Origin of the sequence: Caulobacter sp. KR2-114 (assembly GCF_049446115.1) — a bacterium.
Classification (GTDB): Bacteria; Pseudomonadota; Alphaproteobacteria; order Caulobacterales; family Caulobacteraceae; genus Acaudatibacter.
Genome location: NZ_JBMSEC010000001.1, coordinates 454,123 through 542,500 on the forward strand (window position 1 = coordinate 454,123; position 88,378 = coordinate 542,500).

Annotated in this window: 90 protein-coding genes, 1 tRNA gene and 2 rRNA genes (2 of these 93 running past the window's edge); 37 read left to right on the forward strand and 56 right to left on the reverse strand. The window is 70.8% G+C overall.

What is annotated here, in order from left to right; translation table 11 throughout:
• Positions 1-1,257: the 5' portion of an ABC-F family ATP-binding cassette domain-containing protein gene (locus ACO2Q3_RS01925; protein WP_423304700.1), read on the reverse strand. Its footprint begins 279 nt before the window's first position; 1,257 of the gene's 1,536 nt are visible here — the first part of the coding sequence; the start codon lies at positions 1,255-1,257; its stop codon lies off the left edge, out of view.
• 160 nt (positions 1,258-1,417) lie between these two features.
• Between ACO2Q3_RS01925 and ACO2Q3_RS01930 the strand changes: the two genes are divergently transcribed.
• A complete protein-coding gene (locus ACO2Q3_RS01930; RefSeq protein WP_423304702.1) occupies positions 1,418-3,943 on the forward strand; it encodes an ATP-binding protein in 2,526 nt (841 codons plus the stop codon).
• Positions 3,944-4,096: 153 nt separating this feature from the next.
• Here the strand turns inward: ACO2Q3_RS01930 and ACO2Q3_RS01935 are convergent, their stop codons facing one another.
• From ACO2Q3_RS01935 to ACO2Q3_RS01950, 4 genes are read right to left on the reverse strand one after another with little or no spacing between them, the layout of a single operon-like run.
• Positions 4,097-5,071 (reverse strand): NADPH:quinone oxidoreductase family protein, encoded by a 975-nt coding sequence (locus tag ACO2Q3_RS01935; RefSeq protein WP_423304703.1) that lies wholly within the window; start codon positions 5,069-5,071, stop codon positions 4,097-4,099.
• A 10-nt stretch (positions 5,072-5,081) separates the two neighbouring features.
• Positions 5,082-5,909 carry an enoyl-CoA hydratase/isomerase family protein gene (locus ACO2Q3_RS01940; protein ID WP_423304704.1) on the reverse strand — a complete coding sequence of 276 codons (828 nt, stop codon included), beginning with the start codon at positions 5,907-5,909 and terminating at the stop codon, positions 5,082-5,084.
• Between the two features lie 13 nt (positions 5,910-5,922).
• Complete coding sequence (locus tag ACO2Q3_RS01945) at positions 5,923-7,191, reverse strand: acyl-CoA dehydrogenase family protein (RefSeq protein WP_423304705.1); 1,269 nt, start codon at positions 7,189-7,191, stop codon at positions 5,923-5,925.
• A gap of 14 nt (positions 7,192-7,205) precedes the next feature.
• Positions 7,206-8,342 carry an acyl-CoA dehydrogenase family protein gene (locus ACO2Q3_RS01950; RefSeq protein WP_423304706.1) on the reverse strand — a complete coding sequence of 379 codons (1,137 nt, stop codon included), beginning with the start codon at positions 8,340-8,342 and terminating at the stop codon, positions 7,206-7,208.
• Positions 8,343-8,530: 188 nt separating this feature from the next.
• On the opposite strand from ACO2Q3_RS01950, the gene ACO2Q3_RS01955 reads away from it, so the two are divergent.
• Positions 8,531-9,286 (forward strand): glycerophosphoryl diester phosphodiesterase membrane domain-containing protein, encoded by a 756-nt coding sequence (locus ACO2Q3_RS01955; RefSeq protein WP_423304707.1) that lies wholly within the window; start codon positions 8,531-8,533, stop codon positions 9,284-9,286.
• A gap of 7 nt (positions 9,287-9,293) precedes the next feature.
• Here the strand turns inward: ACO2Q3_RS01955 and ACO2Q3_RS01960 are convergent, their stop codons facing one another.
• Entirely contained in the window at positions 9,294-11,792 is a 2,499-nt protein-coding gene (locus ACO2Q3_RS01960) for a glycoside hydrolase family 3 C-terminal domain-containing protein (RefSeq protein WP_423304709.1), read from the reverse strand.
• A 111-nt stretch (positions 11,793-11,903) separates the two neighbouring features.
• Between ACO2Q3_RS01960 and ACO2Q3_RS01965 the strand changes: the two genes are divergently transcribed.
• Positions 11,904-12,725, forward strand: a complete 822-nt coding sequence (locus ACO2Q3_RS01965) for an enoyl-CoA hydratase (protein ID WP_423304710.1) — start codon at positions 11,904-11,906, stop codon at positions 12,723-12,725.
• A 257-nt stretch (positions 12,726-12,982) separates the two neighbouring features.
• Here ACO2Q3_RS01965 and ACO2Q3_RS01970 read toward each other — a convergent pair whose 3' ends face one another.
• The 4 genes from ACO2Q3_RS01970 to ACO2Q3_RS01985 all read right to left on the reverse strand — a co-directional run bounded on the left by ACO2Q3_RS01970 (position 12,983) and on the right by ACO2Q3_RS01985 (position 15,758).
• A complete protein-coding gene (locus ACO2Q3_RS01970; protein ID WP_423304711.1) occupies positions 12,983-13,513 on the reverse strand; it encodes a chromate transporter in 531 nt (176 codons plus the stop codon).
• Positions 13,510-14,136, reverse strand: coding sequence for a chromate transporter (locus ACO2Q3_RS01975; RefSeq protein ID WP_423304712.1), 627 nt, complete (start codon positions 14,134-14,136; stop codon positions 13,510-13,512). The genes ACO2Q3_RS01970 and ACO2Q3_RS01975 overlap by 4 nt, the downstream gene beginning before the upstream one ends.
• Positions 14,137-14,205: 69 nt before the next feature.
• On the reverse strand, positions 14,206-14,604 hold the full coding sequence (locus tag ACO2Q3_RS01980; protein ID WP_423304713.1) for a Rap1a/Tai family immunity protein: 399 nt from the start codon (positions 14,602-14,604) through the stop codon (positions 14,206-14,208).
• A 110-nt stretch (positions 14,605-14,714) separates the two neighbouring features.
• Positions 14,715-15,758 (reverse strand): hypothetical protein, encoded by a 1,044-nt coding sequence (locus ACO2Q3_RS01985; protein ID WP_423304714.1) that lies wholly within the window; start codon positions 15,756-15,758, stop codon positions 14,715-14,717.
• A 156-nt stretch (positions 15,759-15,914) separates the two neighbouring features.
• On the opposite strand from ACO2Q3_RS01985, the gene ACO2Q3_RS01990 reads away from it, so the two are divergent.
• Entirely contained in the window at positions 15,915-16,742 is an 828-nt protein-coding gene (locus ACO2Q3_RS01990) for a DUF302 domain-containing protein (RefSeq protein ID WP_423304715.1), read from the forward strand.
• Between the two features lie 36 nt (positions 16,743-16,778).
• Here ACO2Q3_RS01990 and ACO2Q3_RS01995 read toward each other — a convergent pair whose 3' ends face one another.
• Positions 16,779-17,237, reverse strand: coding sequence for a MarR family winged helix-turn-helix transcriptional regulator (locus tag ACO2Q3_RS01995; protein ID WP_423304716.1), 459 nt, complete (start codon positions 17,235-17,237; stop codon positions 16,779-16,781).
• Positions 17,238-17,245: 8 nt separating this feature from the next.
• Entirely contained in the window at positions 17,246-18,826 is a 1,581-nt protein-coding gene (locus ACO2Q3_RS02000; protein WP_423304717.1) for an MFS transporter, read from the reverse strand.
• Positions 18,827-18,988: 162 nt separating this feature from the next.
• On the opposite strand from ACO2Q3_RS02000, the gene ACO2Q3_RS02005 reads away from it, so the two are divergent.
• Complete coding sequence (locus ACO2Q3_RS02005) at positions 18,989-19,555, forward strand: GrpB family protein (RefSeq protein WP_423304718.1); 567 nt, start codon at positions 18,989-18,991, stop codon at positions 19,553-19,555.
• Between the two features lie 157 nt (positions 19,556-19,712).
• Here ACO2Q3_RS02005 and ACO2Q3_RS02010 read toward each other — a convergent pair whose 3' ends face one another.
• Positions 19,713-20,720: an NAD(P)H-dependent flavin oxidoreductase gene (locus tag ACO2Q3_RS02010; RefSeq protein WP_423304719.1), complete on the reverse strand. Its 1,008-nt coding sequence runs from the start codon at positions 20,718-20,720 to the stop codon at positions 19,713-19,715.
• Positions 20,721-20,819: 99 nt separating this feature from the next.
• Between ACO2Q3_RS02010 and ACO2Q3_RS02015 the strand changes: the two genes are divergently transcribed.
• Positions 20,820-21,446, forward strand: a complete 627-nt coding sequence (locus ACO2Q3_RS02015; RefSeq protein ID WP_423304720.1) for a TetR/AcrR family transcriptional regulator — start codon at positions 20,820-20,822, stop codon at positions 21,444-21,446.
• A gap of 7 nt (positions 21,447-21,453) precedes the next feature.
• Here ACO2Q3_RS02015 and ACO2Q3_RS02020 read toward each other — a convergent pair whose 3' ends face one another.
• Positions 21,454-22,044, reverse strand: a complete 591-nt coding sequence (locus tag ACO2Q3_RS02020; protein ID WP_423304721.1) for a TetR/AcrR family transcriptional regulator — start codon at positions 22,042-22,044, stop codon at positions 21,454-21,456.
• Between the two features lie 92 nt (positions 22,045-22,136).
• Here ACO2Q3_RS02020 and ACO2Q3_RS02025 point away from each other — a divergent pair, with 92 nt between their 5' ends.
• Both ACO2Q3_RS02025 and ACO2Q3_RS02030 read left to right on the forward strand, forming a co-directional pair.
• The gene (locus tag ACO2Q3_RS02025) at positions 22,137-22,991 is read left to right on the forward strand and encodes an isocitrate lyase/PEP mutase family protein (RefSeq protein WP_423304722.1); all 855 of its coding nucleotides are present in this window, start codon (positions 22,137-22,139) and stop codon (positions 22,989-22,991) included.
• A 14-nt stretch (positions 22,992-23,005) separates the two neighbouring features.
• Positions 23,006-23,368, forward strand: coding sequence for a nuclear transport factor 2 family protein (locus ACO2Q3_RS02030; protein ID WP_423304723.1), 363 nt, complete (start codon positions 23,006-23,008; stop codon positions 23,366-23,368).
• 4 nt (positions 23,369-23,372) lie between these two features.
• Here the strand turns inward: ACO2Q3_RS02030 and ACO2Q3_RS02035 are convergent, their stop codons facing one another.
• Complete coding sequence (locus tag ACO2Q3_RS02035) at positions 23,373-24,293, reverse strand: DMT family transporter (RefSeq protein ID WP_423304724.1); 921 nt, start codon at positions 24,291-24,293, stop codon at positions 23,373-23,375.
• 262 nt (positions 24,294-24,555) lie between these two features.
• On the reverse strand, positions 24,556-26,010 hold the full coding sequence (locus ACO2Q3_RS02040; protein WP_423304725.1) for a hypothetical protein: 1,455 nt from the start codon (positions 26,008-26,010) through the stop codon (positions 24,556-24,558).
• A 267-nt stretch (positions 26,011-26,277) separates the two neighbouring features.
• Here ACO2Q3_RS02040 and pstS point away from each other — a divergent pair, with 267 nt between their 5' ends.
• The 6 genes from pstS to phoB all read left to right on the forward strand — a co-directional run bounded on the left by pstS (position 26,278) and on the right by phoB (position 31,521).
• On the forward strand, positions 26,278-27,315 hold the full coding sequence (pstS, locus tag ACO2Q3_RS02045; RefSeq protein WP_423304726.1) for a phosphate ABC transporter substrate-binding protein PstS: 1,038 nt from the start codon (positions 26,278-26,280) through the stop codon (positions 27,313-27,315).
• A gap of 105 nt (positions 27,316-27,420) precedes the next feature.
• A complete protein-coding gene (gene pstC, locus ACO2Q3_RS02050) occupies positions 27,421-28,392 on the forward strand; it encodes a phosphate ABC transporter permease subunit PstC (protein WP_423304727.1) in 972 nt (323 codons plus the stop codon).
• A 2-nt stretch (positions 28,393-28,394) separates the two neighbouring features.
• The gene (gene pstA / locus ACO2Q3_RS02055; RefSeq protein WP_423304728.1) at positions 28,395-29,246 is read left to right on the forward strand and encodes a phosphate ABC transporter permease PstA; all 852 of its coding nucleotides are present in this window, start codon (positions 28,395-28,397) and stop codon (positions 29,244-29,246) included.
• Entirely contained in the window at positions 29,243-30,061 is an 819-nt protein-coding gene (gene pstB, locus ACO2Q3_RS02060) for a phosphate ABC transporter ATP-binding protein PstB (RefSeq protein WP_423304729.1), read from the forward strand. Before pstA ends, pstB begins: the two co-directional genes overlap by 4 nt.
• 67 nt (positions 30,062-30,128) lie before the next feature.
• Entirely contained in the window at positions 30,129-30,827 is a 699-nt protein-coding gene (gene phoU, locus ACO2Q3_RS02065) for a phosphate signaling complex protein PhoU (protein WP_423304730.1), read from the forward strand.
• Positions 30,828-30,837: 10 nt separating this feature from the next.
• A complete protein-coding gene (gene phoB / locus ACO2Q3_RS02070; protein ID WP_423304731.1) occupies positions 30,838-31,521 on the forward strand; it encodes a phosphate regulon transcriptional regulator PhoB in 684 nt (227 codons plus the stop codon).
• Between the two features lie 31 nt (positions 31,522-31,552).
• Here phoB and ACO2Q3_RS02075 read toward each other — a convergent pair whose 3' ends face one another.
• The 3 genes from ACO2Q3_RS02075 to ACO2Q3_RS02085 form a co-directional block, all read right to left on the reverse strand.
• Positions 31,553-31,915 (reverse strand): PilZ domain-containing protein, encoded by a 363-nt coding sequence (locus tag ACO2Q3_RS02075; protein WP_423304732.1) that lies wholly within the window; start codon positions 31,913-31,915, stop codon positions 31,553-31,555.
• Between the two features lie 114 nt (positions 31,916-32,029).
• The gene (locus tag ACO2Q3_RS02080) at positions 32,030-32,722 is read right to left on the reverse strand and encodes a DUF1345 domain-containing protein (protein ID WP_423304733.1); all 693 of its coding nucleotides are present in this window, start codon (positions 32,720-32,722) and stop codon (positions 32,030-32,032) included.
• A 200-nt stretch (positions 32,723-32,922) separates the two neighbouring features.
• Positions 32,923-33,252, reverse strand: a complete 330-nt coding sequence (locus ACO2Q3_RS02085) for a hypothetical protein (protein WP_423304734.1) — start codon at positions 33,250-33,252, stop codon at positions 32,923-32,925.
• Positions 33,253-33,488: 236 nt separating this feature from the next.
• On the opposite strand from ACO2Q3_RS02085, the gene ACO2Q3_RS02090 reads away from it, so the two are divergent.
• From ACO2Q3_RS02090 to ACO2Q3_RS02100, 3 genes are read left to right on the forward strand one after another with little or no spacing between them, the layout of a single operon-like run.
• Positions 33,489-34,916, forward strand: a complete 1,428-nt coding sequence (locus ACO2Q3_RS02090; RefSeq protein ID WP_423304735.1) for a methylmalonyl-CoA mutase family protein — start codon at positions 33,489-33,491, stop codon at positions 34,914-34,916.
• Positions 34,913-37,087, forward strand: a complete 2,175-nt coding sequence (gene scpA, locus ACO2Q3_RS02095) for a methylmalonyl-CoA mutase (protein ID WP_423304737.1) — start codon at positions 34,913-34,915, stop codon at positions 37,085-37,087. The genes ACO2Q3_RS02090 and scpA overlap by 4 nt, the downstream gene beginning before the upstream one ends.
• A 10-nt stretch (positions 37,088-37,097) precedes the next feature.
• Complete coding sequence (locus tag ACO2Q3_RS02100) at positions 37,098-37,688, forward strand: hypothetical protein (RefSeq protein ID WP_423304738.1); 591 nt, start codon at positions 37,098-37,100, stop codon at positions 37,686-37,688.
• A gap of 291 nt (positions 37,689-37,979) precedes the next feature.
• Here the strand turns inward: ACO2Q3_RS02100 and ACO2Q3_RS02105 are convergent, their stop codons facing one another.
• The 6 genes from ACO2Q3_RS02105 to ACO2Q3_RS02130 form a co-directional block, all read right to left on the reverse strand.
• Positions 37,980-38,603 (reverse strand): flavodoxin family protein, encoded by a 624-nt coding sequence (locus tag ACO2Q3_RS02105; RefSeq protein ID WP_423304739.1) that lies wholly within the window; start codon positions 38,601-38,603, stop codon positions 37,980-37,982.
• Between the two features lie 131 nt (positions 38,604-38,734).
• On the reverse strand, positions 38,735-38,992 hold the full coding sequence (locus tag ACO2Q3_RS02110) for a hypothetical protein (RefSeq protein ID WP_423304741.1): 258 nt from the start codon (positions 38,990-38,992) through the stop codon (positions 38,735-38,737).
• Between the two features lie 3 nt (positions 38,993-38,995).
• Positions 38,996-39,226: a hypothetical protein gene (locus ACO2Q3_RS02115; RefSeq protein WP_423304742.1), complete on the reverse strand. Its 231-nt coding sequence runs from the start codon at positions 39,224-39,226 to the stop codon at positions 38,996-38,998.
• Positions 39,223-39,768: an isochorismatase family protein gene (locus ACO2Q3_RS02120; RefSeq protein WP_423304743.1), complete on the reverse strand. Its 546-nt coding sequence runs from the start codon at positions 39,766-39,768 to the stop codon at positions 39,223-39,225. The genes ACO2Q3_RS02115 and ACO2Q3_RS02120 overlap by 4 nt, the downstream gene beginning before the upstream one ends.
• 41 nt (positions 39,769-39,809) lie before the next feature.
• Positions 39,810-40,424 (reverse strand): GNAT family N-acetyltransferase, encoded by a 615-nt coding sequence (locus tag ACO2Q3_RS02125; protein WP_423304744.1) that lies wholly within the window; start codon positions 40,422-40,424, stop codon positions 39,810-39,812.
• The gene (locus ACO2Q3_RS02130; protein ID WP_423304745.1) at positions 40,421-41,014 is read right to left on the reverse strand and encodes a hypothetical protein; all 594 of its coding nucleotides are present in this window, start codon (positions 41,012-41,014) and stop codon (positions 40,421-40,423) included. The genes ACO2Q3_RS02125 and ACO2Q3_RS02130 overlap by 4 nt, the downstream gene beginning before the upstream one ends.
• A gap of 216 nt (positions 41,015-41,230) precedes the next feature.
• Between ACO2Q3_RS02130 and ACO2Q3_RS02135 the strand changes: the two genes are divergently transcribed.
• Complete coding sequence (locus ACO2Q3_RS02135; RefSeq protein ID WP_423304746.1) at positions 41,231-42,256, forward strand: LysR family transcriptional regulator; 1,026 nt, start codon at positions 41,231-41,233, stop codon at positions 42,254-42,256.
• Here the strand turns inward: ACO2Q3_RS02135 and ACO2Q3_RS02140 are convergent.
• The 5 genes from ACO2Q3_RS02140 to ACO2Q3_RS02160 form a co-directional block, all read right to left on the reverse strand.
• Positions 42,241-42,708 carry a DUF4112 domain-containing protein gene (locus ACO2Q3_RS02140; RefSeq protein ID WP_423304747.1) on the reverse strand — a complete coding sequence of 156 codons (468 nt, stop codon included), beginning with the start codon at positions 42,706-42,708 and terminating at the stop codon, positions 42,241-42,243. The genes ACO2Q3_RS02135 and ACO2Q3_RS02140 overlap by 16 nt on opposite strands.
• A 95-nt stretch (positions 42,709-42,803) precedes the next feature.
• Entirely contained in the window at positions 42,804-43,484 is a 681-nt protein-coding gene (locus ACO2Q3_RS02145) for a helix-hairpin-helix domain-containing protein (RefSeq protein ID WP_423304749.1), read from the reverse strand.
• A gap of 135 nt (positions 43,485-43,619) precedes the next feature.
• Positions 43,620-44,492 (reverse strand): 23S rRNA (adenine(2030)-N(6))-methyltransferase RlmJ, encoded by an 873-nt coding sequence (gene rlmJ / locus ACO2Q3_RS02150; RefSeq protein ID WP_423304750.1) that lies wholly within the window; start codon positions 44,490-44,492, stop codon positions 43,620-43,622.
• A 28-nt stretch (positions 44,493-44,520) separates the two neighbouring features.
• Positions 44,521-45,414, reverse strand: coding sequence for an acyl-CoA thioesterase II (gene tesB / locus ACO2Q3_RS02155; RefSeq protein WP_423304751.1), 894 nt, complete (start codon positions 45,412-45,414; stop codon positions 44,521-44,523).
• A gap of 120 nt (positions 45,415-45,534) precedes the next feature.
• Positions 45,535-47,355, reverse strand: coding sequence for a flavin-containing monooxygenase (locus ACO2Q3_RS02160; RefSeq protein WP_423304753.1), 1,821 nt, complete (start codon positions 47,353-47,355; stop codon positions 45,535-45,537).
• Positions 47,356-47,803: 448 nt separating this feature from the next.
• Here ACO2Q3_RS02160 and ACO2Q3_RS02165 point away from each other — a divergent pair, with 448 nt between their 5' ends.
• The 4 genes from ACO2Q3_RS02165 to ACO2Q3_RS02180 all read left to right on the forward strand — a co-directional run bounded on the left by ACO2Q3_RS02165 (position 47,804) and on the right by ACO2Q3_RS02180 (position 50,446).
• Positions 47,804-48,331: a DUF1993 domain-containing protein gene (locus ACO2Q3_RS02165; RefSeq protein ID WP_423304754.1), complete on the forward strand. Its 528-nt coding sequence runs from the start codon at positions 47,804-47,806 to the stop codon at positions 48,329-48,331.
• Between the two features lie 165 nt (positions 48,332-48,496).
• Complete coding sequence (locus ACO2Q3_RS02170; RefSeq protein WP_423304756.1) at positions 48,497-48,922, forward strand: BON domain-containing protein; 426 nt, start codon at positions 48,497-48,499, stop codon at positions 48,920-48,922.
• A gap of 111 nt (positions 48,923-49,033) precedes the next feature.
• Positions 49,034-49,300 carry a hypothetical protein gene (locus ACO2Q3_RS02175; RefSeq protein ID WP_423304758.1) on the forward strand — a complete coding sequence of 89 codons (267 nt, stop codon included), beginning with the start codon at positions 49,034-49,036 and terminating at the stop codon, positions 49,298-49,300.
• A gap of 6 nt (positions 49,301-49,306) precedes the next feature.
• Complete coding sequence (locus ACO2Q3_RS02180; RefSeq protein WP_423304759.1) at positions 49,307-50,446, forward strand: glutathionylspermidine synthase family protein; 1,140 nt, start codon at positions 49,307-49,309, stop codon at positions 50,444-50,446.
• Here ACO2Q3_RS02180 and ACO2Q3_RS02185 read toward each other — a convergent pair.
• The 6 genes from ACO2Q3_RS02185 to soxR all read right to left on the reverse strand — a co-directional run bounded on the left by ACO2Q3_RS02185 (position 50,436) and on the right by soxR (position 55,687).
• Positions 50,436-51,179: a hypothetical protein gene (locus ACO2Q3_RS02185; RefSeq protein WP_423304760.1), complete on the reverse strand. Its 744-nt coding sequence runs from the start codon at positions 51,177-51,179 to the stop codon at positions 50,436-50,438. The genes ACO2Q3_RS02180 and ACO2Q3_RS02185 overlap by 11 nt on opposite strands.
• A gap of 8 nt (positions 51,180-51,187) precedes the next feature.
• Positions 51,188-52,669 carry a glycerol kinase GlpK gene (gene glpK / locus ACO2Q3_RS02190; protein ID WP_423304761.1) on the reverse strand — a complete coding sequence of 494 codons (1,482 nt, stop codon included), beginning with the start codon at positions 52,667-52,669 and terminating at the stop codon, positions 51,188-51,190.
• 103 nt (positions 52,670-52,772) lie between these two features.
• Positions 52,773-53,111 carry a hypothetical protein gene (locus tag ACO2Q3_RS02195; protein WP_423304762.1) on the reverse strand — a complete coding sequence of 113 codons (339 nt, stop codon included), beginning with the start codon at positions 53,109-53,111 and terminating at the stop codon, positions 52,773-52,775.
• A complete protein-coding gene (locus ACO2Q3_RS02200) occupies positions 53,108-54,553 on the reverse strand; it encodes a radical SAM protein (RefSeq protein ID WP_423304764.1) in 1,446 nt (481 codons plus the stop codon). The genes ACO2Q3_RS02195 and ACO2Q3_RS02200 overlap by 4 nt, the downstream gene beginning before the upstream one ends.
• On the reverse strand, positions 54,456-55,229 hold the full coding sequence (locus ACO2Q3_RS02205) for a prolipoprotein diacylglyceryl transferase (RefSeq protein WP_423304765.1): 774 nt from the start codon (positions 55,227-55,229) through the stop codon (positions 54,456-54,458). Before ACO2Q3_RS02205 ends, ACO2Q3_RS02200 begins: the two co-directional genes overlap by 98 nt.
• The gene (gene soxR / locus ACO2Q3_RS02210) at positions 55,226-55,687 is read right to left on the reverse strand and encodes a redox-sensitive transcriptional activator SoxR (protein ID WP_423304766.1); all 462 of its coding nucleotides are present in this window, start codon (positions 55,685-55,687) and stop codon (positions 55,226-55,228) included. Before soxR ends, ACO2Q3_RS02205 begins: the two co-directional genes overlap by 4 nt.
• Positions 55,688-55,793: 106 nt before the next feature.
• On the opposite strand from soxR, the gene ACO2Q3_RS02215 reads away from it, so the two are divergent.
• Both ACO2Q3_RS02215 and ACO2Q3_RS02220 read left to right on the forward strand, forming a co-directional pair.
• Positions 55,794-56,153, forward strand: coding sequence for a hypothetical protein (locus tag ACO2Q3_RS02215; RefSeq protein ID WP_423304767.1), 360 nt, complete (start codon positions 55,794-55,796; stop codon positions 56,151-56,153).
• A gap of 88 nt (positions 56,154-56,241) precedes the next feature.
• Positions 56,242-57,096 (forward strand): hypothetical protein, encoded by an 855-nt coding sequence (locus tag ACO2Q3_RS02220; protein ID WP_423304768.1) that lies wholly within the window; start codon positions 56,242-56,244, stop codon positions 57,094-57,096.
• Positions 57,097-57,267: 171 nt separating this feature from the next.
• On the opposite strand, the gene ACO2Q3_RS02225 is transcribed toward ACO2Q3_RS02220, so the two are convergent.
• The 3 genes from ACO2Q3_RS02225 to ACO2Q3_RS02235 all read right to left on the reverse strand — a co-directional run bounded on the left by ACO2Q3_RS02225 (position 57,268) and on the right by ACO2Q3_RS02235 (position 59,189).
• A complete protein-coding gene (locus ACO2Q3_RS02225; protein WP_423304769.1) occupies positions 57,268-58,080 on the reverse strand; it encodes a DUF6065 family protein in 813 nt (270 codons plus the stop codon).
• Between the two features lie 84 nt (positions 58,081-58,164).
• A complete protein-coding gene (locus ACO2Q3_RS02230) occupies positions 58,165-58,764 on the reverse strand; it encodes an alpha/beta fold hydrolase (RefSeq protein ID WP_423304770.1) in 600 nt (199 codons plus the stop codon).
• 23 nt (positions 58,765-58,787) lie between these two features.
• Positions 58,788-59,189: a hypothetical protein gene (locus ACO2Q3_RS02235; protein WP_423304771.1), complete on the reverse strand. Its 402-nt coding sequence runs from the start codon at positions 59,187-59,189 to the stop codon at positions 58,788-58,790.
• 313 nt (positions 59,190-59,502) lie between these two features.
• On the opposite strand from ACO2Q3_RS02235, the gene ACO2Q3_RS02240 reads away from it, so the two are divergent.
• Positions 59,503-60,582, forward strand: coding sequence for an aspartate-semialdehyde dehydrogenase (locus tag ACO2Q3_RS02240; RefSeq protein ID WP_423304772.1), 1,080 nt, complete (start codon positions 59,503-59,505; stop codon positions 60,580-60,582).
• A gap of 338 nt (positions 60,583-60,920) precedes the next feature.
• Here ACO2Q3_RS02240 and ACO2Q3_RS02245 read toward each other — a convergent pair whose 3' ends face one another.
• Positions 60,921-62,696 carry a VanW family protein gene (locus tag ACO2Q3_RS02245; RefSeq protein WP_423304773.1) on the reverse strand — a complete coding sequence of 592 codons (1,776 nt, stop codon included), beginning with the start codon at positions 62,694-62,696 and terminating at the stop codon, positions 60,921-60,923.
• Between the two features lie 120 nt (positions 62,697-62,816).
• On the opposite strand from ACO2Q3_RS02245, the gene ACO2Q3_RS02250 reads away from it, so the two are divergent.
• Positions 62,817-63,227, forward strand: a complete 411-nt coding sequence (locus ACO2Q3_RS02250; protein WP_423304774.1) for an OsmC family protein — start codon at positions 62,817-62,819, stop codon at positions 63,225-63,227.
• Here the strand turns inward: ACO2Q3_RS02250 and ACO2Q3_RS02255 are convergent.
• Positions 63,224-64,060 carry a TrmH family RNA methyltransferase gene (locus ACO2Q3_RS02255; RefSeq protein WP_423304775.1) on the reverse strand — a complete coding sequence of 279 codons (837 nt, stop codon included), beginning with the start codon at positions 64,058-64,060 and terminating at the stop codon, positions 63,224-63,226. The genes ACO2Q3_RS02250 and ACO2Q3_RS02255 overlap by 4 nt on opposite strands.
• A 230-nt stretch (positions 64,061-64,290) precedes the next feature.
• Complete coding sequence (locus ACO2Q3_RS02260) at positions 64,291-65,556, reverse strand: cytochrome P450 (RefSeq protein WP_423304776.1); 1,266 nt, start codon at positions 65,554-65,556, stop codon at positions 64,291-64,293.
• A 171-nt stretch (positions 65,557-65,727) separates the two neighbouring features.
• On the opposite strand from ACO2Q3_RS02260, the gene ACO2Q3_RS02265 reads away from it, so the two are divergent.
• Together ACO2Q3_RS02265 and ACO2Q3_RS02270 are read left to right on the forward strand one after the other, a co-directional pair.
• Entirely contained in the window at positions 65,728-66,195 is a 468-nt protein-coding gene (locus ACO2Q3_RS02265) for a hypothetical protein (protein WP_423304777.1), read from the forward strand.
• A complete protein-coding gene (locus ACO2Q3_RS02270) occupies positions 66,195-66,518 on the forward strand; it encodes a BlaI/MecI/CopY family transcriptional regulator (RefSeq protein ID WP_423304778.1) in 324 nt (107 codons plus the stop codon). Before ACO2Q3_RS02265 ends, ACO2Q3_RS02270 begins: the two co-directional genes overlap by 1 nt.
• Here ACO2Q3_RS02270 and ACO2Q3_RS02275 read toward each other — a convergent pair.
• Both ACO2Q3_RS02275 and ACO2Q3_RS02280 read right to left on the reverse strand, forming a co-directional pair.
• Positions 66,515-67,333, reverse strand: coding sequence for an acyl-CoA thioesterase (locus ACO2Q3_RS02275; RefSeq protein ID WP_423304779.1), 819 nt, complete (start codon positions 67,331-67,333; stop codon positions 66,515-66,517). The genes ACO2Q3_RS02270 and ACO2Q3_RS02275 overlap by 4 nt on opposite strands.
• Positions 67,334-67,456: 123 nt before the next feature.
• Positions 67,457-67,972: a DUF983 domain-containing protein gene (locus tag ACO2Q3_RS02280; protein ID WP_423304780.1), complete on the reverse strand. Its 516-nt coding sequence runs from the start codon at positions 67,970-67,972 to the stop codon at positions 67,457-67,459.
• A 96-nt stretch (positions 67,973-68,068) separates the two neighbouring features.
• Here ACO2Q3_RS02280 and ACO2Q3_RS02285 point away from each other — a divergent pair, with 96 nt between their 5' ends.
• The 3 genes from ACO2Q3_RS02285 to ACO2Q3_RS02295 all read left to right on the forward strand — a co-directional run bounded on the left by ACO2Q3_RS02285 (position 68,069) and on the right by ACO2Q3_RS02295 (position 71,277).
• On the forward strand, positions 68,069-69,454 hold the full coding sequence (locus tag ACO2Q3_RS02285) for a PLP-dependent aminotransferase family protein (RefSeq protein WP_423304781.1): 1,386 nt from the start codon (positions 68,069-68,071) through the stop codon (positions 69,452-69,454).
• 79 nt (positions 69,455-69,533) lie between these two features.
• On the forward strand, positions 69,534-70,340 hold the full coding sequence (locus ACO2Q3_RS02290) for a metallophosphoesterase family protein (protein WP_423304782.1): 807 nt from the start codon (positions 69,534-69,536) through the stop codon (positions 70,338-70,340).
• Positions 70,341-70,353: 13 nt separating this feature from the next.
• Positions 70,354-71,277: a diacylglycerol/lipid kinase family protein gene (locus ACO2Q3_RS02295; protein ID WP_423304783.1), complete on the forward strand. Its 924-nt coding sequence runs from the start codon at positions 70,354-70,356 to the stop codon at positions 71,275-71,277.
• A gap of 6 nt (positions 71,278-71,283) precedes the next feature.
• On the opposite strand, the gene ACO2Q3_RS02300 is transcribed toward ACO2Q3_RS02295, so the two are convergent.
• From ACO2Q3_RS02300 to ACO2Q3_RS02310, 3 genes are all read right to left on the reverse strand, one after another.
• The gene (locus ACO2Q3_RS02300) at positions 71,284-71,691 is read right to left on the reverse strand and encodes a hypothetical protein (protein ID WP_423304784.1); all 408 of its coding nucleotides are present in this window, start codon (positions 71,689-71,691) and stop codon (positions 71,284-71,286) included.
• 28 nt (positions 71,692-71,719) lie between these two features.
• On the reverse strand, positions 71,720-72,673 hold the full coding sequence (locus ACO2Q3_RS02305) for a magnesium transporter CorA family protein (RefSeq protein WP_423304785.1): 954 nt from the start codon (positions 72,671-72,673) through the stop codon (positions 71,720-71,722).
• Positions 72,674-72,741: 68 nt separating this feature from the next.
• The gene (locus ACO2Q3_RS02310; protein WP_423304786.1) at positions 72,742-73,104 is read right to left on the reverse strand and encodes a hypothetical protein; all 363 of its coding nucleotides are present in this window, start codon (positions 73,102-73,104) and stop codon (positions 72,742-72,744) included.
• Between the two features lie 291 nt (positions 73,105-73,395).
• On the opposite strand from ACO2Q3_RS02310, the gene ACO2Q3_RS02315 reads away from it, so the two are divergent.
• The 3 genes from ACO2Q3_RS02315 to ACO2Q3_RS02325 all read left to right on the forward strand — a co-directional run bounded on the left by ACO2Q3_RS02315 (position 73,396) and on the right by ACO2Q3_RS02325 (position 75,909).
• Positions 73,396-73,977 carry a hypothetical protein gene (locus ACO2Q3_RS02315; protein ID WP_423304787.1) on the forward strand — a complete coding sequence of 194 codons (582 nt, stop codon included), beginning with the start codon at positions 73,396-73,398 and terminating at the stop codon, positions 73,975-73,977.
• 94 nt (positions 73,978-74,071) lie between these two features.
• Positions 74,072-74,935, forward strand: a complete 864-nt coding sequence (locus ACO2Q3_RS02320; RefSeq protein WP_423304788.1) for a hypothetical protein — start codon at positions 74,072-74,074, stop codon at positions 74,933-74,935.
• Complete coding sequence (locus ACO2Q3_RS02325; RefSeq protein ID WP_423304789.1) at positions 74,926-75,909, forward strand: 1-phosphofructokinase family hexose kinase; 984 nt, start codon at positions 74,926-74,928, stop codon at positions 75,907-75,909. The genes ACO2Q3_RS02320 and ACO2Q3_RS02325 overlap by 10 nt, the downstream gene beginning before the upstream one ends.
• 27 nt (positions 75,910-75,936) lie before the next feature.
• On the opposite strand, the gene ACO2Q3_RS02330 is transcribed toward ACO2Q3_RS02325, so the two are convergent.
• The 6 genes from ACO2Q3_RS02330 to ACO2Q3_RS02355 all read right to left on the reverse strand — a co-directional run bounded on the left by ACO2Q3_RS02330 (position 75,937) and on the right by ACO2Q3_RS02355 (position 81,081).
• Positions 75,937-77,106: a PAS domain S-box protein gene (locus ACO2Q3_RS02330; RefSeq protein ID WP_423304790.1), complete on the reverse strand. Its 1,170-nt coding sequence runs from the start codon at positions 77,104-77,106 to the stop codon at positions 75,937-75,939.
• A gap of 75 nt (positions 77,107-77,181) precedes the next feature.
• Positions 77,182-78,270 carry a ferritin-like domain-containing protein gene (locus ACO2Q3_RS02335; RefSeq protein ID WP_423304791.1) on the reverse strand — a complete coding sequence of 363 codons (1,089 nt, stop codon included), beginning with the start codon at positions 78,268-78,270 and terminating at the stop codon, positions 77,182-77,184.
• A 22-nt stretch (positions 78,271-78,292) separates the two neighbouring features.
• On the reverse strand, positions 78,293-78,613 hold the full coding sequence (locus tag ACO2Q3_RS02340) for a 2Fe-2S iron-sulfur cluster-binding protein (RefSeq protein WP_423304792.1): 321 nt from the start codon (positions 78,611-78,613) through the stop codon (positions 78,293-78,295).
• A 182-nt stretch (positions 78,614-78,795) separates the two neighbouring features.
• On the reverse strand, positions 78,796-79,818 hold the full coding sequence (locus ACO2Q3_RS02345; RefSeq protein ID WP_423304793.1) for an LLM class flavin-dependent oxidoreductase: 1,023 nt from the start codon (positions 79,816-79,818) through the stop codon (positions 78,796-78,798).
• Between the two features lie 81 nt (positions 79,819-79,899).
• Positions 79,900-80,349 carry a globin domain-containing protein gene (locus ACO2Q3_RS02350; protein ID WP_423304794.1) on the reverse strand — a complete coding sequence of 150 codons (450 nt, stop codon included), beginning with the start codon at positions 80,347-80,349 and terminating at the stop codon, positions 79,900-79,902.
• Positions 80,350-80,502: 153 nt separating this feature from the next.
• On the reverse strand, positions 80,503-81,081 hold the full coding sequence (locus tag ACO2Q3_RS02355; protein WP_423304796.1) for a TetR/AcrR family transcriptional regulator: 579 nt from the start codon (positions 81,079-81,081) through the stop codon (positions 80,503-80,505).
• A gap of 182 nt (positions 81,082-81,263) precedes the next feature.
• Here ACO2Q3_RS02355 and ACO2Q3_RS02360 point away from each other — a divergent pair, with 182 nt between their 5' ends.
• The 3 genes from ACO2Q3_RS02360 to ACO2Q3_RS02370 are packed head-to-tail and all read left to right on the forward strand — an operon-like array spanning position 81,264 to position 85,058.
• Positions 81,264-81,761, forward strand: a complete 498-nt coding sequence (locus ACO2Q3_RS02360) for a (2Fe-2S)-binding protein (protein WP_423304797.1) — start codon at positions 81,264-81,266, stop codon at positions 81,759-81,761.
• Positions 81,758-82,816: an FAD binding domain-containing protein gene (locus tag ACO2Q3_RS02365; RefSeq protein WP_423304798.1), complete on the forward strand. Its 1,059-nt coding sequence runs from the start codon at positions 81,758-81,760 to the stop codon at positions 82,814-82,816. Before ACO2Q3_RS02360 ends, ACO2Q3_RS02365 begins: the two co-directional genes overlap by 4 nt.
• A complete protein-coding gene (locus tag ACO2Q3_RS02370; protein ID WP_423304799.1) occupies positions 82,806-85,058 on the forward strand; it encodes a xanthine dehydrogenase family protein molybdopterin-binding subunit in 2,253 nt (750 codons plus the stop codon). Before ACO2Q3_RS02365 ends, ACO2Q3_RS02370 begins: the two co-directional genes overlap by 11 nt.
• 605 nt (positions 85,059-85,663) lie before the next feature.
• Here ACO2Q3_RS02370 and ACO2Q3_RS02375 read toward each other — a convergent pair.
• From ACO2Q3_RS02375 to ACO2Q3_RS02385, 3 genes are all read right to left on the reverse strand, one after another.
• Positions 85,664-85,740 (reverse strand) — tRNA-Met (locus ACO2Q3_RS02375).
• Between the two features lie 80 nt (positions 85,741-85,820).
• Positions 85,821-85,935 (reverse strand): 5S ribosomal RNA (rrf, locus tag ACO2Q3_RS02380).
• Between the two features lie 72 nt (positions 85,936-86,007).
• Positions 86,008-88,378: ribosomal RNA gene (locus ACO2Q3_RS02385) — 23S ribosomal RNA — on the reverse strand (it continues 418 nt past the right edge of the window).

The window sequence follows — 88,378 nt, forward strand, 5'->3', positions numbered from 1 at the left end:
GATCGGCTCGCGGATGCGGCTGAAGGCGAAGCCGGCCTGGGCCAGCAGCTTGATGGCGTCCTTCTCGACCGCGTCGGGCGCGGCGGCCACATAGTCCAGCAGCGAGGTCTTCAGCGGCAGGTCGCGCATCGCCTGGTCGAAATAGACCAGCCGGGTCGCCGGATTGAAGCGGATCGGCGCCTGACCGTCGTAGTGCTCCAGGTCCGGGTCGAACGCCTGGGCCAGCACATTCAGCAGGGTCGACTTGCCGGCCCCGTTGACGCCCAGCAGCGCCACCCGCTCGCCGGCCCCGATCGCCAGCCGGTCGATGCTGATCAGGGTGCGGGCCTGGTCCGGGGTCTTCACGGTCACGTTCGTCAGCCGCAGCGCCACCTTGGCCTCGATCTCGCCGTCGGCCAGCTCCAGGCGCCGTTCGCGCGCCTGGTAGGTCTGGGTGCGGTCGGCCTCGATGTGGGCGATGCGGGTCTCGATGGCGTTCTTGCGCTTGTTCAGGCCCGGGTTCTTCACCGCCCAGACCTTGTAGCGCGCCGCGGCGGCCTCCAGCCGGCGGATCTCCTTCTCCTCCAGGCGCCGGTGGTGCGCGGCGGTGGCGTCGCGGCGCAGCAGTTCCTCCCGGGCCACCGAGAACGGCGTCCTGAAGGCGTGCACCCCGTCGGCGCGCAGGAACAGAGTGCGGTCGGTCACCCGGTTCAGGAATTCGCGATCGTGCGAGACGATCAGCATGGGAATGTCGAAGTCCTGGGTCAGCCAGCGCTCCAGGACATTGATGTTACCCAGGTCCAGGTGGTTGGTCGGCTCGTCCAGGATCAGGATGTCCGGATCTTCCAGCCGCGCGGCGGCGGCGATCAGCAACAGCCGCTGCCAGCCGCCGGAGAGCGCGCCGAAGCGCCCCTCCGCCGTCTCCCAGGCGACGCCGATCTCGTCCAGCAGCACGTCGATGCGCCAGTCGTCGTCCCCCTGCCCCACCCGTTCCAGCGCCTGGCGCAGCACCTCGCGCACGGTCAGGTCGGCGAGCTCGGGCGGCGTGTCCTGCGGCAGCGAGCCCACGCGCAGCCCCCGCGAGCGCACCACCTGGCCGCGGTCCAGCTCCAGCTCGCCGGCCAGGCATTTCAGCAGGGTGGACTTGCCGGCGCCGTTCTCGCCGACCAGGGCGGTCTTGGCGTCGTCCAACAGGAAGCTGACATCGGAAAACACCGGCGTCGCCCCGTAGTGGAAGGCGCCGTTCTCCATCCCCAGCACTGCCTGGCGCCCGGCCATGGCCTGCCCCCGTGGCGGACCGACCGCCGCCCGCTGCGCCCCGACGGGCGAAAGCGCGGGTTCTGGCCTCGCGGAACGGCGGTCGTCAAGCGGCCTGGCAAGGCGATTCCCAACGTAAACCGCCCTTCAATGACTCTCGTTCACGGTGAAGCCCCTGAATTTGGCGGACTTCCTGGCTTTGCGCGTCAAGCGTTCCCTTTCCCGGCGATTCCTGATCGGCCTAGCCATCACCTCCCTGGCGGTGACGGCGCTGGCCTCGATCGGCGGATTCCTGGTGTTCGAGCGCGAACTGGAACGGCGCGAGATCGGCTTCCTCGGCGACTATGTCCGCGAGCGCAGCGTCAACATCGACAAGCGGTTCTCGCACCTGGCCAGCCACCACCAGGAAGCCGGCCAGGCCCTGGCGCGGCGGGTCGCGATGCTGGATCCCGCGACCACCGAACGCCTGCTCGACCTGCACTATCCGCTGCAGGCCGACGGCACCCGCCGCACCCGGCCCGCCGACTTCGACGGCCGTCTGGGCGCTGAGGGGCACCATACCTACGGCATGGGCGGCTTCCTCCGCGACGCCGGGACGATGAGCCCCGACGAGAAGAAGGTGCTGGCGGCGGCCTTCGGCGTGGTCTCCGAGTTCGGCCAGTCTATGCACGCCGACTACGACAACTTCTATTTCTTCACGCCGAAGACCCGGCTGGTGATGTTCGGCCCCGACCGGCCCGACCGGCTGATGTTCTACCGCCACGACGCGCCCGCCGACCTGGACGTCAGCCACGAGGAGATGGCCCGCATCACCCTGCCGGCCAACGACCCCGGCCGCGCCACCCGCTGCACCAACCTGCAGCGGCTGATCCAGGACAACCACGGCGAGCGGCTGGCCACCGGCTGCATCACCCCGGCCTATGTGAACGGCCAGTACGTCGGCTCGTTCGGCTCGTCGCTGGACCTGACCGGCTTCTTCCTCAACGCCATCAAGAAGACCCTGCCGGGCGCCTCCAACCTGGTGGTCACCGACAAGGCGGAGCTGATCGCCTATCCCGGCTTCGCCACGCCGGGTCGCGCCTCGCCGGAGACCGTCGCCCGCTACGAGCGGCAGCTGGGCCTGAAGGCGCTGATCGCCGCCATCAAGGCCACGGATCGGCCGGAAGGGGTGATCACCAGCCCGGATGGGGCCAACATCGTCGCCTTCAGCCGCCTGACCGGTCCCGACTGGTTCCTGCTGGTCAGCTATCCGAAGTCGGCAATGACCGCCTCGGCCGCCAGGTCGGCGTCCTGGGTGCTGCTGGTGGGCCTGATCGCCGCCGCCCTGCAGACCGCCCTGGTGGTGGCCCTGGCCCGGCGCGCCATCGTCCTGCCGCTGGAGCGCCTGGCGGAGGCCAGCGAGGCCGGCGCCGAGGGCGATCTGGACCGCTGCGCCCGGCTGCCGGAGACCGAGCGCCAGGACGAGATCGGCGTGCTCGCCCGCGCCCTGCAGAGCGAACGCGACACCGTGCGCGAGACCCTGGCCTCGCTGGAGGAGCGGGTCCGGCTGCGCACCGCCGAGCTGGAGAAGGCCAACGCCGAGAAGTCGCGCTTCCTGGCCAACATGAGCCACGAGCTGCGCACGCCGCTGAACGGGGTGATCGCCATCTCCGAGAGCCTGGCCGCCGAACAGACCACCGCCCACGGCCGCGAGCTGGCCGAACTGATCGTCTCATCCGGCCGCCTGCTGGAACAGGTGCTGACCGACATCCTCGACTTCTCCAAGATCGAGGCCGGCGAGATCACCCTGGCCCGCGAGGCCTTCTCGATGGAGGGGGTGGTGCGCCGCATCGCGGAGCTGCATCGCGCCTCGGCCGAGAGCAAGGGCCTGGAGATGGCCTGGCGCATCGACCCGGCCGCCGAGGGCCAGTGGATGGGCGATTCGGTGCGGCTGACCCAGGTGCTGTCCAACCTCTTGAGCAACGCGGTGAAGTTCACCGGCGAGGGCTCCGTGCGGCTGGAGGTCACCGCCGAGGCGGGCGTGATCGGCTTTGCCGTGACCGACACGGGCATCGGCTTCGACGACGAGGTCAGGGCGCGGCTGTTCCGCCGCTTCGAGCAGGCCGACGCCTCCATCCGCCGGCGATATGGCGGCACGGGCCTCGGCCTGGCCATCAGCCGCTCGCTCGTGGAGCTGATGGGCGGGCGCATCGACGTCACGTCCGAGCCCGGCAAGGGCTCCCGGTTCAGCTTCACCCTGCCGCTGGAGCATGCGGCAGGGCCGGCGGCGGCCGAGTCCGCAGACCAGGGCGACGCGATCAGCCTCGCGGGCGCCCGGGTGCTGCTGGCCGAGGACCATCCGACCAACCAGAAGGTCATCCAGCTGATCCTGGGCGCCGCCGGCGTCGACATCGACACGGTCGAGAACGGGGCGGAAGCGCTGGAGCGCCTCGCCGCCGGGCCCTACGACCTGGTGCTGATGGACATGCAGATGCCGGAGATGGACGGCCTGACCGCCACCCGCCTGCTGCGCGAACGCGAACGCGCCGCGGGGGCGCCCCGCACCCCGGTGATCATGCTGACCGCCAACGCCATGGACGAGCACGTGCGCGCCAGCCGCGAGGCCGGCGCCGACGAGCACCTCTCCAAGCCGATCCGCGCGGCCGCCCTGTTCGAGGCCATGGCGCGCCTGCTGGCGGAGGGCGAACGGGCGGCGGAGGTGGCGTAGGCGCTGCCTAGCTGGAGCCCCCTTCCCCCGCTTCGCGGGTACTTCCCCCAGAGGGGGAAGAGAACGGATGTGCGGGCTTCAGCGCTGTCTCTCTTCCCCCCTTGGGGGAAGTACGGCCGAAGGCCGGGATGGGGGTTCCAGCGGAGAGCCGGCTCACCCCACCCTCAGCACCGTCTTGCCCAATCCCTGGCCGGACAGGGCGAACTCCAACGCTGCAGCGAAGTCGTCGAACGCGAACACCCGCCCCACCGGCGGCGCCAGCCGGCCCTCGCCCACCCAGCCCAGCAGCTCGGCCAGGTGCGCCTGGGCCCGCCTGGCCTCGAACAGCATGAACTGGCGCACGTCGACGCCGACCAGGGCCGCACCCTTCATCAGCGTCAGGTTGGCCGGCAAAGCCGGGATCGGACCGCCGACGAAGCCGACCACCAGATGCCGCCCGCCCCAGGCCATGGAGCGGAACGCCAGTTCGAACAGCGGCCCGCACACCGGGTCGAAATAGACGTCGACGCCCTTGCCCTCGGTCAGCGCCTTCAGCCGGTCGCGCCAGCCCTCGGGCGCGGTGTCGATGGCCAGATCCGCACCCAGCGCCTGGGCAAAGGCGCGCTTGTCCTCGCTGGAGGCGCAGGCGATCACCTGGGCGCCCAGCAGCTTGCCCAGCTGCACCGCCGCCGCGCCGACGCCGCCGGCCGCGCCGCTGACCAGCAGCCGCTCGCCAGGCTGCAGCGCGCCACGGTCGCGCAGGCCGTGCAACGCGGTGATGTAGTTGATGCGAAAGCCGCACGCGGCCTCGAAGCTCATGGCGTCGGGGATCTTCGCCACCGCCGGCGCCCGGGCCAGGGCGTACTCGGCAAAGCCGCCGCCGACCTGGGCCATCACCCGATCGCCGGGGGCCAGGCCGCTCACGCCCTCGCCCACGGCGTCGACCACCCCCGCCGCCTCCCCGCCCGGGATGTGCGGGACCGGCGGCTTGACCTGGTAGCGGCCCAGCGAGACCAGGGCGTCCACATAGCCGACCCCGCAGGCCGCCACCTTGATCCGCACCTCGCCCGGCCCCGGCTCGGGGGTGGGCAGGTCGACCAGGTGGTAGTCGGCGACGCTGTTCAGCGCCTGCGCCTGGACGGCCTTCATGGACGCACCGTCATCGCCTGGCCGCCTCGCGTTCGGCGCGGGCCTTGGGATAGTCCGGCGGCCGCTTCTCCAGGAAGGCGCGCACGCCCTCGCCGAAGTCCTCACCCTGGGCGCACAGGATCTGGTTGCGGTCCTCCATGGCGATCGCCGCCTCCAGGCCGTTGGCGTCGAGGGCGTGGTTCAGCGCCTCCTTGGTCAGGCGCAGGCCCAGCGGCGTGGTCAGCAGCATCTCGGCCACCAACTTCTGGCCCTCGGCCTCCAGCTGGTCGGCCTCGACGATGGCGCTGAAGAAGCCCAGCGCCAGCCCCCGCTCCGCCCCCAGGAACCGGCCGGTAAGCATCAGTTCGGACGCCACCGAGGCGCCCACCATGCGCGGCAGGAAGTACGACACGCCGATATCGCACGCCGACAGGCCGATCTTGATGAAGGCCGCATTGCCCCGCGCCCGCGGCGTGCCGATCCGCACGTCCGACGCCAGCGCCAGGGCGAAGCCGCCCCCGCTGGCCGATCCGTCCCACAGGCAGATGATCGGCTGCGGGCAGCGGCGCATGGCGATGACGATCTCGCTGATCCGCCGCTGGCCGATCAGCCCCGCGCCCGGCCCGCGCTCGGCGCCGCTGGAGTTGTCGCGTTCCTTCAGGTCCAGCCCGGCGCAGAAGTTGGCGCCCGCCCCGCGCAGCACCACCACGCGGATGTCGTGGCGCCAGTAGAGCTCCACGAACAGGTGGCGCAGCTCCTCCACCAGCTGGCGGCTGAGGGCGTTCAGCCGCTCGGGCCGGTTCAGCGTCACCCACAGGGCGTCGCCGCGCTGATCGACCATCAGGGTCTCGTAGTCCATGCGGCCGGCCTCCCTAGCTCTTGGCCGCCTGGCGGCCGCTGGTGGGGATCTGGTTGAAAGGTACGTCCTTGTCGACCCGCACGTCCGCCGGCAGGCCCAGCACCCGCTCGGCGATGATGTTGCGCAGGATCTCGTCGGTGCCGCCCTCCACCCGCGTCGCCGGCGAGCGCAGCAGCATGGCCTGGAAGCGGGCGTTGGCCGCCGACAGCTCCGGATCGTTGACGATCCCCATCTGCGCCTGCAGGTCCAGGGCGAAGGCGGCGATGTCCTGCATGGTGGCGCCGGCCACCAGCTTGCCGATCGAGTTCTCCGGCCCCGGGGTCTCGCCGCGCGAGATCGCCGAGAGCGAGCGGAAGCCGTTGTACTTCAGGCCCGTGGTGCGGATCGCCCAGGTGGCCAGCTTGGAGCGCACCGCCCGGTCGTCGATGGCCAGGCCGTTCGGCGTCTCCAGCCGGCAGCACAGGTCGAACAGCTCGGGGAAGCCGGTGGACATGCCCGAGCCGATCGACAGGCGCTCGTTCATCAGCGTGGTCAGGGACACGCCCCAGCCGCCGCCCACCGGACCCAGGCGCTGGGCGTCGGGGATGCGCACGTCGTTGAAGAACACCTCGTTGAAGCCCGACTGGCCGTTGGCCTGCTTGATCGGGCGGATCTCGATGCCCGGCGACTTCATGCTCAGGAAGAACATGGTCAGACCCTTGTGCTTGGGCACGGTGGGGTCGGTGCGGGTGATCAGGATCGCCATGTCTGAGTACTGGGCGCCCGAGGTCCAGATCTTCTGGCCGTTGATGATCCAGTCGCCGGAGCCGTCGGTGGCCTTCTCGGCCTTGGTGCGCAGGCCGGCCAGGTCGGAGCCGCCGGCCGGTTCGGAGAACAGCTGGCACCAGATCTCCTCGCCCGCCGCCAGCGGCGGCAGGTAGCGGCGCTTCTGCTCCTCGGAGGCGTAGGCCATCACCGTCGGGCCGCACATGCCGTGGCCGATGATGAACACCCCGCCCAGGGCGCCGTAGGGGCCCTCCTCCTGCTGCCAGATCACCCGCTGGATCGGCGTGGCGCCCCGGCCGCCGTATTCCTTGGGCCAGTGCAGGCAGGCCCAGCCGGCCTCGGCCTTCTTCTTCTGCCAGGCCTTGGCGGCGACCATCGGGTCGACGCTGGTCACGCCGTTGCCGCCGAACCCGGCGCGCTTCAGCTCAGGCTCCAGCTCGCGGGGAGCGTTGGCGTCGATCCAGGCGCGGACCTCGGCGCGGAAGGCGGCTTCCTCGGGGGTGTCGTCGAAATTCATCTGAGGCTCTCCCGTCAGGCCGCCGCGGGGGCGTTGCGCGCACGCATGCGCTGGATCAGGGCGTCTTCCCACTGCGACAGGCTGCCCAGGTTCAGGGCCAGCAGGTTGGAGCGGCGGTAGAACAGGTGGCAGTCGAAGGCCCAGGTGAAGCCCATGCCCCCGTGCACCTGGATGTTGTTCTTGGCGCAGTGCTGGAAGGCCTGGGTCGCGGCCACCCGGCACGACGCCGCCGCCTCGGCCAGTTCCGGCGCGCCGGTGGAGAGGGCCCAGGCGCCGTAGTAGCCGTTCGACCGCGCCAGGGTCGCCGAGACGTACATGTCGGCCAGCATGTGCTTGACCGCCTGGAACGAGCCGATCGGCCGGCCGAACGCCATCCGCTCCAGGGCGTAGTCGCGCGCCATCTCCAGCGCCCGGTCGGCGCCGCCGATCTGCTCGAAGGCGGTCAGGATGGCGGCGTGGTCGAAGACCTTGGAAATCAGGCTCCAGCCCTCGCCCGCCTCGCCCAGCAGCTCGGCCGGCGCGCCGTCGAAGACGATGTCGGCGTGGCTGCGGGTGGGGTCGATGGTCTCGATCACGGTGCGGGTGACGCCGGGCCCCGTCAGGTCGACCAGCGCCAGCGACAGGCCGCGCTCGTCCTGGCCGGGCGCGGTGCGCACCGCGACGATCGCGAGGTCGGCGATGTCGCCGTCCGCCACCGCCCGCTTGGTCCCGGTCAGCTTGCCGCCGTCCAGCCGCGCCTGGATCGACTTGGGCGACACGCCGCCCAGGCCCTCGACCTGGGCGAAGGTCCCGATCGCCTGGCCGGAGGCCAGCTTCGGCAGCCAGGCCGCCTTCTGCGCGTCCGAGCCCGCAGCCAGCAGGAACTCCGTGGCGAGGAACACCGACGACGAGAACGGCACCGGCGCGATGGCGCGGCCCATCTCCTCGGCGATCACGCACAGCTCCAGGTAGCCGAGGCCGAGGCCGCCGTATTCCTCGGGGATCACCACCCCCAGGAAGCCCATTTCCGCCAGCCCCTTCCACAGGGCGGCGTCGTAGGACTGCGGGCCTTCCAGCACCGCGCGCGCGGCCGCCGTGGGGGCCTTGGCGTCGAGGAAGCGGCGGGCCTGCTCCTTCAAGGCCTTCTGGTCGTCTGAGAATTCGAAATTCATCCTGGGCCTCGAAACGTCTCCCTCGCACGGTCGGCCGCGCGTTTCGGCGGCACCCTGACGCCGGCCGGCGGGGGCTGTCGAGACTGACGCGAGGGGAGGTTGCCGCGACGACGCCGACTGGCCACCCAGCCCGCGACGCGATAGAGCCGGGGGCGGCGCGCCGGCGCTCTGCGGGGGACAGACACAGTATGGCGTTGGAGATCGGGCCGAGGGACTCCCTCGACATCGGCAAGGTGCTGGCGGGGGCGGTTTCGGCCGGCCGCGCGCGGCTGGGCGATCTGCTGATCGTGGCGGTGTTCTTCCTGCTGCTGCCGCAGGTGCTGCTGGGCTTCGCCCCCGGCAAGTTTCCCGATCCCGAGTACGGCTTCTGGAACTTCCTCGCCTCGCTGCCCGGCATGGTGTTCGACGGCGCCGCGGGCCTGATCCTCTACGGCGCCCTGAGCGGCGGCGGCGCCGAGCCGCCGGCGGCCGGCGCCATCCGCGGGGCGCTGCGCCGCCTGGCGCGCATCTTCATGGTGCAGGTGGTGGCCGGCGTCGGCATCGTGCTGGGTCTGGTGCTGCTGATCGCGCCCGGCCTGTTCCTGGCCTCCGTCTGGCTGGTCGCCACCCCGCTGCTGGTGATCGAGGACACCACCGTCGCCGGCGCCCTGCGCCGCAGCCTCGACCTGAGCAAGGGCTCGCGCTGGCGGCTGCTGGCCATCCTGGGGATCATGACGCTGATCGTCGTCGGCCTGGCGATCGTGTTCGGCGGCGTGCTGGGCGTGCTGATCGCCACGGCCGGCCCGGCGGACATGCAGGAGCGGCTGATCAAGTTCATCGTCACGCCAATCCTGGCGGTGCTGGTGCGCGTGGTCACCCTGTCGGTGATCACCTCCACCTACGCCGAGCTTCGCCGCATCGAGGCCGGCGCCACCACGCGACAGGTCGCGCAGACCTTCGAGTGAGACGCGCCTACTCCAATCGGACCGTGGCCTGCAGCTCGATATCGGCCGCCGAGCAGCCCACCAGCAGGTCGTAGGCGCCCTTGTCGGCGATCCAGGCCTTGCGCGCCGGGTCGTAGTAGCTGAACGCGCGCGCATCCAGGGTGAGGCTCACCGTGCGGCTCTCCCCAGGCGCCAGGGCCACCTTGGCGAAGCCCTTCAGCTCCTTCACCGGCCGCTCGACCGCCGGGCCGCGCGGGCGCACGTACAGCTGGGCCGTCTCCTTGCCGGGACGCTGGCCCTCGTTCTTCAGCGTGAACGTTACCGTGACGGGATCCCCGGCCCTCACCTGCTCGGGCGCCTTCAGGTCGGCGTACCGGAAGCGCGTGTAGGTCAAACCAAACCCGAACGGGAACATCGGCGCCTCGCCGGCGCGGTCGTAGTGGCGATAGCCGACGAACAGGCCCTCGCCGTAGTCCGCCTCCTCGCCTCCGGGGTAGTAGGGCCAGGCCGGGGTGTCCTCGATCCGCCGCGGGAAGGTCACCGGCAGGCGGCCGGAGGGTTCGGCCGCGCCGAACAGCACCCGCGCCACCGCGTCGGGCCCCTCCTCGCCGCCCAGCCAGGCGCACAGCATGGCGGGGACGTGATCGATCCACGGGAAGGCGTAGGGGCTGCCGCCCGTGAACACGATGGCCGTGTTGGGATTGGCCGCCAGCACCGCCTCCACCAGGGCGTTCTGGTCGCCCGGCAGCTCCAGGTCGCGACGGTCGTAGCCCTCGCCCTCGCTGATCGAGGCTGCGCCGATCACCACGATGGCCGCGTCCGCCCCGGCCGCGACCTCGGCGGCCTCGGCGATCGACCCGCGCGGCTGGCGCACGCCGACGATCACCTGCTCCCAGGTCACGCCCTTCAGGCTCTCGGGGCGGACATATTCGATGCTGATCGGATAGCCGCGACCGGCGCTCAGCGTCGCCCGGCCCGTGCGTCGCTCCACGCGCATGCCGCCGACGTCCCAGTCATCCACCGCGCCCGGCGTGGCGGGGTCCACGATCACCTGGCCGTCCAGCAGGATGCGGCCGTGTCCCGGCGCGCGCAGCGACAGCTCGTGCATGCCGTCCTTCTCCGGCCAGAACCAGCCGCTCCAGCGCAGCGCCCCTACCCCCGAGCCGGTCAGGCCCATGGCGCTCATGGAGACCAGCTTGCCGATCTGCCGTTCCACCTGGCGCTTGCTGGGCGCGCCCTCGAAGCCGCGTTCGGCGAAATAGTCGACGGTCAGTCCCGGCTGGCCCCGGGCGTTGTCCGGGCTGAACATGTCGGGCCTGGCCGCGGGCGGCACGGGCTCGTTGTCGCCGCCGTCGGCGTGGACGACCTCGGCCTGTCCCGCCATCAGGTCCTGCACCGCCTGCAGGATCGAGATCTGCCGGCCGGCGCGCACCTGCGAGGAGCCGCCCCCCTGGATGCGGCGGGCGGCGGCGTTGGGTCCGACCACCGCCACGGTGCTGACCTTGGCGGGGTCGAACGGCAGCAGCTCGCCCTGGTTCTTCAGCAGCACCAGCGCCTCTTCCGCCGCGCGCGCGGCGATCTGGCGGTGGCGGCGGGTGCGCAGCTCGCCCTTCGGCGGATCGCGGCCGTCCAGCACGCCGGTGCGCAGGATCAGGCGCAGCATGCGCCGGGCCGCCGCGTCGATCTGGTGTTCCGGCGTCTCGCCCGCCTCGACCGCCTTCAGCAGCTTGTCGCCGAACCAGCGGGCCGGCCCCGGCATCTCCAGGTCGTTGCCGGCGTTGGCGGCGGGGGCCGTGGAGTGGACCGCGCCCCAGTCGGACACCACCACCCCGTCATAGCCCCACTCGCGCTTGAGGATCTCGGTCAGGAGGTAGGGGTTGTCGGTGGCGTAGGTCCCGTTGATCCTGTTGTACGAGGCCATTACCGTCCACGGATTGGCGGCCTTCACCACCATCTCGAAGGCGGCCAGGTAGATCTCGCGCAGGGTCCGCTCGTCGACCCTGGCGCTGACGGTCAGGCGGTTGAACTCCTGGTTGTTCACCGCATAGTGCTTCAGCGAGGCGCCGACCCCCTCGTCCTGCAGGCCGCGCACATAGGCCGTCCCCAGGGTCCCGGCCAGGAACGGGTCTTCCGAATAGGTCTCGAAATTGCGGCCCCAGTTGGGGATGCGCATGATGTTGATGGTCGGCGCCAGGACCACGCGGTTGTCCAGCGCCAGGGCCTCGCGGCCGATCGCCTGCGCTACCTCGCGGGTCAGCTCCGGGTTCCAGGTGGAGGCGATGGCGACGCCCACAGGAAACACCGTGGCCGCCTCGCCCTCGTTGGACCGCACCCCCGTCGGCCCGTCGGTCACCCGCACCTGGGGCACGCCCAGCCGCTCGACGCCGTGCAGGGTGAAGGCGGCCGAGCCGGCCATCAGCGCCACCTTTTCGGCCAGCGTCAGGCGGCCCAGCAGATCCTCGACGCGGTCTTCCAGCGGCGCGTTGGCGTTGCGGAAGGTTTCATGCGCGGCGGTGTCGGCGGTCATGCCCGGGGCTCCTCCAACGGGTTGCGCTTCCTTGGCGTCCGGAAGAACGTGACGGGGCGCCCGGAAACGTCTTGGGCGACCAATGCGACGGGCGCGAAAGGATCGCAAGCCATGACCGACCAGACATCCGGGCCGACCGCGGGGGACGGCCAGGTCCAGGTCCGGCTGGATCAACGCGAGGGCGGCGTGGTGGCCTTCGTCGTCCTGGACAACGCCCGGCGCCTGAACGTGATGAACTCTGCCCTGATGGAGGGCTTCGTCGCCACCCTGGCCGAGCTGGCCGACAACGAGGCGTTGCGGGCCGTCGTGCTGACAGGCGCCGGAGACCGCGCCTTCGTCGGCGGCGCCGACGTCGACGAGATGGCCGCCATCGCCAGCCCGGACGCCGCGCGTAGCTTCATCCTCAAGGTGCACGCCTGCTGCCGCGCCGTGCGCGACCTGCCCGTGCCCGTGATCGCCCGCGTAAACGGCTACTGCCTCGGCGCGGGCCTGGAGCTGGCGGCGGCCTGCGATCTACGGGTCGCCTCCCTGGGCTCGACCTTCGGCATGCCGGAGGTGAAGCTGGGCATCCCTTCGGTGGTGGAGGCCGCCCTGCTGCCCGGCCTGGTCGGCTGGGGCCGCGCCCGGCAGATGTTGCTGCTGGGCGAGACCTTCGGCGCCGCCGAGGCGCGCGCCTGGCGATTGATCGAGGAGGCCTGCCCCGCCGCCGAGATCGACCTGACCGTCGAGCGCTGGCTGGCGGCGCTGATGACCTCGACGCCCAAGGCGGTGCGCCTGCAGAAGGCCCTGATCCGCCGCTGGGAGGACCTGCCGCTGACCGAGGCCATCGCCGCCGGGGTGGAAGCCTTCGCCGACGCCTATCGCAGCGACGAACCGGCCCAGGCGATGCAGGCCTTCCAGGACGCCCGCGCCGCCCGCCGCGGCGGGGGCTGAGGCCCCCTTCAACCCGACCGAACACGATCGCCTTCCCCCTCTCAACCGTCATCCCCGGGCGTAAGTCCCGGGGATCCATGAACGCGTGAGAGGCTGTCGCGAGCGGCAGCGGAGCGACGCACAGGCGGCGCCCGCCCTGCCGTGGCGCGCCCTTCGAAGCGCGCCAATCGTGCTCTCGTGTGCAAGACCCTCGGGACTTACGCCCGAGGGTGACGGTGGTGGGCTGAAGCCGGGCGATGTCTTGCGGGCCGCCGGCGTTAGGAAAGCAGTCCCACCGCCCCGAGTCCCCCGGCGATCGCCAGGCACCACAACGGATTGTACTTGGTGAAATAGGACACCGCGGCCGTGGCGGCGGTGATGATCCCCAGCTTCCAGCCGTGGTCGGCGGCGCGCACCAGGACCAGGGCGCTGGAGGCGATCAGGCCGACGGTCACCGGGGCGACGCCGGCTGCGATGGCGTTGCGCCAGCGGGTCTCGCGGTAGCGGTCCCAGGCCTTCACCAGCCAGTAGGTCAAGAGGCACGACGGCGCACACATCGCCGCCGTGGCCGTGAGGGCGCCGGCCAGGCCGGCCGCCTTCCAGCCCACCAGGGTGGCGATCAGGAAGTTCGGGCCGGGCGAGGCCTGGGCGATGGCGAACAGGGCGGCGAAGTCCTTGTCGGTCATCCAGTGGTGCACGCCCACCGCCTGGCGCTGGATCTCCGGGACAACGGCGTTGGCGCCGCCGAAGGCCATCAGCGACAGGATGGCGAACTGGGTCAGCAGGGCGCCGAGAATCGAGACCTTCACGCCGCCCCTCCCCCGCCCCGGCGCAGGGTCCAGACCACCGCCACGCTCACCGGCGCCAGCGCCAGCAGCACCCAGGGCAGCGGCCAGCGCATCACGCCCACGCCGGCGAACGCCAGCAGGACGAAGGGCCCGGCGCTGAGCAGCCGGCTGCGCAGCAGCGGCTCGGCCATCTTCGCCGCCGTGGCGACCACCAGCCCGGCCGCCGCCGCCCCCAGGCCCGTGACCGCGCCCTGCAGCCGCTCAAGCCCGCCGAACCGGCTGTAGAGCGCGCCCAGGACGATGACGATCGCCATCGGCGCCAGCACCAGGCCGCTGACCGCCGCCACCGCGCCGCGCGCGCCGGCGAACCGCTGGCCGGTGGCGATCGACAGGTTGACGATGTTGGGCCCGGGCAGGGACTGGCAGAGCGACAGGGTCTCGTTGAACTCGTCCGCCGTCAGCCAGCCGCGCCGCTCGACCAGCATGCGCCGGGCGAACGGCAGCACGCCGCCGAAGCCGGAGATGGCGATGCCGAGGAAGGCGAGGAACAGCGCCCGGGTGTCGGGAGCCGGGATCCGGGAGGCGACAGCGCCAGGCGGCGCGGGGCGCTCGGCCGGCGCCGGGTCAGGCGGCGAAGCGGACATGGCCGGAGCTTGTGCGGCCAGGCGCGTCGGCTGGCAAGCCGCGCGCGCCCTTACCCCTCGCCCTGCCGGTCAGGCGCAGGGATAGGCCGCCTTCAGCGCCATGTAGACCACGTCGGGCCCGGCGTAGCGGCGGTTCTCGGCGTGATCGGTCAGGTAGCGGGACACCGTCTCGACCATCTGGTCGGCGTCGATGTCGGGCAGGCAGACGGCCGCCGCGCGCGGCGGTCCGGCGATCGGCGCCGTCCCCTGCCCCGCCTGGAGGGTGTCGCTCACCCCCAGCACATAGCCGCGGCAGGCCGCCTTGCGCGCCGCGAAGTCGGGGTCGGCCGGGCCGGCGGCGCAACGCTGGTAGAGGGCCTCGCCGGTGAAGAACTCCCGATCGCTCGGGGCCGCGGCGGCGCTCACGCCAGCCAGCACCGCGCCCGCCGCCACACTCCCCGCCGCCAGCGCCAGCACCATCCGCCGCATCGTCCGCTCCCCGAAATTGTACGCGGCCGGACCATGCGGTGAGTCGCCGTCCGGCCAGAACCGCCCCTGGAGTCACATTCCCGTTGCCCCCGCCGGCGTCAGAGGCGGGTTCAGGCGGCGGCGCGGGCGTCCAGGGCGTCGAGCCTGGCCAGCAGGGCGGCCGCGCCAGCCTCGCCGCGGACGGCGGCGATCTGGCCTTTGAGCGCCTCGCGGGTGCGCGCGGCGGCGAGATCGCGCTCGGTCTTGCCGTGCCACTCGACCATCCTGGCCCACACCGGATCGATGATCTCGGCGCCCGGGACCACCTTGCCGTCGACCGTCCGCCACTGCCAGCTGCGCATCTCGGAGATCAGCACCTGCAGGTAGCCGACGTGGATCGCCTCGTCGGTGCGGATGCGCTCGACCATGGTCGCGGCCAGCTCGGCCGCCTGCCGGCGATCGGTGAACAGCTCCGGATCGCGGAACACCCGGCAGCACAGCGAGAAGAACGATTCCGCACGGATCTCGATCATCAGCACATTCATCAGGAACTTGATGAGCTGCTCGTAGCCTTCGGGAATCTGGGGCATTTCCCGGTCTTCCACCGGCCGGGCGATGGAGGCGGGAACTTCCGGCAGCGGATAGGCGTCCTTGCCGAACACCAGGTCGCGGGCGGCGAACCACATGGCGTCATGCGCCCGCTCGCCCGGCTTGGCCGGATCGCCGCCCTCGTCGGCGCCGTGGGCGTACAGCAGGCCGGCGTTCATGTGGCCGGTGGCGCTGTCGTCGATCGGCTCGACGATCAGCCGCTGCATGTCCGGGGCGGTGACGTTGCACAGGGCCTGGCCGCGCGCCTCGATCACCCCGGTGGTGGTCAGCGAGTTCCACAGCGTCTGGCCGAAGCCTTCCTGCAGCAGCAGCTTCTGCTGGGCGAAGGTGGGGTAGCCCTCGCGCTGCAGCAGGGCGCCCGTGGCGTCGATCAGCGGCCAGCCCCGCGCCTGCAGCGCCTCGCCCCAGGCCTTGACCGCCGGCCAGCGCGCCTTGGTGCGCGGCGAGACATAGGTCCCATCGGCGGTGAAGCCGCCATGCAGCCGGTAGCCCGCCTCCTCATGCGGCCGCGCGTAGTCGTGGCTGCTCATGATCTCGTCGCGGGTATAGCGCAGGCGGGCGTCCATGGTGTCCTCCGGGGCGGCGGGCGCGCGGCTCTTGATGGCCGTCGCCGCAATCTTATCGCTGTTCAGGCGAAGACAAAGTGCTTTCGGGCAAGCGCCCGGCGATCCGAACGCTTAAGTTTGGCCGCGACGCTTCGGAAGAAGGACAAGGAGACCGACATGGCCGAGGAAGGGCTGGTAACCGTGCGCAGCGCCAACAGCTTCGCCACCACCGTGAGTCTGGTGGAGGGGGTGCTGGCCGCGCGCGATCTGATCCTGTTCGGCAAGGTCGACCACGCCGCCGGGGCCAAGGCGTTCGGCCAGGCCCTGCCGCCCACCGTGGTGCTGCTGTTCGGCTCGCCGAAGGGCGGCACGCCGCTGATGGCCGCCAACCGCATGATCGGCCTCGACCTGCCGCTGAAGGCGCTGGTCTGGGAAGACGACGAGGGCGCCGTGTGGGTGACCTACCGCGAACCGCACGCGGTGGCCTATGAGCACGGGCTCGAAGGCCCGGACTTCCCGGCGCTGGAGGCGATGAGCCAGATCTATGCGGCGATCTGCGGCGCGGTCGCCGTGGCCGCGCCGCAGGCGCCCGTGCGGCCGGCCGACGAGGCCCTGGCGCGGGACTCCGGCCCCGGCCCCCTGCGCAGCCAGGTCAGCGCCGCCGGCCAGGCCTTCATCGCCGACGAACCCTTCAGCAACAACGGCACCGAGATGGGCCCCTCGCCCCACACCCTGCTGTCGTCGGGCCTGGCCGCCTGCACGGCGCTGACCGTGCGCTCCTACGCCGACCGCAAGGGCTGGCCGCTGGTCCACGTCGAGGTCAGCGCCGAGCATTTCAAGGACGCGGACCAGACCCCGCCCGACCGCTTCAGCCGCAAGATCACCCTGCACGGCGACCTCGACGCCGAGCAGGTCCGCCGCCTGCTGGAGATCGCCGACCGCTGCCCGGTGCACCGCACCCTGGTCGGCGGCTCGCGCGTGGAGACGGTGCTGGTTCCGGCGTAGGGCGACGCGATCGCCCATGCGGCCGCGCCCCGCCCGCTAGCGGTCTCCCGCCAGCCGGGTCAGCGGCTCGGCCGCGGCGGCCAGGGCGGCGCGCGCCTCTGGCGACAGGGTGGACAGCCGCGCCGCCAGCCAGTCGTTGCGCCGCCGGCGGATGGCGTCGAGCGCCTTCTGGCCCGTGGCGGTGATGCGCAGGCCGACCCGCCGACGGTCCTCCTCCGAGGCCGCGTCGCGACCGATCCAGCCGGCCGCCTCCAGGCGCTTGACGTGGCTGGACATCGACGGGCGGGTCATCTGCTCATGGTCGGCCAGGGTGCTCACGCCGATGCCGGGGTGCTTCTTGACCGCCCCCAGGATCTGGGCGTCGAGGGCCGACACCCCTGCCCGCTGCGCCTCGCGGCGCAGGGCGCGCGAGGTGCGCAGCAGCGCCGGGCGCAAGGCCTCGGCCAGGTCCAGGATCGCCTTGTCGACCGTCGGCCGGGCGGGGACTGCGGTCATGGCGGCCTCTAGGCGCGAGCCCGCGAGGGGCCGTGCAGTTCCGCGCCGGCGCCCTTGGGCAGGGTGATGAAGAACAGGGTCGAGATCATCGCCACGGCGCCGATGACCAGGAAGCTCGGGGTGATCAGGGCGGCCGTCAGATGCTTCGCGCCGGCGTGCGACATCGACAGGTGCAGCAGGGTCGCCGCCATGCCGACGCCGATGCTCTGCGACAACTGCTGGCCCATGGTCGACATGGTCGAGGCGCGGCTCATGCGGACGCGGTCGATGTCGGCGAAGGCCATGCCGTTCAGGCTGGTGAACTGCAGCGAGCGGAAGAAGCCGCCGGCCAGCAGCACGGCGTAGATCATCCAGTGCGGGGTGGCCGGGGTGAACAGGGCGTAGCCCATGAAGGTCAGGGCGACGACCACGGCGTTGACGCTGAGCACGGCCTTGAAGCCGAAGCGCTGCAGGATCGGCGGGGCGGCGGTCTTCATCACCAGGGCGGCGGCGGCGCTGGCGAAGGTCATCAGCCCCGCCTGCAGGGCCGAGAGGCCGAACGCCACCTGCAGCAGCAGCGCCAGCAGGAAGGGCGAGGCGCCCATGCCCATGCGCATGAAGGCGCCGCCCACCACCGAGGCGGAGAAGGTGCGGATCTTCAGCAGCGACAGGTCGAGGATGGCGTGCGGCGTGCGGCTGGCGTGCCAGGCGTAGACCAGCATGCACAGGATCCCGCCGCCCAGCATGCCGCCGACCGCCCAGGCCGGGAACGCCCCGCGTCCCAGGTTCTCGAAGCCGTAGACGATGCCGGCCATGCCGATGCCGGTCAGGAACAGGCCGGGCCAGTCCAGCGGCGCGGGCTCCTCCTCCTTCACGTCGTCGATGAAGCGGGTGACCAGGAACAGGCCCAGCGCCGCGATCGGGATGTTGAAGAAGAAGCACCAGCGCCAGGAGGCATAGGTGACGATGAAGCCGCCGATCGGTGGTCCCAGCACCGGCCCCAGCAGCGCCGGCATGGTCAGCACCGACATGGCGCGCACCAGGTTGTGCTTGGGCGTCGAGCGCAGCAGCACCAGCCGGCCGACCGGGCCGAGCATGGCGCCGGCGGCGCCCTCGGCGAAGCGCGCCAGCAGCAGCTCGGGCAGGTTCTGGGCGATGCCGCAGGCGGCGCAGGCCGCGGCGTAGGCGACGATGGCCAGCAGGAACATCCGCTTGGCCCCGAACTTGTCGGCCGCCCAGCCGCTGATCGGCAGGAACACCGCCGAGGCCAGCAGGTAGACGGTGATCGCGGTGTTCAGGTTGACCGGGTTCTCCTGCAGCGTGCGGGCCATGCTGGGCAGGGCGTTGTTGATCACCGTGGCGTTCAGCGTCTGCATCACCAGGGCGCCGCCGATGATCGCCGGCACCAGGGAGCTGAACGGCGCGGCCGCCTCGTCCGGGGTCTCTGCGCGGGCCTCGGCGAGCGCCTCGTGCGGCGGCTCCTCCTCCAGCACGGTGACGCCCAGATCCTCGCCATCGGCCTGCACGGCGATGTCGCTGACGAAGGGGGTCTCGACCAGATCGTTGTCGCCGACCGCGTCGGCGCGACGGGCCAGGGCGCCGTCATCCATGCTGTCACACCTGAAATACGCTTGATCCGAAAGTGGATCGCTACGGGAAAATGGAATCTAATTAGTTAGGTTGCCTAACTATCGTCATTTCCCATCGGCGGATCAAGTCCCCGGCGCCGCGGCATTGTGCTACAAGCCCGCGCCGCGTCGCCGGAGCGCTCCATGGCCGAGTTCAGCTACACCGAGGAAGAGTACGCGAAGATCCACCTGGCGCCGGTGAAGGCGCACGACGGACCGGTGGCGCTGTCGCCCTACGATCCGGCCTGGCCGGCGCTGTACGAGGCCGAGGCCGCCAGGGTGCGCGCCGCCCTGGGGCCGGCCGCCGACGTGCATCACGTGGGCTCGACCTCGATCCCGGGGATCAGCGCCAAGCCGATCATCGACATGCTGCTGGTGGTTGCCGACAGCGCCAACGAAGTCGCCTATGTGCCGGCGCTGACGGCGCAGGGCTATCGGCTGCACGTGCGCGAGCCCGACTGGAACGAGCACCGGCTGCTGAAGGGGACGCAGCCCGCGGCGAACCTGCACGTGTTCAGCGCCGGCAATGGCGAGGTCCGCCGGATGCTGGCCTTCCGCGACTGGCTGCGCTCGCACGATGACGAACGGGCGCTGTACGAGGCCACGAAGACCGAACTGGCCAGCCGCACCTGGAAGTACGTGCAGCACTACGCCGACGCCAAGGGCGAGGTCGTCGAGGCGATCATCGCCCGGGCGCTGGCGGCGGGCTGAAGGCGACAGCAGACATTCTCTTCCCCCTTTGGGGGAAGTGGATCGGCGCCGAAGGCGGCGAGACGATGGGGGCTCCAGCGGAGCGCTGACGCCAGGCTGGAGCCCCCTTCCCCGGCTTCGCCGGTACTTCCCCCAGAGGGGGAAGAGAGGCGTTGGCCTACTCCGCCGCGAACGCCAGCGGCTGGCCGGCGGTGAACGCGGTCTTGGCGGCCAGTTCGCGCTTGGCCTGTTCGTACTCCGACGACAGGCGGGCGATCAGCTCGCCGGCGGTGGGGATGTGCTTGACGGCGCCGATACCCTGGCCGCAGCCCCAGATGTCGCGCCAGGCCTTGGCCTCGGTGTTGCCGCCCGAGCCGAAGTTCATCTTCGACGGGTCGGCCGTGGGCAGGTTGTCGGGATCGAGGCCGGCCCGCTCGATCGACGGGCGCAGGTAGTTGCCGTGCACGCCGGTGAACAGGTTGGAATAGAGGATGTCCTCGCCGGAGCTCTCGACGATCATGTCCTTGTAGCCCTGCACCGCGCGGGCCTCCTGAGTGGCGATGAAGGCCGAGCCGATATAGGCGAGGTCGGCGCCCATGGCCTGGGCGGCCAGGATCGCCCAGCCGTTGGAGATCGCCCCGGACAGGGCGATCGGGCCGTCGAACCATTCGCGCAGCTCATGCACCAGGGCGAAGGGCGACAGCCGGCCGGCGTGGCCGCCGGCGCCGGCCGCCACCGGGATCAGGCCGTCGGCGCCCTTTTCCACCGCCTTGCGGGCGAAGCCGGAGTTGATCACGTCGTGCAGCACCACGCCGCCCCAGCCGTGCACCGCCTGGTTGACGTCCTCGCGGGCGCCCAGCGAGGTGATCACCACCGGCACCTTGTACTTGGCGCAGAGGGCGACATCCTCCTCGAGACGGTTGTTGGTCTTGTGCACGATCTGATTCACCGCGAAGGGGGCGGCGGGGGTGTCGGGATGGGCCCGGTCCCAGGCCGCCAGCTCCTCGGTGATCTGGGCCAGCCATTCGTCGAGCTGCGACACCGGGCGGGCGTTCAGAGACGGGAACGAGCCGACCACGCCGGCCTTGCACTGGGCGATCACCAGCTCGGGGCCGGAGATGATGAACAGGGGCGAGCCGATGGCCGGCAGGCGAAGACGATCACGCAGGACGGGCGGCAGAGCCATGGGATTTCCTCATCGATAGGCGTTTCGCGAGCGATCCAACCATGTTAAGCGTACACTGTAAACACCATTTTCCGGAGCCCGCGTGACCAAGGCCGCCTCATGACCGACGCCAAGGCGGATGGCCCGCCCGCCCGGACCCGCGCCCGCTCGGCGGAGGACCGCGAGGCGATGCGCGAACGCCTGTGCCAGGTGGCCGCGCGGCTGTTCGTCGACCAGGGCGAGGCGGCCTTCTCCATGCGCGCCCTGGCCGCGGAGGTCGGCTGCAGCCCGATGGCCGCCTATCGCTATTTCGAGACCAAGGAAGACCTGCTGGCCGCCGTGCGCGCCCGGGCCTTCCGGCGGCTGGCGGAGGCGCTGGAGTCGGTGGCCGAGGGCGAGCGCCGCAAGGCCCGCGACATCGGCGAGGCCTACGTCCGCTTCGCCGACGAGAATCCCGCCGAATACCGGCTGATGTTCGACCTCACCCAGCCGGACGAGGGACGCTATCCCGACCTGGCGGAGGCCGCCGCCGCGGCGCGGATCGGCATGAGCCGCTATGTGCGCGAGATGGTCGAGGCCGGGGTGCTGGAGGGCGATCCCGAGCTGCTGGGCTATGTGTTCTGGGCGACGATCCACGGCCTGATCGTGCTGCGGCTGGCCGGGCGGCTGCCCAAGGAACCCGGGTTCGAGGTCCTGCGCCGCACGGCGCTGGGCGCGCTGATGAAGGGCTTCCGGGCGGGGCGATAGGCCGGCCTCAGGCCCGGCGCCGCAGCCCCTCGATCACCGCCTCCAGCGCGGCGGCGTGCTGGCGGCCGACGGCGGCCGGATCCTCCGCCGAGGCGCAGGCCACGGCCGCCTCGGTCACCGCGCCCACCAGCAGCCGGGCCAGCGGCTCGACCGGCTGGCGCGCCAGCAGGCCCTGGTCCATGGCCTGGGTCAGGGCGATCGGGAACATGCGGCCGAAGTGTTCGGCGTCGATCTGCCGCCAGCGCTCCCAGCCCAGCACCATCGGTCCGTCGTGCAGGATGATCCGCCCCAGCGCCGGTTCGGCGCAGGCGGCGAAGTACTCGCGCGAGCCCACCACCATCCCGTCCAGCACGTCGCGCGCCCCGACGGACTTGCCGATCACCCGGCGCACCAGCCCGCGCGAGGCCTGGTCGAACACCGCCTCGAACAGCGCCTCCTTGGACGCGAAGTGATGGTAGACCGCGCCCTTGGCCACCCCTGCCGCGGCGGCGATCCGGTCGATGGTGGTCGCGGCGAAGCCGTCGCCGGAGAACGCCGCCTCCGCCGCCGCCAGGATCGCGCCCCGGGTCTTCTCGCGCCGTTCCGCCTGACTCGCCATGCCCCTGCCTAGCACGAAATCGGCGGCCACGGTTTGACAAACCGACGCAGCGTCGGTATTTACCGACCTCCAGTCGGTTTATGGAGCGCGCGATGGTCGATGAAGCCCAGCAGGACCGGGCGCGCCGGTTCCGCGCCCAGCACGACGCCGGCTGCTTCGTGCTGCCCAACGCCTGGGACATCCCCAGCGCGCTGATGGCCATGGACGCCGGCTATCCGGCGATCGGCACCACCTCGGCCGGCGTCGCCTTCGCCATGGGCCTGATGGACGGTGAGAAGATCGGCCGCGAGCGCATGCTGGCCGTGGCGGGCAGCATCGCCCGTCGCCTGCCGATCCCGGTCACCGCCGACCTCGAGGCCGGCTATGGCCCCTCCCCCGCCGACGTGGCCGAGACCGTGCGCCTGGCGATCGCGGCGGGCGTGGTGGGCTGCAACATCGAGGACAGCGATCCGGCCACGCGCGAGCTGATCGCGGCCGACGCGCAGGCCGAGCGGATCGCCGCCGGCGTCGCCGCCGCGCGGCAGGCCGGCCTGGACGACTTCGTGCTGAACGCGCGCACCGACGCCTATTTCCTGGGCCGCCATCCGCCTGACGCAGCGTTCGAGGAGAGCGTGCGGCGCGGCCGCCTCTATCTCGACGCCGGCGCGCGCTCGGTGTTCGTGCCGGGCCCCGGCGACGCGGCGACCGGCAAGGCCCTGGCCGACGCCCTGCCCGGCCCCCTCAACCTGATGGCGGGCGGCTTCGGCCCCACAGCCTCTGCCGCCGAGCTGTTCCGCGCCGGCGTGCGGCGGATCTCGCTGGGCGGCAGCCTGATGGCGGCGGCCTACGACCACGCGCGCACCGTGCTGGCCGAGATCAAGGCCTGCGGCGAGTTCGCCTACACCGCCCGCAGCGGCCCGGCCTTCCTGCGCCTGGCGGGCCTCGTCCACACCCACCCCGAAGCCTGACCAGAGGATCTCCCATGCCCGACCGAGCCGTTGTCGAAGCCTTCGCCGCCGCCGTGGAGGCCGGCCGCTTCATCGAGGCGCTGGAGGGCTGGTACGCCCCCCAGGCCACCATGCGCGAGAACGTCGGCGCGCCGCGCGGCGGCCTGCCGGTGCTGATCGAGGGCGAACGCCACGTCATGGCCCGCTCCAAGGCGATCAAGGCCTCGCGCCTGTCGCCGATCCTGATCGAGGGCGACATGGTGGCGATTCGTTGGGCCTTCGAATTCACCGGCGCGGACGACAAGGTGCGCCGCATGGAGGAGATCGCCTGGCAGCGGTGGGACGGCGACAAGGTGGTCGAGGAACAGTTCTTCTACGACCCCGGCCAGATGGCCTGAGCCGTCAGGCCTCGGCGGCCTCGGTCGGGGCGGCCTTGCCCTTCCACTGCGCGATCACCACCCCGGCCAGGGCCAGGACGCCGCCCAGGGCCTGCACCGGGGTCATCGCCTCGCCGAACACCAGGAAGGCCAGCAAGGCCGCGGCCACCGGCTGCACCAGAACCACCAGGGCGGCGGTGGCGGTCGGCAGGCGGCCCAGCGCCCAGGCGATCGAGCCCTGGCCCAGCACGTGCACCAGGCCGAGCGCCGCCAGCGGCCCCCACAGCATCGGGTCCGTCGGGATGAGCGGCTCCTTGAGAACCACCGCGACCAGCAGCAGGATCGGCGCGCCGGCCAGGCTCGACCAGGTCATCACCCGGGTCGCCGACTGGCTGGTGCGGGCCTGGCGCACGGCGACGAAATAGAGGCCGTACCAGAAGGCGGTGGAGATCGAGAGGGCGTCGCCCAGGTGCGGCCGTGTCCCGACCGCGCCGGCGCCGGCGTTGGCCAGCGCCATCACCACGGCGCCGCCGACCGCGACCGCCAGCCCCAGCAGGAACACGCCGCGGGGCCGCTCCTTGAACAGCAGCCACGCCGCCAGGGTCACCAGCACCGGCGTCAGGTTCGGCAGGACGGTGGCGTTGGCGACGCTGGTGAAGCGGATGCCGTAGTGCCAGCACGCCAGGTCGAGGGCGAACATCAGGCCGGCGGCGAGGTTCGCCGGGGTGGCCTTGCCGATCCCGCCCTCGCGGCGAACGCTCATCGCCACCAGGATCGGCAGGGCGAACACCAGCCGCCAGAAGCCGGTGGCCGCGGGTCCGGTCTGCGACAGCCGCACGAAGATCGGCGCGGCGCCGATCGCCAGGGCGCCGAACACCAGGGCCGCCAGGGCCAGACGCTGGGAATGATCGCCGGGCGGCGCGGTGTCGACGGAAGCGGCGGTCATGGCGGCCTCATGCGCCGGCGGCGGCGGCGCGTCCAGCCGGGGGCGCGAAAATTCTGCGGCGGCGCAGAAATCGCAGCCGGAAAATCGCGCCCGGAAAATCGCGCCCAGAAAAAAGAACCGCCCGGCGCCGGCGGCGTCGGGCGGAGGCTGGGACGGTCGGGGGGGAGGATCCGTCCCGGTGTTCAGGCAAACGCACGCCGGGACGGCAGGGTCTTCGGGCGCTGGCCCGAAGCGCGCCGCCCCGGCGCCGCTCAGATCGAGACTACCAGCGGACCTGGCCCCACAGACCGAACTCGTCGTAGGTCCCACCGCGGCCGAGCATGGCGGCGGCAGAGCCGGACGCCGGGCCGATCGAGCCGTTGGAGGTGCTGAGGTTGATGTTGTCGATGCTGTCGCGCTTGTACACCAGGGCGAAGTCGACGATTTTCACCGGCTCATACGAGATGCCGACGTTGAAGTAGTTGTCGCGGCCGTGCGGCACGGTCAGCTGGCGCGGATTGACCCAGTCATAGCGGCCGAAGATCGCCACCTGCTTGTTGATGTTGAACGAGGCGAAGCCCGACACGCCCTCGGCCTCGTCCTTGGCGCTGGCCAGCGGCACGGCGGAGTAGTTCCAGGCCTTGAAGTACTCGACGCCCACACGGAAGCGGCCGTCGTTGTAGATGCCGGCGGCGTCGAAGCGGCTGGCGCTGCGGGTCAGCGAGCCGATGGTGTCCTTGCCCAGCTTGCCGTCGTAACCGCCCACCGCGAAGGTGAAGTGCTGCACGTTCATGCTCAGGCGACCTTCGACGTCGACGCTGTGCGTGCGGGTCGAACCCGTGCCGGTGGAGACGGCCTTGTAGCCCGAGCCGTTGATCACCGAGACCTGGTACTGGAACATGCCGTTCTGGCCGAACTTGCCGAGCGCGTGCACGCCCCAGTCGGCGGAGGTGCCGAACTTGTCGCGGTCGATCATCACGTTTTCGATGTAGCGGTTGCCGTACTGGTCTTCCATGAACGGAACCCAGGGCAGGTCCGCCGAACCGGCGCGGACGATGAAGGCGTCGTTGAACTTGGCCTGCAGGTAGGCCTTCTTGATGTAGATCGCCGACTGGCCGAGGCTCGACTGGTAGTTGAAGTCCGTCGTGATGTTCGCCGAGAACATGTCGTTGAACTTGTGGTCGATGCCCACATAGAAGCGCTTGATGTCGAAGCCGACGCCGTTCGATGAGCCCGGGGTGCGGGTCAGCGGGTTGGCGGTGTTCAGGCTGTCGCTGCGCTGGTTGATGCTGGAGACATCCCAGTACATGCGGCCGTTGACGCTGGTGGAGCCTTCCCAGCCCTTCGGCGGGATCGACTTGGCGACCTGGCTCTTCACCTCGCCCTGGACCTCGCCCGGGATGGTCTGGATCTGGGCGTTGACCTGGGCCTCGGCGTGCTCGGCGCGGGCCGTGGCGTCGGCGGCGGCCTGGCGCGCGGCGTTCAGGTCGGCCTGGGTCTGGGCCTGGGCGGCGGCCTGGGAGTCCTTCCAGGCCTTCAGGTCCTGCACCTCGGCGCGGAGCTCGTCGAGCTCCGCCTTGCTGGCCGACGGCGCGGCGGGCGCGGCGTGGTGCTTGCGGGCCTTGGCGCTGGCGACACCCGGCGCGGCCAGACCGACCGCGGCGACGCCACACATCAGGGCAGCGATGGACGCGCCCCGCCCGAAGCGACGCGTACGCGCCTGCTGATTATATTGCATTGAAATCCCCTCTGGCATTCACGCCGGTCCGCTTCGACGGGGCGTGACTCTCGATGGGGGTCTCCTAGTCGCCGCATGTGACGGCCAACTGAAGTTTATGTAACGGCTTTATGACAGTGGCGCTTTGGCAACACCTCGGCTGACCCGGTCAGACTTGTGAAGATATTGTCATATTTCCATCGGGCGAACTGTCACTAAACTTTCAAAGACCATCGGTAGAGCAGCGGCCGAGAGCGACATGGATGGGGCGCTCTACTGGAGAAAGCCATGTTGAAGAAAATCATCGGCGCCGCGATTGGCGCCACCGCGGCTGCGGCCTGCACGGTTGCGATCGCGGCGAGCATCTCGGGCGCGGGGGCGACCTTCCCGGCGCCGGTCTATGCGAAGTGGGCCGAAGCCTACAAGGCCGCGACCGGCAACGTCCTGAACTACCAGGCGATCGGTTCCGGCGGCGGCATCAAGCAGATCGAGGCCAGCACCGTCGACTTCGGCGCTTCCGACAAGCCCCTGACCGCCGAGGTCCAGGCCGCCAACGGCCTCGTGCAGTTCCCGACGGTCATCGGCGGCGTGGTGCCGGTGGTGAACATCCCCGGCGTCAACGCCGGCCAGCTGCACCTGACCGGGCCGCTGCTCGCCGACATCTACCGCGGCGTGATCAAGAACTGGAACGACCCGACCCTCGCCTCCTACAACAAGGGCGTGAAGCTGCCGAACCTGCCGATCACCGTCGTGCACCGCTCGGACGGCTCGGGCACCACCTTCCTCTACACCAGCTACCTGTCGCTGCAGGCGGCGCACTGGAAGACCGACGTCGGCGCCAACGACTCGGTGAACTGGCCGACCGGCATCGGCGGCAAGGGCAACGACGGCGTCGCCGCCTTCGTCAAGCAGACCCCCGGCTCGATCGGCTACGTCGAGTACGCCTACGCCAAGCAGAACCACATGGCGTACGCCGTCATGCAGAACAAGGCGAACAAGTGGGTGGCCCCGACGGCCGAGAACTTCGCCGCCGCCGCCGCCGGCGCCAAGTGGAGCACCGCTCCGGGCTTCTACCTGCTGCTGCTCGACCAGCCGGGCGCGAACTCCTGGCCGATCACCGGCGCCACCTTCATCCTGGTGCACAAGCAGCCGGCGAACCCGCAGGCCGTCCACGACGTGCTGGCGTTCTTCGACTGGTCCTATAAGAACGGCAATCCGGCCGCCGCGCAGCTCGACTACGTGCCGCTGCCCGACAGCGTGAAGGCCCTGATCCGCAAGTCGTGGGCCAACATCAAGGGCGCCAACGGCAAGCCGGTCTACCCGTAACGTCAGACGACCCGTTCTCCCCTGGCTCCCGGCGAGTTAGGGGAGAACGACTGTCGGCGCCGGTGCGCCCGGCATGCTAGTGAACCCCTGGACGCCGCAGAGCCCATGACCCAAGCCGCCCTCGACGCCAATGCCGCCGCGCCGCCGCGCCGCGCCTCGCCCAAGGGCGCCGCGTTCGAGCGCGCCTTCGAGATCCTCTGCTTCAGCGCCGCCACCATGCTGCTCGCCACCCTCGGCGGGGTGCTGATCTCCCTGATCCTCGGCGGCTGGCCCGCCTTCGCCAAGTTCGGCCTCGGCTTCTTCACCACCTCGACCTGGGACCCGGTGAACGACATCTACGGCGCCGCCGGCCCGATCGTCGGCACCATCATCACCGCCGCCCTGGCGCTGCTGCTGGCCGTGCCGGTGGCCTTCGGGATCGCCTTCTTCCTGGTGGAGCTGTGCCCGGCCGCGCTGCGCCGCACGATCTCCACCGCGGTGGAGCTGCTGGCCGGCATCCCCTCGATCATCTACGGCATGTGGGGCCTGTTCATCTTCGCCCCGCTGTTCTCGAAGTACCTGGAGCTGCCGCTGATGACCTCGGCGCCGCCCGGCTCGTTCATGGAGACCCTGGTGCAGGGCACGCCCGGCGGCTCCGGCATCCTGGCCGCCTCGATCATCCTGGCCATCATGATCCTGCCGTTCATGGCCGCCACCCTGCGCGAGCTGCTGCTGACCGTGCCGGCCCAGGTGCGCGAGAGCGCCTACGGCCTGGGCGCGACGACACAGGAAGTGGTGATGCAGGTCACCCTGCCCTATGTGCGCCGCGGCGCAGTGGGGGCGGTGATGCTGGGCCTGGGCCGCGCGCTCGGCGAGACCATGGCCGTGACCTTCATCATCGGCAACTCGCACGCCTTCCCCAAGGGTCTGTTCGACAGCGGCTCGACGATCTCCTCGACCATCGCCAACGAGTTCACCGAGGCGACCTCGCCGCTGCACACCGCCTCCCTGATCGCCCTGGGGGTGGTGCTGTTCATGTTGACCACCATCGTTCTGGGCCTGTCGCGGCTGATGCTGCGCACCTCGGCAAGGGTTTAGTCATGGCCGCCTCGCAAGCGCGCATCGCCGCCCGACAGCTGAGCAACGGGCTCTTCGTCGGCTTCTGCTTCTTCGTCACCGGCATCGCCCTGATCGCCCTGACGGCCATCCTGTGGTCGCTGGTGGTCAAGGGGGTCGGCGGGTTGAACCTGGACGTCTTCACCATGTCGACCCCGGCGCCCGGATCGCGCGGGGGCCTGCTGAACGCCATCGTCGGCTCGCTGATGCTGTGCCTGATGGGGATGATCATCTGCGTGACCATCGGCGTGCTGGCCGGCACCTGGCTGGCGGAGTTCGCCGGCGAGAGCCGTTACGGCTCGATGGTCCGCTTCCTCAACGACGTGCTGCTGTCGACGCCGTCGATCCTGATCGGCATGTTCGTCTGGTACCTGCTGGTGCGGCCGTTCCACGGCTTCTCGGGCTTCGCCGGCGGCATCGCCCTGGCGATCGTCGCCTCGCCGGTGATCACCCGCACGACGGAAGAGGTGCTGCGCCTGCAGCCGATCAGCCTGCGGGAGTCCGGCATCGCCCTGGGCGCGCCGCTCTGGCACGTGATCCGGCAGATCCTGTGGCGGGGGGCGGGCAGCGGCATGCTCACCGGCGCCCTGCTGGCCTTCGCCCGCATCAGCGGCGAGACCGCGCCCCTGCTGTTCACCGCGCTCAACAACCAGTTCTACAGCCTGGACATGACCAAGGCGATGGCCAACCTGCCGTCCGTGATCAACCAGTTCGCCCTCTCCGCCCAGGACAACTGGATCCGGCTGGCCTGGGTGGCCGCCCTTCTCATCACCGTGTCGGTGCTCGCCGTCACCATCATCGCCCGCGCCGTCTCAGGGGAGCCGCGACGTTCATGAACAGCCTCGCTCCGGACGCCTTCGACGTCTCGGTCACGCCGATCACCGATCGGAAGATCGAGCTCGATATCCAGAATCTCGACTTCTACTACGGCAAGACCCACGCCCTGAAAGGCGTGTCGATGCAGGTGGCCGACCGGGCGGTGACCGCCCTGATCGGTCCCTCGGGCTGCGGCAAGTCCACCCTGCTGCGGGTGATGAACCGGATGTACAACCTGTACCCGGGCCAGCGCGCGACGGGCAAGATCATCATGGGCGACCTGGGCGGGATCGACATCCTGGCCCCCAACGTCAACCTGCCCATGCTGCGCTCGAAGATCGGCATGGTGTTCCAGAAGCCGACGCCGTTCCCGATGTCGATCTACGACAACGTCGCCTTCGGGGTGCGCCTGTACGAAAATCTGTCCAAGGCCGACATGGACATCCGCGTCGAGGAGAGCCTGAAGGGCGCGGCCCTGTGGGACGAGGTGAAGGACAAGCTGCACGCCTCGGGCCTGGGCCTGTCGGGCGGCCAGCAGCAGCGCCTGTGCATGGCCCGCGGCATCGCCGTGAAGCCGGAGATCCTGCTGCTGGACGAGCCGACCTCGGCGCTCGACCCGGTCTCCAGCGCCAAGCTGGAAGAGACCGTCACCCAGCTGAAGGCCGACTACACCATCGTCATCGTCACCCATAACCTCGGCCAGGCCGCCCGCGTGTCGAACTACACGGGCTTCATGTACCTGGGCGAGCTGGTGGAGTTCGGCGAGACCGCCAGCATGTTCACCAACCCGGTGACCAAGCGGGCTTCGGACTACATCACCGGCCGGTTCGGCTAGCGCACAACCTGTCACAAACCCTGCCTAGCCTGCCAAGGCTGGACCCCGAGTCGGACGCTTGAACGCCATGGAACACACCGTCAGGGCCTACGACGAAGAGCTGGACGCCATCACCGCGGAACTGTCGCGGATGGGCGGCCTGGCCGAGGCCGAAGTCACCGACGCGATCCGCGCCATCTCCCGCCGGGACGTGGCCCTGGCGCAGGCCGTGATCGGCCGCGACGCCAAGCTGGACGAGCTGGAGACGGACATCGAGCGCAAGGCGATCCGGCTGATCGCCATCCGCCAGCCGGTGGCCGACGACCTGCGCCGCACGGTGGCGGCGATGAAGATCAGCATGAACCTGGAGCGCTGCGGCGACCTGGCCAAGAACATCGCCAAGCGCGCCCTGGTGATCGCCGAATCCGAGCCGCTGTCGCCCCTCACCCGCTCCATCGAGCGGATGGGCGAGCTGGTGGCCGGCCGGCTGAAGGACGTGCTGGACGCCTTCGCCGCCCGCGACCTCGACCGCGCCGTGCAGGTCCGCGAGCGCGACAAGGAGGTCGACGAGCACTACGACGCCATCTTCCGCGAACTGCTCACCTATATGATGGGCGACCCGCGGACGATCACCTCGTGCGCCCACCTGCTGTTCGTGGCCAAGAACCTCGAACGGATCGGCGACCACGCCACCAACATCGCCGAGATCCTCTATTACGAGATCACCGGCATCGAGCTCACCGAGCAGCGCCCGAAGTGGGACGCCCTCGAGCAGGCCGAGCACTAGGGACCTTTCCGTGACGCCGCATATCCTGGTGGTGGAAGACGAGGACGCCCTCGCCACCCTGCTTCAGTACAATCTCGACAAGGAAGGCTATCGCGTCGACGTCTGCGGCGACGGCGAGGAAGCCCTGATCCGCATCGACGAGAAGCAACCCGACCTGGTGGTGCTGGACTGGATGCTGCCGACGGTGTCGGGCATCGAGGTCTGCCGGCGCCTGCGCCAGCGGCCGGACACCCGCAACCTGCCGATCATCATGCTGACGGCGCGCGGCGAGGAGACCGACCGCATCCGCGGCCTCGACACCGGCGCCGACGACTATGTGGTCAAGCCGTTCTCGATGACCGAGTTCTGCGCCCGCATCCGCGCCGTTCTGCGCCGCATCCGGCCGGGCCTGGCCGAGGACCGGGTGCGCTGCGGCGACATCATGATCGACCGCGTCGCCCACCGCGTGCGCCGCGGCGGCAAGGAAGTGCACCTCGGCCCCACCGAGTTCCGCCTGCTGGACTACTTCATGCAGCACCCCGGCCGGGTGTTCTCGCGCGAGCAGCTGCTGAACGCCGTCTGGGGCTCGGATGTCTATGTCGAGACCCGCACCGTCGACGTGCACATCGGCCGCCTGCGTCGCGCCCTGACCAAGGCCGACGAGGACGACCCGATCCGCACGGTTCGCTCGGCCGGCTACTCGCTGGATCTCTGAGCCCCGCCGCGCGCCGCCCGGGCCACAGCGCTCAGCGGATGTGTTCCAGCCACAGCCGGCGCAGCACCCTGGGCGCCGCCTCGTCGGCCTTGTGCAGGTCGAAATAGCGGGTGAACTCCAGCCCGGCCCGGTTCTCTTTGCGCCAGGCGACGCGCGCGCGGAAGGCCAGCCCGTGGCTCATGTTGATCAGGAAGATCGGCTCGCCCAGCAGGGTGTCGGGCGGCAGGCGCACCCGCGCCCCGGCGGCCGAGATGTCCTGGATGGCGCAGTCCACCGTCAGTTCGCTCGGCGAATGCACCAGCTTGCCCGACAGCAACACCCGACGGCGCTGGCTGCGCCGCTGGCCGCCGGCCCCGTCGGACGGCGGATCATCGCTGGGAGCGCCGTCAGGCACGGGCAAACTCGCCTTGCTGGGACCTCTGACAGGTAGTGCCACGGCAACCTTAAGAGGCCGTTTTCCCCTGTTGCCTCAGAACCCTTGCGCGAAACTGATGGTTGCCGACGGCGCTCAGAAAAGCCCGGCCGCCAGGTTGATCATCAGGGCCAGGATGGCGGTGTTGAAGGCGAACGCGATCATGCTGTGCACCGTCGCCACCCGGCGCAGCGACTTGGACACGATGGTGACGTCCGCGGTCTGCGCCGTGGCGCCGATGATCACGGCGAAGTGCAGGAAGTCCCAATAGTCCGGCGGCTCGTCGCCCGGGAACTCCAGCCCCTCGCGGTGCTGCCCTTCGCATTCCTCATGGTCCATGTAGTAGTGGTGCGCATAGTGCAGCGCGAACACCACCTGCACGAAGGTCCACGACAGGGCGATGGTGCCTGCCGACAGGGCCACCCGCAGCCCCTCCTGCCCCGCGCCCGCGGTCTTGGCGGTGGCCAGCTCCGCGCCCAGGGCCGCAACCGAGGCCACGGCCGCGAACAGGGTCAGCAGCAGGATGAAATGCTTGCCCTCGTCATGGTCCAGGGCGCGCTGCTTCATGCGTTCGTGATTGCAGTCCACCATGGAGCTCATCGCCAGGACGATGAAGGTCAGGGCGCCGATGTCCCAGGCGATGATCGCCCGGGTGACGTCGCGCACGATCCAGTGGCTGGCGATGACGTAGACCAGCACCCCGACGACGAAGCCGGCCAGCAGACGTGGCCGGGCGGCGAAGGGCTGAAGCACGCGCGGCCAGCGCCGCGCCTCCATGACTGCGGCCATGCCCGTCTCCCTCTCTTGCTCCCCAGCGGTATGAGTAGTTCCCGAATCGACGAGCCGCGCAACGCGGGTGGCTGCGCGGCTCGCTGATTTGTAGGCCGGTCAGCGGCGCAGGCCTCAAGGGGAGGAAAAGCCTGGCCGCCGCCCGTCGCCGCTGTGGGCGCCGCTCCGGAGGAGCCCCCGGAGCCTGGGAGCCTGGGAGCCTAGTCGATCCGGTGGCTGAGGCGGTTCTCCTGACGGTTCAGGCGATGCTGCTCGGCGCGGGTCAGGTGACCGTGATGGCGCATGGCCATGCGGCGCTCTTCCAGACGGATGCGGTAGTCGGCCTTGTGCAGACGATGCGCCTGGCGGGCCGACAGCTCACCCTCGCGGCGTTCCACGCGGATGCGGTGGTTCTCGTTGTTCAGGCGATGGTTCACCTCGACCCGGCGCGGGTGATGATCCTGCCAGGGGGTGGCGGCCGAGGCGGTCGAGACGGCGCCGGCGGCCATCGTCAGGCCCATGGCGGCGAGCAGGATGTTGCGGAACTTCATGGTCTTGGTCCTGTCTTCAAGTCCCGGGGTCACCGATTGGCCGGGGACGATGTGAGGTATAGGACCGGCTTCCTGAACCGGATCGCGACGCCGGTTTCATCGACGGTTCATCGGCAAGCCCCGGCCGGGCAGGGCTCGACTGCCCCCACGGCACATGGGCTTGTGGGGCCATCGGCTTGATTTCCGCGCCTGCGCGGATGCAAACCGGCGCAGTTTGATTTGGGAGGCCCAGGGCCTTGGACGACACCGTCATCCCCCTTGCCGCGGACTTCGAGCCCGCCCGGCGCGAGGACTGGCTAAAGCTGGTCGAGAAGACCATCAAGGGCGCGCCGCTGGAGAGCCTCACCAGCCGCACCGCCGACGGCCTGGCCGTGCAGCCGCTGTACCGCGCCGAGGACGCGCCGCTCGCCGCCACGCCGCGGCCTTCGGGGCTGGGATGGGACATCCGCATCCCCGTGCGCCATCCCGACGTGGCCGCGGCCAACGCCGAGGCCCTCGAAGGCCTGGCCAACGGCGGCGCCTCGCTGCTGCTGAGCCTGGACCCGCGCGGGGAGGCCGGCGTCGCCGTCGGCTCCGAGGCCGATCTCGCCCGCCTCCTGGACGGGGTGATGCTGGAGGTCGCGCCGGTGGCCATCGACGCCGGCTTCCTGGGCGGCAAGGCGGCCGACTGGCTGGGATCGCTGGCCAAGTCCGCCCCGGCCGCGCCGCTGCAGTTCCACCTGGACCCACTGTCCGCCTTCGCCCGGCAGGGCGTCAGCCCCGGGCCGATCGAGAGCCACCTGATCGGCGCGGCCAATCTCGCCGCCCGCCTGGCCACGCCCTATCCCAAGGCCGGCCTGTTCCTGGCCTCGGGCATCGCCGCGCACGAGGCCGGCGCCACGGACGCCGAGGAGCTCGCGGTCGCCGTCGCCAGCGCCCTGGCCTATGCCAAGGCCCTGGTCCGCGCCGGCATGGGCGCGCCGGACGCCTTCGCCCGCATCACCCTGGCCGTGGCCGTCGACCACGACTATTTCGCCTCGATCGCCAAGCTGCGGGCCGCGCGGAAGGTCTGGGCGCAGATCGCCGCGGCCTGCGGCGGCCACTGTCCCAGCCGCATCGAGGCGCGCTCGTCGGGCCGGATGCTCGCCCGCAGCGACGCCTGGACCAACCTGATCCGCCTGACCGCCGCCGGCTTCGCCGCCGCCGCGGGCGGAGCCGACGCCGTGGTGCTGGGCGCCTTCACCGACGCCCTGGGCCTGCCGACCGCCTTCGCCCGACGCCAGGCGCGCAACACCCAGCTGATCCTGGCCGAGGAGGCCGGCCTCGGCCGGGTGAACGACCCCGCCGCCGGGACCTGGTATCTTGAGGCCCTCACCACCGACCTGGCCGCCGCCGCCTGGACCCGCTTCCAGGCCATCGAGGCGGCGGGGGGCATCGTCGCCGCGCTTGAGAGCGGCCTGATCGCCGACCAGACGGCCGCGGCGCGCGAGGCGCTGGCCGCCCGCATCGCCGCCGGCGACCAGAAGATCCTGGGCGTCACCCAGTTCCGCAATCCCGACGAGGCCCCGGTCGAGATCGAGACCGTCACGCCCTCGCCCGTCCCGGGCCCGGACGCCCGCCTGCCCGGCCCCGACAGCCACTGCCCTGCCCTTTCGCCCATCCGGTTCGAGGATCTGGCCGCATGAGCGCCTCCCCCAACTTCCCCGATTTCTCCGGCATCGCCTTCGACCCCGCCGCCGCCGGCGCCGCCGAGCCCCTGGCCGTCGGCACGCCCTGGGAAACCCCGGAAGGCGTCGCCGTGCGCGGGGCCTACGGTCCCGCCGACGTCAAGGGTCTGGACTTCCTGGACGGCTACCCTGGCCTGGCGCCGTTCCTGCGCGGCCCCTACCCCACCATGTACGTCACCAACCCGTGGACCATCCGCCAGTACGCGGGCTTCTCCACGGCCGAGGACTCCAACGCCTTCTACCGGCGCAACCTGGCGGCCGGGCAGATGGGCCTGTCGGTGGCCTTCGACCTGGCCACGCACCGGGGCTACGATTCCGACCACCCGCGGGTGAAGGGCGACGTCGGCATGGCCGGCGTGGCGATCGATTCCATCCTCGACATGCGCACCCTGTTCTCGGGCATCCCGCTGGACAAGATGAGCGTGTCGATGACCATGAACGGCGCCGTGCTGCCGGTGCTGGCGCTCTACATCGTCGCCGCCGAGGAACAGGGCGTGCCGCACGCCGCCCTGTCGGGGACCATCCAGAACGACATCCTCAAGGAGTTCATGGTCCGCAACACCTACATCTACCCCCCCGACCCCTCGATGCGGATCATCGCCGACATCTTCGCCTACACGGCCAAGGAGATGCCGAAGTTCAACTCCATCTCGATCTCCGGCTACCACATGCAGGAGGCCGGGGCCTCGCTGGACCTGGAGCTGGCCTACACCCTCGCCGACGGGGTGGAATACGTCCGCGCGGGGATGGCCGCCGGCATGAGCGTCGACACCTTCGCGCCGCGCCTGTCGTTCTTCTGGTGCGCCGGCATGAGCTACTTCATGGAGGTCGCCAAGCAGCGGGCCGCGCGCCTGCTGTGGGCGCGGCTGATGCGCCAGCACTTCGATCCGAAGGACGCCCGCTCGCTGTCGCTGCGCGCCCACACCCAGACCAGCGGCTGGTCGCTGGCGGCGCAGGACGTGTTCAACAACGTCGCGCGCACCACCATCGAGGCCATGGCGGCCACCAACGGTCAGACCCAGAGCCTGCACACCAACTCGCTGGACGAGGCCCTCGCCCTGCCGACGGACTTCTCGGCCCGCATCAGCCGCAACACCCAGCTGTTCCTGCAGATGGAGAGCGGCCTGACCCGCACCATCGACCCCTGGGGCGGCAGCTACTACGTCGAGCGCCTGACCCACGACCTCGCCCGCCGGGCGCTGGAGCACATCGAGGAGGTCGAGCGCCTGGGCGGCATGGCCAAGGCGATCGGCGCCGGGGTGCCGAAGCTGCGCATCGAGGAGGCCGCCGCCCGCACCCAGGGCCGCATCGACTCCGGCCGCCAGACGGTGGTCGGCGTCAACAAGTTCATGCCCGACCGCGAGGAGGACATCCCGATCCTCAAGGTCGACAACTCCGTGGTGCTGGCCGCCCAGATCGACAAGCTGCGGCGCCTGCGCGAGGAGCGCGTCGAGTCCGAGGTTCGCGCGGCGCTGACGGCGCTGGAAAACGGCGGCCGCGCCGGCGGCAACCTGCTGGAGCTGTCGGTCAGCGCCGCCCGGGCCAAGGCGACGGTGGGCGAGATCAGCCTGGCGCTGGAGAAGGTGTTCGGCCGGCATGAGGCCAAGCCGCAGGTGGTGCGCGGCGTCTACGCCGCCGAGGTGGGGCCGGCCTCCAAGGTCTCCCGCGCCCGGGCAATGATCGCCGCCTTCAAGGAGAGCGACGGGCGCCCGCCGACCATCCTGGTGGCCAAGATGGGCCAGGACGGTCACGACCGCGGCCAGAAGGTGATCGCCACCGGCTTCGACGACCTGGGCTTCGCCGTGGACGTCGGGCCGCTGTTCGCCACCCCCGCGGAGACCGCCAAGGAGGCGGTGGCCCGGGGCGCGCACGTGGTTGGGGCCAGCTCCCTGGCCGCCGGCCACCTGACGCTGATCCCGGAGCTGAAGGCCGAACTGGCGAAGCTGGGGCGCGATGACATCATGATCGTGGTCGGCGGCGTGATCCCGCCGGCCGACTTCCAGGCCCTGCGCGACGCCGGCGCGCGGCTGATCTTCCCGCCGGGCACGGTGGTCGCCGACGCCGCCACCGCGATCCTGGAGGAGCTCAACAAGGACCTGGGCTACGCCCAGACCGACGCGGCGGCCTGAGGCGGCGCGGATGGCCGAGGCCTACGACTATCTGTTCCTCAGCCTCGACGGGGCCGGACCGGCGCACCGCAGGCTCGCCGACGCCCTGGCCGCGGCGGGGCCGGCCGGCGGCCTCGTCGCACAGTTCACGCCGCAGCTGGGCTGGGCGGCGAACGAGGGCGCGGTGCTGGTCCGCGACGGCGCGCCGTCCGCCGTGTTCGATGTGGTCGCCGCCAAGGCCACCGTCGTCGAGCGCCACCGCCTCACCCCCACCGCCCGCCCCGCGGACGGAGCGTCCCTGAAGACCGGCGGCATCTATGTGCATCGCTGGTTCACGGTCGGCGCCGCCGACGTGGAGGAGTTCGTGCGCCTGTCGGCCGAGGCCTGGCCGAAGTTCGAGGGCCAGTTCCAGACGGTGATCTTCGGCCTGTTCACCGCCGACCGCACCCCGGCGGACCTCGCGGCGGACCAGACCCGCCTGCTTCTCCTCACCTGGTACGGCGATCACGGCGTCTGGGAGGCTTCCCGCGATCCCACCACCGAGTCCATGCAGATCTTCCTGCGCCGCCAGGCCCTGACGCGGCATACACGCGCCTGCAGCACGCTGCTCGTGGGAGCATAGCCCCGTCCCGGCGATCGGCGATTCATCTCTCTTCCCCCTCTGGGGGAAGTACGGCCGAAGGCCGGGATGGGGGCTGCCGCGCGCCGGCGGCGCGGGAGAGCATGTTCTCCGCTGGAACCCCCTACCCCCGCTTCGCGGGGACTTCCCCCAGAGGGGGAAGAGAAACAGATGCCAAGACACGCCAACGGCGCGGCCCGGGAACTTCCCGAACCGCGCCGCCGATGGGACGCCTGTTAGGCTTCAGGCCGGATGGGGGGCGGGTCCGGCCCGACGGGCGTCCGCGTCGCGGGATCAGGCCGCTTCGGCCAGGTTCGCCTCGGCCGCGCCGCGCTTCCAGCGCAGGGCCGCCTGCGCCACCCGCACGCCTTGCAGGCGGGCGGTCTCGCGGTCGCCGGCCGGCGGGCTGACGTCCGTGCCGGCGTTGTCGGACTGGCCAGCCAGGCCGATGAACGAGCCGACCCGGTTGATGGTGTCGGGCCCGCGCTCGGCGGCGGTCACGTGCGGCGGCGCGAGGCCGAGGTTGATCCAGTTCATGCCGTGCTGGGCGGCCAGGATGGTCAGGCTCTCCAGGGCATGGCCCTTGTCGCCGGCGAAGCTGTGCGAGTTGGTGAACCCGGCGGCCAGCTTGTCCTTCCAGCCGCCGGTGGCGAACACCTTGGACGAGGCGTCGGCAAAGGCTTTGAAGGTCGCCGAAACGTCGCCCATGTAGGTCGGGGCGCCGAAGATGATCGCGTCCGCCTCGCTGGCGGCGTCCAGCAGCGGCCCGAAGTCCTGCACCGGACTGTCGATCTTCAGCAGCACCGCCTCGGCGCCGCCGTCGGCGACCCCTTCGGCCACCTTCTTCGCCAGGACTTCGGTGTGGCCGAAGCCGGAGTGGTAGACCACCGCGACCTTGGCGTTTTGGCCCTTCGACATCTTCACAATCTCCCGCAACAATGAAACCGTATCGGTGACGGTTACATAATTCCGGGCCGCGCCGACGCAAGCCTATTCGCAACAGTCTCGATTGCAGTTTTTCTGAGACCGGCTTTAGTCCACGGGCTCGCCTAGCCCTTGACCAGCCTCAGACGGCCCGGGGGGCGCAGGTCTTCCACCCCCGCGCCGGCCCGCGCCGGGGCCGCTGTCGGCTGCCAGCCGTTGTTCAGCAGGTCCGTCGCCACGTTCCAGGCGGTGGCCAGGAACACGTCCTGGAACAGCCCCGTCAGATTGGCCCGCGCCTCGTCGCTGGCCGCGTTGCGGTACATCTCCAGCAGCAGCAGCAGCCGCGGCTTGAGCCCCTCGAATTCCCAGTCGCCCCCACTCATCGTTCAGCAGCCTCCAACCCGTTCGTCCCCGCCCATGCGAAGCTGCTCCCGAAGGCAGATCCGATGGGCCCCCACCACACATTCCTCAAGCAACGCGCGCAGGGCCTCCGTCTCCGGATCGCCCGCGTCGAGCGTCGCCACCACCACCTGCCGCGCCAGCGCCAGCAGCCCCGGAAGCGCCGCCAGGGTGGCGCCGCGGTCCATCGCCTCGGCATTGTCGTTGGCGCCGCTCAAGCGCCGATCTCCTGGGTCTCGGCCAGCACGTCCTGGCTCGCCGCCAGACGCGCCACGGGCGCCAGCAGCCGCTCGGCGGCCTGTCGCTGCGCCCAGGTGTCCGCACACCCGGCCGGGCCGGTGGCGTCGGTGATCACCGTGATCGACAGCCCCGCGTCCGCCGCGGCGAACGCCGTCGCCAGGCAGGTCTGGTCCAGGGAAAAGCCGATCAGGAACACGTCCTCGCCGAAGGCGTCGCGCATCTCGGCGGCGAAGTCCGGATTGCAGAAGGCCGAATAGCCGCTGCGGGCGAACACCGGCTCGCTGATCAGCGGCCGCAGCCCCTCGATCGGCGCGCCGAAATAGCCCTTGCGCTCGAACAGGCCGTCGGCCTGGCGCCGCTGCACGTGCACCACGCGCCAGCCGTGGGCGCGGGCGTGCCGCAGGACGGCCGCGCAGGTCTCCGCCGCGTTCCCGGCCCCCTCCGAATAGAGCGGACGACCCGGCACGACGTACTCGCGCTGCAGGTCGAGGCACACCAGTCGGGGCTGGGCGCGGCCCACGAACCCCTGGGTTCTCTCAAACGTGGAAAGCAACATGACGCTCAATGGGGGTTGGTGGCCGGACGGGACGTGGACAGGTCGAGCACGCCGGGCCGGTCCCAGGCGCCCTCCGGCCGCAGGATCACCATCGGATCGGAGTCGATGGTCAGCGCGTCGTCGCAAGGGGTCAGCCAGCGCTCGACCTCGATGTATTCGTGATCGGAAAAGGTGAGGCGCGGGCGCCCCGGGCGCTCCACCACCCCGCCGACTCGGCGCATGAACGGCAGCAGCCTGGCCTGGATGTAGCCCAGCACCCGGTCGTAGCCCTTGCGCGCGGCCATGGCGTAGGCGGCGTCGAACAGGGCGCGCGCGATCTCGCCGCCGCGGTTCTGCGATCGGACGGCGAAGCGCTCCAGCTTGGCGAAGCCGGCGAACCAGCGCATCCGCAACACCCCGACCGGCTCGCCATTGAGCCGGGCGATGAAGTGGGTCGCGCCGCTGAAGTCGTTGCCGTCGAACTCCTCGTCGAACGGGCAGACCTGCTCGCCCATGTAGACCACCGCCCGGATCACCGCCATCTGCAGCAGATCGTCGAGACTGCGCGCGACGGTGATCTCCAGGCTGTTGGAACGAGCGCGCGCCAGCGGCGGCTCGAGGAGGGCGGCGGTTGCGTTCACGCGGCCTGCTCCGTCGCAACCGCGGGCGGGAATTCAGCCACCAGAAGGTCGTCGTCGTCGCGCCGCAGCGGGCGGTATCCGTATCGGGTCAGGGCCACGTGCCGTCCGGCCCCCGTGACGGCGCGGGTCAGGGCGGTGATGTGCGGAAAGAGCTCCTCACGGATGGCCACCCCGGAGCCAAGGACGGCGGCGCCGCCGGACTTGGTCGCCGCGGCAACGCCCCACGAGTAGACCGCCGCGGGGCTCTCCCCCTCGACCGTCAGGAGATCGTTGGCGGGATCAAGCGCCTCGAAGGCGTCCTGCGCAAACTGATCGACGGCGGCCGGGCGCAGGAACAGCATGGCCGTCACCGCCGTGATCCGCCCCTCTTCCTTGGCGATCATCACCGCCGCGGGCTGCACGGCCTGGACACGCAGGTAGACGTCCAGCTCAGCGACCTTGTGCGCCATCAGGCGTGCGGCGAGGGCCTGCGCTTCCGGCAGGTCCTGCGCCGCCGCCAGGGCGACGCCATGGGGTGTCGTGACACGCAGGATGTCTGCAAGGCGCAGGGGCGGCTGCGGCGGCAGAAGGATTGTCGGTTGTCCGGCCATGGTGAACCCTCGTCTGAGATGACAAGGCGTAGGCGGGATTTCGAAACCGCGCTTCGGCGAGTTTGACAGAGCGCCTATACGCGGCTGAGGGATCGGCGAGAGCCGCTGTAATGTCAGCCTGCGACCCTTTGACCGTTTGCTCAATCGCACTGACTTTTCCGGCGAGTAATGTAATCTGATCGCGACCGGCGCCTGTGCCGTAGCCGAATAGCCGTCATGCGCGAAACCGTGAGCGAAGAAGAGGACATCTGGCGGCGGCTGGATTGGAACGATGTCCGGGTGTTCCTGGCCGTCGCCGAATCCGGCAGCTTGAATGCCGCAACACGTCTTCTGGGGATGACCCAGCCGACCATCAGCCGGCGCATGGAAGACCTGGAGATCCGGCTCGGCGCTCAGCTTTTCAGGCGCTCCACGCGGGGGGTCCAGCTCACCGAGGCCGGCCAGACGATGCGGGATCTCGCCGCCGGCATGGCGCGGATCGGCGGCTCGATCGTCCGCGAGGTGGCCGGCAGCGACAAGAACTATTCCGGTCGCGTGATCCTGGCGGCGCCGGACGGCATGGCCAGCTATGTGCTCATGCCGGCGCTGAGCGATTTCCAGGCCGCAAACCCGGAGATCGACCTGGTCCTCGACTGCGGCATGTATCCGGGCAGCCTGACTGGGGGCGATGTCGACCTGTCCCTGGAGTTCGTCGAGCTGGCGTCCGCCGACCAGGCGACGCTGCCGATCGCTCACCTGCACTATGCGCTCTATGCGTCACGCGACTACCTGAACACCTATGGCGCGCCCAAGAGCCTGCCGGACATCGCCAATCACCGGCTGGTGCGCCACTCCGCCTTCCGCGAGCAGCGTTCGACGTGGAACCGGCGCGCGGAGGCGATGGGGGAACTGGTCGGCGCCAACCTGGTGACCAATTCCAGCGCCGCCATGGTCGAGGCCATCCGCGCCGGCGCAGGGCTCGGCAGCCTGCCCACGGCGATCCATTCCGTCGACCCGGATCTGGTGATGCTCGACATCGAGCCGGTGGCCCATCCGACGCTCTGGCTGCGCCACCACCCGGCGGTGGTTCGGCATGGGCGCGTGCAGCGGGTCAAGGAATGGCTGCAACGAACCTTCGACGCCAGCCAGCGGCCCTGGTTCCGGCAGGACTTCATCCATCCGCGCGAATTTGGCCGCTACACCAAGGGCCCGGGCGACGGGCGGGCCGGATACGTCGCCGCGCGGCGTCAGAAGTCCGCCTGAGGCGCACCCTGGGGTGAAGGGCGCGGCGCGCCGGCGACCGGCGACAGCAGCGCAAACGGCCGGCGGCGCGCATCGGCGATCGCCGCCTCGTGCGGCGCGCCGTGCCGGGTGGCGATGTCCTTCTGCAGGGCGTTGGCCGCCATCAGATGGCCGCGGAAGAAGAAGTCGAAAGTCTGGCCGATGATCGGGATCTCGGCGCTGGCGGTGTTGAACAGCACGTAGGCCCCCATGCGCGTCAGGGTCCAGGGCCGCGCCCCGGCCCGCACCGCCTCGGCCAGCAGCCACAGGCCCGCGACCAGGCTGTAGACCCCGCCGGCGACCGGCACGAACGCCAGGGCGCCGTCCAGGCCGACGCCGAAGGGCCCTATGGCGATCAGCCGGTCAGAGGCGATCTTGATGCGCTCGGCGCTCAACCAGGCGCGATGGGCGATATGCGACGATGCTTGCGCCATTCCACACTCCGGCCCGCCCCGCCCACTGAGATGGGGCGCCAACCGGCCAGATCAAAGCACGGCCGTGGTTTAGCGACCGTTCGCCGCGGCGCGGATCAGGCGTCGGCGAACCGTTTGGCCTGCGCCACCCAGGCGTCGCGCACCGCCCGCCCCTTCAGGCTCAGCGCCTTGTCCACCTCCGCCAGCTCGGCCTCGCCCCACGCGGCCAGATCGGCGAAGCGGGTGACGCCGCGCTCGGCCAGGGCGGCCGCCAGCTTCGGGCCGATGCCGGCGATACGGGTCAGATCGTCGGGCGCCGCCGGGATCACGGCCGCCGCTGCGGGCTCGGCCGCGACTTCGGTGACCGGCGCTTCCACAGGCGGAGCCGCCGCTACCGGCGCTTCCTCGACCGGCGCATCCACCACCGGCGCGTCCAGCGCCGCGGCCACCGCCTCGGTCGTCGCCGTCTCGAGCTCTTCGGCCGCCTCGAGAACGATCTCGACCACCGGCGTGGGGTCCGCCGCCGCCACGAGGCGTTCAGCCGCCGCCTGCGGGACCGGCGGCGCGTCGGGGATCGCCTCGACGGCGGACTTCAGCGCCTTGACCGGCGCCTCCAGCATCGCCTCGAGATTGGTCGGCCGCGCCCAGCGGGTCGCCAGCCAGAAGGCCACGCCGGCGCTGGCCGCCGCGCCGAAGGCCAGCCACAGCGGCGAGGCCGCGCCGACCGGGAAGCTCAACGCCTTGGCGGCCCGGTCCTCAGCCGCGCCCATGCCGGGCAGTTCGTTCAACCACGCCATGTCGTTGTTCCTTCACGGTTTCGCGAGCGACCATCGCCCTTGATGCTGCGCCGCAACATAGCACGCGCGCCACGCTCGCACATGCGGAATCAACGCAGGGCGCGCCTGATTCGTCTCGCGGGCCCCATGGCGCCCTCAGAGCCGGCGCGTATCCGCCCGGGCGGCCGCCTCGCCGCAATGGGCGGCGATCCACGCGGCGGCCGCGGACGCCTGCGCCTCGACCCCGTCCGGCGGATTGAGCACCAGCATGGCGCAGCCGTTCATGCGCATCGGATCAGCCAGCGGCCTCAGGCGCACCTCGCTGACCAGCACCGCGGGCGCCGCCGCGCCCGCCGCCGCCAGCGCGGCGTCCTCCACCTCGCCCAGCAGCCGGTCGAAGGTGGCCAGGTCCTTGAGCGGCGTCCAGATCGCCACCACCGCCGCCGGATCGGCCGCCAGGATGGCGTGGGTCGCCAACGCCAGCGCCGGATAGTCGTCGCCGCGCTCGAACGGCGGGTCGATCAGCACCAGCACCCGGCGTCCGGCCCTGGCGGCGACGCGGGTCTCCGCCGGCGCCGTGGCCCAGCCGTCCGCCATCCGGGCCTCCGCGCCCGCCCGCCCCTTCAGGTTCTCCCGCAGCGCCGCGCCGTCGTCGGGCCGTAGCTCGCACCCCAGATAGCGGTCACCGGGCCGCAGCGACTGGGCGATCAGCAGCGGGGAGCCGGGATAGCGCCGCACCGGCACGCTCGCCCCCGCCGGCTGGGGGTTGAGGCGCGCGACGGCGGCCTTCAGGGCGCCGAACACCGCCGGCGCCGCCGCATCGGCCATCAGCCGCCCGATCCCGGCCTCCGCCTCGCCCGTCTTGCGCGCCAGCGCGCCCGTCAGGTCGTAGGCGCCCGCCCCGGCGTGGGTGTCCACCACCGTCAGCGGCGCGCCCGCGGCGGTCAGCCGCCGCAGCAGGTCCAGCACGATGGCGTGCTTCAGCAGGTCCGCGAAATTGCCGGCGTGGAAGGCGTGGCGATAGTTCATCGGCGCGCCCTGCCCGCCCCCGTCGCTCTCAGGCTTCCGCCGGCGGGCGATAGCGCATCAGGCCCTCCTGCGCCGTCGAGGCCACCAGCACGCCGTCGGCGGTGAAGATCTGGCCCAGGTTGAAGCCGCGGCTGCCCGAGGCCGACGGGCTGGTCTGGTGGTACAGGTGCCAGGCGTTGAACTGGCTGGGATGGTGGAACCACACCGCGTGATCCAGGCTGGCCGATTGCAGGCCGGGCGTCTGCCAGCCCATGCCGTGCGGGCGCATGGCGGTGGACAGGAAGCTCATGTCCGAGGCGTAGGCGATCACGCACTGGTTGATGATCTCGTCGTCGCCCAGCGGCGCCACGGCGCGCATCCAGACGTCCTGGAAGCTCGGGCCGCCGCTTTCCGGCGGACCACCGGGCATGAAGCTGGAGGGATCGACCGGCCGCATGTCGATCGGCCGCGGCCGGGACATCGCCTCGCGCATGGCCGCGGGCATCTTCTCCACCATCTTGCGGCGCAGCTCGCGCTCGGCCGGCAGCTGGTCCGGCGGCGGAACCTCGGGCATGCGGTCCTGGTGCTCGACGCCCTTCTCCGGCGTCTGGAACGAGGCGGCCAGGTTGAAGATCTGCTCGCCGTGCTGGATGGCGGTGACCCGGCGGGTGGTGAAGCTGCGCCCGTCGCGGGCGCGGTCGACGTCGTACAGGATCGGCACGGACGGATCGCCGGGCCGCAGGAAATAGCAGTGCAGCGAATGGCAGCGCACCTTTTCGACGGTCTTGTAGGCCGCCATCAGGGCCTGGCCGATCACCAGGCCGCCGAAGATGCGGCCATGCTGGTCGCGGCTGACGCCCCGGAACAGGTTCACCTCGATCCGCTCCAGGGCGAGGGTCTCGATCAGGTTCTCCGGCTCGGGCCGGGTCGGGGCGTCTGACATTGAAAAGGCTCTGCTGAAAGGAGCCGGCGGATTACCGCGGGGGGGAGCCAGGGGCAAGGCGCGGGCGGCAGGGCTTGATCCCCGCCGCCCGCTTTCACGCCCGCGGTTCGCCGGGACGCCTCAGCGGAACTCCAGTCCTTCGAAGCTCCCGCTCGAGCGCCAGGCGTCGAGGTACTTGAAATAGGCCGCCGCGCCGGCCGGATAGCCGACGTTGTACTTGGCGGCCGGGCCAGGATCCTGACCCTCGTTGTTGTAGTAGCCGGGCGTGCAGTCGGCTGAGCCCATCATCATCCGGCCCGGGCCGGTGAGCAGCAGGGACACCCAGTCGTCCTGCGCCTGCTGCGTGACCTCGACCTGGCGCGCGCCCTGGTCCAGGGCGTGGCGGACGATCATGCCGATGGTGCGGCCGGCCTCGGTCAGGTTGTGCGGCACGTTGGAGATCAGGTTCGCGCCCTGGGTCGGCTGGACGATGAACAGGTTGGGGAAGCCGTGCACGTGCGTGCCGTGCTTGGTGCGCATCCCGTCGGCCCAGGCCTCGGAGAGCTTGAGCCCATCGCGGCCGGTGACGTCGAAGCCGGCGCGGCGCTTGTACTCGGTGCCCACCTCGAAGCCGGAGGCGTAGATGATGCAGTCGACCTCGTATTCCTGGCCGGCGACGACCACGCCCTTTTCGGTGATCTTCTCGACGCCCTGGCCGTCGGTGTCGATCAGCCTGACCGTCGGGGTGTTGAACGCTTGCAGGTAGGCATCGTGGAAGCACGGCCGCTTGCACAGCTGGCGGTACCAGGCCTTCAGCGCCTGGGCGGTGTCGTGGTCCTGGACGATGGCGTCCACCCGCGCGCGGATCTCCTCCATCTTTTCGAAGTCGGAGTCCTCGAACGCCAGGAGCATGTCGCGCGGCGTGCGCTTCTCCGGCGGCAGGTCGCCGATCTTGGCGCGGATACGCCGCGACAGGTCGGTCCAGCCGTCCATCACCAGATCCTCGTCGGCGCCGCCGCCGGCCTGGTTCTGGGTGAAGTTCTCCAGCCAGCGTTGCTGCCAGCCGGGGGTGGCGATGCTCGAGAACCATTCCGGGTCGATCGGCGCATTGGCGCGCACGTCGATGGACGAGGGCGTGCGCTGGAACACGTACAGCTGGCCGCAGGCGCGGGCCAGGTGCGGCACGGCCTGCACCGAGGTGGCCCCGGTGCCGATGATCGCCACCCGCTTGTCGGCGAGCTTCTCCATCAGCGCGCCCTTGGGGTCGCCGCCGGTATAGTCGTAGTCCCAGCGGCTGGTGTGGAAGCTGTGGCCCTGGAAGTCCTCGATGCCGGGGATGCCGGGCAGCTTGGGCACGTGCAGCGGGCCGGTCCCCAGGCCGATAAAGCTGGCGGTGAAGCGATCGCCGCGGTTGGTGGAGATGATCCACCGGCTCTGCGCCTCATCCCACTCCAGCCCGGTGATCTCGGTGTGGAACAGGGCGTTGTCATAGAGGCCGAACTGGCGGCCGATGCGCTGGCACTGTTCCAGGATTTCCGGGGCGTGGGCGTATTTCTCGCTCGGCCGGTGACCGGTCTCCTCCAGCAGCGGCATGTAGATCATCGAGGCGGTGTCGCACTGGGCGCCGGGATAGCGGTTCCAGTACCAGGTGCCGCCGAAGTCGCCGCCCTTCTCGATGATGCGCACGTCCTTGACGCCCGCCTCGGCGAGGCGCGCGCCGGTCACCAGGCCGGCGAAACCGCCGCCGACGAAGGCGAAGGTGACGTGGTCGGTCTTCGGCGCCCGCTCCACGAACGGGGTGTAGGGGTCCTGCAGATAGTGGGCGAAGCGGCCGCCCTTGAGTTCCAGGTACTGGTCGTTGCCGTCGGCGCGCAGCCGCTTGTCGCGCTCGGCGCGGTACTTGGCGAGTAGCGCCTGCTTGTCGATGGCGGGCTTTGTGGCGGGGGCGGCGGCGTCGTCCATGGAAATCTCTCGAAAGCAATGTGGGGGCGCCGTCCCGCAAAATCTCGGGCCGGGCGGCCGGCGGGGCCGCACTCCCGAGTTACATTTCGAAAAGTCGGTATGCAAGGGCTGATGGCGTCCCGAGCCCCCCGCCGCCGCCGCCTGACCTGCGACGACGGGGGGTCGCGCCACACCGGCAAGGGATCCGATGAGGCGCCCCGGCGGCGGCCCTGCTGGAGGTGTACGGCCAGCGCCGGTGGACAAGAGGCAGCCTAGGCCGCCCCGCATCCGGCGAATTGATCTGCATCAAGCGCAGCCCACGACAGGGTTTCCGACAACCCAGATTGGGCTGGTCGCCCACCCGCCGGGCCTGGGCCGCACCAACAGGCCTTGCGCTCAGCCCGCCGACCGCTAGGGTCCGTCTCCAATCAAGACCCGGGCAATGGGCCCAATGAAGCGGGAGTGGACGATGGCGGTTTCTCTGTATGACGTGAGTGTGGGGTCCTACCTGCAGACGCTGGGGGCGGTGCAGGGCTTCCTGCAGCGCGGCCTGGACCACTGCGTCGACAACAACATCGATCCCCAGGAGATCGTCGGCACCCGCCTGTGCGGCGACATGCTGCCGTTCGCCTTCCAGATCGTGTCGGTGAAGCACCATTCGCTGGGCGCCATCGAGGGGGTGAAGGCCGGGGCGTTCGGCCCGCCGGGCATGGGCCTGCCCGGGACCTACGAGGAGCTTCAGGCGCTGGTGACCAGCGCCATCGACGGGCTCAAGGCGCTGAGCCGAGACGAGGTCGAGGCCCTGGCCGACAAGGACGTCACCTTCGCCATCGGCGACTTCAAGCTGCCGTTCACCGGCTCCGGCTTCATCCTGTCGTTCTCGCTGCCGAACTTCTATTTCCACGCGGCCACCGCCTACGACATCCTGCGGCACAAGGGCGTGCCGCTGGGCAAGCGCGACTTCATGGGCCAGATGCGGATGAAGGCCCCCGCCTGACGGCCTGAGCTGACGGCCTGAGCTGACGGCCTGACTGGGCAGTCAGACCGGGGCAACCGTCGCCGTGGAACCGGCGCCTTCCGCCGACGTTGGTCGAAGGCGCCGGACGAGGCCTGCCGCACGCCCGCCGACGCGCCGGAAGGCTGTGCGGCGAGGACCGATCCGATGGACAGGCTGGAACGCCGAGAGGCCGAAGACCGCGCCTTCAAGCAGCGCCTGCAGCAGGACCCCGACAGCGGCCGGTTCACCGAACCGCGCAGCTGGTGGGCCAGGACCAGCGACGAGGTCGCCGCCTGGTTCGGCAACCCCGACGCCCTGCGCCGGCGTCAGCGCGACGAGGCGGTGGGCGACCACAGCGGCAAGGGTCCCGCCGCCACCATCGACGAGGACGAACGCATCGTCGCCGAGGTCAGCCGCCAGCTGACCAACGACCGGATGCTGGACGCCTCGCGCGTGGCCGTCGCCTGCAAGGACCGGGCGGTGATGCTGACCGGCGAGGTCACCACCAGCGCCGACAGCGCGCGCGCCGAGAGCATCGCCGCGGCCTGCGGCGGCGTGGACAGCGTCGAGAACCGGCTGACGATCGCCTGAGGCCGGGCAAAGGCCAGACCCCGGGCGAGAACGCCGGCTTGCCGCAACCGACGCCTGCAGCTTATCTGCTGGGCGATCGGGCGAGTCCGGCCCGAGGCCCGTGGGGGAAGCATGAGTATCGATCGCGTACGCCTGGCCACGGTGCTGGCGGTGTCGGCCGTGGTGGTGGCCGGCTGCGGCCGGCGTGACTGTTACGACGCCCAGGGCAACCCCCAGCCCTGCCACGGCGGCGGGGGCGGCGGCGCGCACGGCGGCTACTTCAGCGGCGGCGGCGGCGGCGGCGGTGGCGGCGGCGGCGAAGAGAGCGGCGGCGTCGCCCGCGGCGGCTTCGGCGGTGCGGGAGAGGGCGGAGGCTTCGGCGGCGGCGGCGGGGAATAGGCCGCCTTGCAGCGGATCGACATCCCGCCGCGTCCCGACTGGCGCGAGAAGGTCGAGGCGGTCGGGCTGGTCTGGCACACGCCCGGCGGCGTCCCCTACTGGAACGAGAGCGCCTACTATGCCTTCACCCTGGCGCAGGTCGAGGAGATCGAGGCCGCCACGGCCGAGCTCTATCGCCTGTTCCTGGAAGCCGGTCAGTACGTGGTCGACAAGCGGCTGTGGCGCCGGTTCGGCATCCCCGACTGGTGCGCGCCGCTGGTCGAGGAAACCTGGCGCGCCGAGCCGCCGGCCCTGAACTACGGGCGCTTCGACCTGGGCTATGACGGCCGCTCGCCGCCGAAACTGTTCGAGTTCAACTGCGACACGCCCACGTCGCTGGTGGAGGCGGCGGTGGTGCAATGGGCCTGGAAGGAAGAGCGCTTCCCCCGGTTCGACCAGTTCAACAGCCTGCACGACGCCTTGGTGGCCAGATGGCGCGAGATCGCCCCCCGGCTGCCGGCAGGGGCGCCGGTGCACTTCACGCACATGCGCGACGCCTCCGGCGAGGACGCCGTCACCTGCGCCTACCTGATGGACACCGCCAAGACTGCCGGCGTGCGCACGGCCGGCATCGCCCTGCGCGACATCGGCTGGGACGGCAGCCGCTTCCTCGACCTCGCCCGGCGCGAGATGCGCACGGTCTACAAGCTCTATCCGTGGGAATGGATGGTCCGCGACCCGTTCGGGCGCAACGTCGTCAAGGCCAGACAGCGGACCCAGTGGATCGAGCCGATCTGGAAGATGATCTGGAGCAACAAGGCGATCCTGCCGATCCTCTGGACCCTCTTCCCACGCCACCCGAACCTGCTCTGGGCCAGCGCCGACGCGCCGCACGCCGAGGACTATGTGCGCAAGCCCGCCCTGGCGCGCGAGGGCGGCAACATCAGGCTGGTGAAGGGCAACGTCCGCGTGGCCGACAGTGACGGCGCCTACGGCGACGGACCCGTGGTCTACCAGGGCCTCTACGATTTGCCGGACATGGGCGGCGGCGTCTACCCGGTGATCGGCAGCTGGGTGGTGGACGGCGCACCGGCCGGCATGGGCGTGCGCGAGGATGGGCTGATCACCGGCAATCTCGCGCGGTTCGCGCCCCACGTCATCCTGTAGCGGGGAACACCGGCTCCTCGTGGCGCGCCTCGTCACGGTGCAGGAAGTTGATCCGCGACTCGCAGGCCCCGCAGCGCAGGTAGGCGTAGGGCCACCAGTCCGACCCGCGGTCGCTGGTGTAGCCCTCGACGTAAGCCACCTCCGGGGCCAGGGCGAAGCGCCGCCGCAGGGCGGGCTCGTCGCACACCGCCTGGGCGTCGACCCAGCGGGGAATGCGCAGCTTCACCCAAACGCCGGCGGCCCGCAGGCCGTCCTCCACCGGGCGCAGATGCAGGCAGGTGGTGCGCGCGGCGGCATCGAGATCGTAGGCGATCTGCTCGTCCGACCAGGCCTGACCGGCCTCGATCAGGGCGACGTAGCGGGCGCGGACCGGGTCCGCGGCCAGGACGGCGAGCCGCTGCCGGCGGGCCTCGGCAGAGGCCTCGCGCTGGCGGGCCAGGCGCCGGCGATCCGCCCGTGACGGCCGGCGCCCTGGGGCGTCCAGGCGAAGGTGGCTGAGCGGCCCGTTCCAGGCGAACAGGGCGACGACGCCGCCCCCCAGGGCCAAGGCTGCCAGCGGAACGACATCGTCCAGTCCGGGCGGAGGGCGCTGGCCATGCAGGTGGAACATCGCCGCCAGCGCCAGGGCAAAGCCGCCGCCAGTCCCCGCCATCACCGCCAGCAGCCTCACCAATCCCCACAGCGCCGGCTCGCCGGCGCCGGGCGATCGCGAAGGCGGGCCGCCGTGCGCCATCGCTGGCCTCAGTCCGCCCAGCCGAGCGTGCGCTGCACGGCCTTCTTCCACTGGGCCAGTTCGCGCGCCCGGACCTCGGCGGTCATCTTCGGCGCCCATGCGGCGTCGCGCGCCCATTGCGCCCGCAGGGTGTCCAGATCCGGCCAGAAGCCCACCGCCAGACCCGCGGCATAGGCGGCGCCCAGGCAGGTGGTCTCGGCGACCTTGGGCCGGACCACCGGGGCGTCCAGTACGTCGGCCTGGAACTGCATCAAAAGGTCGTTGGCGGTCATGCCGCCGTCGGCCTTCAGCGTGACCAGCGGCCGGCCCGAGTCGATCGCCATGGCGTCGGCGACCTCGCGCACCTGCCAGGCGACCGCCTCCAGGGCGGCGCGGGCGATGTGCGCCTTGGTGATGTAGCCGGTCAGGCCGGCGATCACGCCGCGCGCGTCGGGACGCCAGTACGGCGCGAACAGGCCGGCGAAGGCCGGCACCACATAGCAGCCGCCGTTGTCGGCCACCGACCGGGCCAGCGGCTCGATCTCGGCGGCGCTGCGGATCAGGCCGAGGTTGTCGCGCACCCACTGCACCAGCGAGCCGGCGACCGCGATCGAGCCTTCCAGCGCATAGACCGCGGGCTGGCCGTCGATCTGGTAGCCGACGGTGGTCAGCAGGCCGTTCTTCGAGTGCACAAGGTCCTGGCCGGTGTTCATCAGGAAGAAGGCGCCCGTGCCGTAGGTGCACTTGCCTTCCCCCGGCGAGAAACAGGTCTGGCCGAACAGCGCCGCCTGCTGGTCGCCGAGCGCCGCCGCCACGGGCACGCCCTCCAGCACCCCCACGGCGTGGCCATAGACTTCCGATGACGGACGGATCTGCGGAAGCATACCGCGCGGCACGCCGATCGCGGCCAGCAGGCCGTCGTCCCAGTCCAGGGAGTTGAGGTTCATCAGCAGGGTGCGGCTGGCGTTGGTCACGTCGGTGACGTGGCGGCCGGTCAGCTTCCAGATCAGCCAGGTCTCCATGGTGCCGAACAGCAGTTCGCCGCGTTCGGCGGCGGCCCGCGCGCCCTCGACGTTGTCCAGCAGCCAGCGGATCTTCGGCCCGGAGAAATAGGTCGCCAGCGGCAGGCCGGTCTCGGCGCGAAAGCGGTCCTGCCCGATCTCGCCGCCCAGGTCGGCGACCAGCCGGTCGGTGCGGGTGTCCTGCCAGACGATGGCGTTGGCGATCGGCCGGCCCGTGGCCTGCTCCCAGACCACTGTCGTCTCGCGCTGGTTGGTGATGCCGACGGCCGCCAGGTCCGCCGGCCCGATGCCCAGCTTGGCCAGGGCGGCGGCCACCACGCCGTTGACGTTGGCCCAGATCTCCTGCGCGTCGTGCTCGACCCAGCCGGGCCGCGGGAAGATCTGCCGGTGCTCCTTCTGCGCCACCGCGGCGATGCTCCCGGCGGCGTCGAACACGATGCAGCGCGACGAGGTGGTCCCCTGGTCGATGGCGGCGATGTAGCGGGCCATGCGCCCTCCCCTGTCTCTTGGTCTTGCCGGGTTTGAACACGCCCGGCGGCCACGCGCCAAGAGGGCCGGTCAGTCGAACGGGCCCGTCAATCGAACGTGCCGGTCAATCGAAAGTGCTGGGCGCCGGCGGCGGCGGGCGGCGGCTGGAGCGGTAGAGGAAGCGACCGATCAGGATGGCGGCGACGCCGAAGGCGAAGGGGATGCCGCCGAAGATCGCCATCACCACCACCATGCCGGCCAGCTGGCCGCCGGCGCCCCGCCCTGCCTCGCCGGCGACCACCAGGCCGAACACCACGGTGCAGAGTCCCGAGAGGGCGGCGATCAGCACCCCGGCGACGATCATCAGCACGCCGAAGAAGCGGCCGGCGCCGTTGCCGTCCGGGCTCGACGGCGGGCTGGCTGGCTGGCTCGATGGCAAGCTGGAGGGCGGCGGGGCGGTCATGGTCTCGCCTGCCCGCGCGCCAGGGCGGCGTTCCCCACCGCGCCCGGCCGATAGAAGGTGTTGTAGGTGTCGAATGGGATGATGCGGCCGTCGGGCTGCACGAAGTGCACGCACGATCGCTTCACCGTGCCCAGGTCGAAGTTGAACCTGTCGAGGAACTGCATGATCACCACCCGGAAGGTCTGTTCATAGGTGACGGTTTCGGGAACCACGGCGTCCGGCAGGCAGCACAGCACCTGGGCCAGCTTTTCGGCGGTGTCGGCCTGGGCGGTGGACAGCGACAACAGCTCGAACACCCGGGCTCGCAGTTCCGGATAGGCCTCGAAGGCCACGGTGTTCGGCGCGGCCGCCACCGCCAGCTCGCGCGGCAGCATGGCGGTGATCGGCGCGACCTCCTGCCCGTTGCGCAGCCCGTAGCCGATCGAGATCTGGTCCGGATTGCACGGCAGCGGGATCATGTCCTCCAGAGCAAACACGCCGGCCTCGGCCACGCGGCGGCGGATCTCCGAGAGCACCATGCGGTGTTCGCCGGGCGCGAAGCCCTCGTTGCGGCCGGCGTCCTGGATCGGCTGGAAGGTCACCCCGCGCACGCAGCGCCACTTCAGCGCCTCGCGCACAAGGCCGGGGATGTCGTCGTCGTTGACGCCCTTCTTCACCGTGACCACCAGGGTGGTGGAGATGTCGTGGCGCTCCAGCGCCTCCAGCGCCTGCAGGCGACCCCGGCTGAGGTCCGCGCCCCGCAGGTCCATCAGCGCCTCGCGGCGCAGCGAGTCGAACTGCAGATAGACCTCGAAGCCCGGCATATAACCGGCCAGGCGGGCGACGAACGCGGGGTCCTGGGCGATGCGCAGGCCGTTGGTGTTGACCATCAGATGCCGGATCGGGCGGCGCCGGGCGGCGTCCAGGATCTCGAAGAACTGCGGATGGATGGTGGGTTCGCCGCCGGACAGTTGCACCAGGTCGGGCTCGCCCTCCGAGGCCACCACCGCGTCCAGCATCGCCTCGACCTCGGCCAGGCTGCGGTGACCCTGGCGCTTGACCGAACTGTCGGCGAAGCACACCGGGCAGCTGAGATTGCAGGCCTCGTTGATCTCGATCAGGGCCAGGCACGAGTGCTGCTCGTGGTCGGGACACAGGCCGCAGTCGTAGGGGCAGCCGTGTTCGGTGCGGGTGTGGGGCGCCAGCGGCCGGTCGCCGGGCTTGAGCCAATCGCGCTGCGACTTCCAGTAGGCCACGTCGTCGCTGACCAGGGTCTTCTGCACCCCGTGCTCGCGGCAGCGCTTCTGGAAGAACACCCGGCCGCCCTCGGCGATCACCTTGGCGGGGACCAGTTCCAGGCAGGTCTCACAGAGCGACGTGGTCTGGCCCAGGAACAGATAGGGCGCGCTCTTGCGCGTCGGCGCGCTCGCGGCGGCGATCGAGGCCGAAGTAGACGCACCCATAGATCACCAGCCCCCCGCTGAGCAGATGGAACAGGTTAAAGGGTCCGACCAGCGGCGGATAGGGCTTGAAGAACTCCCACAGGAATCGCTGCGCCCCGTACCAGGCCGCGAACACATAGAAGCCGCGCCGCAGCGCCCAGGGCGCCCGGACCGCAAGGCCCGCGAGATAGACGGCCAGGAACACCGCCATCGACAGGCTCTCATAGACCTGCACCGGGTGGCGGCCGACGTGGTCGCCCAGGTCCACCGCCCAGGGCAGGCGGGTCGGCGTTCCGTAGGTGAAGTCCGGCAGGCCGGCGAACAGGCAGCCGAACCGCCCCACGACGATGCCCGTGGCCAGCGACCCGACGAACACGCCGCCGGTGGACCCGCGCACGCCGCGCGCCAGCTTGTACAGCTCCACCGCCACGATCGCTCCGGCCAGGGCGCCGGCCACGCTGTGCGACAGGGTCGGCGAGGGTCCGCGCAGGGTGTTCAGCGTTCCCGCCGCCCACGCCCCCAGCACCGCGCCCGTCGCCAGGGCGACGAAATAGCCGGTGTCGGTCCGGGCGGCGACGTCGGCCACCGCCGCCTTCAGCCGCCAGCGATAGAGCGCCCAGCCCATCGCCGCGCCGCTGGCCCACGCCGCGACGTCGAACACCGGGTGCCACAGCGGGCTGGTGGGGACGACGATCAAGCGCCCTTGCCCCCGCCCGCGCCACCCAACCGCCGCGCCCCAGGCCCCTCGGCCGCCAGCGCGTCGTCGGGATTGCGCAGTGGACAGTCGGTCATCGACAGGCAGCCGCAGCCGATGCAGTCGCCAAGCTGGTCGCGCAGGGCGGTGAGCGCGGCGATGCGCGCGTCCAGCTCGGCCTTCCAGCCGGCCGAGAGCCGCGCCCAGTCCGCGGCGGTCACCGGCCGGTCGCCGGGAATGGCGGCCAGGGCCGCGCGGATCGCCGCCAGCGGCATGCCGGTGCGCTGCGCCACCCGGATCACCGCGATGCGGCGCAGCATGCCGCGCGGATAGCGTCGCTGGTTGCCCTCACTGCGCAGGCTGCGGATCAGCCCCTTGGCCTCGTAGAAGTGCAGTGTCGACACCGCCACGCCGCTGCGGCGGGCGACCTCGCCCACGCTCAGCAGGCTACGCGGGCTCATGGGGTGTTCGGCGGACATTGGCGCTTGACCTCAACTTAGCTTGAGGTCGTATCCCGATATCCGTCAAGCCGCCGGAGCGTCCGGCCGCCTTCGATGGAGCCTCCCCATGGGCCTGCAGTCCCCGATCCTCAGCGGCGAAGTCCTGGCCCCCGAGCCGGTGTTCCGCATCAACCGCTTCACCGTTCCGGACGCCAGCCGCACGGAGTTCATGGCCCTGATCGGCGACACCCTGGCGGTGATCCGTCGCCAGCCGGGCTTCGTGCGCGACACCGTGCTGGAAAACGCCACCGGCCTGGGCGCCTCGAGCCTGATGACCCTCATCGAGTTCGCGCATCAGTCGGTGCTGCCGGGCGTGATCGAGGCGCTGGCCGCCGATGACCGGGCGCGCGGCCTCGACCGGCCGGCGGAACTGGAGCGGCTGGGGATCCGGGCCGAGAACGGGCTCTACAGCCTGCTGGACATCTAGCGCCGCTTGCCGCGCACGGCGGCGGGGGTATCGTGGCCGGCGGGACGGAGCGCGCCAGACGCCCGCCCGAGACCCGAGGAGACGCGCCATGTCGCTCACCGCCGACCCGCACGAGATCGCCGGCGATTTCCGCCGACCGCACAACACCGCCAGCCAGGCCAAGGGCTCGATCCACGACGACGCCACGGCCTCGAAGCTCGGCTTCCGGGGCGGCACCGTGGCCGGCTCGCTGCACATGGACCAGTACGTCCCGCTGTTGCTGCAGGCGTTCGGCGCGCCGTTCCTGCAGCGCGGCAACGTCTCGCTGTACTTCCGCCAGGCCACCGTCGACCAGGAGGCCGTGCGCGCCTTCGTGGTCCCCGCCGCCGGCGCGCCCCGCGCGCGCCTGCGCATGGAGAACGAGGCCGGCGACCTGATCAGCGAGGGCACCGCCAGCTGCCTGGGCGCCGACGAGAAGACCGAGCTCTATGGCCGGGCGCGGGCGCAGACGCCGGCGGCGCCCGGCTCCCTGCGGCTGCTGGCGGCATGCAAGGCGGGCGACGAGACCCGGGATGTGCCCCTGCGCGTCTCCGCCGAGGCGGTGACCCGCCGGCTGACCACCATCCCGGAGACCATTCCCGCCTATTCGGAGGCGCCGCCCGTGCTGCCGCCGTCGCTGGTGACCCAGCTGTTCCGCGACGTGGAGAAGCACCTCTGGGAGCGCATCGAGCCGGTGGTGGGCCTGTTCGGCGCCATCGAGCTGCAGTTCCTGGGCGGCCCGCTGCGCGCCGACACCGACTACGTCGGCCGCGCCCGCATCCTGGCGCTCAGCGAGAGCCCGAAGACCGAGAACATCTGGTACCAGGCCTGGGCCGCCGATCCGAAGACCGGCGAGGACGTCGGCTGGATGATCATGTACCTGCGCTTCCTGAAGGCGTCGTCGCCGCTGTGGACGGAAGGCTGAAGCGTCTGTCACGCGGTGGGGTCTCGCCGCGCCAGTCCACACATCTCAATGAAGCGTTTCGGTCGTCCTTCTCCCCTTGCGGGAGAAGGACCGGACACAGCCCGGGGGATGAAGAATCTACCAGCCCCATGCCGTGGGCGAGGGTTGGGGAGGCGCCCGCGCCGATGCGCCTCATTCCGGCGGCTTCAGCCGGCGCTTCGACAGGTGGAACATCGGGGCCTCCGCGGCCCCGCCCTGGCCGCGCACGTAGGTGCGCTGCCACTTCTCGGCCATCGCCGCCTCCTCGCGGGCCTTGAGGCGCTTGGCGAAGTCGGCGCGGCTGGCGGCCCAGCCCTCGAAGGCGGTCTTCAGCTCCGGATCGGTGTCCAGCTGGCGGATCTGCGGCTGCACGGCGTCGAGCTGGGCGTGCGGGACCAGGGTCAGGAAGGCGAACGGCTCGCCGGCCTCGAAGCGCACCACGCCCGGCTTCAGGAAGCGCCAGTTCATGGTGAAGGGGAACGGCAGCCAGTCGGTCTCCACCAGCCCGTCCAGGGCGGCGATGCCGTCCTTGGCGGTGTTGGGCGAGCCGCGGGTCCAGACCGCCCAGCCGGGCGGGGTCTTGAACAGCCAGCCGGTGTGGAAGGTGATGATGCCGCTGCCGAAGTGCGACGTGACCAGGTGCGGCACGCGCGGGTCGCCCGAGCGGAACTGGATCGCGTCGTTCCCCGCCCCGCCATACCAGGCCGCCTCGAAGCCGAACGGGGTGATCAGCTCCCAGCCGCTGGCGTTGGCGATCGACAGCGGGATGCAGCGGTAGGCGTAGCGCTCGGGCGTCGCATCCATCCAGGCGCGGTCGGGCCGCGCGGGGACCAGCTTGGGCGGATCGGGCCACAGCGGAAAGCAGGTCAGCCCCGGCGGACCCAGGGCTTCGCCGGCGTCGCCCGCGCCCGGCGCTGTCCCCGCGTTTCCCACGCCGACACTCGCCGCCTTCGTCGCCTTGACCATGCGCTTCGCAGCCTCCGCCCGCGGTTGATCGCCGAGTGGTAGACGAACCGGGCGGCGGGCGGCAATGGGGGCGGCGACGCCGGCTCAGCTCAGGTGCGCCAGCACCCAGGGCGCGATCTCCGCCGCGCGGGTCTGGGCCAGGTCGTGATCCCCGCCCGGCAGCACACGGAGCGCCGCGTTCGGCAGCAGCCCGCGCAGGTGTTCACCGACGGCCACCGGGCTGATCGGGTCGGCGTCGCCCCACAGCAGCAGCACCGGCTGGGTGACGCCCCGCAGGCGGTCGGTGAAGTCCGGCCGGGCCTCGGTGATCCAGGCGGCGCCCGGGTTGTTGCGCCGATAGGTCTCGCGCCAGTTCGAACCACCCAGCCCCTCGACGTCCACGCCGCCTGAGGTGACGGTCAGCACCAGCCGGCGGACCCGGCCGGGATTGCGCAGGGTGACGGCCATCGCCACAGCCCCGCCCATCGACTGGGCGATCAGGTCGACGGGCCGATCGACGAGGCGCGCCTCGACCCGCCTCACCAGGTCGTCGAAGCTGCGGACCGCCGGATCGGCGGGCTGCGCGCCCAGGCCGGGCCAGCCGAACCGCACCTTGTCCCAGGTCGGCGGCAGGCGATCGGCGAGCGGCCGCCAGAAGTCGGGGTCCGCGCCGGCCCCGGGCAGGAAGAACAGCGTCGGCGGCATGGCGGCCGAGCCCGGCTGTCGGCTCAGACGGCCGCCTCCGCGGCGCGCAGCAGGGCCAGCGGCGCGTTCGAGGCGCGGATCATCATGAAGTCGCCCGACCACGAGCCCGGCACAGTCCAGCGCCCGACGATCTCGGAGCCGTCCTCGCTGACCTCGCCCTCGTATTGCACGGTGTCGTAGCGGCTGTTGTCGCCGTCGTAGAGCTTCAGGAAGGTCAGTTCCCGGTCGCTGCGCCGGCCCTGCAGGGTCGCCGTCAGGGTCTGGCCCTTGGCCTCGGCCACGGCGCCCACCTCCTCGCAGTCACCGACGACGGCGCCGGCCCGCTCGTCCAGCGTCGCCACGAACGACACCGGATCACGTCCGGCGCGAGGATAGCTGAACTGACCGTGCCAGACGCCGGAAAGGTCGAGAGGTTGGTTGCTCATCGCGGCGTCGTATCCACAGTCGAATTTCGAAGAACGCGGGTCGATACAGAAAAGCGTAACAACAAGCAAGGCGAAACACTGGGTGCGCCGACGTTCCGTCTTTACCTCGACGGCAAACTTGGCTAGGGAGCGGCGCATGCGGACGATCGCCATTATGCGCGCCATTAAAACCACCGGGCCTGCGGGGCCGGGGTCGGTGCGCGCGCGCAAGGCGTAGACGCAACACACCCCAAAGCCCCGCCGGATCGGTCGGGGCGCTTTCTTCTGCAAAGCCAGACGCCTCGCCCTCCCGGCCCTACCCCGGAGACGAGACATGAGCCCTTCCCCTGACTCCCTGACCCTCGACGCGGTCGCCGGCAACACGGTCAGCGCCCCGCCGCCGCGCCGGCTGACCGTGGCCATTGTCGGCGCCACGGGGGCCGTGGGCGCCGAGCTGATCGACCAGCTGGAGCGCCGCCACTTCCCGGTGGGCGAGCTGCGCCTGCTGGCCTCGCCACGCTCGGCGGGCAAGGGCCTGACCTTCCGCGGCAATCCGGTGGTGGTGCAGGCGCTGAGCGAGGACGCCTTCGACGGCGTCGACGTGGCCTTCTTCTCGGCTGGCGCCTCGATCTCGCGGCAGTACGGGCCGGTAGCGGCGGCCAAGGGGGCGCTGGTGGTGGACAACTCCTCCGCCTTCCGCATGGCCGAGGACGTGCCGCTGATCGTGCCGGAGGTGAACGCCCACGCGGCGCGCGCCGAGCACCGGCTGATCGCCAACCCCAACTGCGTCGCCGCCGTGGCGGTGATGGCGCTGGGGCCGCTGCACCGCGAGACGCCGATCCGCCGGGTGTTCGCCGCCACCTATCAGGCCGCCTCGGGCGCGGGCGCGGCCGCCATGGAAGAGCTGCGCGCCTCCACCGCCGCCTATCTGGAAGGCCGCCCATACACGCCGCAGGTGCTGCCGCACCCCTACGCCTTCAACCTGTTCAGCCACAACGCCGCGATGGATCCGCAGACCGGCTACAACGGCGAGGAGCAGAAGGTGATGGACGAGCTGCGCAAGCTGCTCGAGGCGCCGCAGCTGCGCATCGGCATCACCTGCGTGCGCGTGCCGGTGCTGCGCGCCCACGCCATCGCCCTGACCGTCGAGTTCGAGACCCCGCTGGCCGCCGCCCGCGCCCGCGAGATCCTGGCCGGCGCCCCCGGCGTGCGGCTGGTGGACGACGCCGTCGCCAACCACTACCCGATGCCGGTGGAGGCGTCCGGCCGCGACGAGGTGCTGGTGGGCCGCATCCGCCAGGACCTGGGCGACCCCTCCGGCTGTTCGCTCAGCCTATTCGTGGTCGGCGACCAGCTGCTGAAGGGCGCGGCGCTGAACGCCATCCAGATCGCCGAGACGGTGGTGCGGCGCTGACCTCTGTTCCCTTCGCCGCTTACCAGACGGGCGCGCTCCAGCCGACGCGGGCCGCCGGTTCTCGGGTGCAGCCAGCCAAGCTGGGGGGCAGGCATGCTTGCCCTTCTCCCCTTGCGGGAGAAGGTGTCTTGCGCAGCAAGACGGATGAGGGGTGGACGCGGCGGCGCCGGTCAGCTCAGCACAGGCTCCGGCACGCCAGTCTCAGAGGATGATCAACCCCTCATCCGTCCGCCTGCGGCGGCCACCTTCTCCCGCAAGGGGAGAAGGGTCGGGGTAGTGGCCGCCCACGCGACGCGATGCAAGAAGCGGCAGGCCCTGCAGGGGAGGAAGGCGGATGTCTATCCCATCAGGACGGCGAGCGCGGCGATCAGCGCCGTCTCGTCGCCCGCCGGAACCAGCGTCAGGCCAAGCCGGGGCGTAAGCCCGCAGGCCGGCGTGGCGATCACCGGCAGGCCGGCGGCCAGCGCCGCCAGCAGCCGGCGCGGCTGATCCTCGACCAGCGCCGGCTGGACCACCGCCACCGCGGTGCGCCAGTCGGCGTCGGCGGGGCGCTGGGTGCGCACGCCCGTCCAGAAGTCGGCCCCCTCCAGCTCAGCGCCCAGGAGCACGACCTCCAGGTCCAGGGCCAGGGCGGCGGCGCGGACGGCGTGCGCCCCCTTGCGCGCCACGGTCGGTCCAGGAAAGGCGATGCGCCCGGGCGCAGCCGACGGGCGCCCCGCGCTGGACGGCGGCGGCGACTGCCAGTCCAGCAACACGGCGCGCGGCCCGAACAGGGCGGCGATCTCGGCGTGCGGGGTAACGATCCGGGTCGCTTGCGCCAGCGCCTCGGCCTCCGCCTCGGCAAGGCCGGCGGGCGCGCGGTAGTCCGAGAGGGTCGCCCGGCCCGGGTGGGCCTCGGCGGCGGCGTCCAGCCGCGCCTGCAGCACCGCCATCGGCAGCCGGGTCATCAGCACCGAGACATCCCGCCCGCCCAGATGGCCGGCGCGGTGCAGAAACGGCAGGTAGGCCTGGGCGACGACGAGCTCGGTGACGTCCGGCGACAGCAGCCGGCGCGCCAGGGCGGCGGCGATGCGCTGCGCGCCGGCCAGTTCGGCGCCGCGACGGGCCGCGCCCTGCAGACCGGCCGAGCGCAGGGCGGCGCTGCGGGACAGGGCGGCGAGCGGTGCGGCCACCGTCGTCGCGAAGCCGTCGTTGAACCAGGCATAGCGCGCCAGACGCCAGCGCGCGCCATCCAGCGGCAGGCCCAGGCGGTCTTCGCCGCGCCGCTCGGCGGCGACGTGGGCCTGCAGCTCCGGCCAGGCCTCGTCGACCAGGAACGCCCGGCGGCCGGCGACCGCCGGCGGCGCGCGGTCGTCGTGTTCGTGCAGGAAGCACTCGGTCTCCTCGCAGGTCCCGCAGGTGCGGGCCGCCGCGTCGGGGCGCGCGGACTCGCCGGGCGCGGTGGCCGGCGCCGCGCCGGCCTGGGGCGGGCGCATCAGGCGCACCACAAGGGCCTGCCCGGTGAGGCGGGCGACCAGCCGCAGGTCGCCGGGGGGCGCGAAGCGCAGGTCGACATAGTTCCAGGCCACGGTGGCGTCGCGGCCCCAGGCGGCGGCGGACCCCGGCACAATGCGCGAGTGCGGATGCCGCTCGACGATCCGGCAACCCGCCTGCAGGGCCGCTTCGTACAGGGCGTTGGAGAGCTGGCACAGGCCCCCGCCCACCGCCGGGGTCAGGCAGCCCTGCTGCAGCATGCGCCCGCGCACGAAGCCGCGGGCCGTCACCGGCGGACCCACGTGGCGCCAGAAGCTGAACACCGCGCCGGCCGGGATCATCAGTCCGTCCAGCGCGCGGCAGGCCACCCGCAGGTTCTGCACCTTGCCCAGCTGCCAGGCCCGCTCCGCCAGCCGCTCGTCGGACCACAGCGGGGTCACCGACTCGCCGGCGACCACCGCCGCGCCCGCCATCGGGCCCTGCGCCAGCCGCGGCGGCCCATCCACGAGGTCGCGCGCGGTGCGACGCAGGCGGAACGCCGCCATCTTGCCCGCGAACACCAGGCTCGACAGCCGGGTGGGCGGGGTCCAGGAGGGCGGACGCGGCCGCGCGCGCGGCTGGGTTGAAGGCAGGACGGTCACGGGCGCGATCGGTGGGTTGGGACGTGGCGATCATAGGTCGGATAACGCCGGTATCAACAGCCTGGCTTGATCGGCGCACGGCAAACCGCTTGATCTGACCGATCACCTGAGGAGACGGCCTTGAGCGAACCGATCACCCACGTCAGCGGAACCTCCGACGGCGCCCACTGGGCCACCGCCCTCACCTTCGGCCGGCACCAGATGATCGCCGACGAGCCGCATGCCTTGGGCGGCGAGAACGCCGGACCGCCGCCGTTCGCCTATCTGCTGTCGGGGCTGACGGCCTGCACCTGCATCACGTTGCGCATGTACGCCGAACGCAAGGGCTGGCCGCTGAGCGGAATCCATGTCGACGCCGACTACCACCACGCCCCCGAGGGCGCGTTCATCACCCGCGTGCTGCACTTCGCGGGCGCGCTCAACGACGAACAGGTCGCCAAGCTGGCCGACATCGCCGAACGCACGCCGGTGACCCTGGCCCTGAAGTCCGCCTCGGACATCCGCACCAGCGTCGGGGCGCCGCAGGCCTAGCGCCGGCCGGCCGTCAGGTGATGCAGGACGATGCCGCTGGTGGTGGCGACGTTCAGCGAATCGAAGCCGCCCGCCATGGGGATGCGCACGCTGTCGGCGCGCGCGATCAGCTCGGCCGGCAGGCCCGGGCCTTCGGCGCCCAGCAGCAGCGCCGCCCGGCGCGGCGGCGTCAGGTCCGAGAGCCGTTCGCGGCCCATGGGGCTGAGGGCCAGGGGCTGAAAGCCGGCGCCCCGCAGCAGCGCGACGGAATCCTCCCCCGGCGCCAGGCGCGTGGACGGAACCAGCAGCGCGCCCCCGACGGAGACCCGCAGCGCCTTGCGGTACAGGGGATCGCAGCAGGTGGGGTCGAGCAGGACCAGGTCGGCGCCGAACGCCGCCGCGTTGCGGAACAGGCCGCCCATGTTGTCGTGGTTAGCGATGCCGAACAGCGCCAGCACCAGGGCGTCCGGCTGGCCCTCCAGCGCGGCGAGCGCCTCGGCGGCCGAGGGCTCCGGCGCGCGCTCGCCCAGGGCGAGCAGGCCGCGATGGATCGGAAAGCCGACGATGGCGTCCATCACCGCCTGCCCGGCGGCGTAGACCGGCGTCTCCTCGGCGAACCTGGCGATCAGGTCGGCCTGCGAGGGCAGGCGCTGCGCCGCGATCAGCAGCGCCACGGTCCGATGCCGCGGGCTTCGCGCCAGGTTGCGCAGCACCACCTCGCCCTCGGCGATGAACCGCCCCTGGCGGCCCACGAGGTCGCGTTCGCGGATGTCGCGGAACGCCGCCACGCGGGGATCGTCCGGGTCGTCGATGGAAAGGATCTGCGCCACGCCGCCCGGGTCATACCGCGCCACGCCTGACCCGGCGAGCCGGGAACCCTGCGCGGAACTGACGCGCACCCTGCGGCGTTGCGTCTTCTGGTAGTCAAAGCACCCGCTGGAGTAAGTCACCTCCACGATGACTCTACTCGTGAGCTTCTACGTCAAATGCGCCCTGATCGGCTTCGCCGGCGCCGCTGCGCTTGGCTGCCTGATCGCCGCCGGCGCCCAGATCCTCGCGGCCAGCGGCTTCTGAGCCGCGGCGCTCACGCGCGGCTGGGGATCACCACCAGCAGCCGTTCGTAGCCCTTCACGAAGACCGAATAGTTGCGCTTCGGCTCGCCGACCACGCGGATCTCCGGGAAGCGCTTGAGGATCTCTTCCCAGATCACCCGCAGCTGCAGTTCGGCCAGGCGATTGCCGACGCAGCGATGGATGCCGAAGCCGAACGAGATGTGGTGGCGCGGCCGCTCGCGGTCGATGATGTAGGCGTCCGGATTGTCGATCACGCTGTCGTCGCGGTTGCCCGAGACGTACCACATGACCACCTTGTCGCCCTTGCGGATCTGCTTGCCGCCCAGCTCGTAGTCGGCCAGCGCCGTGCGGCGCATGTGCGCCAGCGGCGTCTGCCAGCGGATCGTCTCCGACACCATCGACGGGATCAGGGCCGGGTTGGCCCGCAGCTTGGCGTACTGGTCGGGGTTCTGGTTCAGCGCCAGCACCGAACCGGAGATGGTGTTGCGGGTGGTGTCGTTGCCGCCGACGATCAGCAGGATGACGTTGCCGTGGTATTCGCGCGGGCTCATGTCCCGGGTCGCCTCGCCGTGCGCCAGCATCGAGATCAGGTCGCCGGACGGCGGGGCGTTGACCCGCTCGTTCCACAGCTGGGTGAAGGCGCCGAAGCATTCCTGCACCAGCATCTGCTTTTCTTCCATCGACTTCAGGAAGCTCTGTCCCGGCACGCCGGTGATGGCGTCCGACCACAGGGTCAGCTTGCGGCGATGCTCGAACGGAAAGTCGAACAGGGTGGCCAGGGTCATGGCCGTCAGTTCCATCGACACCTTGTCGACCCAGTCGAACTCCTCGCCGATCGGCAGGCCGTCCAGGATCTGGCCGGCCCGCTCGCGGATCAGCGGCTCCAGGATCTGCAGGTTGTGCGGACTGACGATCGGGCTGACGGTCTTGCGCTGCACGTCGTGCTTGGGCGGGTCCATGGCGATGAACATCCGCAGCGGATCTTCCGATCCGCCCTGCCCGGCGATGGTGATCCCGCCCAGCGAGGATTCCGACGAGAACACCTGGTGGTTGGTGTCCACGGCCATGATATCGTTGAACTTCGTGATCGACCAGTACGGGCCGTAGTCGCTGGCCGGGGTGTAGTGGATCGGATCCTCGCGGCGCAGCCGCTCGAAGATCGGCCACATGGCGTCCTGCTGGAACAGGGCCGGCTGGGCCGGGTTCAGCTGTTCCAGCGGAATCGCGGCCACCGCCGCGCGGGCTTCCTTGGAGATGAGCGCCGATCCGTCCGCCATGGTGTCCGCCTCGCTGCCTTATCGGGGTTCAGTTTCGCCGGAAGATGACGGGGGCGTCACGCCAAGTCAACGCGCAATGACTTGATCATCGCCGCGTCCACGTCCCCGGCGTTGACTCTAAACCACAACTGTAGTCTCACTGGACTACAAGCATAATCTGGAGGGAAGCCCATGTTCCATCTCGCGTTCCACGTCCGGCGTCTGCCGCTTGCGATCCTGCTGATCGCTTTGCCCGCGGCAGCGTCCGCCGAACCGCTGACCCCCGTCGGCGTGTTCCTCCACGCCGCCATTCCGGTGAAGCTGATCATCCTGGGGCTGATCGCGGCCACAATAGCAGCGCTGGTGATCGTCACCGGCAAGCTGACTTCCGGCCCGAAGCTGTCGGGCGGCTCCGCCTTCCTGTCCGGGCTGCGCCTGGGCGGGCCGCTGGCGGGCCTGGTGGGGGCGGCCTACGGCGCGCTGAACATGTGCCTCAACCTCGCCAACATCGACACCACGCCGCCGATCAACATCCTCGCCCGCGGCGGCTCGGAGGTGATGTTCCTGGTGCTGCTGGGTCTGGTCGCCGGATCGGTCGGCGTCATCGCCCACTGGGCGATCGAGGCGCGCATCGACCGCACGGTCCTGGCGGGCGCCTGATGCCCGCCATGCACGTCACGGAGGCGGAGAGCGCCGTGCTGGACGCCCTCTGGCGCTGTGGGCCGCTGCCGCCGGCGCGCCTGGTCCTGGAGGTGAAGGCCCGCCGCGACTGGGGCGAGGCCACCATCAAGACCCTGCTGGGCAGGCTGATGCAGAAGAAGATCGTCCGCTCGGCCAAGACCGACGGGGTGCTGCGCTACCATCCCCTGATCGACCGCCAAGCTTACGTCGCCAGCGAGGTCGATCAGCTGGTGGCCCGGCTGTTCGACGGGGACCGGGCGGCCTTGGCGACGTTCCTCGCGACGGCCCCGGCGGAGGGTTAGCGCTCGGTTCGCTCCTCGCGCTGGCGCACGATCACCGACTGGCTGGCGCTGGCCATCAGCTCGCCGTCCTCGGCGAACATGTACATCGAGCCATGGGCGAAGCCGCCGTGGATGCCATGGATGCGGATGTCGCACAGCACCCACTCGGTGGGCACGATGTGGCGGATGCGGATGGTGTTATCCAGGCTGTTGCCGCCGCCGTTGCGGCCCAGGGCGCTGCCGATCCCGGAGGGCACGTGGTCGGCGATCACCGCCAGCATGCTGGAATCGATCGCGTAGTCGCCGATCGGCCGGATCCACAGGATCAGCCGGCCGTCGTCCGTCTGCGGCCCGACCACCTGGTCGCCATAGCGCCCCTTGGCCACGCGGGTCTCCAGGCGGCTGTGCAGGTCTTCCTCCTCGCCCCGCCAGTGGTCGCCGGCCGGGCAGTCCTGCGGTCGCGGCACGTCCGGCGCCTCCATCCACTGCCGGGACAGTTCGCTGGGCCGCGCGCCGAGCGCGGCGTTGACGGTGACGATCTCCTTGTCGTCCACGTGGCTGACCACGCGGGCCTGGCTGTTGTACTTGCCCTCGACCGGCACCCAGACGTCCAGGTCCACCACCTGCGGCGGGCGCGCATAGGACAGGTACTGCGCCGTGGCCCAGATCACCGGTCGCCCGCAGGTGCGCTCCATGGCGGCGATGGCGCTGGCCAGGCCCACCCCGCCGAACATGAACTGGTTGCCGGGCGGCCCGACGCAGACCTTGGGGGTCAGTGGCAGGTACCAGCGGTGCGGGTTGTGGGTGGCGCGAAGGTCGAAGAACAGCTCAGGCATGAAGGCTCGCAGGGACTGGAGGCGGCCGCGAGTCAGACGGGCGGCCCCCCGCGCGCGGTCCTGTGCGCCTCCATAGCTCCGCTGCAGCGCAGCAGAAAGGCCCCCTGCCGCTTCCTCAGCCGATCAGGCGTGACGGGCCAGGCTGCGATCCCATTCCTCGGGCGTCAGGTTTTCCACCCGGGCGCCGCGGCGATCGACCGTGAAGCCGCCCACGCCATGCCGGCCCAGGCTCTCCCACTCGCCTTCCCCGGCTCTGTGCACATATTGCTCGGCCACCAGCCAGGCCTTCACCGGCGGCAGGCTCGCCAGGCAGCCCACCAGCATCGCCGGCAGGGCGGTGACCAGCTGCAGCCAGACCGGCGGCTGGAACGCCACCGCCGACCAGCCCCAGACCGCCACCACCAGGAGGCCGACCCCGGTCATCACGAAGAAGGCCGGCCCGTCGGCCGGATCGGCGAAGCTGAAGTCCAGGCCGCAGGCCTCGCAGCGCGGCGCGAGCTTCAGGTAGCCGCGGTACAGCCGCCCCTCCCCGCAGCGCGGACAGCGGCAGGCCAGGCCGGCCACCAGGCTGGAGGGGTGGCGAAAGCCGGCCGCCTCGCTGGCGGCAGGCTCGGGGTCGAAGGTCGGGTGCGTGGACATGGCGAAGGCTCCTCCATACAATCCACTGTATGATCCATACATTTCTTATATATTGTATGTATCGATTGTCTGCGTGGCAAGCCTGAGAGCCGACCGATGACCACCGACGATGTTGCCGCGCGCTGGCTGGACCGCCTTCAGCGTGACGGCCGGCCGCTCTATCTGGCGCTGGCCGAGGCCCTGGAGGCGGCGATCCGCGAGGGCGAGCTGCAGCCGGGCGATCAGCTGCCGCCGCAACGCGCGGTGGCCGAGCGGCTGGGCGTCGACCTGACCACCATCACCCGCGCCTACGGCGCCGCGCGGGCCCGCGGCCTTCTGGAAGGGACCGTGGGCCGCGGCACCTTCGTGCGGGCCCGGGCCGACGAGGACGACGGCGGGCTGGTGGACCTGTCGATGAACCTTCCGCCGCCGCCGGACGGCATATCGCTGGGCGCCCTGCTGAAGGACGGCGCGCGGGCGGTGCTCGACCGCGCCGACGCCGCCACCCTGATGTCCTACCACCCGGGCGCCGGGACCCTCGGCCAGAAGCTGGCCGCGGCCGCGTGGCTGGCGCCGGTCCTCGGCGATGTGGCCCCGGACCGGGTGCTGATCGCGCCCGGCGCCCAGTCGGCCCTGTCGGCGATCCTCGCGGCCTTCCTGCAGCGCGGCGAGGCGCTGGTCGTCGAGCCGCTGACCTATCCGGGCATCAAGGCGGCCGCCGCGCTGCACGGCGTGCGCCTGCTGTCCTGCCCGGTCGACGGCGAAGGCTTCGTGCCCGAGGCGCTGGAACAGACCCTGGCCCTCGGCGGGGCCGCGGCCGTCTACCTGATTCCCACGACGCAGAACCCGACCGGCACGACGATGGGCGCGGACCGCCGCCGCACCATCGCCGCCATCGTCGCCGCCGCCAACGCCTGGCTGATCGAGGACGATCCGTACAGCCGCCTGTTCGACACCCCGGCGCCGGCGCTGGCCAGCGTCGCGCCCGAGCGCAGCTTCCACATCGCCACCCTGTCGAAGGTGCTTTCGCCCGGCCTGCGCACCGCCTTCGTCGTCCCGCCGCCGGGAGAGCCGGCCGCCCGGCTGGCGGAGGCCCTGCGCGCCACGACCCTGATGCCCTCGCCGCTGGTCACGACGCTGGTCAGCGGATGGATTCGCGACGGGACCGCCGAAGCGCTGCTGCAGGGCGTGCGGCGCGAGGCCCGGGCGCGCCGCGCCCTGGCCGCGAAATGGCTGCCACAGGCGCGCGGCGCCGCCGAGGCGATCCATGTCTGGCTGGACCTGCCGGAACACGGCTCGCCGGCCGAAATCCGCCTGATGGGCCAGGCGCGCGGCCTGTCGCTGGTCAGCGCCGACGCCTTCGCCGTGGAGGGGGCCAAGGTCCCCGCCGGCGCCCGCATCTCGCTGGGCGGTCCGGCCCGGCGCGCGGGCCTGACCGAGGCGCTCAAGGCCCTCGCGGAACTGGCCAGGGCGCCGGCGACGGGCGGCGGGCTGGTCGTCTGAGGTCCGCCTCGAACCGACGGGCGGCCCAGCCGTTGTGCTGGGTGGCAGCGGCGTGCAGCTTGCGCGCCGAGGGGACCCGATGGCGCTTCGCCTGATCCAGCTGTCCGACATCCACTTCGGCTTCGAGGACCCCGCGGCCCTCGAGGCGGCGACGGCCTATGTGCGCGAGACCCCGTTCGACCTGCTGGCGATCACCGGCGACATCACCCAGCTGGGCGCAGACCCCGAGTTCGCGGCCGCGGCCGCCTGGCTCTCCACCCTGCCGGGACCCAGGCTGGCCACGCCCGGGAACCATGACACGCCTTGGGCCGGCCTCGCCGAGCGGCTGACCGCCGCCTGGGCCCGCTACGACCGCAGCATCTCGCCCCTGGTGGAACGGCATTTCACCGCGCCCGGGCTGAAGGTCCGCTCCATCAACAGCGCCCGCGGCTGGCAGGTGCGGCTGAACTGGTCGAAAGGCCACGTGAGCCGTGGCCAGGCCGCGCACGCCGCCGACGCCCTGGCCAGCGCCCCGCACGAGCGCAAGGTGGTCGTCGTGCACCACCCGCTGATGGAAATCCCCGGCGGGCCGATGACCGGGCGGGTGCGCGGCGGCGTGCACGCGGCCGAGCGGCTGACGCTGGCGGGCGCCGACCTGATCCTCAGCGGACACGTGCACACGCCCTTCGTCCAGGCCCTGCCGTTCGGCGACCACCGCACCTTCGCCGTCGGCGCGGGCACCCTGTCGCGGCGGCTGCGCGGCGAGCCGCCGGGCTTCAACGTGATCGACATCCGCGGCGACGACCTGATCGTCTCGGCCATGGCCTGGGACGGGACGAGACTGCAGCTCGCCCACGCCTGGGAAGTGAAACTGCGCCCGCTGGCCGCCATTGGCGCGGGGGCATGAGGGGGAAAACGACATGACCGAACAGGCGGCCAGGACCGCGTTGGCGGGCCGCATCCACGCGGTGCTCAACACCGGCAGCGGCAGCGTCAACGCCGCTTCTCCCGCGAAGATGACCCAGATCTTCACCGACGCCGGCCTGCCGCACGCCGAGATCGTGGTGGCCGCGCCCAAGGACATAGAGGCGGTGCTGGCCAAGGCCATGCAGGAGGCGGATGTCGTGGTGGTGCTGGGCGGCGACGGCACCATCCGCACCGCGGCGCACGGCTGCGGCGCCTGCGGCAAGCTGCTGGTGCCGCTGCCCGGCGGCACGATGAACATGCTGCCCCACGCCCTCTATGGGGCCAAGACCTGGCCCAAGGTGCTGGCCCAGGTGCTGGCGCGGCCCCGGGTGCAGGTGGTCAGCGGCGGCCGGATCGGCAAGGAAAGCTTCTATTGCGCGGCGATCCTGGGGTCGCCGTCGCTGTGGGCCGACGCACGCGAGGCGGTGCGCCATGGCCATCTGATCGAGGCGGTCAAGCGCTCGGCCGTGGCGCTGGAACACTCCGGCGAGCCCCTGGCCTACGACTTCGGCAACGGCGAGACCGGCGAGGCCCAGGCCCTGGCGGTGATCTGCCCGCTGGTCTCGCGCGCCATGGTCGCCGACGCCCCGTCCCTGGAGGTCGCCGCGCTGGAGCCGGCCACGGCCAGCGGCGTGTTCAGCCTAGCCTACCACGCGGTGTTCGACGACTGGCGGCGCGATCCGTCCGTGTCCCTGGCGCGGGTCAAGGCCATCGAGGTCAGCGCCGAGGGCCGACTGCCGGCGATCCTCGACGGCGAGAAGGTCCGCCTCGGCCGCAGCGCGCGGGTGGTGTTCCGGCCGATGGCGTTCCGCGCCCTGGTCCCGCAGCGTCGCGGCGCCGGCGCCCTGGCCGGCCCGCGGACGTCCCGTGCCGGCTAGCGCGCTCTAGCGTTTCAGCGGCGGGATGGTGAGGGTCAGCGTAAAGCGGCCATAGGCGCCGTCGGCCATCAGGTTGGGACGGACGGTGAAGATCCAGGTCCCGTCGGCCGTCAGTGGGATCGCCGCGGGAATTCCAGGACCGTCGGTGTGGCCCGCCGGATCGGTGATGGTCTGGCGCGTCGCCGGCCCCTTCAGGCTCCAGTTCAGCGTCTGGCCGGCGCGGACGGCGATGGCGTAGGCGCAGCAGTCGCGCCCTTGGCGCAGCACGCCGGTCAGGCGGATGCGGTCCGTCCCCCGCTTCATCCGCACGACGATCGGATGGTCCGCCGAGCCCGGCTGCGCCAGGGCCGGCGCGGCCTCAAGGCCGAGCCCCAGGGCCAGCAGCGCCGCCATCAGGCGAGGTCCTCGGGTCATGGGCGTTCGCTCCTCTTCGGACGGGACATCAGAACCAGCCGCGCCACTTGAACCAGGCCAGCGGGATCAGCACGCTCAGCGCCACCAGCAGAAGGCCGAACGGGTATCCCCACGGCCAGGCCAGCTCGGGCATGAAGTGGAAGTTCATCCCATAGACGCCGACCACCACCGTGGGCGGGATGCCGGCGATGGAGACGATGGTCAGGAACTTGAAGATGTCGTTCTGCGCCATGCCGATCAGGCCGACCATGGCGTCCAGCAGGAACTGGACCTTCTCCTCCAGATGCACCTGGTAGTCGTCCAGCGAGGCGACGTCCTGGCGCAGGGTGCGCATGCGGGCCTCGAAGGCGCCGTCGGCCCAGCTGGCGGTGGCTTCGCAGGCGTAGTCCGAGACCCGGCCGATGCCCAGCAGGGCGTCTCGCGCCTCGGAAGCCTTGTCGCCCAGGCGGCCGAGTTCGCGCAGCTGACTGCGGATCATCCGGTTGGCGCGGATCGCGGCCCGCCCCTCCGGGTTCTCGCCGCGGAACAGCGAGGCGGAAATCGCCTTCAACGCCGCGGCCGTCTGCTCCAGGATGTCGGCCAGCACGTCGACCACCGCCTCGCACAGGCTGACGAAAGCCTCCAGGCTGCAGGTCGGCGTCTCGCCGGGCGTGGCGAAGCGTTGCGCCAGCAGGTCCGCGGCGTGCAGCGGCCCGAAGCGGACGGTGACCAGCCTGTGCTGCGACAGGACGAAGCCGACGGGAACCACCATGGGTCCGCCGTCTGGCGCGTGAATGATCGTCGGCATGCTCATGAACAGCACCCCGTCGCGAGCGCGCAGCCGACTGGACGCCTCGATCTCGCTGAGGCTCTCGCGAGTCGGCATGGGGGCGCCCACCAGTTGCTGCGCCCGCGCCCGCTCCGCGTCGGTCGGATGATCCAGATCGATCCAGATGATGGCGTCGTCGCCGGAGCCGTGTGCGGTGGCGTAGGTCTTGAGCATGCCTCCAGCCTAGCTGATTTGCCGGGCCTGCGGAGGCGCCGCCGGGGACGCGATGTGGTGAGTCGAGGTCAGTTGCCCGGCGCGGCGCCGTCTCCGCGGCGGGCGAACAGCAGCGCCAGCAACACCCCGGCGCCCAGGCCGGTCAGGGCGGTGGCCACCGGCGGCCCGCGGCGCGGGCGCGGCTGGAAGCGGTCGGGCAGATAGCGCAGCGGGAGCGACTGCGCCTGGCGGCCCCGTTCGGCGATGGCGTCCAGGCCGTCGTGCAGCGCGCGCTCCACATAGTCGAGTCCGCTATCCAGCGTGCGGCCGGAACTGTCGACCGCGCGGCCCGCCTTCTTCTGGCTGCGCTGCACCACGCGCGAGGCGGATTTGCGGGCGGCGCTGACGCCGGCCTTGGCGGCCTTGATGCCGAAGTCGGTGGCGAGCGACATGGGAGTCTCCAACGTGACTGAAAGGAGGGGAGCCTTGCAGCCCAAACGCCGGCCGTGCGCGCAGCGTTCCCGACCGCCGCGCACCACATGGCCCAAGCTGACGCCGCCATGATCCGCGCCAGCCGCTCCTGGCCACATGCAACCCGGCCATCCGGACCGCGTTTGTAAAGCCACGGATCAGCAATTTAACTGGAGAGGGACCGTGCGATCTATTCTGCTCTATTTCATTGGCGTGCCTATTCCGATCATTCTTCTTCTGGCGATGTGCACCCATCACTTCTGAGGTCGATCATGACACTCGAGCGTCTGCCCTCCGGCGTGGTCGAAGCGCCGCTGTCCTGGTCGTCCATCATCGGCGGCGCGCTGGTCGCCGTTGCGACCTCCGTGTTCCTCGGCCTGCTGGCCGCCGGCTTCGGGCTGGAGCTGGCCAGCAGCGGGGTCGCGTCGCGCGGTTCGCTGCACGCCTTCACGCCGCAAGCCGGGGCCATCGCCGTGGCGATCCAGGTGATCGCCGGCGCGTTCGGCGGCTATGTCGCCGGCCGGCTGCGCACCATCTGGACCGAGACCCACGCCGACGAGTCGCACCTGCGCGACACCGCCCACGGCCTGATCGCCTGGGCGCTGGCCACGGTGCTGGGCGTCGCCCTGGCCATGCTGGTGGTCATCCCCTACGCCGACAGCCTGGCCCCGGCCGCCGCCGCCGCCCCGCCGCCGAGCCCGGCGGAAGCCGACCGCGCCGCGCACATCGCCGCCCAGTCGGCGTTCTTTGCCGCCATCGGCCTGATCCTGGCCGCCTTCGTCTCCGCCGTCGCCGCGCGCCTGGGGGGCCAGCAGGCCGAGCACATGCACCTGCGCCATCTCGCCCGCGGCTGAGCCGGCGCCAGGGCCTTCCCTGCCTGCCGGCTCTTGATCTCCCTCAAGGTGGTTCCTCCTGGTCGCGCGACACTGGCGGCCTCAGGAGGATCTCATGCCCTATGCCGCCATCGCGACGGTGCTCACCGGCGCCGAGGACGATCTGCACACCTTGAACACGGCGTGCCACATCGCCAAGCTCGCCGACTGTCCGCTCAATGTCCTGGGCCTTATCCCCGTGGAGGCGCCGGCCTACGCCGCCACCGGCTTCGGCGGCGGCGGCCTGCTGGCGGCGGAGGTCTGGCGCTCGGTGGACGAGCACCGCCGCGAGGTCGCCGCGCGCATCGCCGCCATGGTCAGCGCGGCCGGAACCCGGCACGGTCTGACGCGCACAGCCACGGGCGCCCCGGCCCTGCGCCTGACATCGGCGGCGCCGTCGCCGTGGCTGACCCTCAGCCAGGAACTGCCGCTCTCCGACATGGTCATCGTCGGTCGCAGCGCCGCCCGCGCCGACGGTCCGTGGACGGGGCTGCTGTCGGACATCCTGATGGGCGCCCGTTCGCCGGTGCTGCTGGTCAGGAACGGTGAGCTCGACCCCGGGGCCTATGCGGCCATCGCCTGGGACGGTAGCCTGGAAGCCGGGCGCGCCGTGCGGGCGGCCGCCCCCCTGTTGCGGGCGGCCGGGTCGGTAACCGTGCTGCAGCATCGCGCGGGCCTGGAGACCGGCGAGTCGGCGGCGGCCAATCCCACGCGCGTGACGGACTATCTGACCCAGGCCGGCTGCCGCTCGGTGACGGTGCGCCTCGTCGACGAGGAGCCGGCCGGCGCGCGCCTGCTGGAGGCGGCTCAGCGAGCCGACGCCCGGCTGTTCGTGGCCGGCGCCTTCGGTCACGCGCGGTTGCGCGAGGCCGTGCTGGGCGGCGCCACGCGCAGCTTCCTCGCCGCCGAGGGCGGACCGTCCCTGTTCCTGTGCCACTGACCGCAGCCGGCGCCCGGCTCCCGCCCGGCGGCCGCATCGTCGCCCTCACCTTCAGCCCCTGCGTCGACGTCACCTTCGAGGTCGATGCGGTGCGCCCGGGGAGCAAGCTGCGAGGTCGCAACCTGCGGCGCGACCCGGGCGGCGGCGGCGTCAACATCGCGCGGGTCCTGCGCCACTGCGGCCGCGAGGCGGAGGTGGTGCTGCCGGCGGGCGGTCCGACCGGCGAGCGGCTCCTGACCCTTCTGGCGGGCGAGACCGTGCGCTGCCGCCCGATCGTCGCGGAGGCGGAGACCCGCGAGGACTTCACCGCCGTCGAGCCGGCGAGCGGTCGCGAGTACAGGTTCGTGCTGCCGGCCCCGCCCCTCTCCCAGGGCGAATCCGACCACGTCGTCGAGACGGCCGTCGCGCTGACGCCCGGCGGCGCCATCCTGGCGGCAAGCGGGAGCCTGCCGCCGGACGGCGACAGCGGTCTCTATGCCACCGTCGCCCGGCGCTGCCGCGATAAGGGCGTGCGGCTGGCCCTCGACGCGCCAGCCCGCGACCTGCGACCGGCGCTGGCGCAGGGCGCCTGGCTGATCAAGCCCAATCTGGACGAGTTGACCGAGGTCGCCGGCCGCCCCCTCCCCGACCGGCCGGCGCGCCTGGACGCCTGCCGCACCCTGCTCGCGCGGTTCGGGCTGGACTGGGTCGCCGCCTCGTTCGGGGCAGACGGCGCGCTGCTGGTGGGCCGGCAGGGCGCGTGGGCCGCCGCGGCGCCCGCGGTCACCCCCGTGAGCACGGTGGGCGCGGGCGACAGCTTCCTGGGCGTGCTGCTGGACGGCCTGGCCCGCGATGCCGAGCCGGCCCAGGCGCTGGTCCGCGCCGTGGCCGCCGGCGCCGCCGCCCTCCTCTCCCCGGGCGTTCAGCTCTGCCGGCTGGCCGACATCGACCGCCTGCAGCCCGCGGTCTCGGTCGAGGCGCTGGGGATCGACTGAGGACGGCGGCGCTCATCCGCCCCTCGCTCACGCCGCCGGCTCGAACACCCCTTCCGCCAGCACATAGTCGACCCGCCCCTCCCCGCCCGGGATCGGGGTGAGGCGCACCTGGATGGGCAGGGGCCGGCCGTCGCGCACGAGGCTGGCGGAGAGCCTTTGCGGCGCACCGCCGGCGGCGGCGAGGACCGCGGCCATCAGCTGGCCGGCCTCGGCCGAACCCGCCGCCACCGCGGCGCCCAGCCAGGGCGCCTCCCACAGCGGGGCGCCGACCAGCGGGCCGTTCGCCGAGGTCAGCGCCGCGCCGGCGCGATTGATCTCCAGGATCGCCCCGTCGGGCGCGAGCAGCGCGATGGCTTCCGTCGAGTGGTCGAACACCGCGCGAATCCGGCGCTCGCTCTCGATCAGCCGGTCCCGGGCGCGATTGCGCTCGGTCACGTCGCGAAGGTGCGCGGTGAACGTCAGCTGGCCGCCCGCCATGACCTTGGTGATCGTGGCCTCGACGGGGAAGACATCGCCGTTGCGGCGGCGCCCCAGCACCTCGGATCGCTCGCTCATCATGCGGGACGCCGTCTTGGACCGGCGGAAGCTCTCCACCTTGGCGCCATGCACCGCGCGGGACGGGCGGGGGATCAGCATGGCCAGGTCCTGCCCCATCACCTCGTCCACGCGATAGCCGAACATCTGCTCGGCGGCAGGGTTGAACAGGATGATCTTCTGGGCGGCGTCGATGGAGACGATCGCGTCCGCCGCCACCATCAGGATCCGCGCCGCCCGCAGGTTCGCGTCCTTCAGCGCCAACTGTTCGTAGCGCCGCACGGTGTTGTCGCGCACGCTGATGAAATATCGGCGCTGGCCGTGGACGTCGCCTGCGCGCACCCGCACCTCGACGGTCAGCTCGCCGCCGTCCTTGCGGCGCGCGGTGATGTCCAGATAGCGGGACTGTTCGACATCCGGGGCGGCCGCCCACCGCGCCAGCCACTCGACGATGTTGGCGCGTCGCCCAGGCGTCGGCGGCGTGAGCAGGGTCAGGGGCTGGTCGACCAGTTCGGCGGCCGGATAGTGAAACAGGCTCGACGCCGCGGCGTTGGCGAACACGATCGTCCCGTCGGCCGTGGTCACGAGCACCGCCTCCGGCAGCCCGTTCAGCACCGTCTCGTGGAAGCTCGCCTCCCGGACATCAGGCTGAGTGTCGTTCATGTCCCGCTCCTTCAGGCTTGCAGCGCCCCGGACCCTGCAGGGGTCGCGGGACGCTGGCCGTCGTGCATGCCGCCGTCAGGCGATCGGGTGACCGCCTTCCATGGCCTGCAGGACCCGCGGGTCTTCGAAGATCGGAATGCCGGCTTCCTCGTACTTCTTGCGGACCGTGGGGGTCAGCAGGCCGACCCGGGCCAGGGCCGGCAGCATCAGGTCCTTCACCGAATGGATCTGGCCCGGAGGCAGCTCCTGGGTGACGCCCTGGGCCTCCGCCTCGGCGAGCCCCTTGAAGAAGTCGTTCGGGTCGATGTTGCTGTTGTCCAGCACCGACAGGAAGCCGGGATCGACCTGGCCGCCGCGGCCGCCGCCCGTCTGCCCACGGGCCAGGATGTTGACCGCCTGGAAGGCGAACTCGGCCAGATCCTCGACCTCGTCTTCCGGCAGCTTCGCGATCACCGGACCCAGGTAGGCGTGGCCGAACGACACGTGCCGCGACTCGTCGCGCATCACGTTGAAGGTCAGCTTCTTCAGCAGCTCGCACTGGGTCGTGCGGTACATGTTGTTGAAGGCGCCCAGGGCCAGGCCTTCGACGATCATGTTCATGCCGATCATGACCTTCTCGTAGCGGTCGGACTGCAGCGTGGCGTCGATCAGCGTCTTCAGCATCGGCGACATCGGATAGACGATGGCGATCTTGTCGCAGTACTTGGCGTAGACCTCGACGTGGCGGGCCTCGTCCATGGTCTGGGTCGCCGCGTAGAGCTTGGCGGTGGCGTCCGGCACCGAGTGGGTGACGCAGGCCGCCGTCATCAGAGCGCCCTGCTCGCCGTGCAGGAACTGCGACAGCAGCTGCGCCGTGGAGTGGGCCGTGAAGGTCTCCTGCTGCGACTTGGACAGCTTCGCGAAGAACGGCATCCGATGGTACGGGTCGGAGCGGTCGTTGATCATCGGCTTCGACGGGTCGACCGGCGTGTCCCAGGGCAGAAGCTCGTCGGAGTCCCACTGGTTCTGCTTGGCGCGCTTGTACAGGTCTTCCACCTTGTCGTGCGACATCAGGTAGTCGAACGTCCAGGCGATGCTCATCGGGTTCTTGTAGATATCGTCGGGCGTCATCGACACCTTCCAGCCGGCCTTCGATGCGGCTGAATTGACTTGGGCGACAGTCATGGCATTCCCTCCTTGGGAATATTCAATATTGGCGTGGTGGAGTACGGACGACCAAACCGTCGATGCTGTCGTTGACCTGGATCTGACAGCTCAGGCGGCTATTGGGTTGCACATCGAACGCGAAATCGAGCATGGCCTGCTCGATTTCCTCTGGCGGCGGCAAGCGCTGCGGCCAGTCACCTTCAACATAGACGTGGCAGGTGGCGCAGGCGCAGGCGCCACCGCAGTCTCCTTCAATGCCGGGAATGGTGTACCGCTTGGCGCCATCCATCACCGAGACGCCCGCCGGAACATCGACATGATGCTCCGTGCCGTCGTTCTCGATGTAGACGATGCTCACCATGCGTCGCTCCTCGGCCGACCGCCGCTTCACGACGCGACGGTCCCGCGCCACTCCGGACGCCTTGGGGAGAGGATATAGGTGACGCCGGCGTCATCTTTGATCCAGATCAAGCCGGGCCCGGATGCGGCGCGAAACACGTCATCGGCCGGGCCGGAGGCCCTTCCGGCCGCCCCGTTGCGGGGTCAGCGCCAGCCCAGGGCCGGCGCCACATGGCGCAGGATGGCGTCCAGCAGGTGGGCGTTGTAGTCGACGCCCAGCTGGTTGGGCACGGTGATCAGCAGGGTGTCGGCCTCGGCGATCGCCTGGTCCTGGCGCAACTGCTCCACCAGCACGTCCGGCTCGGCGACATAGCTTCGGCCGAAGATCGCCCGGCCGGCCTCGCCCAGGAAGCCGACCTGGTCGGTGTCTTCGCCCCCACGTCCGAAATAGGCGCGGTCCAGGTCGCTGGTCAGGGCGACGATATTGCGGCTGACCGATACGCGCGGCGCACGCGCATGCCCGGCCTGCGCCCAGGCGGCGCGATAGGCGCGGATCTGGGCCGCCTGCTGGATGTGAAACGGCTCGCCGGTCTCGTCGGCCTTCAGGGTGGAGCTCTGCAGGTTCATGCCCAGCCGGGCGGCCCAGATCGCCGTCGCATCCGAGCCGGCGCCCCACCAGATCCGCTCGCGCAGCCCCGGCGAGTGCGGCTCCAGGCGCAGAAGTCCGGGCGGATTGGGAAACATCGGGCGCGGATTGGGCTGGGCGAATCCCTGCCCGCGCAGCAGGTCGAGGAATACCTGGGCGTGGGCGCGGCCCATCTCGGCGTCGCCCTGCCCTTCGGCCGGCTCGTAGCCGAAATACCGCCAGCCATCGATCACCTGCTCGGGCGAGCCGCGGCTGATCCCCAGCTGCAGCCGCCCCCCGGCGATCAGGTCGGCGGAGCCGGCGTCCTCGGCCATGTACAACGGGTTCTCGTAGCGCATGTCGATCACGGCCGTGCCGAGTTCGATGCGGTGCGTCCTGGCGCCCGCCGCCGCCAGCAAGGGGAAGGGCGAGGCAAGCTGGCGGGCGAAGTGATGGACGCGGAAATAGGCGCCGTCCGCCCCCAGCGCCTCGGCGGCCACCGCCAGGTCGATGGACTGCAGCAGCACGTCGGACGCCGACCGGGCCTGGGACTGGCCGGCGTCGCTCCAGTGGCCGAAGGAGAGGAAACCGATCTTCTTCATGGGCGGCGGACCATCGGCGCAAGGCCATCGACGTGACGGCGAACGCCAACAGATAGGGGGTCCGGCCGGGCTGCGGTAGGCTCAGCGAACGCCGGCGGCTTCCGGCGCGAGGCTCCGCTGCGGATGCCTGACATAGGCGTCGAGGTCGGCGAGCAGCCGCCCCCAGGCCTCGGCCATCGGCCCGGACCAGTCCGGTCCGCAGGTTTCCCCGATCACGTCGGCGACCAGGCCGAAGAAGGTCGCGAACACGTCGGGGGGAACGTCGTAGCCGGCGTGGGTCACCACCTCGGTGCCGATCATGTGGTCCGCGAACTTGCGCGGGCCGATGAAGTCCAGGATCGCCTCGAACACCCGCATCAGCATCTCGCCCTTGATGGCGCCGTTGCCGTCGCGCCAGAACAGCGCCTCCATGTCGGGCTGGCGGGCGAACAGGCGGGCGTAGACGACCGCCGTCAGGTCTCCGCCCCGCTCCCCGGCGATCTCGAGGCTCTTTTCGATCAACTGGGCGTCTGCGGGGCTGGTCGGGGTCATGCTGCACGCGCTGGCTGATGTCAGGGCCCTGGGTGTCAGAACCTTGGGCGCGCCGCGCCGCCGTCACACTAGTCGCCGCGCCGGCCGTCGTCGAGGCGGCCGGGCCGGACGGGTCCCCGCGAGCGGTAGCGCCCATCGCCGCGGGCCCGCCGCTCAGGGCCGGCGAAGTCCGTCCACGAAGACATCGACGATGCGCAGCGCCGAGGCCTGCCAGTCGGCGGAACTGTCCGCGTAGAAGATGCCGACCACGGTGCGCAGCAGGTCCTCCGCGGTGATGTCGCCCCGCAGGTCGCCGGCTTCGACACCGCGGGCCAGCAGAAGGGCGAGCGCCGCGGTGAGGCGCTCAAAGGAATAGGCCTTCAGCTCGGCGGAGCCCGAGACGACGAGATGCAGCGCCTCGACCATGCCCCGCTTCGTCGCCACCAGGCGGACGTTGGCGTGCAGCCATTGCCGCAGCGCTTCGACGGGCGCGGGCGCCCGCGCCAGCCGTTCGGCGAGGTCGCTCAGCTGATCGACCTCGCGCCGGTAGACCGCCTCGAACAGGGCCTCGCGCGTGGGGAAATGACGGTAGAGCGTGCCGATGCCGACCCCCGCCTCGCGGGCCACCGCCTCCAGGCTGGCCTGGGGCGCGCCCGCGCCGAACACCCGGGTGGCCGCCTCGATCAGGCGCTCACGGTTGCGCAGCCCGTCCGCCCGCGGCCTGCGACCAGAACTGGCGGGAGAGCGCGCCATCGCTCAGACCCGCGCCAGGCCTCTTGCTAAGCGGAGGGGTCCTCCGCTATAGTCGTCCTGCTGATCGGGAACCCTCCCGTCCCCCCTCAGCGTCACATCGCCTCCCACGTCACATCCCCCGCGCTCGCGTTCTGCGCCGCTGACGGCGAGTCGCAGCGCCACACCCCAACCGGAGCGGAACAATGTCGCTCGCCTTGAGCCTCAACATCAATGGTCTGCAGCGAACCGTCGACATCGACGACCCGCGGATCACCCTTCTCGACCTCCTGCGCGAACGCCTCGCCCTCACCGGGGCGAAGAAGGGCTGCGACCGGGGGCAATGCGGCGCCTGCACCGTGCTGGTCGACGGACGGCGGGTCAACGCCTGCCTCGTTCTGGCCGTCAGCCTGGACGGCGCCCAGGTCACGACCATCGAGGGCCTTGCCGACGGGGGGCGCCTGCATCCCGTGCAGGCGGCCTTCATCGAGCACGACGCCTTTCAGTGCGGCTTCTGCACGCCGGGGCAGATCATGAGCGCGGTCGGCCTGCTGGCCGAGGGCCATGCCGCGGGCGACCCGGAGCGGGTCCGCGAGCTGATGAGCGGCAACATCTGCCGCTGCGGCGCGTACCGCGGCATCACCGAAGCCGTGGTCGAGGCGCACCGCGCCCTGGCCGGGGCCGCCCAGGAGGACGCCGCGTGAACCGCTTCGACTACATCCGGCCGGCCAGCACGGCCGAAGCGATCGCCGCCGCCGCCCAGCCGGGCTCGGCCTATCTGGCGGGCGGCACCAACCTGCTCGACCTGATGAAGGTGGGCGCGGCAAGACCGGCGCGGCTGGTGGACATCTCCAGGTTGCCCGGGCTCGACCGCATCGACTGGCAGGCGGACGGCGGCGTGCGCATCGGCGCCCTCGTCCGCAACGCCGATCTCGCCTACGACGAGCGGGTCCGGGGCACGTTCCCGGCTGTGGCGGAGGCCCTGCTGTCAGGCGCCTCGCCGCAGCTGCGCAACGCCGCGACCGTCGGCGGCAACCTCCTGCAGCGGCCTCGGTGCGCGTACTTCTACGACGTGGCCAGCGCCTGCAACCGGCGCGAGGCGGGATCGGGCTGCGACGCGCTGGGCGGCGAGAACCGGCTGCACGCCATCCTGGGCTGGAGCGAGCATTGCATCGCCACCCATGCCTCGGACGTCTGCGTGCCGCTGGTGGCCCTGGACGCCGTGGTCGAGCTGCAGGGCCCGGACGGGCCACGCGAGGTGGCCCTCGAGGCGCTGCATCGGCTTCCCGGAGAGACACCCGCCGATGAAACCGCGCTGCAGCCCGGGGAGCTGATCGTCGCCCTTCGCCTGCCCGCCGAGGGCGCGGCGAGCGCGCGCCACGCCCGCTACCTGAAGGTCCGTGAGCGGACCTCCTACGCCTTCGCGGTGGTTTCGGCCGCCGTCTGCCTCGACCTGGACGGACCGACGATCCGCAAGGCGCGCCTGGCCCTCGGCGGCGTGGCCGCCAAGCCGTGGCGGTCCCGGGCGGCCGAAGCGGCCCTGCAAGGCGCTCCCGCCTCCGCGGACTCCTTCACCCGCGCCGCGGAGATGGCCCTCGCCGAGGCCCGCCCGTCCGGCGACAACGCGTTCAAGATCGAGCTCGCGCGCCGGCTGATCGTCCGCGCCCTGCACGACGCCCTGGCCGGGACCCCGCAAGGCCCCGCCGCCCTGCCCGCCTCGCCCTTCGCACCGCCGATCGGAGCAAGTCATGTCGCTTGAGTCCCCGTCCCCGCTCGCCCCCTATCCGCGCCATGGCTCCAATTCGGGCCAGCCGCTCACCCGTCGCGACGGCGAACTGAAGGTCACCGGCCGCGCGACCTACGCCGCCGACAACCATCCCGCGGGTCTGCTCTACGCGGTGACCGCCGTGAGCAGCATCGCCCGCGGCCGCGTGGCCAGCCTCGATGTCGACGCCGCCCGGGCGCACCCTGGCGTGATCGAGGTGCTGACGCCGGCCAATCGCCCGCCGCTGGCGCACGATCCGAACCAGAAGCTCGGCATGTTCGGCTTCCGCATCGAGGTGCTGCAGGACGACACCGTGCGCTACGTCAACCAGCCGATCGCCCTGGTCATCGCCGAGACGCTGGAGGCCGCCGTCGAGGGCGCGGCCCTGCTCAAGCCGCGCTACGAGGCGCAACCGGCGCGCACGGGGCTCGACAACGGCGAGCGCTACGCCCCCGCCGCAGTCGGCGTCGGCGCGCCGCCGCGGACCGCCTTTGGCGACCTCGACGCCGGGTTCGCCGCGGCCCGGCAGATCGTCGAGGCGGAGTTTTCGACCCCGGCCCAGTTCCACAACGCCATGGAGCCGCACGCCGTGGTCGCCCAGTGGGACGGCGACCACCTCACGCTCGACATGCCCAACCAGGCGCTGGTCATGAGCCGCGAGGCCTACGCCACCTTTTTCGGCGTCCCCGCCGAGAACGTGCTGATCCGCTCACCCTTCCTGGGCGGCGGATTCGGCTCGAAGGCCATCCTCAACGGCCCGCAGATCCTGGCGATCCTCGCCGCGCGGCATCTGCAGCGGCCCGTGAAGCTGGCCCTGTCCCGCGCGCAGATGTACGGGCCGGTCGGCCACCGCGGACGCACCTGGCAGAAGCTGCGCCTGGGCCTCGACGGCGCCGGGCGCCTCACCGCCATCCACCACCATTCTCTCGCCGCGACCTCCAGCTTCGAGGACTTCCTCGAGCCGGCGGCCAACGCCTCGCTGCACGCCTACGCCAGCCCGGCCATCCTCGCCGAGACCGAGGGGCTGAGGCTGGACATCGGCACCCCCGGCCCCATGCGCGCGCCCGGCGAAGCCTCGGGCTCCGCGGCGCTGGAGGCGGCCATCGACGAGGCCGCCGAAGCCTGCGGCATGGATCCCCTCGACTTCCGGCTGGCCAACTATGCCGACACCGAGCCGGGCACGGGGCGCCCGTATTCGTCAAAGGCGCTGCAGGAATGCTATAGCGAGGGCGCCGCCCGGTTCGGCTGGGCGGGCCGCCCGCTGCGGCCGCGGCAGATGCGCGATGAGAACGGGCTCCTGGTGGGCTGGGGCGTCGGCAGCGCGCTGTTCCCCTGCCCGCACTTCCCGGCCGAGGCTCGCGCCACCCTGCGCGCCGACGGGACCGCCCTGGTGGAGACCGCCGGCGTCGACATGGGCCAGGGCGCCTGGACCGCGCTCGCCCAGATCGCGGCCGAGGCGCTCGGCCTCGATCCGGCGCAGGTGGAATTCCGCTCCGGCGTCTCCGACCTGCCCGACGCCGGGGTCGCGGGCGGCTCAGGCCATACGGCAAGCGCCGGCCTGGCGCTGCACAATGCGGGCGAGGACGCCATCGCCCGGCTGGCGGAACTGGCCAGCGCCGACCCGGACTCGCCGCTGTTCGGCGCCGGAAACGTCGGGGTGGTGGCGCGCGCTGGGCGCCTGCACCGCCGCGACGACGAGCGCCGCAGCGAAAGCTATGCCGAGATCCTGGCCCGCACCGGGCGCGACACGGTGGTGGGCACGGGCCGCATGGCGCGCGATGAGGAGGCGGCGCAGCGCTGGGCGATGTACTCGCATGGGGCCGTGTTCGCCGAGGTGAAGGTGGACCCGGACCTGGGCGTGGTGCGCGTGGCCCGGCTCGTGGGCGCCTTCGCCGCCGGCCGGATCGTCAACCCCAGGCTGGTGCGCAGCCAGTACTACGGCGGCATGATCTGGGGCCTGTCCTTCGCCCTGCAGGAGGCGGCCGTCGCGGACCGCCGCACCGGGCGGATCATGAACGCCGACCTTGCCGAGTACCATGTGCCGGTGAACGCGGACGTGCCGTCGGTGGAAGCCATCCTGGTCGCGGAGGAGGACCGCTACGTCAATCCACTGGGCGTGAAGGGCGTCGGCGAGATCGGCATCACCGGGACGGTGGGCGCCATCGCCAACGCCGTCTGGCACGCCACCGGCGTGCGCGTGCGGCGCTTTCCGATCCATATCGAAGACCTGTTGTGACCTGGTCGGCGCCAGCCGTCTGAAGGATATTCCCCAGCAAGGGCCGGGCTCAACGCCCGGCCCTTCCGTTTTTCAGAGGCAAGGCGCAAGCGGCCGCGGCGGCTGTGGCGTGCGACCGCGCCACCGCACGAACCCTCGCTGTCAACGCGCCCCCGAGAATCGCGGCGGCCGCGAGGCTGCCCGCACCGCGCGGCGGCAACCCATGATTCTCGACGGGGATGTCGGAGCGGCCAGGTCGCAGGCCCCATCCCGCACTGCGTGGCAGACTCCTGGCATCGGGCTCCGTCATCGGGCCCAGTGGTCCGGCGCCAACAGGCACAGCACGAGATCCGATTGCTCTCGGGCCGCCGTCGGAGAGGGCGCCCGGCCCCCCGGCCGGCTGAACGATCCCGCCGCAGCGACTGCCAACCAGATTTCCGAACCGGCCCATCGGCTGAGGTCTCGGCCTCGCAGCTTGCCGGCAGCACCCCTGGCGGCGGCGGCGGCGCGCTCCAGCTGCACCGATACTTCGCCCGAGGGGCCGAATGCGGCGGCCGAGGACCAGAAGGCCGCAGCCCCAAAACGAAAATAGCCGCCCCGCTTGCGCGGGACGGCTATCGAAACTTTGGGTGCGGGGACAGGATTTGAACCTGTGACCTTCAGGTTATGAGCCTGACGAGCTACCGGGCTGCTCCACCCCGCGTCAAACTTGGGGCCGGCGGAGTAGCCGGCAATAGGAACGTGAAGAAGGGTCGGACGAACCGTGACACATCCATTTGGTAGACCTGGCGACGACCTACTCTCCCGCGCCTTAAGACGAAGTACCATCGGCCCAGGAAGGCTTAACGACCGAGTTCGGAATGGGATCGGGTGGGGACCTTCCGGCATAGCCACCAGGTCAACGAAATGGATGTTGAGAAGACATCATTGCTTGCGGCGACAAACCAGCGCCACATGAGTTTGACTAAGAACGATCAAGCCGATCGAGCGATTAGTACCAGTAAGCTGCATGCCTCGCGGCACTTCCACACCTGGCCTATCAACGTGGTGGTCTACCACGGCTCTCGGCGAAGCCTTGTTTTGAGGTTAGTTTCCCGCTTAGATGCTTTCAGCGGTTATCTATTCCACACTTAGCTACCCTGCTGCGCAGCTGGCGCCACGACAGGTCCACCAGAGGTGTGTCCATCCCGGTCCTCTCGTACTAGGGACAGATCCTCTCAAGCTTCGTACACCCACGGCAGATAGGGACCAAACTGTCTCACGACGTTCTGAACCCAGCTCACGTACCACTTTAATCGGCGAACAGCCGAACCCTTGGGACCTGCTCCAGCCCCAGGATGTGATGAGCCGACATCGAGGTGCCAAACTTTGCCGTCGCTGTGGACGCTTGGGCAAAATCAGCCTGTTATCCCTAGAGTACCTTTTATTCGTTGAGCGATGGCCCTTCCACGCAGAACCACCGGATCACTATGGCCGACTTTCGTCTCTGATCGACTTGTCAGTCTCTCAGTCAGGCGGGCTTATGCCATTGCACTCGTCGAGCGATTTCCGACCGCTCTGAGCCCACCATCGCGCGCCTCCGTTACACTTTGGGAGGCGACCGCCCCAGTCAAACTGCCCGCCACGCCATGTCCCCGACCCGGATAACGGGCCTAGGTTAGACGTCAGCAACAATAAGGGTGGTATTTCAAGGTTGGCTCCCCCGGAACTGGCGCCCCGGATTCATAGCCTCCCACCTATCCTACACATGTTGCTGCTAACGCCAAGGCGAAGCTGCAGTAAAGGTTCATAGGGTCTTTCCGTCTGACCGCGGGAACCCCGCATCTTCACGGGGAATTCAATTTCGCTGAGCCTATGCTGGAGACAGTGGGGAAGTCGTTACGCCATTCGTGCAGGTCGGAACTTACCCGACAAGGAATTTCGCTACCTTAGGACCGTTATAGTTACGGCCGCCGTTTACCGGGGCTTCAATTCGGAGCTTGCACCCCTCCTTTTAACCTTCCGGCACCGGGCAGGCGTGAGACCCTATACGTCGCCTTGCGGCTTCGCAGAGCCCTGTGTTTTTGATAAACAGTCGCTACCCCCTAGCCTGTGCCACTCAGTCATGGTTGCCCATGGTGAGTCACGCTTATCCCGAAGTTACGCGTGCAATTTGCCGAGTTCCTTCAGCATAGTTCTCTCAAGCGCCTTGGTATACTCTACCTGTCCACCTGTGTCGGTTTCGGGTACGGTCTCCGTCAGAGTTATTTCCAGGGACGTCTTCACTGCCAAGTGCAATCCAGTAAGCCCTGACAATTTACGACATCCGTCACTTCTGACTGGCCCAGGAATATTCTACCTGGTTCCCATCGACTACGCCTTTCGGCCTCGCCTTAGGGGCCGGCTAACCCTGCGCAGATTAGCTTTACGCAGGAACCCTTGGACTTTCGGCGAGAGTGTCTCTCACACTCTTTGTCGCTACTCATGTCAGCATTCTCACTTCCGATACCTCCAGCCAGCCTCACGACTGACCTTCACAGGCTTACGGAACGCTCCGCTACCGCGTGCATTGCTGCACACCCATACCTTCGGCGAACGGCTTGAGCCCCGTTACATTTTCCGCGCAGGATCGCTTGACCAGTGAGCTGTTACGCTTTCTTTAAATGATGGCTGCTTCTAAGCCAACATCCTGGTTGTCAAAGCAATCCCACATCGTTTCCCACTTAGCCGTTACTTGGGGGCCTTAGATGATGGTTAGGGTTGTTTCCCTTTTCACGACGGACGTTAGCACCCGCCGTGTGTCTGCCGGATAGTTCTCTTGGGTATTCGGAGTTTGGTTAGAATTGGTACAGCTCGCGCCGCCCGCATCCATCCAGTGCTCTACCCCCCAAGGAATTCGTCCGACGCTCTACCTAAATAGATTTCGCGGAGAACCAGCTATGTCCAGGTTTGATTGGCCTTTCACCCCTATCCACAAGTCATCCGAGTATATTTCAACAGACACCGGTTCGGTCCTCCAGCTGGTGTTACCCAGCCTTCAACCTGCTCATGGATAGATCACCTGGTTTCGGGTCGTCATGCGACGTACTTATTCGCCCTATTCAGACTCGCTTTCGCTGCGCCTACACCTAACGGCTTAAGCTTGCACGGCACATGAAGTCGCTGACCCATTATACAAAAGGTACGCCGTCACCCCGCGCGGGGGCTCCGACTGCTTGTAGGCTTCCGATTTCAGGTACTATTTCACTCCCCTTGTAGGGGTGCTTTTCACCTTTCCCTCACGGTACTTGTTCGCTATCGGTCATTGAGGAGTACTTAGGCTTGGAGGGTGGTCCCCCCATGTTCAGACAGGATTTCACGTG

Bases quoted from the DNA above. Each gene is read 5' to 3' on its own strand.
- ACO2Q3_RS02235 (WP_423304771.1), bottom strand. From the start codon at position 59,189: ATGAGCAACCAACCTCTCGACCTTTCCGGCGTCTGGCACGGTCAGTTC.
- ACO2Q3_RS02340 (WP_423304792.1), bottom strand. From the start codon at position 78,613: ATGGTGAGCATCGTCTACATCGAGAACGACGGCACGGAGCATCATGTC.
- ACO2Q3_RS02195 (WP_423304762.1), bottom strand. From the start codon at position 53,111: ATGACCGCCCCGCCGCCCTCCAGCTTGCCATCGAGCCAGCCAGCCAGC.
- ACO2Q3_RS02275 (WP_423304779.1), bottom strand. From the start codon at position 67,333: ATGCCTGAGCTGTTCTTCGACCTTCGCGCCACCCACAACCCGCACCGC.
- ACO2Q3_RS02145 (WP_423304749.1), bottom strand. From the start codon at position 43,484: ATGGCGTGGTTGAACGAACTGCCCGGCATGGGCGCGGCTGAGGACCGG.
- soxR (WP_423304766.1), bottom strand. From the start codon at position 55,687: ATGAGCCCGCGTAGCCTGCTGAGCGTGGGCGAGGTCGCCCGCCGCAGC.
- ACO2Q3_RS02100 (WP_423304738.1), top strand. From the start codon at position 37,098: ATGGCCGAGGCCTACGACTATCTGTTCCTCAGCCTCGACGGGGCCGGA.
- ACO2Q3_RS02140 (WP_423304747.1), bottom strand. From the start codon at position 42,708: ATGGCGCAAGCATCGTCGCATATCGCCCATCGCGCCTGGTTGAGCGCC.
- pstS (WP_423304726.1), top strand. From the start codon at position 26,278: ATGTTGAAGAAAATCATCGGCGCCGCGATTGGCGCCACCGCGGCTGCG.
- ACO2Q3_RS01975 (WP_423304712.1), bottom strand. From the start codon at position 14,136: ATGTCCGCTTCGCCGCCTGACCCGGCGCCGGCCGAGCGCCCCGCGCCG.
- pstB (WP_423304729.1), top strand. From the start codon at position 29,243: ATGAACAGCCTCGCTCCGGACGCCTTCGACGTCTCGGTCACGCCGATC.
- ACO2Q3_RS01985 (WP_423304714.1), bottom strand. From the start codon at position 15,758: ATGGACGCCCGCCTGCGCTATACCCGCGACGAGATCATGAGCAGCCAC.
- ACO2Q3_RS02135 (WP_423304746.1), top strand. From the start codon at position 41,231: ATGCGCGAAACCGTGAGCGAAGAAGAGGACATCTGGCGGCGGCTGGAT.
- ACO2Q3_RS02215 (WP_423304767.1), top strand. From the start codon at position 55,794: ATGGGCCTGCAGTCCCCGATCCTCAGCGGCGAAGTCCTGGCCCCCGAG.
- ACO2Q3_RS02010 (WP_423304719.1), bottom strand. From the start codon at position 20,720: ATGGCTCTGCCGCCCGTCCTGCGTGATCGTCTTCGCCTGCCGGCCATC.
- ACO2Q3_RS02085 (WP_423304734.1), bottom strand. From the start codon at position 33,252: ATGAAGTTCCGCAACATCCTGCTCGCCGCCATGGGCCTGACGATGGCC.
- ACO2Q3_RS02300 (WP_423304784.1), bottom strand. From the start codon at position 71,691: ATGACCCGAGGACCTCGCCTGATGGCGGCGCTGCTGGCCCTGGGGCTC.
- ACO2Q3_RS02295 (WP_423304783.1), top strand. From the start codon at position 70,354: ATGACCGAACAGGCGGCCAGGACCGCGTTGGCGGGCCGCATCCACGCG.
- ACO2Q3_RS02160 (WP_423304753.1), bottom strand. From the start codon at position 47,355: ATGGACGACGCCGCCGCCCCCGCCACAAAGCCCGCCATCGACAAGCAG.
- ACO2Q3_RS02315 (WP_423304787.1), top strand. From the start codon at position 73,396: ATGACACTCGAGCGTCTGCCCTCCGGCGTGGTCGAAGCGCCGCTGTCC.
- ACO2Q3_RS02305 (WP_423304785.1), bottom strand. From the start codon at position 72,673: ATGCTCAAGACCTACGCCACCGCACACGGCTCCGGCGACGACGCCATC.
- ACO2Q3_RS02040 (WP_423304725.1), bottom strand. From the start codon at position 26,010: ATGCAATATAATCAGCAGGCGCGTACGCGTCGCTTCGGGCGGGGCGCG.
- ACO2Q3_RS02175 (WP_423304758.1), top strand. From the start codon at position 49,034: ATGAGTATCGATCGCGTACGCCTGGCCACGGTGCTGGCGGTGTCGGCC.
- ACO2Q3_RS02345 (WP_423304793.1), bottom strand. From the start codon at position 79,818: ATGAAGAAGATCGGTTTCCTCTCCTTCGGCCACTGGAGCGACGCCGGC.
- ACO2Q3_RS02030 (WP_423304723.1), top strand. From the start codon at position 23,006: ATGCCCGACCGAGCCGTTGTCGAAGCCTTCGCCGCCGCCGTGGAGGCC.
- ACO2Q3_RS02020 (WP_423304721.1), bottom strand. From the start codon at position 22,044: ATGGCGAGTCAGGCGGAACGGCGCGAGAAGACCCGGGGCGCGATCCTG.
- ACO2Q3_RS02105 (WP_423304739.1), bottom strand. From the start codon at position 38,603: ATGTCGAAGGGCCAAAACGCCAAGGTCGCGGTGGTCTACCACTCCGGC.
- ACO2Q3_RS02220 (WP_423304768.1), top strand. From the start codon at position 56,242: ATGTCGCTCACCGCCGACCCGCACGAGATCGCCGGCGATTTCCGCCGA.
- ACO2Q3_RS02285 (WP_423304781.1), top strand. From the start codon at position 68,069: ATGACCACCGACGATGTTGCCGCGCGCTGGCTGGACCGCCTTCAGCGT.
- ACO2Q3_RS02185 (WP_423304760.1), bottom strand. From the start codon at position 51,179: ATGGCGCACGGCGGCCCGCCTTCGCGATCGCCCGGCGCCGGCGAGCCG.
- ACO2Q3_RS01935 (WP_423304703.1), bottom strand. From the start codon at position 5,071: ATGAAGGCCGTCCAGGCGCAGGCGCTGAACAGCGTCGCCGACTACCAC.
- ACO2Q3_RS02230 (WP_423304770.1), bottom strand. From the start codon at position 58,764: ATGCCGCCGACGCTGTTCTTCCTGCCCGGGGCCGGCGCGGACCCCGAC.
- ACO2Q3_RS01990 (WP_423304715.1), top strand. From the start codon at position 15,915: ATGGCCGAGGAAGGGCTGGTAACCGTGCGCAGCGCCAACAGCTTCGCC.
- ACO2Q3_RS02000 (WP_423304717.1), bottom strand. From the start codon at position 18,826: ATGGATGACGGCGCCCTGGCCCGTCGCGCCGACGCGGTCGGCGACAAC.
- pstA (WP_423304728.1), top strand. From the start codon at position 28,395: ATGGCCGCCTCGCAAGCGCGCATCGCCGCCCGACAGCTGAGCAACGGG.
- ACO2Q3_RS02260 (WP_423304776.1), bottom strand. From the start codon at position 65,556: ATGGCGGACGGATCGGCGCTCATCTCCAAGGAAGCCCGCGCGGCGGTG.
- ACO2Q3_RS02200 (WP_423304764.1), bottom strand. From the start codon at position 54,553: ATGGGTGCGTCTACTTCGGCCTCGATCGCCGCCGCGAGCGCGCCGACG.
- ACO2Q3_RS02005 (WP_423304718.1), top strand. From the start codon at position 18,989: ATGGCCGAGTTCAGCTACACCGAGGAAGAGTACGCGAAGATCCACCTG.
- ACO2Q3_RS02310 (WP_423304786.1), bottom strand. From the start codon at position 73,104: ATGTCGCTCGCCACCGACTTCGGCATCAAGGCCGCCAAGGCCGGCGTC.
- ACO2Q3_RS01965 (WP_423304710.1), top strand. From the start codon at position 11,904: ATGACCGACCAGACATCCGGGCCGACCGCGGGGGACGGCCAGGTCCAG.
- ACO2Q3_RS02330 (WP_423304790.1), bottom strand. From the start codon at position 77,106: ATGAACGACACTCAGCCTGATGTCCGGGAGGCGAGCTTCCACGAGACG.
- ACO2Q3_RS02080 (WP_423304733.1), bottom strand. From the start codon at position 32,722: ATGGCCGCAGTCATGGAGGCGCGGCGCTGGCCGCGCGTGCTTCAGCCC.
- ACO2Q3_RS02130 (WP_423304745.1), bottom strand. From the start codon at position 41,014: ATGGCCGGACAACCGACAATCCTTCTGCCGCCGCAGCCGCCCCTGCGC.
- ACO2Q3_RS01945 (WP_423304705.1), bottom strand. From the start codon at position 7,191: ATGAATTTCGACGACACCCCCGAGGAAGCCGCCTTCCGCGCCGAGGTC.
- ACO2Q3_RS02370 (WP_423304799.1), top strand. From the start codon at position 82,806: ATGTCGCTTGAGTCCCCGTCCCCGCTCGCCCCCTATCCGCGCCATGGC.
- ACO2Q3_RS02360 (WP_423304797.1), top strand. From the start codon at position 81,264: ATGTCGCTCGCCTTGAGCCTCAACATCAATGGTCTGCAGCGAACCGTC.
- glpK (WP_423304761.1), bottom strand. From the start codon at position 52,669: ATGGCCCGCTACATCGCCGCCATCGACCAGGGGACCACCTCGTCGCGC.
- ACO2Q3_RS02015 (WP_423304720.1), top strand. From the start codon at position 20,820: ATGACCGACGCCAAGGCGGATGGCCCGCCCGCCCGGACCCGCGCCCGC.
- rlmJ (WP_423304750.1), bottom strand. From the start codon at position 44,492: ATGAACTATCGCCACGCCTTCCACGCCGGCAATTTCGCGGACCTGCTG.
- ACO2Q3_RS02320 (WP_423304788.1), top strand. From the start codon at position 74,072: ATGCCCTATGCCGCCATCGCGACGGTGCTCACCGGCGCCGAGGACGAT.
- ACO2Q3_RS02170 (WP_423304756.1), top strand. From the start codon at position 48,497: ATGGACAGGCTGGAACGCCGAGAGGCCGAAGACCGCGCCTTCAAGCAG.
- ACO2Q3_RS02265 (WP_423304777.1), top strand. From the start codon at position 65,728: ATGTTCCATCTCGCGTTCCACGTCCGGCGTCTGCCGCTTGCGATCCTG.
- ACO2Q3_RS02270 (WP_423304778.1), top strand. From the start codon at position 66,195: ATGCCCGCCATGCACGTCACGGAGGCGGAGAGCGCCGTGCTGGACGCC.
- ACO2Q3_RS02335 (WP_423304791.1), bottom strand. From the start codon at position 78,270: ATGACTGTCGCCCAAGTCAATTCAGCCGCATCGAAGGCCGGCTGGAAG.
- ACO2Q3_RS01940 (WP_423304704.1), bottom strand. From the start codon at position 5,909: ATGGACTACGAGACCCTGATGGTCGATCAGCGCGGCGACGCCCTGTGG.
- ACO2Q3_RS01955 (WP_423304707.1), top strand. From the start codon at position 8,531: ATGGCGTTGGAGATCGGGCCGAGGGACTCCCTCGACATCGGCAAGGTG.
- ACO2Q3_RS02350 (WP_423304794.1), bottom strand. From the start codon at position 80,349: ATGACCCCGACCAGCCCCGCAGACGCCCAGTTGATCGAAAAGAGCCTC.
- ACO2Q3_RS02165 (WP_423304754.1), top strand. From the start codon at position 47,804: ATGGCGGTTTCTCTGTATGACGTGAGTGTGGGGTCCTACCTGCAGACG.
- ACO2Q3_RS01950 (WP_423304706.1), bottom strand. From the start codon at position 8,342: ATGAATTTCGAATTCTCAGACGACCAGAAGGCCTTGAAGGAGCAGGCC.
- ACO2Q3_RS01995 (WP_423304716.1), bottom strand. From the start codon at position 17,237: ATGACCGCAGTCCCCGCCCGGCCGACGGTCGACAAGGCGATCCTGGAC.
- ACO2Q3_RS02110 (WP_423304741.1), bottom strand. From the start codon at position 38,992: ATGAGTGGGGGCGACTGGGAATTCGAGGGGCTCAAGCCGCGGCTGCTG.
- ACO2Q3_RS02225 (WP_423304769.1), bottom strand. From the start codon at position 58,080: ATGGTCAAGGCGACGAAGGCGGCGAGTGTCGGCGTGGGAAACGCGGGG.
- ACO2Q3_RS02355 (WP_423304796.1), bottom strand. From the start codon at position 81,081: ATGGCGCGCTCTCCCGCCAGTTCTGGTCGCAGGCCGCGGGCGGACGGG.
- ACO2Q3_RS01980 (WP_423304713.1), bottom strand. From the start codon at position 14,604: ATGCGGCGGATGGTGCTGGCGCTGGCGGCGGGGAGTGTGGCGGCGGGC.
- ACO2Q3_RS02280 (WP_423304780.1), bottom strand. From the start codon at position 67,972: ATGTCCACGCACCCGACCTTCGACCCCGAGCCTGCCGCCAGCGAGGCG.
- ACO2Q3_RS01960 (WP_423304709.1), bottom strand. From the start codon at position 11,792: ATGACCGCCGACACCGCCGCGCATGAAACCTTCCGCAACGCCAACGCG.
- tesB (WP_423304751.1), bottom strand. From the start codon at position 45,414: ATGTCAGACGCCCCGACCCGGCCCGAGCCGGAGAACCTGATCGAGACC.
- phoU (WP_423304730.1), top strand. From the start codon at position 30,129: ATGGAACACACCGTCAGGGCCTACGACGAAGAGCTGGACGCCATCACC.
- ACO2Q3_RS02035 (WP_423304724.1), bottom strand. From the start codon at position 24,293: ATGACCGCCGCTTCCGTCGACACCGCGCCGCCCGGCGATCATTCCCAG.
- scpA (WP_423304737.1), top strand. From the start codon at position 34,913: ATGAGCGCCTCCCCCAACTTCCCCGATTTCTCCGGCATCGCCTTCGAC.
- ACO2Q3_RS02025 (WP_423304722.1), top strand. From the start codon at position 22,137: ATGGTCGATGAAGCCCAGCAGGACCGGGCGCGCCGGTTCCGCGCCCAG.
- ACO2Q3_RS02290 (WP_423304782.1), top strand. From the start codon at position 69,534: ATGGCGCTTCGCCTGATCCAGCTGTCCGACATCCACTTCGGCTTCGAG.
- pstC (WP_423304727.1), top strand. From the start codon at position 27,421: ATGACCCAAGCCGCCCTCGACGCCAATGCCGCCGCGCCGCCGCGCCGC.
- ACO2Q3_RS02240 (WP_423304772.1), top strand. From the start codon at position 59,503: ATGAGCCCTTCCCCTGACTCCCTGACCCTCGACGCGGTCGCCGGCAAC.